Here is a 115,343-nt window from a genome sequence, read left to right as displayed (position 1 = left end):
GCGCACGGCCTGGTCGCCACCTCCATGGCGTGGGCGCCGTGGGCCGAGGCCGGCATGGCGGGCGCGCTCGACCGGACGTCGCTGAACCGGCTGGCGAAGATCGGCATGACGGCCGTGTCCGACGACGAGGGCCTGGCGCTGTTCGACGCCGCGCTGGCCGTCGAGGACGCCGTGGTGGTCCCGCTGGGTCAGCTGTCCACATCGGACTCGACGGAACCGCTGCTGCGCGGCCTGGTCCGGCGGGCGCCGGCGCCCGCCCGCCGCGCCGCGCCGGCCGTCCGGCTCACCGAGCTGACCGGTCCGCAGCGCGGGGTCGCCGCGCAGAACATCGTCCGCACGGTCGTCGCGGCGGTGCTGGAGCACGGCCCGGACGACGTGCTCGACCTCCGGCGCGGCTTCAAGGAGCTGGGCGTCGACTCGCTCATCGGCTTGGAGCTGCGCAACCGCCTCAACGCCGCGACCGGGCTGCGCCTGCCCGCGACGCTGGTCTTCGACCACCCGACGCCCGCGGCGCTCGTCGCGCTGCTCACCGCCGAGGAGGAGCAGGAGCAGTTCGAAGCGCCCGCGCCCCCGCCCCCGACGCCGACCCCGTCCGCCGACGGCATCGACGACATGGACGTCGCCGACCTGCTCCGCCTCGCCCGCGGCGAAGCCGACGCCTGAGCACCGAGCACCGAGCACCGAGCACACCACCGGAGGGAAACGCACCATGACGGACAACTCGGCCGAGGTTGTCGCGGCGCTGCGGGACACGCTCAAGGAGGTGAGCCGCCTGCGTCGGCGCAACCAGGAGCTGGTGGACGCCGAGCGGGAGCCGATCGCGATCGTCGGCATGGCCTGCCGCTACCCCGGCGGGGTGTCCTCGCCGGAGGACCTGTGGCGGCTGGTGGCGACGGGCGCCGACGCGATCAGCGAGTTCCCGACCAACCGCGGCTGGGACCTGGCCGGGCTCTACGACCCGGAGGGCGAGCGGCCGGGCACCTCCTACACGCGGCACGGCGGCTTCCTGCACGACGCGGGCGAGTTCGACGCGGAGCTGTTCGGCATCTCGCCGCGCGAGGCGCTGGCGATGGACTCCCAGCAGCGGCTGCTGCTGGAGGCGTCGTGGGAGGTGTTCGAACGGGCGGGCATCGACCCGAAGTCGTTGCGCGGCAGCCGGACCGGTGTCTACGCCGGGCTGATGTACCACGACTACGGGCCGCCGATGCACCTGCCGGTCGGCGGGGTCGACGGGCACCGGCTCACCGGCGGCCTGGGCAGCGTGCTGTCCGGTCGGGTCGCCTACAGCTTCGGCCTCGAAGGCCCGGCGGTCACCGTCGACACCGCGTGCTCGTCGTCGCTGGTGGCACTGCACCTGGCGGTTCGGGCGCTGCGGTCCGGCGAGTGCTCGCTGGCCCTGGCGGGCGGCGTCACGGTGATGTCGACGGCGGGCACGTTCGTGGAGTTCTCCCGCCAGCGCGGGCTGTCCCGCGACGGCCGCTGCCGCTCGTTCGCCGCGTCCGCCGACGGCACCGGCTGGTCCGAGGGCGTCGGCGTGCTGCTGGTCGAGCGGCTGTCCGACGCGGTGCGCAACGGGCACCGCGTGCTGGCCGTGGTGCGCGGCACGGCGGTCAACCAGGACGGCGCGTCCAACGGCCTGACCGCGCCGAACGGCCCGTCGCAGCACCGGGTCATCCAGCAGGCGCTCGCCGACGCCGGGCTGTCCCCGGCGGACGTCGACGCGGTCGAGGCGCACGGCACCGGCACCACGTTGGGCGACCCGATCGAGGCGCAGGCGCTGCTGGCCACCTACGGCCGCGGCCGGTCCGCCGACCGACCGCTGTGGCTGGGCTCGCTGAAGTCCAACATCGGGCACGCCCAGGCCGCGGCCGGCGTCGGCGGCGTGATCAAGATGGTGATGGCGATGCGCAACGGCGCGCTGCCGAAGACCCTGCACGTGGACGAGCCGTCGCCGTTCGTCGACTGGGAGTCCGGCGCGCTCGCGCTGCTGACCGAGCAGCAGCCCTGGCCCGCCGGCGACGCGCCGCGCCGGGCGGCCGTGTCGTCGTTCGGCATCAGCGGCACCAACGCCCACGTCGTGCTCGAAGAGCCCGCCGCGGTGGAACCGGAGCCCGTCGCCGGTCGGCCGCGCGCGGTGCTGCCGCTGGTGCTGTCGGGCGCGGGCGAGGCGGCCCTCGCGGCCCGCGCGGCCCAGCCGCACGACCTGGAGCGCCTCGCCGACACCGCGTACTCCCTGGCCACCACCAGGGCCGGACTGGACCACCGCGCGGTGGTTCTCGCCGAGGACGAGGCGGGTGCTCGCGACGGTCTCACCGCGCTCGCCGCGGGTCGACCCGCCTCGTCCCTCGTGCTCGGCACGCCCGCCACCGGCGCGCCGGCCGCGTTGTTCTCCGGGCAGGGCAGCCAGCGCGCGCGGATGGGCGTGGACCTGCACGCGGCGTTCCCGGTGTTCGCCGACGCGTACGACGAGGCGTTCGCCCACCTGCCGGAGCGGGTCCGCGAGGCCGTGTTCGGCGGCGAGCCGCTGGACCGCACCGAACTGGCCCAGCCCGCCCTGTTCGCCTTCGAGGTGGCCCTGTACCGGCTGCTGGAGTCGTGGGGCGTGCGGCCGGGCTTCCTGATCGGCCACTCGGTCGGCGAGATCGCCGCCGCGCACGTCGCGGGCGTGCTGTCGCTGCCGGACGCCGCCACCCTCGTCGCCGCGCGTGGTCGGCTGATGGGCGCGCTGCCGCCCGGTGGCGCGATGGTCGCCGTGGCCGCGTCCGACGACGAGGTGGCGCCGCTGCTGCGGGACGGCGTCGGCATCGCCGCGGTCAACGGCCCGCGCGCCACGGTCGTGTCCGGCGAGGAGGACGCCGTGGCGGAGGTGGTGCGGGCCTTCGCGGACCGCCGCACGGCCAAGCTGCGGGTCAGCCACGCGTTCCACTCGCCGCTGATGGACCCGATGCTGGACGAGTTCCGCGCCGTGGTGTCCGGGCTGGCGTTCGGCGTGGCGACGGTGCCCGTCGTGTCCACGCTGACCGGTCGGCTGGCGTCGGACGAGTTGGCCGATCCGGAGCACTGGGTGCGGCACGTGCGGGACGCGGTGCTGTTCCGGGACGGGGTGCGCGCGGCGGAGGCGGCGGGCGCCGAGGTGTTCCTGGAGGTCGGCCCGGACGCCGTGCTCGCGGGCATGGGCCAGGACAGCGCCACCGGCGCGGCCGCGGAGTTCGTCCCCGCCCAGCGCCGCGACCGGGCGGAGCCGGAAGCGCTGACCGCGGCCGTCGCCCGGCTGTGGACCAAGGGCGTCGAGGTGGACTGGGAGGCGTTCTTCGCGGGCTCCGGCGCCCGGCGCGTCGACCTGCCGACCTACCCGTTCCAGCACCGCCACTACTGGCTCGACCCCACGCCGCCCGGCTCGACCGACCACGCGGGGCTCGGCGTCGGACCGGCGGGCCACCCGCTGCTCGGGGCCGTGGTCTCGGTGGCCGCCGGCGGCGGCGTGCTGCTGACCGGCAGGCTCTCGGTGGCCGACCAGCCGTGGCTCGCCGACCACGCCGTGCTCGGCGCGGTGGTCGTCCCGGGCGCGGTCCTGGTGGAACTCGCCATCCGCGCGGGCGACCAGGTCGGCTGCCCGGCGTTGGCGGAGCTGACCTTCGAGTCGCCGCTGGTCCTCCCGCCGGACGGCGCGCCGCAGGTGCAGGTGGTGGTGTCCGCGCCGGACGGCGACGGGCGGCACCCGGTGTCGGTGCACTCCCGGCCGGACGACTCGGCCGAGTGGACCCGGCACGCCGACGGCCTCCTGGCGCCGGTCGAACCGCACGACGGCGTCGACCTGGCCGACTGGCCGCCGCCCGGCGCGCGGCCGGTCGACCTCGCCGGGTGGTACGACGCGCTGGCCGACCGGGGCTTCGGCTACGGACCGGCGTTCCAGGGGCTGCGCGCCGCGTGGCGCCGGGACGACGAGGTGTTCGCCGAGGTCGGCCTGCCCGCCGAGCTGCACGACGCGGCGGCGGGTTTCGGCCTCCACCCGGCTCTGCTGGACGCCGCGTTCCACGCCGTGGGCCTGGTCCCGGGCCGGACCGCGGAACCCGCCACCGGGGCGCCGGAGCTGCCCTTCGCCATCGCCGGCGTCCGGCTGCACGCGGCCGGGGCCACGTCGGCGCGGGTCCGGCTGGCGCCCTCGGCCGGCGGCGCGCTCGCCCTCGCGCTCGCCGACGTCGACGGCTCGCCCGTCGCCACCGTCGACGGCCTGACCCTGCGCCCGATCACCGCGCCGCCCACCACCCGCCCGAGCGCGCAGCACACCGTCCAGTGGACCCCGCTGCACACCGTCGCCACCACCGCGGCCGAGGTCGAGCTGCTGCGGCTCGACCCCGCCGGCGACACCACCCCCGAAGCCGTCCGCGCGGCCACCCACCACGTGCTGGACCACGTGCGGCGGTGGTTGGCGCAGGACCGCCCGGACGCCCGGCTCGTGGTCGTCACCAGCCACGCCGTCGCGGTCGGCGAGGAGGACGTGCCCGACCTGACCCACGCGGCGGTCTGGGGGCTGGTGCGCTCGGCGCAGACCGAGAACCCGGGCCGGATCGTGCTGGTCGACTCCGACGACCCCGCCTCGCCGCTGCTCCGGCTCGACACCGACGAGCCGCAGTTCGCCGTCCGGGACGGCCGGGTGCTCGTGCCGCGGCTGGCCAAGGCGACCGGCGAGCGCTCCGAGGACCACCCGCTCGGCGCCGGCGCGGTCCTGCTCACCGGCGCCACCGGCTCCCTCGGCTCGCTCCTGGCCCGGCACCTGGTGTCCGCGCACGGCGTCCGCCGGCTGGTGCTCGCCGGCCGGCGGGGTCCCGCGGCCGAGGGCGCGGCGGAGCTGACCGCCGAGCTGACCGACCTCGGCGCGGACGTGTCCGTGGTGGCCTGCGACGTGAGCGACCCGGACGCGGTGGACCGCCTGGTGGCCGGCATCGACGGGCTCACCGCCGTGGTGCACGCGGCCGGTGTGCTGGACGACGGCGTCGTGACCGCGCTGACCCCCGACCGCCTGGACACCGTGCTGCGGCCCAAGGTCGACGCCGCCTGGCACCTGCACCGCGCCACCCTGGGCCTGGACCTGTCCGCGTTCATCCTGTTCTCCTCCATCGCGGGCACGTTCGGCACGGCCGGCCAGGGCGCGTACGCGGCGGGCAACGCCTTCCTCGACGCGTTGGCGCACCACCGGCACGCGCACGGCCTGCCCGCCCGGTCGCTGGCCTGGGGCCCGTGGGCGGAGGGCATGGCCGGGGCGCTGGCCGCGGTCGACCGGCAACGCCTGGCCCGCGGCGGCATGGCGCCGCTGAGCGCGGAGCAGGGCCTGGCCCTGTTCGACGACGCGCTGACCGCCACCACCCCCGTCCTCGCTCCCGTCGCCATCGACACCACCTCGTTGGGCGACGCCGTGCCGGCCGTCCTGCGCGGCCTGGTCCGCCGCCCGGTCCGCCGCACCGCCGCAGCGGCGACCGCGGGCGAGGCGGGCGGGTTCGCCGAGCTGCCCGCCGACGAGCGCGAGGCGGCCCTGCTGGACCTGGTCCGCACGGCGGTCGCCGTGGTGCTCGGCCACGAACCGGCCGGTGTCGACGTCCACCGCGGGTTCCGCGACCTGGGCTTCGACTCGCTGACCTCGGTCGAACTGCGCAACCGGCTCACCGAGTCCACCGGTCTGCGCCTGCCCGCCACGCTGGTGTTCGACCACCCGACGCCGGTCGTCCTCGCCGCCCACCTGGCCACCGGGTTCGGCTCCGCGCCGAAACCCGCTCGCGCCAAGGCCGTGACCGCGCCGCTGGACGACGACCCGATCGTCATCATCGGCATGAGCTGCCGCTACCCCGGCGGGGTGAACTCGCCGGAGGAGCTGTGGTCGCTGGTCGCCGACGGCCGGGACGCGATCTCCGGCTTCCCCGCCGACCGCGGTTGGGACCTGGCCAACCTCTACGACCCGGACCCGGACCACCTCGGCACGTCCTACAGCCGGCAAGGCGGCTTCCTGCACCAGGCGGCCGACTTCGACGCGGAGTTCTTCGGCGTTTCGCCGCGCGAGGCGTTGGCGATGGACCCGCAGCAGCGGTTGTTGCTGGAGGCGTCGTGGGAGGTGTTGGAGCGGGCTGGTGTCGACCCCCGGTCGTTGCGGGGTTCGGACACGGGTGTGTTCGCCGGGCTGATGTACCACGACTACGCCACCAGGGCACCGGTCTCGGGCGAGCTGGAGGGCTACCTGGGCACCGGCACCGCGGGCAGTGTGGCGTCGGGTCGGGTGGCGTATTCGTTCGGGTTCGAGGGTCCTGCGGTGACGGTGGACACGGCGTGTTCGTCGTCGTTGGTGGCGTTGCACTTGGCGGTGCGTTCGTTGCGGTCGGGTGAGACGTCGTTGGCGTTGGTGGGTGGTGTGACGGTGATGTCGTCGCCGTTCACGTTCGTGGAGTTCTCGCGTCAGCGTGGGTTGTCCGCTGATGGTCGTTGTAAGGCTTTTTCGGCTGCTGCTGATGGCACGGGTTGGGCCGAGGGTGTGGGTGTGCTGTTGGTGGAGCGTCTGTCGGATGCTCGCCGCAACGGTCATCGGGTATTGGCTGTGGTGCGGGGGAGCGCGGTCAACCAGGACGGCGCTTCGAACGGCTTGACCGCGCCCAACGGGCCGTCGCAGCAACGGGTCATCAAAGCCGCCCTCGCCGACGCTCGACTGTCCACTTCGGACGTCGACGTGGTGGAGGGTCACGGCACGGGCACGCGGTTGGGTGACCCGATCGAGGCCCAGGCGGTCCTGGCAACCTACGGGCAGGACCGGGATCGTCCGCTGTGGTTGGGGTCGATCAAGTCGAACATCGGCCACACGCAGGCGGCAGCCGGTGTCGCGGGCGTGATCAAGATGGTCATGGCCATGCGGCACAACGTGTTGCCGCGCACCCTGCACGTGGACGAGCCGTCACCGCTCGTGGACTGGGACAGCGGCGCGGTGCGGCTGCTGACCGGGCCGGTCGAGTGGCAGGCGGAGCGCGGTCCGCGCCGGGCGGCCGTGTCGTCGTTCGGCATCAGCGGCACCAACGCGCACGTCGTGCTGGAGGAGCCGCCCGCCGCGCCGACCACCCTCGCCGAGCCGGACGACCGGATCACGCCGGTCCTGCTGTCCGCCCGCGTCCCGGCCGCCCTCGCCGCCTACGGCGCGTCGCTGCGCGACCGCGTCACCGGTGCGGACGTCGACCTCCCGGCGCTCGGCCGGTCGTCGGCCACGACCAGGGTGGCGTTCGACCACCGCGCGGTCGTCCTGGCCGCCGACCACGACGAGCTGCGCGCGGGCCTCGACGCGGTGGCGCACGGCCGGTCGCACCCGGCCGTCGTCACGGGCGACGCCGGTCGCGCCGGGAAGCTCGCGTTCCTGTTCACCGGCCAGGGCAGCCAGCGCGCCGGCATGGGCGCCGAGCTGCACCGGACCGACCCGCGGTTCGCCGCCGACCTCGACGCCGTGCTCGACGTGCTGGACGAACACCTCGACCGGCCGCTGCGGGAACTGGTGTTCGCCGAGCCGGGCTCCCCGGAGGCGGACCTGCTCACCCGCACCGGCTACGCGCAGCCGGCGCTGTTCGCGCTCGAAGTGGCGCTGTACCGGTACGTCGAGCGGCTGGGCGTGCGGCCGGACTACCTGACCGGCCACTCGGTCGGCGAACTCGCCGCCGCGCACGTGTCCGGTGTGCTCACCCTCGCCGACGCGGCGGCGCTGGTCGCCGCGCGCGGCCGGCTGATGCAGTCGCTGCCGCCCGGCGGCGCGATGGTCGCCGTGCAGGCGGCGGAGGCCGACGTGCTGGCGAGCCTCGTCCCGGGCGTCGACATCGCCGCCGTCAACGGGCCCACCGCCACCGTCGTCGCGGGCTCCGAGGAGGCGGTGCTGGCGCTGGCCGAGCACTGGACCGCGCGCGGCTCGAAGACCAGGCGACTGGCGGTCAGCCACGCGTTCCACTCGCACCTGGTCGAACCGGTCCTCGCCGAGTTCCGCGCCGTGGCGGAGGGCCTGACCTTCCACCCGCCGCGCATCCCGATCGTGTCCAACCTGACCGGCGAGGTGATCGGGGACGGGATCGCCACCGCCGAGCACTGGGTCCGGCACGTGCGCGAGCCGGTCCGCTTCGCCGCCGGGGTCGCCGCGCTGGCCGCCGAGGGCGTCACCACGTTCATCGAGCTCGGCCCGGACGCCGTGCTCACCGCGATGGCCGCCGAGTGCCTGGCCGACGCGCCGACGCCACCGGTGGTCGCGCCCGCGCTGCGCCGGGGCGCGTCGGAGGTCCGCTCGGTGCTCACCGCCGCGGCGACCGCGTTCGCCAACGGGGCCGCGCCGGACACCGCCGCCGTCTACGGGACGGGCCCGACCACCGACCTGCCGACCTACCCGTTCCAGCGCGAGCGGTTCTGGGTCGACGCGCCCGAGCAGCCCGCCGAGGACGACGACTTCTGGTCCGCGCTGGCGAACCGGGAGGAGTTCGCCGAGCTGATCGGCGTGCCGGACGACGACGCGCTGGACCGCGTGGTGTCCGGCCTGACCGCGTGGCGCTCGGGCCGCACGGGTCGCGGCGCGCTGGACACCACCGGCTACACCGCCACCTGGCGCCCGGTGCCGGACGGGCCCACCGCGCTCGACGGCACCTGGCTGCTCGTGGTCCCCGCCGCGCACGCGGGCACCGGTCTCGCGGACTCGTTCGCCGCCGGCCTGGCCGGGCACGGCGCGACCGTCCTGCCCGTGGTGGTCGACCTGACCTCGGTGGACCGGGATGGGCTGCGCGCCCAGCTGGACCGACCGGCGGCCGGGGTCGTCTCGCTGCTCGCCCTGGACGGGTCGCCGCACGTCGAGCACGGCCACCTCACGGCGGGTGTCGTCGGCTCACTGCTGCTCACCCAGGTCACCGACGCCCCGCTGTGGCTGCTCACCCAGGCGGCCGTGGGCGCCGATGACGGCGACCCGCTGGACAACCCCGACCAGGCGCAGGTGTGGGCGCTGGGCCGGGCCGCCGCGCTGGAGCACCCGAGCCGCCGCGGCGGGCTGGTCGACCTGCCCGCCGTCGTGGACGACCGGGCGGTGGCGCGGGTCGCGGCGGTCCTCGCCGCCGACACCGAGGACCAGGTCGCGGTGCGCGCGTCCGGCGTGCTGGCCAGGCGGCTGGTGCGGGCTCCGCGCCGGCGGTCCGGACGCGGCTGGACGCCGCGCGGCGCGGTCCTCGTCGCCGACGGCGCCGGCCCGACGGGCGCCCACGTCGCCCGCGTGCTGGCCCGCGCGGGCGCCGAGCGGCTGGTGCTGGTCGGCGAGGCGGACGCGTCCGAACTCGCCGCGTCGTTGGAGGCGGACGGCACGCCGGTGACGCTCGTCCGGGCCGACCCCGCCGACCGGGCCGTGCTGGCGGACGCCGTCGCGGGCCTGGACCTGCCGCTCACCGCGGTCGTCCACGTGGCCGAGGGGTACGCCGAGACGCCGCTGGCCGACCTCGACCCCGGGTCGTTCGCCGAAGCCGTGCGGTCCAGGGTGACCGGCGCGACGGCGCTGCACGACATCACGCGGCAGCACGAGCTGGACGCCTTCGTGCTGTTCTCGTCGGTGGCCGGGGTCTGGGGCGGGCACGGCCAGGCGGCGGACGGCGCGGCGGCGGCGCACCTCGACGCGCTGGCCGTGCACCGGCGCGGCCTCGGCCTGCCGGCGACGTCGCTGGCGTGGGGACCGTGGCGGGACGGCGACGACGCCCGCGCGGCGCGCATGTCCCGGCAGGGCATCACCCCGCTGGAACCGGACGTCGCGCTCGCCGCGATGACCGCCGCCGTCGGGCGGGACGAGCCGAACCTGGTGGTGGCGGACCTGGACTGGGCGCGCTTCGCGCCCGTGTTCACCGCCGCGCGGCCCAGCCCGCTGCTGGCCGAGCTGGTGCGGCCCGCGCCGGACGACGGCCCGCCGCCGTCGGTGGGCGAGCTGGCGGCGACGCTCGCCGGGATGTCCGAGGCGGACCAGGAGCGGCACCTGCGCGACCTGGTGGTCGCCGAGGTGGCCGCCGTGCTCGGGCACGCCGACAGCTCCAGGGTCGACCCGCGCAAAGCGTTGACCGAGCTCGGGTTCGACTCGCTGGCCGTGGTGAACCTGCGCAACCGCCTGTCCGAGGTGACCGGCCTGCGGCTGCCCACCACGCTCGCGTTCGACCACCCGACGCCCGACGCGGTCGCGGTGTTCCTGCGCGCGGTCGCCGCGCCGGACGGCCCGTCGGCGCCGCTCGACGTGGTGCTGGACGACCTCCAGCACGGGCTGCGCGCGCTGGCCGCCGACGACAGCGCCCGCGCGCGGGTCGCGACCAGGTTGCGGGCGATGCTCGCCGCCGTGGAGCCCGACGTCGCCGGCGAGCCCGCGGGCGGGTCGGTGGCCGAGCTGTTCGACGCCGGCAGCGACGACGACATCTTCGATTTCATCGACAACGAGCTCGGTCAGGTCTGAGGGGCGGCACATGTCGGACGACAAGAAGCTCAGGGAATACCTCAAGCGCGTCACGGTCGAGCTGACCGAGTCGCGCAACCGGGTGCGGGAGCTGGAGCGCGAGGCCACGGCGCCGATCGCGATCGTGGGCATGGCCTGCCGGTTCCCCGGCGGCGTCGGCTCACCCGAGGACCTGTGGGACCTCGTCGAGGCGGGCGCGGACGTCATCTCCGGGTTCCCCACCGACCGCGGCTGGGACGTGGACGGGCTCTACGACCCGCGGCCGGGCGTGCCCGGCAAGACCTACACCAGGCACGGCGGCTTCCTGCCCGACGCGGCCGACTTCGACGCCGGGTTCTTCGGGATCTCCCCGAAGGAGGCGTTGGCGATGGACCCGCAGCAGCGGCTGTTCCTGGAGGCGGCGTGGGAGGCGCTGGAACGCGCGGGCGTCGACCCGACGTCGTTGCGCGGCAGCCGGACCGGCGTCTACGCGGCCCGCGTGACCGACGATTACGCCCAGGTGCTCACCAGGGCGTCGTCGGACGTCGAGCCGTACCGGATGACCGGCATCGCGAGCAGCGTCGTGTCCGGGCGGGTCGCCTACGCGTTCGGCCTCGAAGGGCCCGCGGTCACCGTGGACACGGCGTGCTCGTCGTCGCTGACCGCGCTGCACCTGGCGAGCCAGGCGCTGCGCCGCGGCGAGTGCTCGCTCGCGCTGGTCGGCGGCGTGACCGTGATGGCCACGCCCGAGGGGTTCGTGGACTTCAGCCGGCAGGGCGGGTTCGCGGCGGACGGCCGGTGCAAGTCGTTCGCCGCCACCGCCGACGGCACCTCGTTCTCCGAGGGCGTCGGGATGCTCGTGGTGGAGCGGCTGTCCGACGCCCGGCGCCACGGCCACCGGGTGCTGGCGGTGCTGCGGGGGAGCGCGGTCAACCAGGACGGCGCGTCCAACGGGTTGACCGCGCCGAACGGCCCGTCGCAGCAGAACGTGATCCGGGACGCGCTGGCCGACGCCGGGCTGACGGCGGACGACGTGGACGTGGTCGAGGCGCACGGCACCGGCACGCGGCTGGGCGACCCGATCGAGGCGCAGGCGCTGATCGCCACCTACGGGCAGGGCCGGGCGGCCGACCACCCGCTGCTGCTCGGGTCGATCAAGTCCAACATCGGCCACACCCTGGCCGCCGCCGGCCTGGCCGGGGTGATCAAGGTGGTGATGGCGATGCGGCGCGGCGTCGTGCCGCGCACCCTGCACGTCGAGGAGCCGACACCGGAGGTGGACTGGTCGGGCGGCGGTGTCGAGCTGGTGACGGGCGCCGTGCCGTGGCCGGACCGGGACCGGCCGCGGCGGGCCGCCGTGTCGGCGTTCGGGATGAGCGGCACCAACGCGCACGTGGTGCTGGAACAGGCCGAGCCGGAACCGGCGGCGGACGGCGACCTGCCACCGGTGGCCGAGGGCGTCCCGTCCTCGGCGGTGCCGTTGCCGCTGTCCGCGCGTTCCGAGCCGGCCCTGCGCGCGCAGGCGGCCGCGATCCGCGACGCGCTGCCGTCGGCGTCGGTGCTCGACCTCGGCTTCTCCCTGGCCACCACGCGGGCCGCCCTGACGCACCGGGCCGTGGTCGTCGGGCACGGGTCCGAGCCGCCGCACGACGCCCTGGACGGCCTGGCGAACGGCCGGGTGGCCCCGAGCGGCGTCGTGACCGGGGTGGCGCGGCCGGTAGGCAAGGTCGCCCTCGTCTTCCCCGGCCAGGGCGCGCAGTGGGCGGGGATGGCGGTCGAGCTGCTGGACGCCGAACCGGTGTTCGCGCGGCGGTTGCGGGAGTGCGCGGCGGAGATCGAGCGGCACGTGGCGTGGTCCGTGGAGGACGTGGTGCGCCAAGCGCCCGGCGCCCCCGGCTACGACCAGCTGGAAGTGGTGCAGCCGGTGCTGTTCGCGGTCATGGTCGCGCTCGCGGAGCTGTGGCGGGCGCACGGCGTGGAGCCGGACGCCGTCGTCGGCCACTCGCAGGGCGAGATCGCGGCGGCCTGCGCGGCCGGCGCGCTCAGCCTGGCGGACGCGGTCCGGATCGTGGTGCTGCGCTCGCGGATGTTCACCGAGGAGCTGACCGGCAAGGGGTCGCTGGCGTCCGTCGTCGCGTCGGCGGACGACCTCGCGCCCTTCCTCGCGCCGCACGGCGACCGGATCTCCGTCGCCGGGCTGAACGGGCCCGCCCAGACCACCGTCTCGGGCGAGGAGGGCCCGGTCGCCGAGCTGGTCGCCGCCCTGGTCGAGGCCGGTTTCCGGGCGAAGGTGCTGCCCACCTCGGTCGCCTCGCACTCCGCCCAGGTCGAGCCGCTGCGCGAGCGGATGATCGACCTGCTCGGCGCCGTGCGACCGCGGGCGGGCTTGGTCCCGATGTACTCCACGGTGACCGGCGCGGTGCTCGACGGCTCCGAGCTGACCGCCGACTACTGGTACGCCAACTGCCGCCGGCCGGTCCGGCTCGAACCCGTGGTCCGGGCCATGATCGCCGACGGGTTCGACGTCTTCGTGGAGGTCAGCGCGCACCCGGTGCTGGTGCCGTCGCTGGAGGACACGGTCGCGGCCGTCGACGCCGAAGCGGTCGTCGTCGGCACGCTGCGCCGCGGCGAAGGCGGTCCGGCCCGGTTCCGGACGTCGCTGGCCGAGGCGTGGACGCGAGGGGTGCCGGTGCGCTGGCCGGAGGTGTTCGCCGGGTCGGGCGCGCGCCGGGTCGACCTGCCGACGTACCCGTTCCAACGCCGCCGGTACTGGGTGGACGAACCGATCGCGACCGCGGGCGACCAGCCGGTGGACGGCGAGTTCTGGTCGGCGGTGGAGAGCGGCGACGTGGACGGGCTGGCCCGCGCCATCGGCCTGACCGACACCGAACCCCTCCGCGCGGTGCTCCCCGCGCTGGCTGGCCGCCGCGCCCGACAGTCCACCGTGGATGGTCAGCGCTACCGCTCGCGGTGGCGCGCGCTGCGCGACCCGGCCGGGGCGAGGCTGTCCGGCACCTGGCTGGTCCTGGGCGACCACGAGCGGGTCGCCGAGGTGCTGCGCGCCGCCGGCGCGGACGTCGTCGCCACCGACGTCGCCTCGCTGGGCGGTCACGTCGACGCCGCCGGCGTCGTGGGCGTGCACCTGTCGCCCGAGGACACCGTGGCGGTGCTGGCCCGAACCCGCGCGCCGCTGTGGTCGGTGACCACGTCGGCGGTGTCCGTGGACGAGGGCGACCGCCTCGACCGGCCCGAGCTCGCCGCCGTGTGGGGCCTGGCGCAGGCCGCCGCGGTGGAGCAGCCCGACCGCTGGGCCGGTGCGATCGACCTGCCGCCGACCCTGGACGACCGGGCCGCCGCGCGGCTGGTCGCCGTGCTGGCGGGCGGCCACGGCGAGGACGAGGTGGCGATCCGCCCGGCCGGCCTCTACGGCAGGCGCCTGGTCCGCGCGATCCGCCCGGCGGCCGACTGGACGTGGGCGGACCACGGCACGGTGCTGCTCACCGGCGCGGACACGCCGTTGGGCGTCGCCACGGCCAGGGCGCTGGTCGCGGCGGGCGTCGGCCACCTGGTGCTCCTGGGCGCGGCGCCGGACCTGGCGGCCGAGCTGGGCGCGACCGCCGTGAGCGGTGACGCCACGTCCCGGGACGCGATCGGCGCGGCGCTGGCGTCGGTGCCCGCAGAGCACCCGCTGACCGCCGTGGTCCACGCCGCGGACCGGCCGGGGGAAGCGGCGCTCGACCGCCTGGCGCCGGGGCAGCTGGCCGAGGTCGCCCACACCAGGGTGACCGCCGCGCGCAACCTGCACGAGCTGACCCGGGGCCACGACCTCAAGGCGTTCGTCCTGTTCTCCTCGGCCGCCGCGAGCGTGCCGTGCTGGGTCGGCCTCGGAGCGGTCGCGGCGGCCGCCGCGCAGCTCGACGCGCTGGCCGTGCACCGCCGGGGCCTCGGGCTGCCCGCCACGTCCGTCGCGTGGGGCCCGGTGGCCGACGGCGACGCCGAGCGCGGCGCGCGGCTGGACCGGCGGGGGCTGCCGCCGATCGACCCGGCCGCCGCCCTCGTCGCGCTGGACCGGGCGCTCGCGGCCGGCGAGCCGACGTCGATCGTGCTGGACGTCCGCTGGGCCGACTACCGGCGCGCGTTCACCGGCGCCCGGCCGACGCCGCTGCTCGGCGACCTGCCCGAGGCGCGCCCCGCGGCCGACGAGGTGGAGCGCCCGGGGTCCGCGGCGGACCGGCTCGCCGCGACCCCGGCCGCCGACCGGGAGGCGCTGGTGCTCGACGTGGTCCGCGCGGAGGTCGCCGCGCTGCTCGGCTACGGCGACGCGGAGTCGGTCGACCCGCGCCGGCCGTTCCTGGAGCTGGGGATGGACTCGGTGTCCGCGGTGGGGCTGCGCAACCGGATCAACGCGGCGGTCGGCTCCCGCATCGCACCGCGCGACCTGGCCGACCACCGCACGCCGGAGGCGCTGGCCAAGCACGTGCTGTCCACGGTGGACGGCGCGCGGGAGCGGCCCGCCGACCTGATCACCGACCTGTTCGCCCGCGCCGCGGCCGAGGGGCGGGTGGCCGAGTTCGCCGACCTGATGGGCGTGGCGGCGTCGTTCCGGGAGACGTTCTCGGCGCCGTCACCGGCCGACCGGCCCGAGGTCGTGACGCTCACCAGGGGCGCCGAGTCGCCTCGGCTGGTGTGCTTCCCGACCGTGCTGGCCACCGCCGGCGCGCACCAGTACGCGCGCTTCGCCGCCCCGTTCGCCGGTGTGCGGGAGGTGGCCGCGGTGCTGCCGCCCGGCTACACCGGCGGCCAGCGGTTGCCGGCTTCCCTGGCGGCGCTGGTGGACGCCTGCGCCGAGGCCGTGCGGGCGCACGTCGGCGACGAGCCGTTCGCGCTGGTCGGCTACTCGTCCGGCGCGCCGCTGGCCGCCGCCGTGGCCGAGCGGCTGGAGGCCGACGGCCTGGCGTCGACCGGGTTGGTGCTGATCGACGCCTACGACGTCGGCGGAGGACCGCTGACCGAGGTCGCGCCCGCGCTGCTCGGCGGGATGGCCGAGCGGATGGGCGGCTTGGCGCCCGCCGACCCGGTGCGGCTGACCGCGATGGGCGGGTACCTGCGGCTGCTGGACGGCTGGCGCCCTCGCGGCCTGCGCGCGCCGGTCGCGCTGCTGCGGGCGGGCGAGCCGCCCGCCGGGTGGTCCGGCACGGGTGACTGGCGGGCCCACTGGTCGCTGCCGCACGAGGCGCTGGACGTGCCCGGCGACCACTTCAGCGTGATCGAGGAGCACGCCGCGACGGCCGCGAAGGCGGCGGCGGAGTGGCTGGCCTCGGTGGCGGACCGGGCGAATGCGTGAGGCCGGGGCGGCAGCCCGCGGCGGTGGATCGGACGAGCGCGTGACGGAGGAGCGAATGGTGGACAGGACCAGCGTCCTGATCGTCGGTGCGGGCCCGTGCGGGCTCACGGCGGCTTGCGAGTTGCTGCGCGCCGGTGTCCCGGTGCGCGTCGTGGAGGCGTCCGAGGAGCCGCACACCGGCTCCCGGGCCATCCAGCTGTGGCCGCCCGCGCTGGAGATCTTCCGGGGCCTCGGCTTCCTGGACGAGGCGTTGGAGCGCGGCGTCAAGGTGCGGACCATGGCCTACCACCTCGCCGGCCGCAAGAGGCTGGACGTGGTGCTCGGCCGCCGCAACGAGCCGTTGCTGCTGCGGCAGGAGGAGACGAGCCGGCTGCTGGAGGAGACCTTCGCCGCCCTCGGCGGCGTGGTCGAACGCGGGCTGCGGGTCGTGGACGTGGTGAACGGCGCGGACTCGGTCACCGTCAAGGTCGACAGCCCGCGCGGCGTCGAGGTGGTCGAGGCCGACTGGCTGATCGCCGCCGACGGCGTGCGCAGCACCGTCCGGGAGCGGCTGGGCGTCGACTTCCCCGGTGAGCGGGTCGGCGCCACGCTGCTGCTCGCCGAGGGGCGCGTCGACGGTCCGCTGGACGCCGGGGCGGTGCACTACTTCCTCGGCCGGACCGGCTCGCTGGTGTTCGCCCGGATGGCGGGCGGCCGGACCAGGGTGTCCGCGGCGATCCCGGCGGACGCCGAGCTGTCGCCGGAGTTCGTCCAGTCCCTGCTGGACGAGCGCGGACCCGGCGGCCTGGTGGTCCGCGACCTGGACACGCTGACCACGTTCAGCAGCTCCGAGCGGATCGCCGCGCGGCTGCGCCTCGGCCGGTGCTTCCTGGTCGGTGACGCGGCGCACACCCACTCGCCGCTGGGCGGCCAGGGCCTGAACCTGGGCCTGCAGGACGTGCACAACCTCACCTGGAAGCTGGCGGGCGTCGTCACCGGGAAGCTGGGCGAGGCCGTGCTGGACACCTACGAGCCCGAGCGCAGGCAGGCCGCCGAGCAGGTGGTGTCGACCACCAGCCGGATGATCAAGGTGTTCACCGTCGGCCCGTTCGCCGCCCGGGTCCGCAACGGCACGTGGGGCCTGCTCCAGGCGACCGGCGCGCTGCGCCGCTGGTTCGTGCCGCTCATGGCGGGCTGGCGGACGCCCTACCCGGACACGCTCGGCTGGGGTGGCGCGAAGTGGCTGCCCGCGCCGGGCACCCGCGCGCCGCACTGGGTGCCGCCGTCGGCCGACCGGGCGTTCCGGCTGGTCACGGCCGGACCGAGGGCGGGCGCGCTGGCCAAGCACGCCGCGAGCGCCGCCGCCGCCCACCCGGACCTGGCGCACCACCACGTGCACCGCCCGACCGCGGGCTTCCTGCTGGTCCGCCCGGACGGCTACGTGGCCGCGTCGGGTCGCACCGCGGCCGCCCTCCGCGCCGCCTGCGACAAGCTGGAACGCGCTTCCTGACCGGGCGGGCCCGGCCGATCACGCGGGTGATCGGCCGGGCCCGTCGGGATCACGCCAGGTCGAACCGGTCGAGCTCCATGACCTTCGTCCACGCCGCGACGAAGTCGGCGACGAACTTCTCCCGGGCGTCCTCGCTCGCGTAGACCTCGGCGAGGGCGCGCAGCTGCGAGTTGGACCCGAAGACCAGGTCGACCGAGGTGGCCGTCCACTTCAGCTCGTCGGTGGCCGCGTCCCGGATCTCGTAGACGTCCGCCTCGGACCCCGACGCCCGCCACCGAGTGCCCGGCGAGAGCAGGTTGGCGAAGAAGTCGTTGGTCAGCACGCCGGGCCGGTCGGTGAGGACACCGTGCCGGGCGCCGCCGTGGTTGACGGCGAGGGCGCGCAGACCGCCGACGAGGACGGTCATCTCCGGCGCGGTCAGGTCGAGCATGTAGGCGCGGTCGACCAGCAGCACCTCCGGCTGGAGCTGCACACCGGCCCGCACGTAGTTGCGGAACCCGTCGGCGCGCGGCTCCAGGACCCGGAACGACTCGACGTCGGTCTCCTCCTGCGTGGCGTCGGTGCGCCCCGGGCGGAACGGCACGGTGACCTCGAAGCCCGCGTCGGCCGCGGCCTGCTCGACGGCGGCCGAACCGGCCAGCACGATCAGGTCGGCCAGCGAGACCTGCGCGCCGCCGGCCTCGTTGAAGTCCCGCCGGATGCCCTCCAGGGCCTCCAGGACCTTCGCCAGCTGCTCCGGCTGGTTGACCTCCCAGCCGCGCTGCGGTTCGAGGCGGACGCGGGCGCCGTTGGCGCCACCGCGCTTGTCGGTGGACCGGAAGCTCGCGGCCGACGCCCAGGCGGTGCCGACCAGCTCGGCCGTGGTGAGGCCGGACTTCAGCACCGCCGCCTTGAGGGCGGCGATGTCGGTGTCGCCCACCAGCTCGTGGTCGACGGCGGGCACCGGGTCCTGCCACAGCTGGGCCTCGGGGACCCACGGACCCAGGAACCGGCTGACCGGGCCCATGTCGCGGTGCAGCAGCTTGTACCAGGCCTTGGCGAACGCCAGCGCGAACTCGTCCGGGTTCTCCAGGAAGCGGCGGGAGATCTTCTCGTACGCCGGGTCGACGCGCAGCGACAGGTCCGTCGTGAGCATGGTCGGCTTGTGCTTGCGGGAGGGGTCGTGCGCGTCCGGGATGATCTCCTCGGCGTCCTTGGCGACCCACTGCTTGGCGCCGCCGGGGCTCGTGGTGAGCTCCCACTCGTAGCCGAACAGGATCTCGAAGAAGCGGTTGCTCCACTGCGTCGGCACGTCGGTCCACGTCACCTCGAGCCCGCTGGTGATCGTGTCCGCGCCCTTGCCGCTGCCGTGGCTGCTCAGCCAGCCGAGGCCCTGCGCCTCGATCGGGGCGCCCTCGGGCTCCGCGCCCACGTGGCCGTCGGCGACCGCGGCGCCGTGGGTCTTGCCGAACGTGTGGCCGCCGGCGATGAGGGCGACGGTCTCCTCGTCGTTCATCGCCATCCGGCCGAAGGTCTCGCGGATGAAGTGCGCCGCGGCGGCCGGGTCCGCGTTGCCGCGGGGACCCTCCGGGTTGACGTAGATGAGGCCCATCTCGGTCGCGCCGACGTCGGACGCCATCTCGGCCTCGTTGACGTAGCGCTCGTCACCCAGCCAGGCGTCCTCGGGGCCCCAGAAGATCTCCTCCGGCTCCCAGACGTCCTCGCGGCCGAAGCCGAAGCCGAAGGTCTTGAAGCCCATGGACTCCAGGGCGACGTTGCCGGCGAGCACGAGCAGGTCGGCCCAGGAGACCTTCTGGCCGTACTTCTGCTTGACCGGCCACAGCAGCCGGCGCGCCTTGTCCAGGTTGGCGTTGTCGGGCCAGCTGTTCAGCGGCGCGAACCGCTGACCGCCGTCGCCCGCGCCACCGCGGCCGTCGTGGATCCGGTAGGTGCCGGCGGCGTGCCAGCTCATGCGGATCATCAGGCCGCCGTAGTGGCCGAAGTCGGCGGGCCACCAGTCCTGCGAGGTGGTCAGCACGTCGGAGATGTCCCGCTTCAGCGCCTCGACGTCGAGCTTGGCGAACTCCTCGGCGTAGTCGAAGCCCTCGCCGAGCGGGTTGCCCTTGGCCGAGTGGGCGTGCAGCACCGAGAGGTCGAGCTGGTTCGGCCACCAGTCCCGGTTCGTGCGGGGGCGGCCGCCGGTCTTCGGGGTCGGCGAGTCGATCGCCGGGTTCTCGCTCTCGCTGCCCTGCGCGGTCACGGAGTCGTGCGCGACTGGGCAACCGGCCGCGGCCTTCTGGTCCACGCCCTGAGCGCTGGAGGTGGGCGTTGGCCTGGGGTCGCTCATCTACGTCCTTCCGACTGGCTGATCGTTGGCGGTGTGGTCGGCCGAGCAGTCGGGGCAGGAGCCCCAAAAGACGACCTCCGCCTCGTCGACGCGGAAACCGGCGTCGTCCGAGGCGGTGAGGCAGGGGCTGTGTCCGACGACGCAGTCGACGTCGGCGATCGCGCCGCACGAGCGGCACACGACGTGGTGGTGGTTGTCACCGACCCGGGACTCGTAGCGGGCGACCGCGCCGGCGGGCTGGATGCGTCGCACCAGGCCGGTCTCGGTCAACGCCCGCAGGACGTCGTAGATCGCTTGGTGGGACACCGCGGGGTGGTCCACCCGCACCAGGGAGATCACCGTCTCGGTGTCGACGTGGGGGTGGTCGCGCAGCGCGGCGAGCACCGCCAACCGCGGGCGGGTCACGCGCAACGAGACCGCCCGCAACTGCGCCTCGAAGTCGGACATCACCCTGCGACCTTAGACGCCTAGTCTGGATCGGATCAAAATTAGTTCCGTCACACCGCCCTTGTGGACACACTGCGTGGTCGTCCGGTCACGTAGGCGGAAAGTCTTGCGCGGTCGGGCAAACGGTGGCGACCAGTCCGGTGTGGGCTCTCACCTCCGGCGGTGGATGACCCATTCCGCCACCGCCAGGTTGACGACCCAGCCGGCGGCGATCAACACCGCCCTGGTGAACTCCGTTGGCGTCACACCGGCAACGGCCCACGGCAGGTGGGTGAACACCTGGGTGCCCGCGCCGAGACCGATGGCGTAACCGCGGGTGATCCACGCGCCGTGCGAGGTTACGTCACGTCTCCGGATCGCCAGGACGCCCAGTGCGATCGACACCGCCATGGCCGTGCCGAACACCAGCCGGAACGCGGTCACCAGCGGACCGTCGCCGGGCGGTTGCGGGTAGGTCAGCGTCATCCACAGGCCGGACAGCGCCGCGAGCAGACCGGCCGGCGCCAGGACCCGGCCGGACCGGCGGTGCCAGGCGCGGCGCCGGCGCCGGAAGCCCGGCGCGAACTGGAACGCGCCCAGCAGGCAGAAGGCGGTCGCCGACACGATGTGCAGCACCACCGGCAGGGGCGCGGCGAAGAAGCGCTCGTTGGCCGGGGTGATGTCGGCGGCGCTCGCCAGCTCGGCGACCCGCGCGGTCCCCGCGATCGCCGGCACCAGGGTCAACAGGATCAGGGACGTGGGCACCAGCCAGTCGGCCCGCGCGGTCGTCTTCGTCGTCATGGCTGAATCCTGGCGACGGGGCGGCTCCCGTTCATCGGGCGCAAGACCGGAACCGGTGTCGGCCGGAAGTACCGGGGACGGGCAGTGCTTCCGGCCGGGTCACCGGCCCCGGACGCGGTCGGTCTCGTAGGCCCAGATCGCGACCTCCACCCGGTTCCGGGCGCCCAGCTTCGCCATCAGGCTCGCCACGTGCGTCTTGACCGTGCTCAGCGTGATGTGCAGCCCGTCGGCGATCTCGTTGTTCGTCCGTCCACCCGCGACCTCCAGGAGCACCTGCTCCTCCCGGTCGGTCAACGGCTCCACCGGCTGCGCGGCGGGCGACGACGGGCCGCCGCGGGCGAAGGCGGTCAGCAACCGGGCGGTCACGCTCGGCGCGATCAGCGCGTCGCCCGCCGCCGCGGCGCGCACGGCCTGGGACAGCAGCGCCGGACCGGCGTCCTTGAGCAGGAAACCGCGCGCGCCGGCGCGCAGCGCGGCGTACACGTAGTCGTCCAGGTCGAACGTCGTGATGACGACGACCGCCAACGGGTCCGCGACGGTCGGCCCGGCCAGCAGCGAGGTGGCCTCGATGCCGTCCACGCCCGGCATCCTGATGTCGAACAGGCACACGTCCGGCCGCAGCCGCCGGGCCGCCTCCACGGCCCGCCGGCCGTCGGCCGCCTCGCCGACGACCTCGATGCCGGGCTGGGCGTCCAGGATCATCGTGAGCCCGGTGCGGACGATCTCCTGGTCGTCGGCCACGACCACGCGGATGCTCACACCGACGCCCCGGCGCGCGGCAGCACGGCGGTCACGGTCCAGCCCCGGCCGGGGTTCGGACCGGCCTCGCAGGTGCCGCCCAGCAGGCTCGCGCGCTCCGCCATGCCGATCAGCCCGTAGCCCGGCGTCCCGGCCGGGGCGCCGCCGTCGCCGTCGTCGCTCACCCGCAGCCGCACCGAGGTGTCGTCGGCCGCGACGCGGACCTCGATGAGCGTCGCGTGCCGGGCGTGCCTGCGGGCGTTGGTGATCGACTCCTGGGCCAGGCGGTAGATCGCGGTCCCGACCGGCGTCGGCAGGCCGTCCACGTCACCGACGATGCCCACCTCGACGGCCGGTCCGGACCGGGGCCGGCCGGCCAGCCGCTCCAGGTCGGCGACGCGGGGGTTGGGCGCCAGCTCGGCGGGCCCGTCGCGGCGCAGCAGCCGGACCATGGCGCGCATCTCCGCCAGCGCGGTGGACGCCTCGGACTCGATCAGCCGGAGCGCGTCGACCGCCGCGCCCGGGGTGGCAGCCGCGGTCGCCAGGCCCGCCTGGGCCCGGATCGCGATGGCCGAGACGTGGTGCGCGACGGTGTCGTGCAGGTCGCGCGCCAGCCGTTCCCGCTCCACCAGCTTGACCTGGTCGACCAGCCGGGCGCGGGCCCCGGCCCGGTAGCGGGTCGCCGCGCCCAGCGAGGCGCCGCAGAACGTCACGGCGAGCCCGGCGACGCCGTCCGCCGGGCTCACGTGGCCGAGCAGCACCGCGAGCACCGCGTGGCCGACGATCACCGCCACGCCGATCACGACCTCCCGCCCCGAACCCCACCGGAACAGCGCGTAGACCACGATCAGCAGGTACGCCAGCGCGTACGACTCGGGCGGCTGCCCGCCGGTCAGCAGCGGCGCCAGGGCGGTGGTGGCGAACGCGAACGCGAACGCGGTCAGCGGCTCGGTCCGCCGCCACAGCAGCGTCGGCGTCAGCGCGATCCCGATCGCCACCGCGAGCACCCGCCACGGCATGTCCGGCCGCAGGAACCCCTCCAGCAGCGCGAGCGGCACGAGCGCGCCGACGAGCGCCCAGTCCCGCCACACCCGCCGGGGCGCGTCGGGCGGGCGGGGTTCGGCCCACAGGGAGCGCAGCGGTTCCGGCACCCGACGATGGTACGAGCGCGGTGGCCGGGCCGGATCGGCCGGAAGTACGACCCGGTCACACCGCCGAGAGGTCCGCCGCCAGCCCCGCCAGCAGGTCGCCGATGATCTGCGGCCCGTTCCGGGTCAGCACGGACTCCGCGTGGAACTGGATCGAGGCGAAGTGCGCCCCGCGCAGGGCGTGCACCTCACCGGTCTCCGGGTCCCGGCACACCTCCACCCGGCCGGCCCCGTCGACGTCCAGCACGTCGTCCCGGCTGCGCGCGGCGAACGTGTTGTAGAACCCGACCCGCTCGCGCGCGCCGAACAGCTTGATCTCCCGCTGCGCGCCCTGGTTCGGCACGTCCCGCCGCACCAGCGGCAACCCCAGCCGCGCGCTGAGCACCTGGTGGCTCAGGCACACCGCCAGGAACGGCGTCCGGTCGGCCAGCAGCCGGTCCACCGCGCCGCGCAGGTGCGAGATCTTCGGGTGCGAGCCGTCGCGCGGGTCGCCCGGACCCGGTCCCATGACCACCAGGTCGGCGCCCGCCGTGTCGTGCGGCTCGTCGAAGCGGCACACCGACACGTCCAGCCCCAGCGCCCGCAGCTGGTGGGCGAGCATCGACGTGAACGTGTCCTCCGCGTCCACGACCAGCACCCGCCTGCCCGCCAGCGACGAGAGCCGCCGGGTGCCCTCCTCGCCGAGCCAGAACCGGGCGATGGTGGCGTTGCGCTCCTCCAGCGCGGCCCGCACCCGCGGGTGCTCGGCGAACCCGGTCCGCCGCAGCGCGGCCAGCAGCCCCGCCGCCTTGGCGCGCGTCTCGGCGGCCTCCGCCTCCGGGTCCGAGTGGCGCACCAGGGTGGCGCCGACCCCGATCCGCAGCGTGCCCGACCGGTCGATGTCGGCGGTGCGGATGAGGATGGCCGAGTCCAGCGCGTCACGACCGCGCTCGTCCCGGCCGATCAGGGCGATCACCCCGCTGTAGTAGCCGCGGCCCGCCGGCTCGTGCCTGCTGATCACCTTGCAGGCGCTCTCCAGCGGGCTGCCGGTCACCGTGGGCGCGAACAGCGTCTCGTGCAGCACGTCACGCGGGTCGCGGGTGGTGCGGCCCTCGATGAAGTACTCGGTGTGCGCGACCCTGGCCATCTCCCGCAGCCGCGGCCCGACCACGCGCCCGCCGGTGTCGCAGATGCGGCCCATCATCTTCAGCTCTTCGTCCAGCACCATGTACAGCTCGTCGGACTCCTTGACGTCGGCCAGGAAGTCCATCACCCCGCTCAGCGCGGGTCCCGACGACGGGTAGCGGTAGGTGCCGCTGATCGGGTTCATCACCGCCGTGCCCGCGTCGATGGTGACGTGCCGCTCCGGGGTCGCGCCGACGAACGTGCGGTCGCCGGCGTGCGCCAGGAACGTCCAGTGCGCGCCGCTCTCGCCGCGCACCAGCCTGCGGAACAGGGTCAGCGCCGTGGCCTGCGAGTAGTCGGTGATCTCGGCGACGTACGAGCGCTTGACCACGAAGTTCGCGCCCTCACCGGCGCCGATCTCCTCGGTGACCACCCGGCGGACGGTCTCGGCGTACGCGTCGTCGTCCACGTCGAAGTGCCCGCCGACCACGTCGATCGGCACGTCCGGCAACCGCCGCAGCACGTCGTCCAGCGGCAGCACGGCCTGGTCGGTGACGCTCAGCGCGATCAGCGGCTCGCCGTCGTCCACGCACGCGTACCCGCGCTCCGCGACCTGCCGGTAGGGGACGATCGCCAGCACCTCGTGCCCGCCGCCGGGCCGCCTCGGCAGGTCCGCCAGCCGTTCGGGCGCGGACAGGTCGCCGACCAGGACGTCCACCGCGTCCGGGTCCGTCCCCGGCCGGTGCAGCAGCGCGTACGCGGGCGACCGGGACGCCAGCACGTCGTCCAGCAGGTCGTGCGGCCGGCTCATCGCGCGACCGCCTGTCGGCGGGCGGGCGAGCCGAGGTGGTCCAGCACCTGCTCGGCGGTCACGACCACGGCGCACCGGTCGGCCGCGTACTCGACGGCCAACCGGTGGTGCTCGGGCGTGAAGTCGGCCACCGCGTCGGCCACCAGGAACGCCTGGATGTCGTTGGTGAACGCCTCCACCGCCGTCATCAGCACGCCGACGTGCGCGTACACCCCGCACAGGATGAGCTGGTCGCGCCCCAGCGCCCGCATCCGGTCCAGCAGGTCGGACCGGAAGAACGCGCTGTAGCGCCACTTGGTGAGCACCCAGTCGGCCGGGTCGGGCGCGAGTTCGGCCACCACCTCGCGGTCGGCGGGGTCGGTGCGCATGCCCGGACCCCAGAAGTCCTTGAGCAGGCCGCGCTGCCGCTCGTCCATGCCGCCGGGCTGCGCCGTGTAGGCCACCGGGACGCCGAGCGCCGCGCACCGGTCGCGCAGCCGGGCGGCGGCGTCGACCAGGCGCCCGCGCAGCGGGTCGGGGAACGGCGCGAGGAAGTAGCGCTGCATGTCGTGCACCAGCAGGACCGCGCGGTCCGGGTCCGGGGTCCACCGGGCGGTGTTGGCGGGCAGGTCGCCCGCGTTCGGCAGCGGGTAGGGTGCGATCGGGGGGATGCCGGTCATGTCCTTCGTCCTCCGGGTGCGGTCACGCGCCGAGCGCGGCCCCGCCGTCGACGGTCAGGGCGTGCAGCGTGATGTGCGAAGCGGCGTCGGAGAGCAGGAACGCCACGGCGTCGGCCACGTCCTCGGGCCGGGCCAGCTTGCCCAGGGGTATGCCGACCCGGAACTCCTCGGGCCTGCCCTCGATCGTGCCGCGCGGCCCGGTCTCGTCGTGCCACATGGAGCTGAGCATCGGCGTGTCGGTCGAGCCGGGCGCCACCACGTTGCACCGCACGCCGTGCCGGGCCACTTCGAGGCCGAGGCACTTGGTGAACATGGTGGCCGCCGCCTTGGACGCCGCGTACACCGCCATGTGCGTGCGCGGTGTGGCCGCCGCGTTGGACGCGACCGTCACGACGGCGCCCCGGCGGCGCCCGGTCATCCGGCGCACCACGGCCCGGGAGACCAGGAAGACGCCGGTGGTGTTGACCGCGATGGTGGTGTGCCAGTCCTCGTCGCCCAGGTCGACCACCTCGCCGAGGCGCAGCACGCCGGCCGCGTTGACCAGCTGGTCGATCGGCCCGAGGTCGCGTTCGACGGCGGCCACCACCTCCTCCACCCGAGCGGCGTCGCTCACGTCGGCCGGGTGGGCGCGCACCGCCAGCCCGTCGGCGTTCCACCGGGCCACCTGCCCGGCGAGCGCGTCGGCGTCGCGGTCCACGGCGGCCACCGCGGCGCCGCCGGCGGCCAGGGTCCGGACCACGGCGGCGCCGATGCCGCCCGCCGCCCCGGTGACCAGGGCGACCGTCCCGTTCGTCATCGTGTCCTCCCGCTCAGTCGCGCCAGGCGTGGATGGTGGCCACCGCCTGGTCCGGGTTGAGCCTCGGGTCGCAGAAGCTGGTGTACTTCTCGCCGACGCGGTCCACTTCGGACTCACCGGGCACGCACTCGGTGACGTGGTCGGGCGTGGCCTCCAGGTGCAGGCCGCCCGCGACGCCGCCCGCCGCCTCCACGGCGACCCGGAAGGCGGCCACCTCGCGGTTGAGCGCGCTCAGGTACCGGGTCTTGAGGCCGTCGGGGGTCACGACGGTGTTGGCGTGCATGGGGTCGCACAGCCAGATCACCGGGTGGCCCGCCGCGCGCACCGCCTCCACCAGCGGCGGCAGCAGGTCGGCGACGGCGTCGGCGCCCATCCGCGCGATCAGCGTGAGCCTGCCCGGCTCGCGGTGCGGGTCCAGCCGCTCGCACAGCGCCAGGACCTCGGCCGCGGTCGTGGTCGGCCCGACCTTGCACGCCACCGGGTTGGCCACCCGGGCGAGCAGGTCGACGTGCGGCCCGTCCACCTGGCGGGTGCGCTCGCCGATCCACGGGAAGTGGGTGGACGTCAGCACCGCCTCGCCACCGCCGTCCCGGCGCACCAGCGAGGTCTCGTAGTCCAGCAGCAGCGCCTCGTGGCTCGTCCACACCACCGGGTCGATCGGGCCGCGCTGCCGGCGGCCGCCCCAGCCCAGGTGCCGCATCACGGCGCTGGCCGCGGAGTAGCCGACGAGCATCCGGCGCGGGTCCGGCCGCCGCCCCTCGGGGTCCGGCTCCGGGCTGTTCACCATGTGCCCCCGGTACGCCGGCAGCTCGACCCCGCCGACCAGCTCGGTCGGCTTGGACCGCGGCTTCGCGAACTGCCCGCCGATCCGCCCGACCCGCACCACCGGTCGACGGGTGATCATCTTCATGGTGCCCGCGAGGACGTCCAGCAACGCCGCCTTGCGGGCCACGTAGCCGGCCTCGCACTCCACCGGGTCCTCGGCGCAGTCACCGGCCTGCACCACGTGCGCGCCGCCGGTGGCCACGAGCGCCAGCGCCGCGCGCAGGTCGCGCACCTCCTCGCCGGTGACCAGGCCGGGGGAGCGGGCCAGGTCCTCGCGGACCCGGCGCACGGCCGCCGGGTCCGCCCAGTCCGGTTGCTGCAGCGCCGCGGCCCGCCGGAAGTCGAGCAAGGCGTTGTCCACAGGAGTCTCCCATCACGGTTGAGTGAGTGCGACTGTCGTTGTGCCCCAACGCTCGTGGAACGGCAGGCCATCGTTCGGCACGGGTTTCCGCCGTGTTCCCATGATGTGCCGACGGGACGGGGGAGCACCACGCGCGGTGGTGGAATCCGTCAGGTGGCGCGGGAACCGCCGGCCAGCGCGCGGTCCACCATGGACCCGGCCGCGCCGGTGTAGCGGGTCGGGTCGCACCAGTCCGCCCGATCGGCGGGGTCGACCGACCCGGCCGGCTCCGGCGCGTCGGCCAGCACGTCGGCCAGCGACCGGCCGGTCCGGTCGGCGAGCGCGGACCAGTGCGCCAGCAACCGCTTGGCCTCGGCCCGGCCGAGGTGCGGCGCGAGCAGCGCCGCGATCCGCTCGGAGACGACCTGGCCGCCGGTGAGGTCGAGGTTGCGGCGCATCCGCTCCGGCCTGACCTCCAGCCCCTCGGCGAGTTCCACCGCGGTGTGCGCCGCGCCGCCGGTCAACCGCAGGCACTCGCGCAGCGGCAGCCACTCGGCGTGCCACGCGCCCGCGGAGCGCTCGTCCTCGGCCAGCAGGCACTGGGTCACCGCGGTGGCCAGCGGTGGCACCTGGAGCGCCGCGCTGCGCAACAAGGTCGTCAGGACCGGGTTGCGCTTGTGCGGCATGGCCGACGAGCCGCCCCGGCCGGGCCGGTGGGGTTCGGCCACCTCGCCGACCTCGGTCCGGGCCAGGGACTGCACGTCCACCGCGATCTTGCCCAGCACGCCCGCGGTGAGGGCCAGCGCGGCGGCCAGGTCGGCGAGGGGCGCGCGGGCGGCGTGCCAGGGCAGCGGCGGCGCGGCCAGGCCGGTCTCGGCGGCGAACGCCTCGACCAGCCGTTCGGCGTAGGCCGCCGGGTCGTCGAGCGGTCCGGCGTGGACCAGGTAGCCGGCCAACGTGCCCGCGGCCCCGCCGAGCGACACGGGCAGGGCGTCGGCCACGGCCGCCAGGCGCCGGTCCGCGTCGAGCACCGACTGGCGCCACCCGGCCGCCTTCAGGCCGAACGTCGTCGGCACGGCGTGCAGCGCCAGCGTCCGGCCCACCATGGGGGTGTCGCGGTGCTCGCGGGCCAGGTCGGTCAGCGCGTCCGCGCAGCGGCCCAGGTCGGCCCGGATGGCGCGCAGGACGCGCCGCGCCACCAGCATCGCGCCGGTGTCGAAGACGTCCTGGCTGGTGGAGCCGCGGTGCACGTGCGGCGCCGCGTCCGCGTCCACGGCGGCGGTGAGCGCCTGGACCAGGCCGACGACCGGGTTGGCGGTCTCCCGCGAGGCCACGGCCAGGGCGCGCACGTCGAACGCCTCCACCCGGGCCGCGCGGGTGATCGCCTCGGCCGCCGACCGCGGCACGGTGCCCAACTCCGCCTGCGCCCGGGCCAGCGCGGCCTCCGCGTCCAGCATCGCCTGCACCCACGCCTCGTCGGACACCAGAGCCTCCACCGGTGTCCCCGCGCGCACGGGGGAGAGCAGGCCGGTATCCGACCCGGTCACACGATCACCCCCTCCGGCACCGGCTCCAGCCCACCGACCGGCAGCACGGTGAACGGCGCGCGCGACGCCCTCGTCAGGGACAGCACGGCCTGCGCGATCGCGTCCGAGTCGCCCAGGGTCACCGAGTCGACGCCCGGCCTGATCCCGGCCGCCGTCACCCAGTGCACCGACTCCGTCGGCACCCCGTACGCGAAGCGCCGCGGATGAGCGCGTCCCTTGGCGTCGAGCACGTGGTACGGCCGCTCGGTGACCGACAGGCCACCGGTCTCGTAGTGGGAGCCGGACGAGGTCGGGACCCGGTGCGCCCGGATCTGCTCGGTCGCCAGGAGGTGCCGCATCAGCGGGTCCTCGGTGCGCCGCAGGTCCGGTTCCGGCAGCCGCGCCTCGATCAGCACCCGCGCCCGCACCGGCGGACCGGGGACCTCGCGCGACTCGGCGACGAACGCCGGGTCCTCCCCGGTGTCCAGCCACAGCACGGCGCCGGGCCCGGTCAGCTCCAGCACACCGGCCTCGACCAGGGCGATCATCTCCTCGACGCGCCGCGCCGGCGGGCCGATGGACAGGAACGCGTTGAGCGGGGTGTACCAGCCGTCGAGGTCGTCGCGGTGGGAGCCGCCGTCCAGGCCGCAGTGGTCCACCACCAGCCGGATCTCGTTGCGCAGGTCCCGCAGCACGTCCAGGGCGGCCTTGAGCGGGCCGTCGACGTTGCCCCGCCTGGCCTCCTCGACGTCGCGCGCCAGGTGGCCGAGCAACCAGTCGCGGAAGTCGGCGCGGTCGGCGAAGCGCCGGTCCCCGTGCGGCCGGGAGATCGACTCCCAGTCCCACCGGTCGGCCCGCGCGACGCCGTGCTCGTCCAGCAGCCGCGACCGCGCCGTCGCGGTGCGCGCGGCGGCGTACCGCTCGGCCAGCCGGTCGCCGTCGGCCGGCCGCCCCCGGGACCTCAGCAGCGTGCCGTAGTAGACGCTCTCCACCTCGACGGCGATCCGCGGCCACACGTCCACCCCGAAGGACACCCGGTCGTCGGTCGCGGCACGTCGGCGCAGCTCGGCGACCACGTCGGCGGTGAACACCCTCGGCGTGTGCCTGCCGTGCGCGCCCTTCTGGTTCTCGCCGCGCGCGTGGTACGGGATGCCGCGCCGGGACGTCGCGACGAGGTGCGGTTCCCGCCCGGACGGCCGGTACACCAGCCGGTCGCCGTCCCGGGCGAACGCGCCGCCGCGACCGAGGGTCAGCAGGGCCATGTGGTCGAAGAAGTTCAACCCCAGACCGCGCAGCAGGACCGGCTCGCCCGCGGGCACGACGTCGAGGTCGACGTCCGCCGGGTTCGCCGGGGTCAGGTAGGTCAGGCCGTGGATGCGGGCCAGGCTGGCGGTGCGGGCCTCGCGCGGCGACGGGCGGGTCGGCAGGTGGCCCTGGGCGAGCACGACCGCGTCCAGGTCGTGGACGCGGGTGCCGTCCTCCAGCCGGACGCCCTGCGGTCCGCCGGACGCGCCGTGGGTGTCGGCCATCGCGACCGCCCGCGAGCGGTGCACCCGCACCGTGACGCCGGCCGGCGCGGTCGCCACCACCCGGTCGAACGCCGCCGCCAGGTAGCTGCCGTAGAAGGCGCGCGTCGGGTAGCTGTCCGGTCCGAGCGCCTTCGCCTCGGCCAGCACCTCCGGGTCTTCGTGCCGGGTGAGACCCCGCGCCCACTCGTAGAGGGTGGGACCGGGTTCGATCGGACCCTCGATGCGAGTGCTCGCGTCGGTGTGGACGGTGATCTGCGACGCGACCGTGTTCATCAGCAGCAGGCGCGACTGGGTGGTCCGCCACACCGAGCCGGGCCCCGGCGGCGCCGGGTCGACCACGTGCACGGTGACCGCCTCGTGGCGCGGTCGCGCGCGTTCGTTGGCGCACAGGCGTTCCAGCACGGACAGGCCGCGCGGTCCCATCCCGACGACGCACACCGCCAGCGACCCGTTCACCGCGCCACCGCCGTCCCGGCGCCGGCGGGCACCGCCGCCCGGTGCAGCCACGCGACCCGGTCGTGCAGCTCGGTGGGCGTCAACGCGGCGAGGGCGGCGTTGCGCGCCCGCGCCCGGGCGCCCTCCGGGTGCCACAGCACCGTGCTGCGCCGGGACACCCGCTGCACGTCGGCGGTCCGCTCCCGCCGCACGGCGTTGTACCGGCGGAACCGCTCCGGGAACGCCTCCGCGCCGCTGTCGAGCAGCCCGCCGAGCACCACGGCGTCCTCCAGCCCCTGGCAGGCGCCCTGCGCGGCGAAGTGCAGCATCGGGTGCGCGGCGTCGCCGAGCAGCACCACCCGGCCGTCGACCCACGTGTCCACCGGGTCGCGGTCGACCAGTCCCCAGGCGCGGAAGTCGTCGCCCAGCGCCAGCAGCCGCCGGGCGGTCGGCCCGAACCCGTCGAACAGCCGGCGCACGTGCGGTGTGCCCACCGGCACGCCGTTGACCGCCTCGGTCGCGCCGTCCTCGTGGATGACCGCGAGGTTCAACGTCCGGCCGCCGTTGATCGGGTAGTGCACGAAGTGCCGCCCGGGGCCCGCCCACCAGGTCACCGCGTTCCACCGCAGCTCCGGCGGCACGTCGGCCATCGGGATCAGGGCGCGGTACGCGGTGTGCCCGGACACCACCGGCTCGCCGTCGCCGACGAGCTGCCGGCGGATCGCCGAGCGGATGCCGTCCGCGCCGATCACCGCGTCGCCGGTGACCCGCTCGCCGCCCGCGAGCACGACGGTGGCCCTCGCGCCGTCCTGCTCGTAGCCGACCGCCGCGCAACCGACCCGCAGCCGCACGCCCGGCATCGAGCGGCAGGCGTCCAGCAGGGACGCGTGCAGCTCGGCGCGGTGCGCCACCACGTAGGGGTTGCCGAACCGGGCGCGGTACCCCTCGGTCAGCGGCATGCTCACCACGTGCTCGTCCGTGGTGCCGTCCATGAACCGCAACTCGTCGATGTAGACGGCGGTGGCGCGCACCGACGCGCCGACACCGAGCGCGTCGAGCGCGTGGATGCCGTTGGGCGCGATCTGGATGCCCGCGCCGATCTCGGCGAACCGGTCCGCGCGTTCGAGCACGACGACCCGGTGCCCCCGCCGTGCCACGGCGGTGGCGGCGGCCAGTCCGCCGATCCCGCCACCGACCACTACTACCTCTGCCATGGTCTGCTCCGCCCGTCGTGGTCGACCGGGGTCACCGGTCGGCGCCGTTGGCCAGGATGCGGGCCAGTTCCAACCGCTTGACCTTGGTGGTGGCGGTCTGCGGCAGGTCCGCGAGCTTCCACTGGACCGGCTCGCGCATCTCCGGCATCCCGGTGACCGCCGCGCGCCAGGCCCACTGGTCGAGTGGCTTGTCGTCCTTGGTGCACACCACCGGTTGCGCCCGGCCGTCCGGCGCCGGGACGATGATCACCTCGGTCAGGTCCGGCAACCGGTCGAACAGGGTGTCCTCGGCGGCCAGGGTGCTGCCGAAGCCGTCGATCACGTCCACCTCGCGGTCCAGCAGGTGCAGGCAGCCCCACCGGGTGCGGTAGCCGACGTCGCCCATGCGCCACCACCCGTCGGTGACCTGCCGGTCGTAGCGGCCCTGCTCGCCGAGGTAGGTGGCGATCCGGCCGTCGCTGCGGACCTCGATGAAGCCGGGGTCCTCCTTCGACGCGCGCCGCCCGTCGCGGCCGACCACTCGGACGCCGGTCATGCCGGGGAACGGCATCCCGACGCAGCGGCCGTCGGCCTTGGGCGAGCGGCGGCGGGTGAAGCCGCGCACCACCGCGGGCCCGATCTCGCTCTGGCCGTAGAGCTGCCCGAACACCGGCAGCCGGCGCTCCGACGCCCCGAGCAGCCGGTGCACGGTCCGCGGGTGGATCGCGTCGAACGTGCTGCTGAACAGCTTCACGTTCGCCAGCGGGCCGCGCGGGTCGTCGGCCAGCCCCTCCCAGTCCATCAGCGAGTTGGGGTGCGCTTCGAGGATGCCGGGGCGCACGCGGGCGAACAGGTCGGCCGTGCGCGCCGGGTCGGCGTCCGCGAGCACGACGACCGGCCACCCGCGCAGCAGCGAGATCGCCAGGGCGGTGACCAGTCGCGAGTGGACGAACGAGACGTGGATCGCGATGGTCTCCCGGCCGGGCAGCAGCGGCTTGGTGATCGCCGCCTGCGGCCGGTAGCGCGCCTGGAGCGTCCGTCCGGTGTGGACGGCCAGCTTGGGCGTCCCGGTGGTGCCCGAGGTGTGCGTGATGAGCGTCGGCCGCCCGGGCGGCAGGATCGTCGGCGCCACCCGCGGCGCGCCCGCCAGCGAGCGCAGCTCCACCGCGCCGGCGTGCGAGCCCTCGGTGAGCAGCACCTGCCGGGCCTCGTCGAAGACCGACGGCGGCAGGTCGTGGTCCAGCTTGGCCTGGTCGGTCACCAGGTGCGGGTGGCCGACGCGCCGCACCAGCTCGGCGACCGTGCCGCCGTCCAGCTGGGGCGAGAGCAGCACCGGCACGGCGCCCGCCCGCGCCGCCGCGCAGGCCAGCAGCATGATGTCGAACCCGTCGGACTTGTGCACCACCACCCGCTCGCCGGGGCGCACCCCGGCCGCGCGCAGCCGGGCGGCGTAGTCGTCCACGAGGTCGGCGACCTCGGGGATGGTGGCGCGCCTGCCCAGTTCCGGCGCGATCTGCAGGTCGTGGTCGAGGATCAGGACGTTGGTGGGGTGCCGGGCGGCGGCGCGTTCGAACAGCGTGCCCAACCGGATGCCGCGGTTCGCCCATCGTTGCAGGAACATCTGCTCACCTCGCGAAGTGGGTGGGGACGTGCGGTCGGCGTCCTCCCGGGCGGCGCCCGGTCAGCCGCGCTCGATGACGGCCTTGACGCGGGCCGCGGTGGTGGCCAGGTCGCGCTCCAGCTTCGCGCCCCAGTCGGCGTAGAAGCGCCGCACCGCGGCCTCGTCCATGTCGGCGGTGATCTGCCGGATGCCCTCGGTCGGCGCGCCCATCCGGAAGTGGTGCACGAGGACGCTCCCGCCGTCGGCGGGCAGCACGTCGAAGCCCCACACGCTGTCCTGGCGCTCACCGGCCCTGGTGCGCATGGCCCAGCGGAACGTCCGCCCGCGCTCGGCGGCGACGACCTCGGCCTCCGTGTGCCACCGGCCGCGCACGACCGGCGCCCACGCGACGACGTCCGCGGCGCGCTCGTTCTCACCCCGGAAGACGGCGCCGACGGTGCGCGGTTCGCCTGAGACCCATTGCCCGCCAACGCACTCCACGCTCCACTCGGCGCTGCGCGGCAGGTCGCTCACGACGTCGTAGACCCGCTCCGGTGGGGCGGCGACGAACTCCCGTGCCTCGGTTCGGAAGATGACGGCTCGCTCGGTTCCCGCATTGGTCATGGCGACGAGCGTGTCAGCGGTGCGGAGGTGGCGGTCAAGCGACGGGGCCGGGGGTAAGTCAGGTCAGGCGGCCGACCTGACGGAAGCGGCGGCGCGTGGTCGGCGGGCGCGAGCCGCGCGGCCACAATGGGTTCCCATGCAGGCGGCGTTCATCACCAGACTGGGCGCGCCGGAGGAGATCCGCTCCGGCGAGCTGCCCGACCCCGTCCCCGGTCCGACCGACGTGCTGGTGGAGGTCTCGGCCACCACGGTGAACCCGGTCGACACCTTCGTCCGCTCCGGGGCCTTCCGGACCCCGGTCGACTTCCCGTTCGTGATCAGCCGCGACCTGGTGGGCACGGTCGTGGCGAGCGGTCCGGGCGTCGCCGGGTTCGCCGTCGGCGACCGGGTGTGGTGCAACAGCCTGGGGCACGGCGGTCGGCAGGGCGCCGCCGCGCAGCGGGCCGTGGTGCCGGCGGACCGCCTCTACCACCTGCCGGAGGGCGTGCCCGACGCGGACGCCGTCGCGGTCGTGCACCCGGCGGTCACGGCCTACCTCGGCCTGTTCACGCACGGCCGCGCCCGCCTCGGCGACACCGTGCTGGTCGCGGGCGCCGGTGGCAACGTCGGCAGCGCGATGGTCGTGCTGGCCGCGGCCGCGGGCGCCCGGGTGATCGCCACCGCCTCGGCACGGGACGCCGAGCGCTGCCGGGAGCTGGGCGCGGCCGAGGTGTTCGACTACCGGGACCCGGCGCTCGCGGACGGGGTGCGCCGGGCGTGCCCGGACGGCGTGGACGTCCAGCTGGACTGCTCCGGCCACAACGACCTGCGCACGGCCCTGGACCTGGCGGCGCACCGGGGTCGGGTGGTGGTGCTCGCGGGCGCGCGCACCGAGCCGGTGCTGCCCGCCGGCGCCCTCTACACGGCCGACCGGTCGGTCGTCGGCTTCGTCATCTCGCACGCGACCACGGCCGAGCTGGCCGAGGCGGCGCGGGCCGTCAACGCCCTGCTCGCGCGCGGCGCGCTGCGCCCGCGTGAGGTGGAGGAGCTACCGCTGAGCGCCGCCGCCCGGACGCACGCCCGGATGGAACGCGGCGAGCTGCGCGGCCGGCGGGTGGTGCTGCGGCCGTGACCATCGTGGTGGCCGGGACGCACCGTCAAACCACTTCGGCGGGTGACGAATTGTGATGTAGATCACGTGTGCGACGCCGTTGTGGTGGCGCGTCACCACCCACCCCCGGATTGTGGTGCTCCGCCTACCTAGGCAGTGCCGCCGGCCGCGCGGGACCTTGGAGACCCAGAAGAGTCGACCGGGTTTCGGAAGGGTTGAGATGCTGTTACCGCGCAACGGCGCGCAGCGCGAGGGAACGTGGACCGGACCGCGTGAAGCACTCCTGGCGGAGCTGGGCTCCGCCCTCTTCGCGTCCTTGCCCAGGAGGGACCAGCGGGGCAAGGGCCTGGAGTACGTCCGCGGCCTGCTGACCGCCGACGGGCGCAAGTCGATCAGGAACATCGCCGCGGCGGTCGGCAGGCCCGCGGCCGAGCAGTACCTGCACCACTTCGTCAGCGATTCGACCTGGGACGTCGCCCCCGTGCGCCGGGCGCTGGCGAACTACGTCCGGCGGGTCGTGCCGCTGCGGGCGTGGGTGGTGCGGCCGACCGTCATCCCCAAGGCGGGGGTCCACTCGGTGGGTGTGGGCAGGCGGTTCCGGCTGGAGCAGGGGCAGTCCCTCAACGCGCAGCAGGCGTTCGGCGTGTGGCTGGCCTCCGACGAGGTCGCGGTGCCGGTGAACTGGCGGCTGTACCTGCCGCGCACGTGGCTGGACGACGAGCGGCGGCGGCGCCGGGCCGCGATCCCCGACGACGTGCGGCCGGAGACGTTCACCGACTGCGCCACCGAGGTCTACCTGGGCACCGGCGCCCGCAACGACTTCCCGGTGCGACCGGTCGTCTTCGACGGCCGCGACGTGGACGTGGTGGCCATGGTCCGCCGGCTGCGCGCCGCCCGGACGCCGTTCCTGGTGCGGATCTGCCCGGGGCAGCACCTGCTCGCGGCCGACGCCGGGCTGGCCGGGCACAGCCACGAGCCCAACCCGGCGGACCGGATCGCGAGCGCGGTCCGCGACCGGCGGGCCTTCGTGCCCGCGCCGCGGCCGACGGTGGCGGCGACCGCCCGCGTCGCGCTGCCACACGGCCCCCAGCCCGCGGGCCCCGGCGACCTGGCGCTGCTCGGCGTCGGCCGGGTCGACCGCGAGTGGCCGGGCCAGCTGTGGCTCACCAACCTGGTGACCGCCAAGCCCGCCGCGCTGGCCCCGCTGACCCGCCTGGTGGACGTGGTGGACCGGGACTTCACCCGGTACTCCGAGCGGGTGGGCATCCGCGACTTCGCCGGCCGCTCGTTCGCCGGGTGGAACCGGCACGCCACGCTGGCCTCCGCCGCGCACGCGGTGGCCGCGCTCACCGACCTGACCGGGCACGAGCTGCGGCACGTGTCCTGACCGGAGAGTGGAGGGACCGGAATGGACCACGGCACGGCGCAGGCGTACCTGGACCGCATCGGCGCGGTGCGGCCGGAGCGCCCCGACCTCCCGGCCCTGCGCCACCTGCAGGAGCGCCACGTCCGGGCGGTGCCGTTCGAGAACCTGGGCTACCACCTGGGCGAGGACGTCCACACCGACGAGCGGGTGCTGGACAAGATCGTGCGCCGCGGGCGCGGCGGCGGCTGCTACGAGACCAACCCGGCGTTCGCCCTGCTGCTGCGAGCGCTCGGCTTCACCGCCGACCTGGTGCCCGGCCGGGTGTACCGCGACGGGGTGCTCGGCCCGCCGCTGTGCCACCTGGCGGTGCGGGTCCGGCTGGGGGACGAGCGGTACCTGGTCGACACCGGCTTCGGCCGCAACAGCCTGCACCCCCTCGCGTTCGACGTGCGGGAGGAGCAGCAGGACCCGCACGGCGCCTACCTGCTGGTCGACGCGGGCGGCGGCGAGGTGGACGTGCTGCTCGACGGCCGGCCGCTGTACCGGGTGGACGACCGCCCGGTGACGTCCGAGGACCTGGCGCCGACCCTGTGGTGGTACCGCACCGCACCCGAGTCGCCGTTCCTCCAGGAGGTGTTCTGCGCCTTGAACACCGACACCGGTCGCGTGGTCATCAAGGGCAACCGGCTGACCGTCGTGCACGACGGCGAGAAGTCCACAGAGGACTTGACGAGCGCGGCGGAACTGCTTGCCGCGTACCGGAAGTGGTTCGGCTTCGAGCTGGACCGCGCGCCGGAACCGCCCGCACCGGGCGGCGCGGGCGTGCACCTGCCCTGACGAGCTGACAGACTCCCGCCGCCGACCTGGACCGCGCGCCGGCGACCGCCCGACGATGGTGGGGCGCCGCTGCTGTCGCGCGACCGCCCGTCCCGGAAGGAGAACCGTGGCCACCGTCGAATCCGTGCTAGACCTGCCGCACGACGTCCAGCCCGATCCCGACGAACTGGTGCGAGCCGCGATGCGGTGGCACTTCTCCCCGGAGACCGGGTCGCCGTTCTGGCTCGCCCGCGCCGGGTCGCTCGGGTTCTCCCCGGTCGACGACGTGCGCGGGGTGGACGACCTCAAGCTGTTCCCCAACGTCGCCAACGAGCTGCGCCACGTCCGGGCCGAGGACCTGGTCCCGCGCGGCTACGGCCCGCGCCCCGACGTGGTCGGCGTGTACGAGAGCGGCGGCACCACCGGCGCGCCGAAGCGGGTCGTGCTGATGCGCGACTGGCTGGACCGGCTCATCTCCTGGAGCAGCGCGCAGCTGGACGGCCACGGCGTGCCGCACGGCGTCAACTGGCTCAACGCCGTCCCGAGCGGGCCGCACATGGTCGGCCCGGTGATCGCGCACCAGACCGCGCACCGCGGCGGCGTCGCGTTCGCCATCGACCTCGACCCGCGCTGGGTGAAGCGGCTGATCTCGGCGGGCCGGGCCGAGGAGGCGGGCGCCTACGCCGAGCACATCGTGGAGCAGATCGGGTACCTGCTGGAGACCCAGGACATCGGCGTGCTGATGATCACCCCGCCGGTGCTGGACCGGGTGGCCCGGCGCGACGACCTGGTCAAGCTGGTCAACGAGAAGGTGAAGGCCATCAACTGGGTCGGCACGCAGATGGACCCGGACACGCGGCACCTGATGCGCACCGAGGTCTTCCCGGGCGTGGTGCTGTACAGCGGTTTCGGCAGCACGATGATCCTCGGCAACGCGAGCGAGCGACCCGGCCTCACCGACGACGACCCGTGCGTCTACGACCCGTTCTCGCCCTACATGACGTTCCGGGTGGTCGACCCGGACACCGGCGCGACCGTGCCCTACGGCACGCGGGGGCAGGTCGTGATGAACCACGTCAGCAAGAGCCTGCTGCTGCCGGAGAACCTCGAACGCGACACCGCGATCCGCGTCGAGCCGCTGCCCGGCCAGGTCGGCGACTCGGTGGCGGACGTGGCGCCGGTGCGCGAGTTCGACGACGAGGCCGTCATCGAGGGCGTGTACTGACCCGCCCCGACCGGGCAACCACCGGAGGTAGTCGATGACCACCGATCCCATCCAGCTGGACGCGCTGGGCCCGACCGGGCCCTACCGCGCGCGCAAGCGGCTGACCGTGAACGACCTGGCGGGCACGCCCGTGGCCGAGCTGAGCCTGGTGCCCGCGATCTACGTCAGCCGGGCGCTGGCCGCACTGCGCGCCGCCGACACGCCGCCGGTCGAGGAGCGGGTCACAGCGCTGGCCCGCGCCGGGCGGATCTTCGCCGAGGAGGTGGTCGACGGGCTGACCTTCGCCGAGTACCAGCACCTCGTCAGCCGCGTCTCGGGCGTGCCGATCTCCGTGGTCCGCTACGCCACCGAGGGCATCGTGGAGGCGGCCGGGAAGGCGGGCGACAGCGCCTACCAGGCCAGGCCCGCGGGCGCCGCCGACGACTGGCACGACCCGGCCACGCGGGGCGGCAGCGCGGTGTGGACGCGGCGCGGCGACGTCTTCGCGGTGCACGCGGCCGGCAACCACCCCGGGCCGCACGCGCTGTGGCTGGAGGCGCTGGCCCTGGGCTACCGGGTGGCGGTGCGGCCGTCCCGGCGCGAGCCGTTCACCCCGCACCGCCTGGTCACCGCGCTGCGGCTGGCCGGGTTCCGGGACGACCAGGTCGTGCTGCTGCCGACCGACCACGACGTGGCGGGCGAAGTGCTCCGGGGCGCCGACCTCGGGCTGGTGTACGGCGGCGACGACGTCGTGCGCAAGTACGCCGGCAGCCCGCACGTGCTGCCGCAGGGGCCGGGCCGGTCGAAGATCCTGGTCACCGCGGACGTGGACTGGCGCGACCACCTGGACACGATCGTCGACTCGATCAGCCACCAGGGCGGCGTCGCCTGCATCAACGCGACGGCGGTGTTCGTGGAGGGCGACCCGGCGCCGCTGGCCGAGGCCGTGGCCGAGCGCCTGGCCGCCATCCCGACGCTGCCGCCGCAGGACGAGAAGGCGGTGCTGTCGGTGCAGCCGCTGGAGACCGCCCGGACCGTCGAGCGCTACCTGCTGGCCCAGGCCAAGGGTTCCCGGGCGTGGTTGGGCGGCGACGGGATCGTGGACGAGCTGGGCGACGGCAGTGCCGCGCTGCGGCCCGCGGTGCACCAGGTGGACCGGCCGGACGCGCCGCAGACCGGCACCGAGCTGGCGTTCCCCTGCGTCTGGATCGCGCCGTGGACGCGGGAAGCGGGCGTGGCGCCGCTGCGGGGCTCGCTGGTGCTCACGGCGCTCACCCGCGACGAGGAGCTGGTGGGCCGCCTGGTGGACGAGCCGAGCATCAGCAACGTCCACCTCGGGGACCACGCCACCTACTGGACCCGCCCCGGCGTGCCGCACGACAACTACCTCGGTGAGTTCCTGATGCGCACCAAGACCGTCATCCGGGACTGACCGCCGCGTCGGCGGGCGTCATCAGCGGGCGCCCGCCGACGCACCCCCGTCCGCGCCGGGGCCGAGCAGGGACCCGCGCACGCGCAGCAGCCGCAGCGCCAGCTGGAGGTCCAGGGCGCGCTCCGGCTTCTGCCACTCCGGGCCCAGCAGCTCCTTGATCCGGTCCAACCGGCGGGTGACCGTGTTGGTGTGCACGTGCAGCCGCCCGGCGGCGTAGGTGGGGCTGCCGCCCTCCTCGAAGTACGCCTCCAGCGTGGGCACCAGGTCGGTGTAGCGCTCCTGGTCGTAGTCGAGCAGCGGTCCCACCGCGGCGTCGATGAACCCGGCCACGTCGTGGTCGTCGGACAGCAGCACGCCGACGAAGCCCAGCTCCCGGGTCGACGCCGCGCCGCCGATCGCGCCGAGGGCGGTGATGGCGTCCACGCACCGCACCGCCTCCTGGTAGCCGTCGTGCACCGCCGCCGCGCCGGACAGCGGCCCGGCCGCGCCGACCGACACCGGCGAGCCCGCGGCCTCGGTCAGCTCGGCCGACACCCGCTTGGCCGTCTCGCCCGGCGCTTCACCGGGCACCAGCAGCACCACGTGGTCGCCGCGCGAGTTCCGCAGGCCGCCTGCGCGCAGCGCGTACGCCGACGTCCAGGCGTCGACGCGGCCCGACACCCCGCCCTCGGGCCTGGCGACCAGCAGCACGTGCGACCGGTCCAGGTCGACCCCGGCCCGCCGCGCCCGCTCGTCCAGCTGCCGCGGCGCCTGGTGCCGCGCCGCCAGCATGTCCTCCAGCAGGCACTCGTGCAGCTGCGCGCGCGGACCGTTGGCCACGTCCTCGCGCAGCAGGAGGGCGACCGACCGCGCCACCGCCCGCAGTACCTGCCGGCCGCCGGCGTCCGGTCCGGAGCCCGACGGCACCAGCACCGAGCCGACGCACCGCGCGCCCGCGCGGACCGGCGCCACCCACAGGCCATCCCCGAGGGGCACGGGCTCGTCGCCGCCCGCGTCGAGCGCCGCCGCGACCGCGAGCGGGTCCGGCTCGCCGGGCAGCGAGCCCGCCGCCGCCAGCACCCGCCCGTCCACCGAGCAGACCGCCACGGCGGCCCCGAGGCAGCCGCGCGCCTCCACGACCAGGTCGTGCAGGTTCGCGCCGGCGAGCACCAGGTCGACCATCCGGTCCCGGACCTCGCCCACCTCCCGGGCCTCCGCCTCCCGCGCTCGCGAGCGGTCGAGCCGCACCTCCAGCTCCTTCGCCCGCTCCTCGGCCTCGGTGCGCAGCCTGGTGTGCTCGATGAACATCCCGGCCAGCGTGCCCAGGGACGCCAGCAGCGAGCGCTCGTCGGCTGTGAAGTGGCGGACGTGCCTGCTGGCCGCGTAGAGCACGCCGCTCGGCACCGAGCAGTGCAGCCGCGCGCCGTAGTTCAGCGGCGCGGCGACCAGGGCGTGCAGGCCCTCGGCCCGCACCAGCTCGTCGAACGCCTCGTTGTGCTCGACCCGGTCGTCGGCGAGGAAGTCGGAGGTCCAGTACGGCCCGGCGCCGGACTGGCCGAGCACGCCGAGGCCGTTGGCGGCGGGCAGCCGGGCGCCGACGCTGAAGGAGGAGGTGTGGCCGTCGGCGGCGTGCACGCGGACGTAGCCGTGCTCCTCGTCCAGCAGCGCGATGTAGGCCATGTCCATGCCGAGCAGGTGGCGGGCGCGCCGGGTGGTCACCTGGAGCAGCGTGTCCAGGTCGTAGGGGACCGCCAGCTCGCGGGCCGCGTCGACCAGGGCGTCCAGCCCGGCCTCGCGCCGCCTGCTGCCCTCCGCCTGCGCGGCGATGCGCAGGCACTGCCGGGCCGCCGCCTCCAGCCCGGCGAGCTCGTCGTCCGGGGCGCCTCCCAGCCGTGCCTGGTCGATCATTCTTTCGAACTCGCTCATCGGCGCCTTGTGCGCCAGCAGGTCGATCAAATCGCCGATGCGGACCTCGGTAACGGTCTGGTACACCAGATACCCCTTCACCACCGATAAGCGAACTCCTCTCAGCGTACCGGCCGTCCCGAACGCCCGACGCGGCCGGGGATTCGATCACCCGAACAGGGTAGGTAATTCCTGGTGAAGGCGCATTCATGGCATTCAGTTTGACATCGGTGAAAAGTGGGTAATGCGAATTGGAACCGAATTCGGGCACCTGACAGAGTAGGTGTCCGGGGCTTCGCCCACCACGCGCCGACCGCGCATCCTGGTGCAATGGAGCTGCGACGACTCGGAGCAACCGGACCCAGTGTTTCCGCATTGGGCCTCGGGCTCATGTCCATGTCGGATTTCTACGGTCCCGCCGACCGGGCCGAAGGCATCGCCACCGCGCACGCCGCGATCGAGGCGGGCGTCACGCTGCTGGACACCGGCGACTTCTACGGCAGCGGGCACAACGAACTGCTGCTGCGCGAGGTCCTGCGCGAGCACGACCGCGACCAGCTCGTGCTCAGCGTGAAGTTCGGCGTCCTGCGCGACCCGGCCGGCGGCATCCTGGGCGTGGACTGCCGCCCGGCCGCGGTGAAGAACTCGCTGGCCCAGACGCTCCAGCGGCTCGGCGTCGACCACGTCGACGTCTACCGGCCCGCGCGGCTGGACCCGGACGTGCCGATCGAGGAGACCGTCGGCGCGATCGCCGAGCTGGTGCGGGCCGGCTGGGTCCGGCACATCGGCCTGTCCGAGGTCGGGGCGCACACGCTGCGCCGCGCGGCCGCCGTGCACCCCGTGGTGGACCTGCAGATCGAGTACTCGCTGCTGTCCCGGTCGATCGAGGCCGAGATCCTGCCCGCGGCGGACGAACTCGGCGTCGGCATCACCGCCTACGGCGTGCTCGCCCGCGGCCTGCTGTCCGGCCGGTGGAACCACCGGCGGGCCGCGTCGGCCGACGACGGGCGCAGCGGGTTCCCGCGGTTCACCGGCGAGAACCTGGACCGCAACCTCGCGCTGGTCGACGCGCTGCGCCGGGTCGCCGACGAGGTCGGCGCGACCACCTCGCAGGTGGCCATCGCCTGGGTGATGTCGCGCTCGCCGGGCATCGTGCCGGTCATCGGCTCGCGGCGGCGCGACCAGCTCGCCGAGTCCCTGGGCGCCCTGGACCTGGCGCTGGACGAGGGGCAGCTCGCCGCCGTGGAGCGAGCCGTGCCGTCCGACGCGGTCGCGGGCACCCGCTTCGACGCCGCCAACATGGCGATGCTCGACAGCGAGCAGCGGTCCACGCCGGTCGCCTGAACGAGGGGAGCGAGATGCGCACCGAGGACCAGTGGGAGGCCGACCGCCTCGACGTCGACGCCTACCTCGAGCGGCTCGGCGTCGGGTGGCCGCTGCCGCCGACGGCGGAGACCCTGCGCCTGCTGCACCGCGCCCACGCGCTGGCCATCCCGTTCGAGAACCTGGACGTGGTGCTCGGCCGCGGTGTCGACCTCGACGTGGGCGTGATGCAGGCCAAGCTGCTCCGGAGCAGCCGCGGCGGCTACTGCTACGAGCACAACATGCTGTTCGCCGCCCTGCTGGAACGGCTCGGCTACCGGGTCACCCGGCTGTACGCCCGGCCGGACCTGGAGTACCGCAAGACGCTGCCGCGGACCCACCTGGCGCTGCGGGTGGAGCTGGACGACGGCACGGTCCAGCTCGCCGACGTCGGCTTCGGCGACGACGGGCCGCTGGAGCCGCTGCCGTTCGTCGACGGCGCGGTCTCCGAGCAGGGCGGCTGGGTGTACCGGCTGGCCCACGACGGCGAGCGGGAGCAGCCGTGGGGCGTGCACCTGCGGCGGGGTGACGCCTGGTTCCCGCTCTACCGGTTCACGCTGGAGGCGCACCACCACATCGACTGCGTGGTGGCCAACCACTACATCTCCACCCACCCGCGCTCGCCGTTCGTGGGCCGGGTGTTCGTGGAGCGGTTGGCCGAGGACCAGCGGCTCAACCTGGACGACCGCACCCTGACCCTGCGCCGCGCCGACGGCGCCCGCGAGGTGTCGCGGGTCGAGGACGACGGGTACGCCGACCTGCTGGCCGACCGGTTCGGCATCGAGCTGACCGAGCCGGAGCTGAAGGCGGTGCTCGCCTCGCTGCCGGACTGAGACCGACGACTCGACGACTCGACGACGGGAAGGGGCTCCCGGACGGACCGGGAGCCCCTTCTCGTCGTCGCGGGTCAGTCGATCTGCATGACGATCCGCTCCGCCGGGTCGATGCGCGGTTCGGTCGGCAGCCGGTCGAGCACGATGCCGAAGTGCTTCTCGTAGGCGTCCCGGACGGCGTCCTCGCCGACCAGGCGCTCGGTGCGCCGCCCGTCCCGGTCGGTGCGGGTCAGCTCCTCGCCGTTCAGCGTCACCCGGCCGAAGTCGGTCTGCAGCGTGGTGATCAGGTTGTGCCGGAACACCGAGTCCGGCGCGGTCCGGTACCACCAGAACGTCGGCAGGTAGTCGGTCAGCTCGGTCGGCCGGTTCTCCAGCCGGTACTGGCGGTCGCCGTTCAGGAAGGCGTCGATGTCGCCCTCCTCCGTCACCTCCACCCGGTAGTCGCCGTGCGGGTCGTGCTGCACGCCCGTCTCGCCGATCCGCAACGGGCGCCGGCTGCCCTTGCCGAAGCCGACGTCGACCAGGTACGGCTCGTCCAGGTCGACCCGCAGCGCGAGGTGGCACAGCGGCGGGCCGAACCGGCCGCCCAGGTAGACCCGGCCGGGCAGCATCGAGACGGTGAACCCCAACGCGCCCAGCAGGGTCGCGAACGCGGGGTTCAGCTCGTAGCAACCGCCGCCGCGCCGCCGGTCCACGATCTTGTCGAGGATGCGGTCCCGGTCGAGGCTGACCTCCGCGCCCTCGACGTGGTAGTCGACGTTCTCGAACGGGACGGACAGGACGTGCCGCTCCTGGAGGTGCCGGAGCGCGGCCAGGTCGGCCCGCTCCGGGCGCTGCGCGCCGATCCGCTCCAGGTAGCGGTCGACCTGTGCTGCGGCGATCATGTGCCCTCCTTCATCGGTTGCGGATCTTCCGTTCCAGGGCCAGCAGGAGGTCCCGCAGCAACGCCGCCGACACCTCGTCGGTCAGGACGCCGTCCTCGAACCGCTCGTGGCAGCGGAAGACGGCCACCTCGGGCTTGACCACGACGTCGCAGTCGGTCCACAGGAACACCTGGCGCAGGGCCAGCTGCGCCCGTGCCGTGCCCATCGCGGTCGGCGAGGCGCCCGCGATGGCGACCGGCTTGCCCTGCAGCGCCCACCGCGGCAGCGGCGTGCTGGCCCAGTCGAGCGCGTTCTTCAGCGCGGCCGGGATCGAGTAGTTGTGCTCCGGCGTGGCGATCAGCAGGCCGTCGGCCGCGGTGATCCGGTCGCGCAGGTCCGCGACGGCGGCCGGCGGCTCGTCGGTGTCGAGGTCGGCGTTGTACAGCGGCAGGTCGCCCAGCCCCTCGTACAGCTCGATCGCCATGCCGCCGGGGTTGACCTTCCGGGCCGCGTGCACCAGCGCGGTGTTGTAGGAACCGGCCCGCAGGCTGCCGGACAGGGCCAGGATCTTCAGTTCACGCACGGTGTTCACCGCTTCCTCCACCGGTCCACCCGGTCGGTGGGATGTTGTGGTTGAGCCGCAGCAGGTTCTCCGGGTCGTGCGCGTCCTTCAGCCGCACCAGCCCCTGGTAGGTCTGGTGGTCGTAGGCCGACCGCATCGCCTCCGGGGTGTTCTCCCGCGCGCTGATGAAGCTGAGGAACGGGCCGCCGATGCGCCACGGCAGCATCGCGTCGACCAGCCGCTGCTGGTGCCCGTGCACCTCGTCCGCCTCGCCGGGACCGACCGGCATCCCGGTGAACAGGGTGTACTCGGCCTCGCGGAACGGCAGCGCGTTCGGGTGCTCGGGGTGGCGGCCGAGCGCGCCGCCCAGGTGCCTCAGCTCGATGCCGGGCCGCACGCCGTCGGCCATCTCCTCGACGAACCCCAGCAGGGTGTCGAGGGCCGCGTCGTCCAGCGCGCGCAGCCGCGCCGACCGCTCGAAGTAGACGCCGGGCCGCGTCGGGTCCATGTTGATCTCGGCGACCCGCGCGTACGACATGTCGCGCACCAGGTCCAGCACCGGCGGCCGGATCTCCCGCAGCGGACGCACCAGGCGCTCGCCCTCCTCGGCGGGACCGTTGAAGGCCAGCCGCAGGTGGGCCAGGAACCGGCCGCGCATCGGCTCGGGCAGCCCCGGGTCGTCCGGGAACCGCATGAACGCCAGGCCCGACTGCATCCGGTCGGGCATCCCGCGGGTCCAGTCCCGCCAGGTCCGCAGCACGTCGCCCGCGGCCTCGCCGGGCAGCAGCAGCGCGCCGCCGTAGAGCCGGGGGACCACCACCAGCTCGATCTGGACCGACGTGACCACGCCGAAGTTGCCCTTGCCGCCGCGCAGCCCCCAGAACAGGTCCGGGTGGTGCCGCGGCGACACGTGCAGCGCCTCGCCCTTGGGCGTCACCACTTCGAGCGAGCGCACCCGGTCCGCGCCGTAGCCGTAGGACCGGCCGAGGTGGCCCAACCCGCCGCCCAGCAGGTACGAGACCACCCCGACCGACGGCGAGGCGCCGTTGAGGGGCGCCAGGCCGAACTCGGAGGCCCTGCGCACGACCTCGCCCCAGCGCGCGCCGGCTCGGACCACGGCGGTCCGCGCGACGGGGTCGATGCGCACCTGGTCCATCGCCCTCGTGCTGATCAGGACCGCGCCGTCGAACGGCAGCGCCACGCCGTGGCCGGTCGCCTGCACGCCGATCGGCAGGCCCCGGTCGGCCGCGTGCCGCACCGCCTCCAGCACGTCGTCCGGGCCCGCGGCGGCCACGAGGGCGGCCGGCCTGCCCGCCGGCACGATCAGGTTGAACCCGACCTGCTCGGCCTCGTGCTCGGGGGCGCCGGGCGGGATCAGCGACCCGCCGGACGGCAGCTTCAGCTCGTGCACCTGTTCTCCTCCTCCCATCCCGGCTCAGGCGAACCGGGCCCGGCGCGCGCCCCACAACGCCAGGAGCGTGACGAGGACCAGGACGCCGCCGAGGACCAGCACGGCGGGCAGGGCGACCCGGTCGACCACGACGCCGCCGACCAGCGCCCCCAGGGCGATGGAGAAGTTGAACACCGCCACCCACAGCGACGTGGCGGCCTCCACCGCGTCGGGCGCGGCCTTGAACATCCACGTCTGGAGGGTCACCGACACACCGCCGTAGGCCAGTCCCCACAGCAGCAGCAAGGCGATGCCGCCGACCGGGCCGCGGCCCAGGACGGGGAACAGCAGCATCACCGCCGCCAGCGACACGGTGATCACCAGGACGGTCCGCCGCACCCCGCGCGCCACGGCGGCGCCCGCGATGAAGTTGCCGATGAACCCGGCGGCGCCGAACCCGAACAGCAGCGCCCCGACCACGCCTTCGCCCAACCCCGAGATCCGCTGCAGCAACGGGCTGACGTAGGTGAACGCGGCGAGGTGGCCGGACACGATCAGGAACGTGGCGACGATGCCCGCGCGCACGCCCGGGTCGCGCAGCTGCGCCACGAGCTCGCCGACCCGGACCGGTCGGTCGGGCGGCAGCCCCGGCAGCAGCAGGAACAGCCCGACCAGCACCAGCAGCGCCAGGACGCCCAGGGCGATGAACGCCGTGCGCCAGCCCGTGGCGCTGCCGATGAGCGTGCCGAGCGGGACGCCGAACACGTTCGCCGCCGCGACCCCGCCGAAGATGACCGCCGTGGCCCGGGTCACCGCGTGCGCGGGCACCAGGCGGACGGCCAGCCCGCCCGCGATCGCCCAGAAACCGCCGATCGTGACGCCGACCAGCACCCGGGACGCGAGCAGCACGGCGAAGTTCGGCGCGACCGCGGACAGGGCGCTGGCCGCCGTCATGAGCGCCATCAGCACGACCAGCAGCACCCGCCGGTCCAGCCGGCCCACCACCACCGGCACCAACGGCGCGGAGATGGCGGCGACGACACCCGGCACGGTGACCATCACGCCCGCCGTGCCGACCGACACGTCCAGGTCGGTGGCCACGGGCGTCAGCAGCCCGATCGGCAGCTGCTCCGCCGTCACCAGCAGGAAGATGCCCAGGGACACGGTCAGGACCGCCGACCACGTCTTCAGCGGCACCCGCGCGCGATCCTCCTGAACAGGGCTGTCCGCTCTCGTCATGTCGATCCGACCTCGCTCACCGTGGTTGAACAACCGACCGCCTCCGTGCGGCCGGGCGTGTGGTCAGGCCCTGGGGATCCAGCCCGCTTCGTCCCAGAACCGCAGTTGGCGCGTCTTGGCCACGTGCCCGATCGCCGCGACCCGCTCGCCGCCCAGCACCAGCGTGGTGGGCGCGGCGGGGTCGTGCACGGGCCACTCCGGCACGGCGGCGCTGGTGGGCGCCTCGCCGCGGGCGAAGGACGCGACCAGGTCCATGAAGTTCTCCGCCACCGCGGCGGCGGTCCCGTCCACCGCGAACACCTGCGGCTCCACCGGGAGGTTCCAGCACTCGCGCAGCGCCTCCCGGTCGGCGTAGGTGCCGAACAGGTGCGGTGACGTGGCCTCGTGCGGCGTGCCGAAGTACGGCGTCAGCACCGGGTGGGCGAACTCCATGACGTACTGGGGCGTGCGCCCGTCGCGGGCGTGCCGCTCGGACAGCCGCACGATGTGGTAGCGGAACAGGGCGTCGCCCCAGATCTCGGTCCACAGCCACAGCGGGTCCGCGGGGCGGCCCTCCGCCAGCGCGGCCTCGCGGTAGGCCGAGACGCACCCCTCCACCAGGGAGTCGGGCACGTCGGCCGCGCCCTTGTCCAGCACCGCCCGGATCGCCGTGCGCAGTTCCGCGTCGGTGGTCGGCGCGGGCGTGGGCGCGGGCTGCGGCGGGTTCGGGCCGGTGTAGAACGAGCCCTCGGTGGACGTGTGCACGACCATCATCGGCAGGTCCGGGGTGGGCAGTTCGTGGTCGTGACCTAGCACCCACCGCCCGTCGACCACCGGACCCCGGAACTCCCGGCCGCTGGCCACCTCCCGCCGGCGCGGGTCGCCGGAGAAGAACTTCTCCCAGGCGTCCGCCAGCACCTCGACGGGCGCCTCGCGCAGGCCGCGCACGGTCGTCCCGAGCTGGTCGGCCAGCGCCTCGTAGGTGGCGCGCGCGTCGGCGTGGTCGAGCGAGGTGGCGGGCGACCACACGTGGCAGGCGCTGATGGGGATGATCCGCCGGATCAGCGCCCGCACCTCCGGCAGCAGGGCCAGCTGCCAGGCGCTGGAACCGCCCGCCGACGTCCCGGCCAGGGTGATGTTGTCGGGGTCGCCGCCGAACGCGGCCGCGTTGTCCCGCACCCAGCGCAGCGCCGCCGCCTGGTCCTGGAGCCCCCAGTTGGCGTGCGAGCCGGTGTCCGGGTCGGTCAGGTCCTCGTGCGCGCCGAACCCGAGCACGCCGAGCCGGTAGTTGAAGGTCACGACCACCAGGTCGCCCCGCTCGGCCAGGCGCGCGCCGGCGTAGGCGCCCAGGCTGCCCGCCCCGACCTGCCAGCCGCCGCCGTGGACGTAGACGAGCACCGGCCGGTGGCCGTCCGGGCCGGGCGACCACACGTTCGCGTACAGCGAGTCCTCGGAGCTGCCGGGGATGATCGACTGGAGCGACGCGGGCGCGAACGCGGTGGCGTCGCGCACCCCGTCCCACGGTCGCGGCGGGCGGGGCGAGGCGAACCGCAGCGCCCCGACCGGCGGCGCGGCGTAGGGCACCCCGCGCCAGACCACCACCCCACCGGTCCGCTCACCCGCGACGGCGCCCGCGGTGGTTCGGGCGACGACGCCTTCGCGCACTGGCATCACGACCTCCGGCCATGGGTACGGACAACGGCACCGCGATCGTGTTACGGGTCCCGTGCCACCGGCAAAGCCGCGTTCGACAATGTGTCAGGTAGCGCGGGACCGCCAGGTGGAGTAGTGGCCGCCGTCGGCCCGACCGCCTGGGCGCGTGGTCGGATGACCGGATCGGACCGGGGCGATCGGGCGCGGCCGGGGCGCCGTCGACCAGGGTTGACGTCGAAAGGGGGGCCTCATGATCTCGGCGCTCAACCGGCTCGTAGCCCTGGTCGAGGAGCACCTGGCCGAAGAGCTGGACGTCGGCGACCTGGCCGCGGCGCACGGCACGACCGAGTACCACCTGCGCCGGATGTTCTCGTCGCTGGCGGGGATGCCGCTGTCGGAGTACGTGCGGCGGCGGCGGATGACCGTCGCCGCCGGCGACGTGGTCCGGGGCCGGGGCGACCTGCTCGGCATCGCCGTCCGGCACGGCTACGGCTCGGCCGAGGCGTTCGGCCGGGCGTTCCGGTCCGTCCACGGAGCCGGGCCCGGTGACGTCCGCCGCGACGGAGGCCCCCTTCGCGCACAACCGCAGCTCAGGTTCCGCCTGACCGTCGAAGGGAGCACCCCCATGGACACCCGCCTCGTGGACCGGCCCGCGTTCCGCCTGGTCGGCCACGCCGCCCGCGTCCCGCTCATCCACCACGGCGTCAACCCGCACATCCAGCAGCACATCAGCGCGCTGCCGGCCGGGGAGCACGCCCGGCTCAAGGCGTTGGGCGACACGGAGCCCGCCGGCCTGCTGCAGGTCAGCGACGACGTCGACCCCGACGCCGCGGAGGGCAGCGAGCTGACCTACCTGCACGGCGTCGCCGTCACCGGCGGCGCACCGGTCCCCGACGACCTCGACGCCATCGAGGTCCCGGCCGGCCGGTGGGCGGTCTTCCGCACCTCGGGACCCCACCCGCAGGTCCTCCAGCAGACCTGGGCCGCGACCGCGACCGAGTGGTTCCCCTCCAACCCGTGGCGCCTGCGGCCGGGTCCCTCGATCGTCGCGGTCCTGGACCGCGCGGCCGACTTCAGCACCGCGACCTGCGAGCTGTGGCTCCCGGTCGAACCGTCGGCCGACGTCGTCCGCTAGGCGTGGTCCGCCACCCGGCGAGGTTCACCCTTCAGGATGAACCTCGCCGGTCAGGAACGCCGTCAGCCCGTCAGCCTCCTCGGTGACGGCGGCGTGCTCGGCGCGGGTGAAGCGGCGCAGCGGGGTGACGGTCACGGCGCCGGTAGCCGCGGTCCAGGTCGCGGCGACCCGGCCGTCGACCAGCACGACGCGCTCACCGGCGACCGACAGGCCGCGGTGGGCGTGGTCGATGATCCGCTCGCGGTCGTGGTAGCCGAGGACCGCGTTGTCGAACGCGGGCAGGAACCGCACCGGGGCCGGTGTGCCGGGGTCGGGGCGCGGCGCGTCCGGCAGGTCCAGCAGTTCCCGGCCGCGCTCGTCGCGGAAGGCGACCAGCTCCGGGCGGGTCGCGGCGACCGCGCCGGGCAGGCCGGCGAGGCCGCACCAGGCGCGCAGGTCGGCCGTGGCGGCGGGGCCGAACGCGGCCAGGTAGCGCAGCAGCAACGCCCGCCCGACCGGGTCGGAGCCGGCCGGGGCGGGCGGGTCGACCTCGCGGCCGAGCCACGAGGCCAGCGGCGCCGTGCGCGCGCCCGCCTTCCGGCGCCACAGCCCGCGCGGCGGCAGCTGCACCGTCGGGACGAGGGCGGCGATCGCCATCTCGCCCAACGCCCGCGGCCCGGCGGTCGGCCAGCGGGTGGCCAGCGCCCGGCCCAGCTCGGGCATCGTGCGCGGCTCCCCGTCGGCCAGCTCCGCCCGTGCCGCCGCCGCGAGTTCGTCGAGGTCCACCCCGTCGAACTCGCGGCGGTACACGCCGAGCACCCGTTGCCGCAGCATGGGGCCGTGCCGGGCGCGCCAGGCCAGCGCGTCGTCGGCGGTGACCAGGTGGACCGTGCGGCGCATGAGGTGGGTCCGCACCACGCGCCGCCCGGTCACCAGGTCGTCCAACGCGGCCGGGTCGAACGCGCGCAGCCGCGACCAGAGCCCGACGAACGGCTCCTGCGGCTCCTGCGCCTGCATGCCGCACAGGTGCGCCACGGCGTCGACCACCGGCAGGTCGGCGCGCTCCAGCAGCAACTGCCGGGCGAGCGTCGCCCGGTTGAGCGCACGGGTGCTCAGCAGCACGTCGCGGTCCCGATCAGGAGTGGGGGACGACGTCGACCACCCAGACGACGCCGAAGCGGTCCCGCAGCATCCCATAAGCGGGCGCCCAACCGGCCGGGCTCAGCGGGACCACGACGGTCGCGCCGTCGGACAGCGGCTCCCAGTAGCCGGTCACCTCCTCGACGGTCTCGCCGCGCAGCGAGACGAAGAACGAGTTCTCACCCCGGTCGTGGGCCATCGACGCGGGCACGTCGTAGGCCATCACGTGGAAGCCGCCCTCGGCGAGCACCTGGCCCCACATCACCTGGTCGGGCTCCCCTTGGACGTTCCCGGCGTCCTGGTACGTGACGACGGCGAGGTGGCCGCCGAACACGGATCGGTAGAACTCCAGCGCCGCGCGGGCGTCACCGCGGAAGTTCAGGTGGGTGGTGGTCGTGACGGACAAGGTCGCTCCTCAAGTCGACTGCTGTGGGACAACGGTCGCAGCAGAAGCGGACAGGGTGTGTCCTCTTCTTCGGGCAGGATGGGGGACGTGCCGAAGACCTCCGCTCGACTGCTGGCGCTGCTGTCGTTGTTGCAGGCGCGCCGGGACTGGCCGGGGACGCTGCTGGCCGACCGGCTGGAGGTAAGCCCGCGGACCGTGCGCCGCGACGTCGACCGCCTGCGCGAGCTGGGCTACCCCATCGTCACCACCAAGGGACCGGACGGTGGTTACCGGCTCGGCACGGGCGCGCAGCTGCCGCCGCTGCTGTTCGACGACGAACAGGCCATCGCCCTCGCCGTGGCGCTGCGGATCGCCACCGGCGCCGGCGTCGGCATCGAGGAGGCCGCGGCGCGCGCGTTGCACACGGTCCGCCAGGTCATGCCCGCCCGGTTGCGCCACCGCATCGACACCCTCCAGGTGACCTCGGTCGAACCGGCCGCGGCGCGGCTCGACAGCGGTGTGCTGACGGCGATCAGCGCCGCCGTGCACGCCCGCGAGGTGCTGCGCTTCGACTACCGGCCGGTGTCCCGGACCGACGCCGGCCCGCCGCGCCGGGTGGAACCGCACCACCTCGTCACCAGGGGCGGGCGCTGGTACCTCGTCGCGTGGGACCTCGACCGCGACGACTGGCGGATCTTCCGCGCCGACCGGGTCGACCCGCGCACCCCCACCGGCCCCCGGTTCGCGCCACGAGAGGTGCCCGGCGGTTCCGCGGCCGCGTTCGTGACGAGCAGGTTCCGCGGCTCCGACGGCACCGGCGACTGGCCCTGCCGCGGCGAGGTGGTCCTCGCCCTGCCCGCCGCCGAGGTGTCGCCGTTCCTGCCGGACGGCGTGGTCGAAGAACTCGGCCCGGACCGCTGCCGGCTCACCCTCGGCTCGTGGTCGTGGCCCGGACTGGCGGCCGCCGTCGGCAGGTTCGACGCCGACGTCGAGGTCGTCGGACCGGCCGAGCTCAGGGCCGCCTTCGCCCGACTGGCCCGCCGCTACGCCGAGGCGGCCCGGGAACGCTGACCGCGCTACCAGCCGGCGTCGGGCTGGACCACGTCCGGACCACCGGTGTGGTGCGTCGGCACGTGGTCGCGCGCCGGTTCCGGCAACGCCGCCACGCACGCCGCGGAGCACGCGTTGACCAGCAGCGGCAGCACGTCGGTGCCGACCCGGCCGGAGATCCACACCTGCCGCAGCTCGCGGACCGGGCCGTCGCAGACGCTGCAGGTCCGCACGGCGGTGGCGCCCCACACGCCGGGGTCGAGCGCGGCGAGGTCCGCCCGACCCGCCTCGGTCACCGGTCGCAGGGCCGGGAACGGCGGCCGGAACTTGAAGTTGCCGTAGAGGGCGCGCGTGCTCACCGTGCTGTTGGCGAGGCGCGCGCACCTGGTCAGCTCGTACGGGTACCAGTGCAGCCGGTACGAGGTGTAGGGGTCGAACACCTCGAGGCTGCTCATCGCGCCGATCTCGGGCGGGACGCGCACCAGGTTCGTGCCGTAGAGGACCAGCCGCTTCACCGCGGTCAGCTTCGCGATCGCGGCGGGCAGGGTGACGACCTGCCGCCGTTCGGCGGCGCTCATCCCGGTGAACGGCGCGAACTCCGCCCGCCCGTCCGCCGCCGCCTCGTCCACCAGCCGCAGCAGCCGGAGCCACCCCGCCGCCGTGACGTCCTGCCGGTCCCGGTGGAAGGACGTGGTCGTCGGCGGGGTCCCGGTCCGGAGGCCGAGGCAGTCGCACCGGTCCTGGCTCGGACCGTCCGAAGCGGGGCCGACCGCGTCCGCGAACCGGTTGGGCGTCGCCCGCGGGGTGCCGTCGTCAGCCATCACCGGCGCAGCGTACTTCGGCGATCACCGGGCTCGGTCGCCGTTCCCGCACCGACCCGGACGACGGGACGTGCCCGGTCCGCTCAGAACGCGTAGCGGACGCGCAGGTAGGGGGCGTGCAGGCGGATCAGGTCCAGCAGCTCGTCCAGCAGCCCGCGCTTCAGGCCCCGCCGGTAGCGGACGTTGACGCCGCCGCCCTCGCTGCGCTTCGACTCCTGGAGGTCGGGCCGCCACAGGACGTCCTCGGCCCGCGGGTGCCAGCGCAGGTTCACCTCGTGCAGCGCCTGGTTGTGGGTGAGCATGATGACCTCCGCCGCCAACTGGTCGCGGGTGGCGGGGGACGTCGCGTCGCCCAGCGCCCGCAGCAGTTCGCGCCAGTCGTCCAGCCAGCCGTCGTGCACCACGACCGGGCTGAGGTTGACGTGCACCTCGTACCCGGCGGCGCGGAAGTCGTCCAGGGCGGCGAGGCGGTCGGCGATCGGGCTGGTGCGGATGTCGAGGAGCTTCGCGGTGCGCTCGGGCATCAGCGAGAACCGCACCCGGGTGCGGCCACCCGGGTCCCAGCCCAGCAGGCCCCGGTTGACGTGCTTGGTGGCGAACGACGCCTTGGCGGTGGGCAGGCCGCGGAACAGCTCGACCAGGTCGCGCACGTTGTCGCTGATCAGGGCGTCCACCGAGGCGTCCGAGTTCTCCCCGATGTCGTACACCCACGCCGCGTCGTCCACCTGGCCCGGCTCGGTCAGCGGGCCCTGCCGGGCGACGTGCCTGGCCAGGTAGCCGGTGATCTGCTCGATGTTCGCGAACACCGTGATCGGGTTGGAGTAGCCCTTGCGCCGCGGCACGTAGCAGTACGCGCACGCCATCGCGCACCCGTTCGCCGTGGACGGCGCGATGAAGTGCGCCGAACGCCCGTTCGGCCGCGCGCTCAGCGACTTCTTCACGCCCAGCACCAGCGCCTCCTGCTTGATGCGCACCCAGCGGCGGGCGTTGGCCTCGTCACCGTGCAGCTCCGGGATGCGCCAGTGGCTGTCGACCTCGACCCGCTCGGCGTCGGGGAACCGGTCGAGCACGGCGCGCCCGCGTGGCAGGTCCGCGGCGGCGGGCTCCACGTAGATGCGGGTGGGCGAGATCAGCGGCTGGGTGGTCACACCTCCAGTGTCCGAACAGGACCGACGAAACCGCATGATGAACGGCGCCCTGTGGGCCGGCTCACCACGCATCGCCGCCGAAGCGGGCACGGAGGGTGATCACGTGACGTCCCTCGATCCGTCGGCGGACTCGCCCGATCGAACCCGGATCGACCGGTGCTGCCGGTAACGCCGTCACTGGCAGTAGGGGAGCGGTTGCGAAGCGCGTGACTGCATGGCCGGGCCGGCGGACGTGGTGGTGCTGGTCGGCGTCAGCCTGAGCGCCTTCGCGACCGATGCCGTCGAGCACGCCGACCTCGGGTGGACCAGGCCCCTGGTCACGTTCGCCTGCGCGACCTACCAGTGGCGCACCTCGCTGCGGACGGGCGTCGTCGCGGCGCTGGTGGTCGACGGCGGTCTGATCGCCGTCATCTCTGGCCGAGGGTGCGGATGGGGACCTGCTGGTCCCGCAGGCGTGGGTGCCCGAGGGGGGCTGCGGGAGTCCGTGCGCGGCCGGTTGAGCCGGGTCGGCGGCACGGCGGCGGTCACCTCCGCCGCCGGCGCGGGAACCGTGGTCCGGTTGGAGTGGAGCGACCCGTCCAGGTGCCCGCGTTCGCCGTGCTGGCCGCGGTGCTCGCCGCGTTCGCGCCGGCCACCGCGGACCTGCCCGACGGGCGCACCGCGACCAGCGTGGACTGGGCGTTCGGCGCGGCCAACCGGGTTGGCCTGGTCGTGCTGCTGAACCGTCCTCTTCGGACGGTGGTGGGGGTCCTGTCGGCGCACGGGTTGATCGCCCTGACCGGTCTGCTGCTGGCCTTCGTGCTGCACCGACTCGCCGCGACCGCGGCCACCGAGGGCGAGCGGGCACGGAGGCCGTGGCGGCCGAGTCCCACCGCCGCAGGCAGCAGCGGATCGCCGACCTGTCCGCCGGCGCGGTGCCGCTGCCGGCGGGGCTCGCCGACGGCTCGCTGAGGCCCGAGGACTCCCTGGTGCAGCGGCGGAACGCGATCGAGGCCGCCCGGATGCGGCGGCTGTGCGCGGAGACGGACGTGGTGACGAACCTGTTGCTGCACGAGCTGCGCCCCCGCTGTAGGGCGCCCACCGCGAAGCACCCCGCGCTGTAGCAGGCGGTCAAGATCATCGACGCCCGTTCACCCTCATGGCTGTCGGACGCCCTGATCGGCGCCTGCGGCCCGGACCGCCCGCGTTCCCCGGCCTCGACGTCATCTGACCGTTCCAGCAGGTCAGGTGGCACCACGCGACGCTTGAGCGCGCCCGCTCGTCATTCGGTGAGCCGGTCGCATCGGACCGACCGGATGGGTGAGTGATGTTCGTGGCCCAGGTGGGTAATACCGGGTGGATGAGCCGGGAGGACACGGTGGACGGTGAGCTGGGGTTGGGAGACGTGCTGGCGGCGGCGGAGCAGTCGCCACCGGTGGAGTCGGTCGACGTGGTGGCGCGGAACCTGGAGAAGCGGTTCGGCGCGATCAGTGTCTCCTTCCTGCTGGTCGACCTCGTCGGGGAGCAGCTGGTGCGCCTGACGTCGACCGACGGGGACGAGCACGGGCGCGTCCCGGAGCGGATACCGCTGCCGGGCAGCGCCTACGACGAGGTGCTGCGCACCCAGCAACCCCACTGCGGCGACACCGGCGCCGAGGGCACGTGGGTCGTGCTGCCGGTCACCAACCGCGGCGACTGCGTCGGCGTGCTGGAGATGACCGTGCCCGGCCTGGACGAGTCGACGCTGGCCCAGCTCGGCGAGGCCGCGCACGCGCTGGCCTACATCATCGTCACCGACCGCCGGTTCACCGACCTGTACCACTCGGGCAGGCGCACCACCGGGATGAGCCTGGCCGCCGAGATCCAGCACCAGCTGCTGCCGACGGCGTCCTGCTGCGAGGCGGCCCAGTTCACCGTCGCCGGCGGCCTGGTGCCCGCCGACGACATCGGCGGCGACACGTACGACTACGCCCTGGACCACGACGTGCTGCACCTGTCGATCACCGACGCCGCCGGGCACGACGTCGCGTCGGCCCTGACCGCGACGCTCCTGACGGCTGCGCTGCGCTGCGCCAGGCGCGCCGAGTGCGACCTGGTCGCCCAGGCGCGGCAGGCCAACGAGTCGCTGGTGGAGCACGGCCGCGGCGCGCTGGCGACCGGTCTGCTGCTGTGCGTCCACCTCGACCAGGGCCGGGCCGAGGTGGTCAACGCCGGCCACCCGCAGCCGCTGCGCCTGCGCGACGGCGTGGTCGAGCCGGTCGCGCTGGAGGTGGACCTGCTCTTCGGCGTGGACCGGGAGGCCCGGTACCGCGCGCAGACCCTGGACCTGAGACCCGGGGACCGGCTGGTGCTGCTGACCGACGGCATGGTCGAGCGCGACGCGGCGAGCGTCGACCTGCCCGCGCTGATCCTCGACACCGGGGCGCTGCACCCGAGGGAGGTCGTGCGGGCGTTGACCAGGGCGGTGCGCGCCGCCAGCCGGGGCGCCCTGCGCGACGACGCCACCGTGCTGTGCCTGGACTGGCACGGCACCCACCACACCGATCGCCGGGCGGGCACCGGCGCCGACACCGCCAGCGCCTCACCGCTGGAGTGGCACGCCCGGGAGGGCCGTTGACCGCGTCGGGTCAACGGCGGTGCACGAGCACCTGCCACTGTTCCGGCAGGGGAGGGAGGGCGATGCCCTCTTCGCGCGCGAAGTCCGGCAGCCACCGGTTCCTGCGGGCGTAGTACCGGTAGCTCAGCGCGCCGGCGGCGAGGCGGAAGGCGACCGCGACCACCGCGACCACCTGCGCGAGCGGTCCGGTCGACCACGCCTGGAACACGACCACCGCGAGCAGGGCGACCAGGGCCAGCTGGATGGCCGCCCACAGCACCAGCGCCCAGCGGGGCGTGGGGGCGTCGTGGCGGAGGGCGGCCAGCGTGTCGGCCGCGTCCGCGCCGTGCTCGCGCAGGCGTGCCGCTCCCGCGTTGCGCCTGCGCACCTCCTGGAAGCGCTCGATGACCGCGTTCGCGCCCACCATGCCCACCCCGACGCCGGTCATGGTGGTGAGCCCGGAGTCCGGCCCGAGCGCCACCGCCGCCGCCGCCGCCGAGAGGTCCAGCACCCCCGCCGCCACCGTGAGACCCAGGTCCCGCCGGAGGAGGCGCGGGGGTAAGCCCTGCCCGTCCGGAGCCGCTTCCGGCCGCTTCTCGACCACCCGGTCCACCTGATCACGAGCCCGCCGGACGTCCTCGGCCACCGCCACCCCCACTGCTCGATCCACAAGCGAACCGGTTCCCGAGGCGACCCCGGGCGAAACGCCGGCGGCAACGCGCCCCGCCGGGCGTTCACGGACCCATGGCCCTCAGCGCCCGGCGCGGTGCACGTCGGGGGCTGATCGGCGAAGATGGATCACGGAGGTGGTGTGACGTGGCGGAGAGCGTGCCCCGGCTGCGGCAGGTGGTGCTGGACAGCACCGACGTCCGGGCGCTGGCCGAGTTCTACCGGCAACTGCTGGGACTGGTCTACCGGCCGGGCGACGAGCCGGGCGAGGACGACAGCGGCGTCGACTGGCTGGTCCTGCGCGACCCCGCGGGTGGTGCGCAGGTGGCGTTCCAGCAGGTCGACGACCTGCCGGAGGCGACCTGGCCGGACGGGCCGGCGCCGCAGCAACTGCACCTGGACCTGACCGTGACGTCGGTCGAGGAGCTGGAGGCGCAGCACCGGCGCGTCCTGGAACTCGGCGGCCGGCTGCTGCGCGACCGCAGCGACGACCCCGACGAGCCGCTGTACGTGTACGCCGACCCGGCGGGCCACCCGTTCTGCGTCTTCGTCGCCTGAGCCACCCGGCCCCCGCCGGGCGTCACGCCGTGAACGGCACCGGTTCGTCCGCCTCGTGCAGGAAGCCGCCGGACTGGTGTCGCCACAGCTTCGCGTACGCGCCGTCGGCGTCGAGCAGTTCGGCGTGCGTGCCCTGCTCCACGATCCGGCCCTGGTCGAGCACGATCAGCCGGTCCATCCGCACCACGGTGCTCAGCCGGTGCGCCACGACGAGCGCGGTGCGCCCCTCCATGAGCTGCCACAGCGCCTCCTGGACCAGCACCTCGCTCTCCGAGTCCAACGCGCTGGTCGCCTCGTCCAGCAGCAGCACGGGCGCGTCGCGCAGGATGGCGCGGGCCAGCGCGACCCGCTGCCGCTGCCCGCCGGACAGCTTGATGCCGCGCTCGCCGACCATCGTGTCGAACCCGTCGGGCAGCGCGTCGGCGAACTCCGCCACGTGGGCGGCCCGCGCGGCGCGGCGGATCTCGGCCTCGGTCGCGCCCGGCCGGGCGAACGCGATGTTCTCGCGCAGCGTCCGGTGGAACATGGCCGGGTCCTGGGGCACGTACGCGATCAGGCTGCGCAGGTCGGTCTGGCGCAGCCGCGCGATGTCCTGGCCGCCGATGAGGATGCGCCCGCCGTCGACGTCCATCAGCCGCAGCAGCAACCGGGTCAGCGTGGTCTTGCCGCCGCCCGAGCGACCGACCAGCCCGATCCGGGTGCCCGCCGGGATGTCCAGGTCCAGTCCGGTGAACAGCGGCTCGCCGCCGCCGTGCGCGAACACCACGCGCTCGAACCGGACTCGGGAGTCCTTGACGCGCAGCGGTTCCGGCTCCGGCGGGTCGACCACGGTCGGCGGTTCCAGCAGCAGCTCGGTGAACTGGGCGGCCTCGGTGAGCGAGCTCTCCAACCGCCGGTAGATCTGGTTGAACTCGAACATGATCCGCGTCGCGTTGGTGAAGTACGCGAACGTCACCACGATCGCCTCCACGCCGAGCCCACCGCTGACCCCGACGGCCACGGCCAGGCCGAGCGCGTTGGTCAGCACGGACAGCGGCGCGACCACGGTGTCGATGCGCAGGTTGCCGTAGTCCCACGACCGCAGCGCCAGCACCCGGTTCTCGGCGGTCCGGACCCGGTGCTCCGCGCCCTCGCGCCGCTCGGCGGCGAACGCCCGCACCGTCTCCATGTTCGACAGCGTGTCCGCGACGTGGCCGGACACCCGCGCGTAGGAGGCTTCGCGCTCGTCGACCAGCTGCTGGCGGCGGCGGACGAGTGGCGCGACCACGAACCCGGTGACCAGGATCAGCCCGAGCAGCACCACGACCAGCAGCGGGTGGTAGGTCCACAGCACGACGCACGCGAAGCCCAGCGGGATCAGGTTGCCGCCGATCTTGAACGCCATCGTGTCCACGAACTCCTCGAACCGGCCCGAGAAGCTCAGCACCCGCTTGGTGAGCGATCCGGCGAAGTTGTCGTGGAAGAACGCCGCGTCCTTGGCCAGCAGCGCGTCCATGCCGAAGATCGACAGGTGCTCGATGCCGCGCGCGTCCGTGCGGTTCAGGCAGTGCACGCCGACGCGCCACAGCAGTTCCGCGAACAGCATCAGCCCGACGAACGCCAGCAGGTACGGCAGCACGGCGGTGAGACCGGTGTCGCCACCGCCCGCGAGCCGACCCGCCAGCGCGCCGACCGCCAGCGGCGCGAGGTAGAGCAGGCAGGTGTTGCCGAGGGCGGGCAGCACGAGCGCGCCCACCCCGAGCGACCGGTGGCGCCACAGCTCCCGGCTGTAGAGGCGTAAAGCGAGCAGCACCGCCTTCTTGCGGTTGTTCGGGGTTTCACCAGACCTTGGCGCAGCCATCCGACTCCCTTCGGGGGCACCTTGGCGCGATCGATGTTGCCGTACCGGACCGGGCGCCGGCGATCGAATAACGACCGCCCGCCGCGCTCCCGCGCCCGGCCGGTTGAGGCGGGCGCGGGCGGGTAGCCCACGTGCTCCGGGATGTCGAGGAGTCGTCGTGCGGGTGACCTTGTCGGGTCGGGCCGAGATCGGGCCGTTGCTGCGTGAGCTGCGTGGGCGTGGGCTCAACTACGACCCGGCGGAGGTCCGGGAGCCGTGGTGGACGTTCGACGTGCACCGGCACGAGCTGGGGCGGGAGGCGCCCGGACCGCCCGAGCCCGACGGCCTGTGGCAGCGGGCACGAAGGCTCGTCGCGGACTACGAGTTCACCCCGCCCGAGATCATCCGGGCCTACTACGAGGCCGGGTCCGACCTGCTCGGCCGGGACATGGTGCTCCAGGCCAGGCTGCCCGGCCTGCGGTTCCTGATGGGTGTCCGGGTCACCGACGTGCGTGACGAGGCCTCCGCCGAGCGGACGCTGTGGGGCTGGAGCTACGAGACGCTGGAAGGTCACCTGGAACGCGGTCGGGTCGACTACGAACTGGTCAAGGATCACCTGACCGGTGAGGTGGAGTTCAGCGCGCGCAGTCACTCGCAGTTGCACCCCCGCGCGCCGTGGTGGATGCGGTGGGGGTGGCGGGCGTTCGGCCGGCGCGTGCAGCTGCGCTTCTACCGGCGTGCCGGTCAACGCCTGCGGCTGCTCAGCCGCGGCCTGCGGCCACCGGTGGCGGTGGCGCCCGTCGCGGTGGAGCGCACCGGCCGGTGGAGCCTCAGCCTGCGTGACCCGATCCGGTGAGGTTGGGCGCCTCCCGGTCGGGTAGCCCGGCGGGAGATCCCAAGTGGACGGAGAACCCGCCGTGCGAGTCGTGATCACCGGGGCCTCGGGCAACGTGGGCAGCGGCGTGCTGCGCGCGCTGGCCGCCGACGGCGAAGACCACCAGGTCGTCGGCATCTGCCGGCGCGCGCCCGGCCACGTGCCGCCGTTCGACGGCGTCACCTGGCTGTCGTGCGACCTGGGGGAGGAGAGCGCGCGCGACGTGCTGGACGAGGCCATGGTCGGCGCGGACGCCGTGGTGCACCTGGCGTGGATGTTCCAGCCGATCAGGCAGGGCGAACGGCTGCACCGCACCAACCACAAGGGCACCGCGGCCGTGCTGGAGGCGGCGCGCCGGGCGAACGTGCCGCAGGTCGTGCACGGGTCGTCGATCGCGGTGTACGCCCCGGCGGGCGACCGGCCGGTGGCCGAGAGCTGGCCCGCCACCGGCATCCCGGGCTCGGTCTACGGCACGGGCAAGGCCGAGGTCGAGGCGGCGCTGAGCCGGTTCGCCGAGGAGAACCCGGACACCGCCGTCGCCTCGATCCGGCCGACGCTGGTCGCCCAGAGCGCGGCCTCGGCGAGCTTCCTGGCCCTGTTCTTCGACCCGCTGGTGCCGCAGTGGCTGATCCGCCTGCTGCGCGACGGCAAGCTCCCGCTCCTCCCGCTCCCGGCGGGCATGAAGGTGCAGCTGGTGCACGCCGACGACGTGGGCGACGCGATCGTCCGAATCCTGCGCCGCCGCGGCCGGGGCGCCTACAACCTGGCCGCCGACGTCCTCACCGCCGCCGACCTCGCCCGGGTCGTGGACGCCCGCGCGGTGCCCGTGCCCGCGACCGTGATGCGCTCGACCGTGGGCCTGCTGTGGGGACTGCGGGCGATCGGCATGTCGCCGGGCTGGTTCGACGTGGGCACCCGGTCACCGCTGGTGGACACGTCGCGAGCGCGCACCGAGCTGGACTGGTCACCGCGGTTCACCAGCACCGACTGCGCCCGCGAACAGCTCACCGGCCTGGCCGCCGGCACCCCCGGCGGCAGCCCCGCCCTGAGCCGCGACCGACTGCGCACCGACAACCGCGCCACCCGCCTCACCTGAACCCCGCCGCCGGCCAAACCCACCGGCCAGACCTGCCGCCCCACCCCCTGCCGCGCGACGTCCATCTCCCCGAGCCCACCCACCGGGCGCGGGGTTCGGCGGCCGGTCGGCGCGCTAGGCGATCCCGGCGGCGATCAGCTGCTGCCAGATCACCCCCTGGTCCACCACCTCCACCCCCAGCTTCTCGGCCTTCGTCAGCTTGCTCGCACCGACGTCGGCCCCCGTGATCAGGTAATCGGTGTTCGCCGACACCGAGGACGCGGTGGTCGCGCCCGCCTTCTCGCACAGCCGCTGGAACGTGGGCCGGGGCACCTTCTCACCTGAACGGGGGTCGTTGATCGCGCCGGTGACCACCACCGTCTTCCCGGCCAGCGGCGCGTCCGAGGCGACCACCGGCGGCAGGTCCTCCTCCCGCACGTCCAGCGACACCCCCCGCTCGCGCAGCCGTTCCAGCTCCGGCCGCAGCCGGGTCAGGTGCTCGATCAGCGAGGCGGCGACCTTCGGGCCGATGTCCTCGACGGCCACCAGGCGCTCCTCGCCGGCGTCGGCCACCTCTTCGAGCGAACCGAAGCCCGCCCGGCACAGGCGGGTGGCGGTGCCCTCCGACGCCATCGGGATCGCCAGGCCGATCAACGCCCGCCGCAGGCCCACGGCACGGCTCGCGGCGATGGAGTCGATCATCCGGGCGGCCGAGGTCTCGCCGATCCGGTCGAACTCCAGCAGCTGCTCCTTGGTCAGGGTGTAGAAGTCGGACGGGTTCTCCAGCAGCCCCGCCTCGGCGAGCCGTTCGATCCACACCGGACCGACCGCCTCGATGTCCGCCGCCGCTCGCGACGCCCAGTGGATCAACCGCCGCACGGTCTGCGCCGGACAGGCCACGTTGGTGCAGAACAGCTCCCGGCTGTTGCCCTGCTCGGTCAACCCGTGGCCGCACGACGGGCACGCGTCGGGCGGCACGATCTCCCGCTCCTCGCCCGTGCGCTTGGACTCGTCCAGCACACCGGCCACGAACGGGATCACGTCACCCGCCCGGCGGACCAGCACCGTGTCGCCGATCCTGATCCCGCGGGCCCGGATCACCTCCTGGTTGGCCAGCGTGGCCCTGGTGACCGTCGTGCCGCCCACGAACACCGGCTCCAGGTGCGCCACCGGCGCGATCTTGCCCGTCTTGCCCACGTCCCACACCACGTCGGCCAGCACCGTGGTCTTCTCCTCGGCGGCGAACTTGAACGCCAGCGCCCCGCGCGGCGAACTCGACCGCGTGCCCGCCGCGGCGAAGGCGTCCCGGTTCGCCAGCCGCAGCACCGCGCCGTCCAAGTCGTAGTCCAGGTCGTTGCGCCCGGTCTCGATCCCGCCGATCACCGCCTGCGCCGCCTCCGCGTCGTCGCAGTGCCGCATGTCCGCGACGCCGAACCCGAGCGCGCGCAACCCGTGCTCCAGGTCGGCCGCCGCCCCGCCCTCGGAGGTGTCGAGGTCGAAGGCGAAGAACCGCAGGCGCCGCTCGGCCACCACCGCCGGGTCCTTCGCGCGCAACGTGCCCGCGGCGGCGTTGCGCGGGTTGATCAGCGGCTTGTCCGGGTGCGCGGTGTTGTAGGCGGCGAACGTGGAGCGCAGCATCACCGCCTCGCCCCGCACCTCCACCCGACCCGGCGCGTTCACCCGGTCGGGCACCCCGTCGGTCAACGCCCGCACCAGGAAGGTGACGTCATCACCCGTCGTGCCGTCACCCCGCGTGATCGCGCGCGTCAACCGGCCGTCCTCGTAGACCAGGGCCAGCGACAGCCCGTCCAGCTTCGGCATGACCACCACCGGCTGGCCGGGGAAGCGGTCGAAGAACGCCACCACCTGCTCCGGCCTGGTCGCCTTCTCCAGCGACAGCATCGGCCGCGAGTGCCTGATCGGCGCGTGCAGCACGGCCGGCGCGCCCACCTGCTCCAGCGGGTTCGGGTCGGGGGTCAGCTCCGGGTTGGCCTCGACCAGGCCGCGCAGCTCGTCCTCGATGGCGTCGTACTCCGCGTCGGCCACCAGCGGCGAGCCGCGGTAGTAGGCGTCACGCAGCACGACGACCTGGTCGGCGAGTTCCTGGATGCGTTCCCGAGCGTTCACGGCTGACAAGTTACCGGCGACCACCGACAAACCGAGCGAATCTCGCTCGCGGCGCGGCTCGCCGACCCCTAGCTTTGGCGCGTGGAGCAGATCAACGAGCGACTGGTGAACTGGGCGTCCATCCTCGACCCGGGCACCCGCGAGCAGGCGGAGAAGACCTCGCGCCTGCCCTTCATCTTCCCGCACCTGGCGCTCATGCCCGACGCGCACCTCGGGAAGGGCGCCACGGTCGGCAGCGTCATCCCCACCCTGGGCGCGATCATCCCGGCCGCCGTCGGAGTGGACATCGGCTGCGGCATGATCGCCGTGCGCACCCAGTTCACCGCCGACGACTTCCGCTCGCGCCCGCTCGCCGGCCTGCGCGTGGCGATCGAGAACGCCGTGCCGCTGTCGGCCGGGAAGTACAACACCCGGCTCACCGGCACGGCGCGCGACCGGGTCGACGCGCTCGCCGCGCGGGCCGAGCAGGCCCGGTTCGAGCCGCGGGACTACGCGGCGAACTGGCAGCTGCAGCTCGGCACCCTCGGCAGCGGCAACCACTTCATCGAGGTCACGCTGGACGAGGCCGGGCAGGTGTGGCTGTTCCTGCACTCCGGGTCGCGCGGGGTGGGCAACAAGATCGCCCAGAAGCACATCCGGATCGCCCACGAGCAGTGCGAGCGCCGGTGGATCAGCCTGCCCGACCGCGACCTGGCCTACCTGGTCGAGGGCGAGGACGAGTTCTGGCGCTACATCCGCGAGATGCGCTGGGCCCAGGAGTTCGCCTGGCTGAACCGCGAGGAGATGATGGACCGGGTGGTCGACTGCGTGGCCGAGTGGACGGGCCGCGACGTGGAGCGCCGGGAGGTCGTGAACTGTCACCACAATTACACGGAGCAGGAGACGCACTTCGGGAAGCAGGTGTGGCTGTCCCGCAAGGGCGCCATCAACGCCGAGGAGGGGCGGCCCGGCCTCATCCCCGGCTCGATGGGCACGGCGTCGTACGTGGTGGTCGGGAAGGGCAACCGGGTCGCGCTGAACTCGTCGCCGCACGGCGCCGGCCGTGAGTACTCGCGCACGGCCGCGCGCAAGGCGTTCAACCGGGACGACCTGCGCCAGGCCATGGTCGGCATCGAGTACCGGGACACCGACGCGTTCATCGACGAGATCCCGGCGGCGTACAAGGACATCGACGTCGTGATGCGGGACGCGCGCGACCTGGTGGAGGTGCGCCACACGCTGCGGCAGATCGTCAACGTGAAGGGCGATTGAGCAGGTCCGCGACGCGAGTGGCGGGCAGCCCGGGTCGGTGGTCGAACGAAGGCCGCCGACCCGGGCGCGCGGGTCGCCACCACCCCTGACGGGGCGACTTCGACCCCCGGTTATGAATGGTCATGCAGCGTCGTGCATACTTCTAGTCGTGTCCAAGGTGCTCACTTACCTCCCCGCCGGCGAACACGTCGGCATCGCCTTCTCCGGTGGTCTCGATACGTCCGTGGCGGTGGCCTGGATGCGTGAGAAGGGCGCCGTGCCCTGCACGTACACCGCGGACATCGGTCAGTACGACGAGCCCGACATCGCCTCCGTGCCCGGTCGGGCCGCGGTCTACGGCGCGGAGATCGCCCGCCTGGTCGACTGCCGCGCGGCCCTTGTGGAGGAGGGCCTGGCGGCGCTGGCCTGCGGCGCGTTCCACATCCGGTCCGGCGGCCGGGCCTACTTCAACACCACGCCGCTCGGCCGCGCGGTCACGGGCACCATGCTGGTGCGCGCGATGCTGGACGACGACGTGCAGATCTGGGGCGACGGCTCCACCTACAAGGGCAACGACATCGAGCGGTTCTACCGCTACGGCCTGCTGGCCAACCCGGCCCTGCGGATCTACAAGCCGTGGTTGGACGCGGAGTTCGTCGGCGAGCTCGGCGGTCGCACCGAGATGTCGGAGTGGCTGCTCGCGCGCGACCTGCCGTACCGGTCCAGCACGGAGAAGGCGTACTCCACCGACGCCAACATCTGGGGCGCGACGCACGAGGCCAAGGCGCTCGAACACCTCGGCGCGGGCATCGAGATCGTCGAGCCGATCATGGGCGTGCGGTTCTGGGACCCGTCGGTGGAGATCTCCACCGAGGACGTCACGATCGGCTTCGACCAGGGTCGGCCGGTGACGATCAACGGCAAGGAGTTCTCCTCCGCCGTGGACCTGGTGCTGGAGGCCAACGCCATCGGCGGTCGGCACGGCATGGGCATGTCGGACCAGATCGAGAACCGGGTCATCGAGGCCAAGAGCCGCGGCATCTACGAGGCGCCGGGCATGGCGCTGCTGCACGCGGCCTACGAGCGGCTGGTCAACGCCATCCACAACGAGGACACCCTGGCGTCCTACCACAACGAGGGCCGCAAGCTGGGCCGGCTGCTGTACGAGGGCCGCTGGCTGGACCCGCAGGCGCTGATGGTGCGCGAGTCGCTGCAGCGCTGGGTGGGCATGGCGATCACCGGCGAGGTGACGCTGCGCCTGCGGCGCGGTGACGACTACTCGATCCTGGACACCACCGGGCCCGCGTTCAGCTACCACCCGGACAAGCTGTCCATGGAGCGCACCGAGGACTCGGCGTTCGGGCCGGTCGACCGCATCGGCCAGCTGACCATGCGCAACCTCGACATCGCCGACTCGCGCGCCAAGCTGGAGCAGTACGCCGGGCTCGGCATGGTCGGCAGCAGGCAGTCGACGCTGATCGGCGCCACGCCGGTGACCCCGACCAAGCTGATCGGCACGATGCCCGAGGGCGGCGCCGAGGCGATCGCGTCCCGCGGCGAGGTGCCCGACGACGAGCTGCTGGACCACGCGGCCCTGGAGGCCGGCAACGACTGACCGGTGACGCGCCCGCGCCGCTCGACGTGAGCGGCGCGGGCGCGCACTGAGCACGTCGGAAGAAGAACCGAGCCACCCCCCGGTGTGAGGATCAGGCACCTCACATCGAGCGGAAGGCTGGGTGGGTCATGAACAACTCCACGGTACTCCTGCTTTTTCCCATCACCGTGGCCATCATCATGCTCGGGCTCGGTCTCACCCTGACCCTGGAGGACTTCCGCCGGGTGGTGAAGTACCCGCGGGCGATGGTGGTCTGCCTGGTCGCGCAGATGCTGGTGCTGCCGGCGATCTGCCTGGGCCTGGTGGTCGTGTTCGGGCTGCGGCCCGAGCTGGCGATCGGCATGATGCTGCTCGCCGCCTCCCCGGGCGGCAGCACGGCCAGCCTGTACAGCCACCTGTTCAAGGGCGACCTGGCGCTCAACATCTCGCTGACCGCGGTCAACTCGGTGCTGGCGATGTTCACCCTGCCGGTGATCGTGAACCTGTCGGTCGCGGGCTTCCTCGGCGCGGACAGCTCGATCGGGCTGCAGTTCGACAAGGTCGTCCAGGTGTTCGCCATGGTGCTGATCCCGATCGCGGTCGGCATGGCGGTGCGGGCCAGGTTCAGCAACTTCGCCCAGCGCATGGAGCGCCCGGTGAAGATCCTGTCGGTCGTGGTGCTGCTCCTGATGATCACCAGCGTGATCAGCGGCCTCGGTGAAGAGGTGTTCGCGATCCTCGGCGAGGTCATCCTGGTGGTCGTGCTGTTCAACCTGTTCAGCATGTCGGTCGGCTACTTCGGGCCGCGGCTGCTGCGGGTCGGCAGGCGCGAGTCGATCGCCTCGGCGTTCGAGATCGGCCTGCACAACGCCACCCTGTCGATCGCCATCGGGATGAGCCCGACGCTGCTCAACAACACCGAGATGGCGATGCCGTCGGTGGTCTACGGGTTCGTCATGTTCATCACCGCCGCGCTGTTCGGCATGGTCATCTCCCGGCGCGTGTCGGCCGCGACCACCGACCAGGCGGTGACCCCGAACCGGGGGTGAGCCCCGGCCCGGCGGTCGTCCGGGGTCACAGGCCGTGGCGGCGGTCACCCGCCACGAGTTCGGCGACCCTGGCCTCCGACTCGGCGGAGAACGGGTCCCGGCGGGCGTCCACCGCCCGCCGGGTCTCCTCCGCGACCAGGTCGGCGTTGATCTGGGCGCCCGCGGCGGCGCCCGCCGCCGCGGAGGCCCCGACCTGGGCGGACAGGTCGGTGACGTTGCCCGCGACCCACACCCCGGGCACGTCGGTGCGGCCGGTCGGGTCGGCCGGGACGTGCTCGCCCATCCCGGACGGGTGCTCCACCGGCTTGAGCCCCAGCTCCGCCAGGAAACCGGCGCGCGCCACCATCCGCGTCGCCACCGCGACCACCTCGCGCCCGACGACCCGGCCGTCGGCCAGCCGCACGCCGACCACCCGGTCGCCGACGACCTCCAGGGCCGCGACCTCGCCGGTCACCACGTCGACGCCGCGCGCGGCCAGCTGCTCGGCCTGCTCGGCGGTCGGCGGCGCGGTGTGCGCGAAGAACGTGACGTCGGCGCTCAGCTGCCGGAACAGCAACGCCTGGTGCACCGCCATCGGACCGGTGGCCAGCACGCCGATGGCCTGGTCGCGGACCTCCCAGCCGTGGCAGTACGGGCAGTGGACCACGTCGCGGCCCCACCGCTCGCGCAGGCCGGCCACGTCCGGCAGCTCGTCGACCAGGCCGGTCGTCACCAGCAGCCGGCGGGCGCGGACCGAGCGGCCGTCGGCCAGCGCCACGGCGAACGCGTCGCCCTCGCGGGTCAACGCGTCGCCCTCGCGGGTCACCGCGTCGACCCGGCCGGTCACCACCCGGCCGCCGTAGCCGCGGACCTCGGCCCGACCGCGTTCCAGCAGCTCGGACGGCGGCACGCCGTCCCGGGCCAGCAGCCCGTGCACGCCCTCGGCCGGCGCGTTGCGCGGCGCGCCCGCGTCGACCACCAGGACCGACCGCCGTGACCGCGCCAGCATCAGCGCGCCGTTCAGCCCGGCGGCTCCGCCGCCGACCACCACCACGTCGTAGCTCTTGTCCAGCTCCAGGGTCATCAGGACCACCTCCGCGACCAACGATGCGCGTGGTCCGGACGAAGTGGCAAACCCTGTTGCCGGTTTGGCAACCTCGACCCGGCGCGGAGGCCGACCCCCGGCTCCCACCGGGCCGGCCTCCCCACCGGTGCTCAGGTCAGAACGCCACCGTCGCGCAGCCGACCCGCGGCCCCGCGGTGCCCGCCTTGCCGGGCTCGGTGGCCGTGCGCTGGGCGTGCACCACGACCGAGCCCGCCCGGCGGTCGGCGAACCGCCACGGCACGACCGCGCCGACCACGGCGCGGCCCCGGTCGTCGGTGGTGAAGTCGAGCCAGATCTCGTTCTCCGGGTTGGCGTAGGCCGGGTCGACCGACGGCTGGTCCGGGTCCACCACGTGCTGGTGGTGCGCGCCGGCGTCGGTCGGCAGCGCGCCGCACGGCAGCTGGTGCGCGTGGGCGCCGTAGGTCCGGTTGGGGACCAGGCCGTACACGGTGAGCAGGGTCTTCGTGGAGCGCCGCACCGGGGTGGCCACGACCACCACCGCCGCGCCGGGCGCGATCAGCGCCGGGTCGTAGGTGAAGGCCCGGGTGGCGGTGTCCGGGGTGGCGAAGCGGGCCACCGTCACCGCGACCCCGGTGGCCCGCGGGCTGTCGGCGGACGCGGAGGGCGTCACGGTCGTCGCGAGCAGTCCGACGACGACCAGGGGAACCAGACGTTTCACACTTCTGCCTTTCGCTGGAAAAGGCGGCGTGCCCCGAAGCTAGCACCTGCGGGCCCGCCGGGCTTTCACAGTGAAAGCCCGGTAATTCGGCGGCGGGAGGGGGTGTCGGTCGTCCACACTGGACCGCGTGCTCCTCACCCTGACCACGACCCACCGGCCGGCGACCGACCTCAGTCACCTCCTGCACAAGCACCCGGAGCGGGCGCAGTCGTTCACCACCTCCTCGGGCGTCGCGCACGTCTTCTACCCCCGTGCGGACGAGGAGGAGTGCACGGTCGCCCTCCTGCTGGAGGTCGACCCGGTCGCGCTGGTGCGCGGTCCGGGCAGCACCCTCACCCAGTACGTCAACGACCGCCCCTACGTCGCGGGCTCGCTGCTGACCGTCGCGCTCGGCTCCGTCTTCCGGACCGCCATGAACGGCCGCAGCGAGAGCCGCAAGGAGGTCGCCGACACCCCGATCCCGCTCACCGTCCACGTGCCCGTCCTGCCGCACCGCCTGGTCGAACGGCTGTTCACGCCGCTGGGCTGGACCACGACCACCACGCCCGTCCCGCTCGGCGACGGCAGCGGTGAGGACTCGCGGTACGCCGACGTCACGCTCACCGGCACCCTCAGGCTGTCCGATGCGCTGAAGCACCTCTACGTGCTGCTGCCCGTCCTCGACGGCGACAAGCACTACTGGGTGTCCGAGGACGAGGTGGACAAGCTGCTGCGCGCGGGGGAGGGGTGGCTGGGCGCGCACCCGGACCGGGAGCTGATCACCACCCGCTACCTGATGCGCCGCCGCCCGCTGGTGCAGTCCGCGCTGTCCCGGCTGGCCGACGTGGAGGAGGTCGAGCCAGAGGAGCTGGACAACGCCCTCGCCGAGCCCGAGGTCTCGCTGGCCGCGCAACGCCGGGACGCGGTCCTGGACCAGCTCCGGCAGGCCGGCGCGCGCAGCGTCCTCGACTTGGGTTGCGGCGGCGGCGCGTTGCTGCGCGCCCTGCTGGAGAACCCCGAGTTCACCCGTGTCCAGGGCGTCGACGTGTCGGTGAAGGCCCTCGCCACCGCCGAGCGCAAGCTCAAGGTGGACCGGATGTCGGACCGCCAACGGGCTCGGCTCACGCTGCGCCAGTCGTCGCTGACCTACGCCGACCCGGAGCTGAAGGGCTACGACGCCGCCGTGCTGATGGAGGTCGTGGAGCACCTGGACCCGGACCGCCTGCCCGCGCTGGAGCACTCGGTGTTCGCCGTGGCCCGGCCGCGCACGGTCCTGGTCACCACGCCGAACGTCGAGTACAACGCGCTGTTCGAGACGCTGCCAGAAGGCAGGCACCGGCACTCCGACCACCGCTTCGAGTGGACCAGGGCCGAGTTCGGGGAGTGGGCGGGCGGCGTGGCCCAGCGGCGCGGCTACACCGTGCGCCACCTGCCCATCGGACCGGTCGACGCCGAACGCGGCGCGCCGACGCAACTCGCGGTCTTCGACCTGGGGGACGACAACTGATGGAGCTCACCATCCCGGACCTGTGCCTGGTGGTGCTGGTCGGCGCTTCCGGATCGGGCAAGTCGACGTTCGCGCGCCGGCACTTCGCGCCCACCCAGGTGCTGTCCAGCGACTTCTTCCGCGGCCTGGTCGCCGACGACGAGAACGACCAGTCGGCGTCCGCCGCCGCGTTCGAGGCGCTGCACTTCGTGGCGGGCAAGCGCCTGGACGCGGGCCGCACCACTGTCATCGACGCGACGAACGTGCAGCGGGCCGACCGCGCGCACCTGGTCGAGCTGGCCCGTGCGCACAACGTGCTGCCGGTCGCGATCGTGCTGGACCCGCCCGAGGAGGTGTGCCTGGCGCGCAACGCCGCCCGGCCGGACCGCGACTTCGGCCCGCACGTGGTGCGGCGGCACCGGGCCGCGCTGCGCAAGTCGCTGAAGTTCCTCGGCAAGGAGGGCTTCAAGCGGGTGCACGTGCTGCGCTCGCAATCCGAAGCGGACGAAGCGGTGATCGTGCCGGAGCGGCTGCTCAACGACCTGCGCCACGAGACCGGGCCGTTCGACGTGATCGGCGACGTGCACGGCTGCCGCGCGGAGCTGGAGGACCTGCTCGTCGCGCTCGGCTACGCGCTGGTGCGCGACGAGGACGGCCGCCCGGTGGACGCCGTCCCGCCGACGGGGCGGCGGGCGGCGTTCGTCGGCGACCTGGTCGACCGCGGCCCGGACACCCCCGGTGTGCTGCGCCTGGTGATGGGCATGGTCGAGGCCGGGCACGCGTTCGCCGTCTGTGGCAACCACGAGCAGAAGCTGGTGCGCGCCCTGCGCGGGCGGAACGTGCAGGTCAAGCACGGTCTGGCGGAGTCGCTGGCGCAGCTCGCGGCCGAGCCGGAGGAGTTCCGCGCCCGCGTCGAGCGGTTCTGCGACGGCCTGGTCGCGCACTACGTCCTCGACGGCGGCGACCTGGTGATCGCGCACGCGGGCCTGCCGGAGAAGTTCCACGGCCGCGCGTCCGCGCGGGTGCGCAGCTTCGCGCTGTACGGCGACACCACCGGCGAGACCGACGAGTACGGCCTGCCGGTGCGCTACCCGTGGGCGGCGGAGTACCGGGGCCGGGCGACAGTGCTCTACGGGCACACGCCCACGCCCGAGGTGGAGTGGGTCAACAACACCCTGTGCCTGGACACGGGCGTGGTGTTCGGCGGCAAGCTGACCGCGCTGCGCTACCCGGAGCGCGAGGTCGTGTCGGTCGACGCGCGCGAGGTCTGGTACGAGCCGGTGCGCCCGCTGGTCGCGCCGGAGCCGGAGCGTGATCCGGACGTGCCGGCGCTGTCCGACGTCACCGGCCGCCGGTTCGTCGAGACGGCCCACCGCGGCCGGATCGGGGTGCGCCCGGAGCAGGCGGCGTCGGCGTTGGAGGTGATGAGCCGGTTCGCGGTCGACCCGCGCCGGCTGCTGTACCTGCCGCCCACGATGGCGCCGACGGCCACCTCGCGGCGGCCGGACGTGCTGGAGCACCCCGAGGACGCCTTCGCGGAGTACCGGAACGCGGGCGTGCGCGAGGTGATCTGCGAGGAGAAGCACATGGGGTCGCGCGCGGTGGTCCTGGTGCGCCGGGACGGCGGCGGTGTGGTCCACACGCGCACCGGCCGGGCGTTCTTCGACCCGCCGCTGGGCGACGAGCTGCTGGCGCGGGTGCGCGAGGAGGTGACGAGGGCCGGCCTGTGGGACGAGTTCGACACCGACTGGCTGCTGCTCGACACCGAGCTGCTGCCGTGGAACGCCAAGGCGGCCGGGCTGATCAGGGAGCAGTACGCGTCGGTCGGCGCGGCGGCCACCGGGGCCCTCGGCGCGGCGGTGGACGTGCTCGCGCGGACCGCCGCGCGCGGCATCGACATGGGCGGGTTGCCGGCGCGGACGCAGAGCAGGCTGGCCAACGCCACCGGTTACCGCGACGCCTACCTGCGGTACGTCCGGCCGACCGACGGGCTGGCCGGCGTCAGCGTCGCGCCGTTCCAGCTCCTGGCCGCGCGCGGCCGCACGTTCCACGACCGGGACCACTCGTGGCACCTCGACGTGCTCGGGCGCCTCGGCGGCGAGGTGTTCACCCGAACCAGGAACCTGGTGGTCGACACGACCGACGACGAGCAGGTCGCCGCGGGCGTCCGCTGGTGGGAGGAGCTGACCGCGGCCGGTGGCGAGGGCATGGTGGTGAAGCCGCTGGCGAACCTGGTGCGCGGTGAGCGCGGCCTGGTGCAGCCGGGCGTCAAGGTGCGCGGGCGCGAGTACCTGCGGATCATCTACGGCCCGGACTACACCGAGCCGGAGAACCTGGAGCGGCTGCGCAAGCGCGGTCTGGGCGCCAAGCGCTCGCTCGCCCTCCGCGAGTACGCGCTGGGCCTGGAGGCGTTGGAGCGGGTGGCCCGCGGCGAACCGCTGTGGCGCGTGCACGAGTGCGTGTTCGCGGTGCTGGCGCTGGAGTCGGAGCCGGTGGACCCCAGGCTCTGAGGGGACTCCCGGCTCCGAGGACCCGGCGGCTCAGGCGAGCCTGGGCTGCCGGACCCGCCGGACCCGCCGGACGACCGGGTACGCGACCACCACCAGCAGCGACATCGCCGGTACCCCCGTGCCCAGCACGAGTTGGCCGAAGGCGTAGTCGAACGCGGGCACGGCCAGGCACAGCGCGAAACCCCACGGCGGCGCCGTCCTCGGCTTGGTCGGCGCCGCCCACGGCGTCCGCTTGAACGGCTTGGCCACCGACAGCCACACCTGGCAGGCCAGCGCCGACGCCATCAGCAGCGAGCCGACCCGCATGAGCAGCGGCGAGCCGTCCGGGTGCAGGTTCGGGCTGAGCACGAAGATCCCGACGTACAGCTGGGTGAACGTGATCACGAACTTGACCAGCACCCACCAGTGCCGGAAGTAGCCCCACGCGGTCAGGCCGGACAGCATCAACCCGCTGAACGCCGACGTGGTGGCCATGAACTGCAGCACCTGCACGTCCAGCAGCAGCGCCGCGTCGAACGCCGCGCGCCGACCGGGTGCGGACAGCGCGTGGTCCACCACCACGAACAGGGCCAAGGCCATGAACATCCAGCCCGTGGACGAGACGACGTGCGCCCAGACCAGCAACTTCCGCGTCATGAAGAGCCCCCACTAGTAGCCGCACTACATATAGTACGGCTACTAGTGGGGTGCGGACCTCAGACCCGGCAGGGGCTGCCGCCGGGCTCGGTCGGCTCGATGTTGGCCTTCGCCTCACCGAGGACCACGTCGGTCAACAGGGTGTCGAGCGCGAACGCCCGCTGCACCACGCTGGTCGGCGTGGTCGTGGTGCTGTTGAGCTGCAGCGAGCCGATCACCAGCGGGATGGTCAGCGGCGCGCTGCCGACGTTCACCGCGACCCCGTTGATCCGCAGGCTCGCGATCTGCGACGAACCGGCGAACCGCGGGTTCAGGTTCGCGTCGCACGTCACCGACGCGTTGGCCTCGATGACGCCCACTTCGATCGTCACCAGCAGGCTGCTGATCCGCGTGTAGTCGACCCGGGCGTTGGACACCGAGCCGTCACCGGGCGCCGGCGGCAGGGCGAGCAGGTCGTCCGGGGTCTGGTTGGTGCTCGCGGTCAACGCGTTCGCCCGCACGGTCAGGATGCCCGCCGAGAGGTTCACGTTGGCCACGTTCTCCGCGTCGTCCACGCACGGCACGTCCGGCGGGTTGGCCTGCGCCACGACGATCCCGGCCAGGTTCAGCGCGGTCGCCTGGCAGGAGAACACGCCGGTCCGCTCCGACGTCGTGATCCGCAGGTCCGACAGCACCGGGGTGTCGCCGGACGGGCTCGCGGTCAACGTCGCCCGCACCTCGATGTACCGGCCGACCCGGGCGAACTCCACCCCGTTGGCCACCGGGGTGAACGCCTCGCCCGCCAACCCGGCCTCGGTGTCGGACGTGCGCGCCTCGACCGTGATCGAGGTGCCCGGCGGCACGGCGCCCTGCGCCTCGGTGTTCCAGGTGACGGTGCCCCAGGTCTGGCCCGCGACGCCGCCGTCCTGCACCACCGCCCACGTGCCGATCGGCGCGGTGATCTCGCCGAGCACCGAACCGGTCATGTCGCTGTAGTTGTACGGACCGGCGCCCGCGCCGAGGTCCACGGTCAGGTCGACCGCGCCGACCGGGAACCCGCCGCCGCCGATCGGACCCGCGTCCGGGTCGATCCGCTGGGCGTTGTTGGAGTTGATGTTGGCGACCCACACCTTGCCGTTCGAGTCGACCGCGACGCCCGTGGGGCCGTCGCCGCCGGGCAGGGTCACGTTGCCGACGTAGGTGCCGTCGGTGCGCAGGTGGCCGACCGTGGTGGTGCCGGCGTCGAGCGAGTGGGCGACCCACACGTTGCCCTCGGTGTCGACCGCGACGCCCTGCGAGCGCGGGTTGCCGTGCGGGAAGGCGCCCAGCACGTTGCCGTCGGCGTCGAGCTTCACCACCACGCCGCTGTTGACCGCGGTGTGCCAGATCTCGCCGGTCTGCGGGTCCATGCCGAGCCCGTAGTCGCCGTGCGAGGTGTCCAGGCACGCGCCCGTGCCGCTGTCCGGCTCGTAGCGCAGCAGGTTGCTGCCGTACCGGGCCGACCACAGCGTGCCCGCCTGGTCGACCAGGCCGCCGTACCCGCCGCAGCCGAAGCTCACCGGCGCGGTCAGCGCCGAGCCGTCGACACCGGAGATCAGCTGGTGCTGCGTGTTCGACCCGCCGGTCCACAGGTTGTTGTCCGAGTCCACGGCCACCGTGCGGGTGTTGGTGCCCGCGACCCGGCTGTAGGTGATCAGGCACTCGTCGGCCGCGGTCGCCACGCCGCCATCCGAGTCGACGCCGCCCGCGTTCGTCCACGGCCGGATGTCGCCCAACCCGCGCGAGGTGGCGAACAGGCCGTCGTTGTCGCGGTCGACGCAGGTGTTGTAGCCGAACGGCCCCTGGAGGTAGGCGCCGTCCGGGTTGGCGGTGCCGTCGGCGTCGACCCGGGTGCCGCCCCGGATCACGCCGACGCGGGTGACCGAGCCCTGACCGCCGGACGCCTCGTTGCGGTTGGACAGCCAGGTGTTGCCGAGCTTGTCCACGGTCGTGCGGGACGGGTTGCGCCCCTGGCCGTCCGGTGCGGACTGCCACTCGCCCAGGATCTCGCCGGTGTCCACGTCGATGCGGATCATCGTGCCGCGCGCGGACGCGGCGACGTTGACGTAGGGGAAGAACACCGTCTGCCGGTTGAGCTGCAGCTGGTTGTTGTTGGGCGAGTCGTGGTTGACGTCCTGGAGCACGCCCTGGTCGAAGTCGGCGTCCAGGGTGTAGAGCACGTCCTCGCCGGGTACAGGCGCGGCGGAGGCGGGTGGAGCGCCGATCAGGGGGAGCAGCAGCGCGCCCGCGGCGGCCAGGCACAGGGATCTTCTTCGGTGACGCATGGATCTGCCCTTCCGGGTGGTGGGGAGTCATTTCGGGCATTTCCGTCACGTGACAACCGGATGTCGAGGCCGTCTCGAACCGCGTTACCGACCCGAAAAATGCGAGTAGTCAAATGGGCAGAAATCGGGTCCGCGGTTCAGCCGTTTCCGAGGAAACGCCGCCCCAATGGCGCACCGAAGCGATCCGGAGGGTCACCGGCGACGCCGTCGCAGCGTCCGGACGGCCCAGTAGCTGGGCTGATACGGGTCTATTCGGACGAAGTCCGCGTTAACCGAACGGCGACCTCCGGACCACCCGGAATTCGTCCGAGCAGTCGTGCGGGTCTCAGTCAGAACACTGTCGCTTGACAACCGCGCAGCGTCCTGAATCCTCCGCTGGTCCGAACGTTCTGGTCGTCCGCGGACAAACCCCCGCCCCACCCGGGGAAGGTTCGACGTGGACCACAACCGAATCCTGCGGTCGGCAGGCGTCGGCGTCACCGCGCTGGCGCTGGTCGCGGCCCTGCGGCACACCGCCGCCCGAGGACGGCGCCGCGAGCGACACCCCCGCCGCCACCGCGAAGTCCGCCGCCGACCTCGGCGGGTTCGACGAGCTGGTCGCGCCCGCCAAGCGGCTCAAGGGCGGCGACCGCGCGCCGGACGTGTTCGACCTCGGCCTGAACGTGGCGCTGGCCAAAACCGACGTGTTCGCGCCCTACCAGGTGCGCACGTGGGCCGACATCCCTGACGAGCTGAAGGAGCCGTCCGGGCTCTACTACGGCGACTACGGCGGCTCCTGCACCGGGCGCGACCGGTTGCGAAGGGCCCGCCGCTGCGCGCGACGGGCCCTCCGGTGTTCCTCGGTCCTACGGGACTACCTGGGGAACAGGTCCCGGTAGGAGCCCTGCGTCTGGACGTTCAACTCGCCGACGCGGACGAGCTTCCCGGTCAACGTCCTCGGGTCGCGGACGTCGAGCACGTCCAAGCCCTTGGCCATGTCGGAGGAGAAGATGTAGCCGTTGTAGTAGTAGGCCGACCACGAGCCGCCGCCCTTGCCGTCCGGCAGCGGGCCGCGCTCGAACCAGCCGATCTCCTTCGGGTTGCGCGAGTCGGTGAAGTCCCAGATCGAGATGCCGCCCTGGTACCACGCCTGCACCATGATGTCCCGGCCCTGCACCGGGATCAGCGAACCGTTGTGCGCCACGCAGTTCTCGGTGTCACCCTGGGTCCGGGAGATCTTGTAGTACGAGCGGAACTCCAGCTCGCGGCCGTCACCACGACCGGTGATGTCGTAGATGCCGTCCGCGCCGCGGTTCTTGCCGATCGTCTCGTTGCACGTCGGCGCGCCGCCGCCGCCCAGCTCGTCGGTGAAGACGACCTTGGTGCCGGCATTGTTGAAGGTGGCCGAGTGCCAGAACGCGAAGTTCACGTTGTCCTGCACGCGGCTGATCTCGCGGGGCTTCTCGCGGTCGGAGATGTCCCACAGCACGCCGTCACCCATGCAGGCGCCGGCCGCGAGGTCCTTCGACGGGTACACGGTGATGTCGTGGCAACCGGAGGTGGCGCGGACGTAGCCCTGCTCGATCGTGCCCTCACGACCAGGGTTGCCGCCGTCCGGGAACAGCACGGTCTCCGAGAGCAGCGAGGCCGCGGCGGGGTTCTTCAGCGGCACCTTGACGACCGAGATCAGGTCGTGCGGCGGCTGGCAGTCCGGGAAGCCGGCGGACGGGCCGTAGGACGAGACGTACAGGTAGACGTCCCGACCCCGCTTGTCCGGCACCATCGTGTGCGTGTGGGAACCGCACTTCGTCTCGACCGCGGCGACGTACTTCGGGTTCTTCTTGTCGCTGATGTCGAAGATCTTGATGCCCTCCCACGCGGCCTTGTTGGTCGCGGAGAGCGGGGTGCTGCTGCAGGAGTTGTCGCTGCGCGACGAGTCGGTGGACAGGAACAGCAGGTTGTCCTTGACCGAGATGTCGTTCTGCGAGCCGGGGCACCAGACCTTGCTCACGACCGTCGGCTTGCGCGGGTTGCGCACGTCGTAGACGACGAAGCCGTCGTAGTTGCCGTCGAACGCGTAGCCGTTCTGGAACGCCAGGTCGGTCCACGTCGAGGACTCGGTGAACGGCTCCGGCTTCGGCAGGTTCGCCAGGTGCTTGACGTTGCGGCTGTTGCGGATCTCGTCGACGCCCGGGATGCCGGTGGCCGGCTGCTCCTGGCTCGAGAGCTGGGTCTCCGACAGCCCGGCCAGGTCGGCGTCGTCCGGCGCCGCGGTCGCCTGGGGCGCCCAGGCCAGGACCGACAGGCTCAGCGCGAACGCCCCCATGACCGCCACCGGCGTCCTGCGCCGGCGGGTCGAATCGCGTGGTTCCACTTCAGGTTCCCCTTCCAACCCAGTGCGGGGTGCGCAGTATCACCCGTTCGCAACGCTAAGGACCAGACCCATCCGTCGGGTATTTTCTTGCTTCCGGCTGCTGAGGTCGCCGGGTACGTTGGCGGCCACCGGAGGCTCTAGGGGGTAGCGGGATGCGGATCGGGTTCGTCGCGTTGTTGATCGCCGTCCTCGCGGGGTGCACGGCCCAGTCGGACGACCAGTCACCGATCATCGTGCCGCAAGGGCCCGGTGAGCAAGCGCGAACGATGTCGCCGGAGGATTTCGGCACCGATCGCTGGGTCGCGCCGAGCGAGGCCGACCTGGAGTACGTGGCCCGCATGATCGTGCACCACAGGCAGGCGCTGGACATGTCCGCGCTCGCGCCGGAGCGCGCGCAGAACGAGACCGTGCGCGGCCTGGCCTCGCGCATCTACGACACCCAGGGCCCCGAGATCGCCGCGATGGAGCAGTGGCGGCGCCAGTACGCCGAGAAGGCCCCCGCGCACGGTCACAGCGGCGAACTGCCGGACGTCGACCACGCCGCCATGCCCGGCATGGCCACCGACGAGCAGCTGGCCGCGCTGGAAGCGGCCAGCGGCGCCGACTTCGACCGGCTCTACCTCCAGCTGATGATCGCCCACCACGAGGGCGCGCTCCGGATGGCGATCGAGGTGCTGTCCTCGGGCACCGACGTCCGGGTCGAGGAGATGGCCAACGACGTCTCCGCCTCCCAGACCGACGAGATCGACCGCATGAAAGCCATCACCATCCCCTGACCCCCGCGCGAGTCGTACCTCCACGTCCCGCGTGTCCTACGTTCCCGACCACCGTGTCCTACGTTCAGGACCCCCGAGTTCAACGCTCAGGTACCTCCCTCAGGGGGTCCCGGAGCGGTCTACGGGAGAGTCAACCGATCGGTTGATGCGAGGTCTGACCTGCCGTGGGATCCCGGCGGACGTCCCCGCGACGACGCTTGTGGCATGGCAATCATCGAGGTGGTCGACCTCGTCAAGAGGTACGACCGGAAGGTCGCGGTGGACGGTGTGTCGTTCACCGTCGACGAGGGGGAGATCTTCGGCATCCTCGGCCCGAACGGGGCGGGGAAGACCACGACCGTCGAGTGCGTGGAGGGCCTGCGCGCCCCCGACGGCGGCACGATCACGGTCGACGGCCTCGACCCGCGGCGCGACCGGGCGGCGTTGCGCGCCCGACTGGGCGTGCAGTTGCAGCAGAGCGAACTGCCGGACCGCATCCGGGTCGGGGAGGCCCTGGACCTCTACGCCTCCTTCTACCGCGACCCGGCGGACTGGCGTGACCTGCTGGAACGGCTGGGCCTGGCCGACCGGGCGAAGACGGAGTACCGCAAGCTCTCCGGCGGCCAGAAGCAGCGCGTCTCCATCGCGCTGGCGCTGATCGGCAAGCCCAGGGTCGCGGTGCTGGACGAGCTCACCACCGGCCTGGACCCGCAGGCGCGCCGCGACACGTGGAGCCTGGTCGAGCAGATCCGCGACGCCGGCGTCACGGTCGTCCTGGTCACCCACTTCATGGAAGAAGCCGAACGGCTGTGCGACCGGATCGCGCTGATCGACGCGGGCAGGCTGGTCGCGGTCGACAGCCCGGCCGGGCTGGTCTCCCGCCTGGACGGCGAGCAGCGGGTCCGGTTCCGCCCGACCACGCCGCTGGACGTGCGGCTGCTGGAGGAGCTGCCCGAGGTCACGCAGGTCGAGCGGCACGGGCCGCAGCTCGTCGTCACCGGCGTCGGGAACCTGCTGCACGCCGTCACGTCGGTCCTCGCCCGCAACCACGTCGTCGCCGCCGACCTGCGCATCGAGCAGGCCGGCCTGGACGACGCCTTCATCCGCCTCACCGGCCGCGCGCTCACGGAGTAGTCAGATGCTGAAGATCGTCAACACCGAGTGGAAGCTGTTCCTGCGCGAGCCGAGCATGGTCGTGTTCGCCGTCTTCTTCCCGACCATCCTGCTGCTGGTGCTCGGCGCGATCCCCGCGTTGCGCACGCCCGACCCCAAGTTCGGCGACCTGCGGTTCATCGACGGCTACGTGTCGACTCTGGTCGTGATCGCGCTGGCGTTCCTGGGCCTGAACAAGCTGCCCGCCACCGTCGCCACCTACCGGGAGAAGGGCGTGCTGCGCCGCTTCTCCACCACCCCCGTCCACCCGGCACGCCTGCTGGTGGCGCAGGTGGTCGTCAACCTGATCGCGGGCGTGATCTCCGTCGTGCTGCTGATGGCGGTGTGCCGGCTGGTGTTCGACATCGACCTGCCGCACCACCCGTTCGGCTTCCTGGTGACGTGCCTGCTGGGCATGGTGTCGCTGTCCGCCCTGGGCCTGCTGGTCGCGGCCTGGGCCCCGACCGCGCGGTCGGCGGGCGGCTGGGCGGCCGTGGTGTTCATGCTGGTGATGTTCTTCGGCGGGGCCTACCTGCCCCGGTTCCTGCTGCCGGAGTTCCTGAACCGCGTCGGCGAGTACCTGCCGCCGGGCGTGGAGGCGCTGCAGCAGGCGTGGCTCGGAGCCGCGCCGGACCCCCTCCAGCTGGGGATTCTCGCCTTGATCGCGCTGGCGGCGGGTACCGTCGCGGCGAAGTCGTTCCGCTGGGAGTAGGGGAGCAGGCGTGACGGACGCGCTCGACGGGTGGGAGCGCCGGCTCGACGCCGCGGCCCGCGCCATCCCGTACCTGGTCCTGGTGCTGTCGACGACGATGTACCTGGTGATCGGGACGGACCCGTGGCAGACCGAGGCGGTCAACGTCGGCATCGCGGTGGCGGCCGGCCTGTGGATGCTGTGGTGGTTCACCCTGCACCCGGGCTGGCGCTCGCGGACCGGCCTGATGGCGGTGTTCTTCATCGGGGTCCTGGTCGCGTACGCCGTGCTGGGGCTGCGCGACCCGCTGTTCGGGTTCTACTCCTTCGCCGGGTACGTCTACGCGTTCGAGGTGCTGCCCGGCCGGTGGAAGTTCGCCGGCGTGGTGGCCAACGGCGTGCTGGCGGCGACGTCGCTGCACGGCGGCCTGCCGCCCGCCCGGGTCGGGCCGATCGCGATCTACCTCGGGGTCGTGCTGGTGATCGTGACGATCGCCTGCACGTTCACCATGGTCGGCCACGTCACCTCCGAGCAGTCCCGGCGGCGCAAGGAGATGGTCGCCGAGATGGCGGCGATGATGGAGGAGAACGCGGGCCTGCACGCCCAGCTGCTCGTCCAGGCGCACGAGGCGGGCGTGCTGGACGAGCGGCACCGGCTGGCGCGGGAGATCCACGACACCCTCGCCCAGGGGTTCACGGGCATCATCACCCAGCTCCAGTCGGACGAGGACCCGCCGCGGCACGTCGAAACGGCGTTGCGGCTGGCGCGGGAGAACCTGGTCGAAGCCCGCCGCTCGGTGCACGCCCTGCGCCCGCCCGCGCTGGACGGCGCGAACCTGCCGGACGCGTTGGCCGAGGTCGCGGCGGGGTGGACGGACCACACCGGGGTGGCCGCATCGATCAGCACGACGGGGACGGCGCGCGCTCTGCACCCCGAGGTCGAGGTGACGTTGCTGCGCGCCGCGCAGGAGGCGCTGTCGAACGTCGCCAAGCACGCGCGCGCTTCGCGGGTCGGGTTGACTTTGTCGTACATGGAGGACGTGGTGACGCTGGACGTGCGCGACGACGGCGCGGGCTTCGACCCGGAGCTCCGCACGGACGGGTTCGGGCTGGTCGGGATGCGTCAGCGGGTGTCCCGCCTGGCGGGTGAGCTGGTCGTGGAGTCCGAGCCGGGCGGTGGCACGGCGGTGTCGGCCTCGGTGCCCGCGATCCCGGCGGAGGTGGCCCGGTGATCCGCGTGGTGATCGTCGACGATCACCCGGTCGTGCGTGACGGGCTGCGCGGGATGCTCGCGAGCGCGGGTGACGTCGACGTGGTCGGCGAGGCGGCGGACGGCGGCGAGGCGGTGACCGTGGTGCGGGCGCTGCTGCCGGACGTCGTGCTGATGGACCTGCGGATGCCCGGCGTGGACGGCGTCACGGCCATCGAGCGGCTGCGCGGCTGCCCGGCCAAGGTGTTGGTGCTGACCACGTACGACACGGACAGTGACGTGCTACCGGCGATCAAGGCCGGTGCCACCGGGTACCTGCTGAAGGACACCCCGCGTGAGGAGCTGTTCCGGGCGGTGCGTTCGGCGGCCAGGGGAGAGGCGGTGCTGTCACCGTCCGTGGCGACCAGGCTGGTGGGGCAGGTGCGGCAACCCGCGGCGGAGCCGTTGAGCGACCGCGAGGTGGAGGTGCTGGGCCTGATCGCGCGCGGGTGCACGAACCGGGAGGCGGCGGCGAAGCTGTTCATCAGCGAGGCGACCGTGAAGACGCACTTGGTGCACGTCTACACGAAGCTCGGCGTGAAGGACCGTGCTGCCGCCGTCGCGATGGCCTACGAGCGGGGTCTGCTGGGCGCTTGACACTTGTCCACAGGTCCGCGGACGGGCTGCGTATCGCCAGTCGTGACGTGATATCGCAGGTAGTTCCACTGTGGAGGCGGCGCCTACCGTCCTGGACACAGGAGATTCCGGCACCGGTCCGGAGGACCCCGCAGGGGCAGTTGTCCACAGCCAGCGAAGAAGTTGCTGCGGCTGCCTTGACTTCCGCCGAACCTGTGTCCATGACGAACGCCCGCCAAGTCCCCAGCCCTCGGGCCCCTCTCCTCCTCCGCCACCGCTTCCCGTGCCGCCACCGCCTAGTAGTCGACCCGATCTGCCCGGGACAACCACGCGGTGAACGGGGCGTTGTCCTCGCCGGTCGAGATCCGGTCCACCGGCATGCCCCACGTCTCACGAGGCCGCCCGAACAGCTCGTGGAACTCGCGGTCGTCGAACCCGGCCGCGGCGGCGTCGTGCCGGTCGGCGGCGTAGACGACCCGGTCCACCCGCGCCCACAGCGCGGCGGACAGGCACAGCGGGCAGGGCTCGCACGACGACACCAGCACGCAACCGGCGAGCCGGAAGTCGCCGACGGCCCGGCAGGCCGCCCGGATGGCGACCACCTCGGCGTGCGCGGTGGGGTCGAGCGTCGACGTGACCTGGTTGGCGCCGGTCGCGATCACCCCGCCGTCCCGGACGATCACCGCGCCGAACGGGCCGCCGCCCGTGGCGACGTTGCGGGTGGCGAGGTCGATCGACTCGCGCAGCCAGGCGTGGTCGGGGGAGACGGACGTGGTCATGGGGTGCTCCTCAGGGCGTGCGCCCACCCGCCACGGCGGTCGTGGCGAGGGTGGCGGGCGCGGGGATCAGGTGCCGGTGATGTGCTCCGGTCGCACGGGCACGCGGGTCAGGGCCAGGCCGGTGGCGGCGCGGATGGCCGCGACGATGGCCGGGGTGGACGAGATGGTGGGCGGCTCGCCGACGCCGCGCACGCCGTAGGGGGCGTTGGGGTCGGCGAGTTCCAGCACGTCGATGCTCATCGGCGGCATGTCGAGCACGGTCGGGATGAGGTAGTCGGTGAACGACGGGTTGCGCACCTTGCCGCCCGAGGTCTGGATCTCCTCCATCACCGCGAGCCCGAGGCCCTGCGCCGACCCGCCCTGGATCTGCCCCAGCACGGCCTGCGGGTTCAGCGCCTTGCCCACGTCCTGCGCGCAGTCCAGCTCGACCACCTTCACCAGGCCCAGCTCCACGTCCACGTCCACCACGGCGCGGTGCGCGGCGAAGCCGTACTGGACGTGCGCGTTGCCCTGCCCGGTCTCCGGGTCGATCGGCTCGGTGGCCCGGTGCCGCCACTCCACCGTCTCGTCGACCACCTCGTCGCCCAGCAGGTCCGCCAGGTCCGCGGTGGACGGGTCACGCCCGCCGGCGAGCTTGACCAGCTTCTCCCGCACGGCCGCGCACGCCGCCTTGACCGCGCCGCCGGTCACGTAGGTCTGGCGGGACGCGGAGGTGGAGCCGCCGTTGCCGATGCTGGTGTCCATCGGCAGGATCGTCACCCGCTGGACGCCCAGCTCGGTGCGCACGATCTGCTGCATGATCGTCACCAGGCCCTGGCCGACCTCGGCCGCCGCGGTGTGCGCCGACGCGACCGGCTCGCCGTTGATGACCTGCAACCGCACCCGCGCGGTCGAGTAGTCGTCGTAGCCCTCGGAGAAGCAGATGTTCTTGATGCCCACGGCGTAGCCCACGCCGCGCACCACGCCTTCGCCGTGCGTGGTGTTCGAGACGCCGCCGGGCATCTCCCGCAGGTCGACCGCGGTGGACAGCGGCGGCATCGGCTTGTCCTTGACCAGCTTGAGCAGCTGGGCGACCGGCGCGGCCGAGTCGACCACCTGCCCGGTCGGCATGACCGAGCCCTCGCTCATCGCGTTGGCGATCCGCACGTCCACCGGGTCCATGCCCAGCGCTTCGGCGAGCTTGTCCATCTGCGACTCGTAGGCGAAGCCCGCCTGCACGGCGCCGAAACCGCGCATCGCGCCGCACGGCGGGTTGTTCGTGAAGACGCCCCAGCAGTCGACCGTCACGTTGGGCACGTCGTAGGGGCCGATGCCGAGCGTCGCGGCGTTCGCCACCACGGCCGACGTGCTGGAGGCGTAGGCGCCGCCGTCGAGGTGGATCCGCGCCTTGACGTACACGAGCTTGCCGGTGCGGTCCGCGCCGTGCTCGTAGTGCAGCACCGCCGGGTGCCGGTGCACGTGGCCGTAGAACGACTCCTCGCGGTTGTAGACCATCTTGGTCGGCTTGCCGGTGTGCAGCGCCAGCAGGCAGGCGTGCACCTGCATGGACAGGTCCTCGCGCCCGCCGAACGCGCCACCGACACCGGACAGCGTCAGCCGCACCCGCTCCGCGGGCAGGCCGAGGGCCGCCGCGACCTGGCCCTGGTCGACGTGCAGCCACTGGGTGGCGATGTAGAGGTCCACGCCGCCGTCCTCGGCGGGCACGGCCAGGCCGGACTCGGGTCCGAGGAACGCCTGGTCCTGCATCCCGACCTCGTACCGCCCGGTGACCACCACCTCGGCCTGCGCGTGCTGGTCGCCGCGCCGCACGGGCACGTGCCGCACCAGGTTGCCGCCGGGGTGCAGCGGCGTGTCGTCCACCGCCGTCTCCATGTCCACGACGGGGGTGAGGACTTCGTACTCGACCTTGATGCGCTTCATGGCCCGCTGCGCGGTTTCCGGGTGGTCCGCGCCGACGAGGGCGACCGGTTCGCCCTGGTAGCGCACGACGTCCTCGGCGAGCACCGGCTGGTCCTTGTGCTCCAGCCCGTACCGGTTCAGGCCCGGCACGTCCTGGTGCGTCAGCACGGCGTACACGCCCGGCACCCGCAACGCCTCGGTCAGGTCGACCGAGAGGATTCTCGCGTACGGGTGCGGGCTGCGCAGGGTCGCACCCCAGATCATGTCCTCGTGCCACAGGTCCGAGGCGTAGGCGAACTCGCCGCGCACCTTCAGGACACCGTCGGGCCGCTGCGGGCTGGCGCCGATGCCGCCGGACACGGCGGAGGTCAGCTCGGCGGGAGTGAGGCTCATCGCGTCCCCTTCAGTCGCTGGGCGGCGGCACGCAGGTCGCGCGCGAGTTCGGTCTCCGAGGCGGTGCGCAGCTCGCCGTCGTCCACCACGGTTCGGCCGCCCACCAGCAGGGACCTGAGCTTCGGCGTCGGACCGAGGACCAGGGCGGCCACCGGGTCGTCGATGCCCGCGTGGTCGAGGCCGTCGAGGCGCCAGACGGCCAGGTCGGCGAGCTTGCCGGGTTCGATCGAGCCGATCTCCCGGTCGCGGCCGAGGCAGCGCGCGCCGCCCATGGTGCCCAGCCACAGCGCCTCGCGCGCGGTCAGCGCCTTGGGCCCGCCGCGCTGCCGGGCCTGCAACAGCGCCTGGTGCAGCTCCTCCGCCATTCCGCAGGACTCGTTGGACGCCGCGCCGTCCACGCCGAGGCCGACCGGCGCGCCCGCGTCGAGCAGGTCGCGGACCGGGGCGATGCCGGTGCCCAGCCGGCCGTTCGACGTGGGGCAGTGGGCGCTGCCGGTGCCGGTCGCGCCCAGCCGCTTCACCGCGTCTGGTGACAGGTGCACGGTGTGCGCGAGCCACACGTCCTCACCGAGCCAGCCCAGGCTCTCGGCGTACTCGGTCGGCGTGCAGCCGAACTCGGCCCGGCACTGGTCCTCCTCGTCCACCGTCTCGGCGAGGTGGGTGTGCAGCCGGACGCCCTTGGCACGGGCCAGGTCCGCCGCTCCGGTCATCAGCTCCCGGCTGACCGAGAACGGCGAGCACGGCCCGACGGCCACCCTGAGCAGTGAGTCGGGGCCGGGGTCGTGGTGGTCGTTGACGGCCCGCTCGGTGGCGATGAGGGCGGCTTCGGTGTCCTCGACCAGGTTGTCCGGCGGCAGACCGCCGTGCGACCGGCCGCGGTCCATCGAGCCGCGGACGGCGTGCAGGCGGATGCCGACGCGCTTGCCGGCGTCGACCAGCGCCTGGAACTGGTCGCCGCCCTCGCGCGGGTACACGTAGTGGTGGTCGGCGGCGGTCGTGCAGCCGGTGGTCGCGAGCTTCGCCAGCCCGGCGGAGGCCGCCGCGTGCGTGATCCCGGCGTCCAGTCCGCGCCACACCGGGTACAGCGCGGTCAACCACTCGAACAGGGTGGCGTCCTGGGCGATGCCCCTGGTGGCCCACTGGTAGAGGTGGTGGTGGGTGTTGACCAGGCCGGGGGTGACCAGGCAGCCGCTGCCGTCGATCCAGGTGTGCGGGCCGGTCGGCTTGGGCGCCTGGCCGGGTCCGACGGCGGTGATCCGGCCGTCCTCGACCACGACGTGGCCGAACGCGTGCTCGGTGCCCGCGGGGTCCACCGTGGCGATCGCGACGCCGTCGAGGATGGTCGGCGTCATCGGGTCGCGCCCTCGGTGTCCGCCTTGCGGGCAGCGGCCAGGCGCACCGCGTCGAGGATCTTCTCGTAGCCGGTGCAGCGGCACAGGTTCCCGGCCAGCGCCTCGCGGATCTCCGGGTCGCTGGGCCGGGGCACCCGGCCGAGCAGGTCGTGGGCGGCGACCACGAGGCCGGGCGTGCAGAAACCGCACTGCACCGCGCCCGCTTCCACGAACGCCTCCTGCACGGGGTCGAGCCGGTCGCCCTCGGCCAACCCCTCCACCGTTCGCACCTCGCGGTCCTGCACCTGGCCCGCGGCAACCAGACAGGAGCACACCGGCGTGTCGTCCAGGTACACCGTGCACGAGCCGCACTCGCCCTGCTCGCAGGCGTTCTTCGACCCGGGCAGCCCCAGCCGCTCGCGCAGCAGGAACAGCAGGCTCTCGCCCTCCCACACGTCGTCGGCCTGCTTCGGCTCGCCGTTCACCGTCACGTTCACGCGCATGGTCAGGCCACCTTCTCGGTGTAGTCGTGCCAGGCCCAGTCGAGCGTGCGGCGGGCCAGCACGGAGAGGGCGTGCTTGCGGTACGCGGCCGAGCCGCGCACGTCGTCGATGGGGCTCGCGGCCTCCGCCACGAGCGCGCCGAACCGCCGCTTCACCGAGTCCAGCAGCGGTTTCGGCTTCTCCCACTGGCTCGTGGAGGTCAGCTCGGCGGACAGGAACTCCTCCGCCGCCGACGCGCGGCGCGGTGTCGGCGCGGCGCTGCCGACCGCCGCCGCGACCAGGTTCCGCGCCGGGTGCAGGGCGACGGCGAACGAGCACACCGCGATGACCATGGCATTGCGCGTGCCGACCTTGGCGAACTGCTGCGGCGCGCCCGTCGCGGGCACGTGGACCGCGGTGATCAGCTCGTCCGGCTCCAGGGCGTTGCGCTTCACCCCCAGGTAGAACTCGGTGGCCGGGATCAGCCGGGTGCCCCTGGTGGAAGCCGCCTCCACAGTGGCGTCCGCGACGAGCAGCACCGGGTGCGTGTCACCGGCGGGTGAGGCCGCGCCGAGGTTGCCGCCGACCGTGCCCCGGTTGCGGATCTGCGGCGAGCCGACGGTGCGGGAGGCCATCGCCAGTCCGGGCAGGCGCTCGCCGAGCTCCTCGATGATCCGGGTGTAGGAGACACCGGAGCCGATGCGCACCGTGCCGCCCCGGCCTTCGTCGCCGGCCACCTCCCAGGCGCGGAGTTCGGCGATCCGGGTGAGGTCGAGCAGGGCCGCGGGTCGGCGGTGGTCGAAGTTCAGCTCCACCATCACGTCCGTGCCGCCGGCGATGGGCACCGCGTCCGGGCGCTGCGCCTTGAGGGTCAGCGCCTCGGCGAGGGTGTCGGGACGGAGGAAATCCATCAGCTACCTCGGTGGGTGGGTGGCGGTGTGTGCGCCAGTACACAGATCCGGAAGGGGGATCGGCTAGGGCGATCACGCATGAATCCCAGACTCCTACAGCGGACGGTTTTGTGCTTTCCTACAAACACCATCGGACGACGGTGAACGCCCGAGGTGACGTGCGGGAGGCGCCGGTGTTGGTGGTTCGGAGCCTGCTCGGGATGCCGGAGCTCCGGCTCCGCCTGGTGATCGGCGCCGAAGCGCTGGACCGGCCCGTGACCAGGCTCTACGGCACCGAACTGCCCGACCCGGCCCGCTACCTGTCCGGTGGCGAGCTGGTGCTCTCCGGGCTGCTGTGGCACCGCGCGGCGGCTGATTGCGAGCAGTTCGTCGCCTCGTTGGCGGCGTCGGGGGTGGCCGCGTTGGCGGCCAGCCCGCCCGAGGTCGGTGATCTGCCGGTCGCCCTGGTCGAGGCGTGCGAGCGGCACGGGGTTCCGCTGCTGGAGGTCCCGGTCGACCTGTCGTTCGCGGTCATCACCGAACGCGTGGTGCTGGAGCTGGCGGCCGAGCGGGTGGGCGACGCGGGCGTGCTGCTCGGCAGGCACCGCCGGCTGCTGACCGTGGTCGCGGAGGGCGGTGGGCTGTCGGAGCTGGTCGCTGCGGGTGCGGCGGAGCTGGGCGCGCCGTGCTGGGTGCTGTCGTGCACGGGTCACGTGGTCGCCGGGCCGGAGCTGCCCGACGCGGCGGAGCTGGTCCGCGAGTTCCTGTCGGCCGACCGGCTGCCCAAGGCGGTGCGCGGCACGACGGTGCTGCCGGTGTCGGCGCGCGGTGGCTCCCGGCTGACCGGGTGGATCCTCGTCGTCTCGGGCGACCGGACGCAGGACGAGGTCGCCGCCGAGCTGGCCAGCCTGGTCGGCGTGGAGCGGGCGCGGGTCGTGCAGGGGAGGGAGATCGAGAACCGCGCGGCCGGGCCGCTGCTGCGGCAGGTGCTGTCCGGTGGCGACCTCGCCGCGCGGGTGGCGGCGGTCGGGTGGGACCCGGACGCGCCGTTGCGGGTGCTGGCGGCGTCGGTGTCGGACGGGCAGGCCGAGCACGCCGTCGCGCTGGTGGAGGAGGTGCTGGCGGCGGTCGTGCCGCGGTTCCTGGTGGCTGCCGTGGGCGAGGAGGTGTACGCGCTCGCGCCGTCCGGGTCGTGGGTCGAGGGCGTCCGGTCGGCGTTGCGGACGTTGGAGCCGGGGCTGCGGTCGGCCAGGGTCCTGGTCGGCGTCTCGTCGCCGGTCGGGCACGCCGGGCTGCGCGGCGCGGCGGAGGAGGCGTCGCACGCCCGGAGGCTGGGTGAGCGGCGGACCGGGCGCACGTGCGTCGTGGCGGGTGAGGAGATCGCCCTGCACCAGCTGCTGCTGGCCGGCGTGCCGGAGGAACTGCGCCGCTCGCTGCGCCGACGGCTGCTCGGCCCGGTGCTGGACTACGACGCCGAGCACGGCTCGGACCTCGTCGGCACCCTGCGCGTGTTCCTGGACTGCTCGGGCTCGTGGACCACCGCCGCCGCCCGCCTGCACGTCCACGTGAACACGCTGCGCTACCGGGTGGGGCGGGTCGAGGACCTGCTGGGCGTGGACCTGTCGAACTTCGCCGAACGGGTGGACCTGTACCTGGCGCTGCAGGCGGGCTGAGGCCGCGCCCACCGGTGACCGGGCGGACGAGTCCGCAGCCACCGGCGATTGAGCGGACGAGTCCTCGGCCCGGTAAGTCGGTCGCCCTGTCGGCGGCGCGTCGTTAGCCTCCGACGGGTGATCTACGAGGACCCGCGTGCGTACCTGCTCGGGCTTGAGGGCATCGCGTTGATGCGGGCGTTCACCGGTGAGTTCGACCGCGACTTCGTGGAGGCGCGGATCGCCGAGATCCGCAAGGTGCTCGCCGACGAGGCGTTGGCGGACGCCGCCGTGGAAGTCGACCGGATCGACGCGGTCGAGGGCTACCGGCTGTGGGCGGCGACGTACGACCAACCCAACTCGGCCTTCGACGTCGACGGGCCCGTGGTGAGGGAGATCGTCGACCCGCTGCCCGTGGGCGTTGCCCTGGACGCCGCGTGCGGGACCGGTCGGCACGCCGAGTTCCTGGTCGGGCGCGGCCACCGCGTCATCGGGGTGGACGGCTCGCCGGACATGCTCGCGCGGGCGCGCGATCGGGTGCGGCAGGCCGAGTTCCGGCCCGGCGACCTGCACCGGCTCCCGGTCGCGGACGCCGAGGTCGACCTGGTCGTGTGCGCGCTGGCGCTGACCCACGTGCCCGACCTGAAGCCGGTCATGGCGGAGTTCGCCAGGGTCCTGCGGCCGGGCGGGCACCTGGTCGTCTCCGACCTGCACCCCGAACGGGTGGCGCAGGGCTCGAACCCCACCGTCCGCGGCCCGGACGGCAGACCCGGCCGCCTGAGCGCGTACCGCCACCTGGTCGGGGACTACCTGCGTGCCGCGCTGCCGGTGGGGCTGCACGTGCGCCGCTGCGAGGAACCGCTCCTGCCGGTCGCGCGACCGGCTCAGCCGCCGGACCCGGCGAGTCCGTTCCCGGCGGTAGGCCCTGGGAGCTGTGGCCGTGGTGCCTGGCCGACCTGGTGCCCGCCGCGAAGCACGCCGCCGGCGCGGGTTCGCCCGCGATGGTGATCTGGCACTTCCAGTCGGCCGGGTCGTGACGCCGCCGTCCCCGGCTAGCGGCGGTCTTCTTCGACCACCTGGGTGGCGCCGTTCCGGCCGAACGCCGCCCACAGGTTGAACCCGATGACGCCGACGCCGACGACGAGCCACAGCCAGATGAACGGCCGGTCCAGCGGGAAGTTGACGAGCCCGAAGACCAGGATCGCCACGCCGACCACCGCTCCGAAGACCGCCATCGGCTTGGACGGGCGGATGCGCGCCATGAAAACCTCCCCAGTGATCAAGACTTCCCGGGGTTACCTCGTCGCGCCGGAAGTGAAACAAGCTGGGAACGGGCCGTCCCCGACCGGCCGCCGCGCGGGTCGGGGACGGCTCTCTTCCTCACCTCACCCGTTGCCAGAGGACAAGCGTCGGACGCCGTCCCGCGGCCGGAACTCTCCGACCGCGACTGCCAGGTCGGTGACCGTCACTCCTTGCACCGGCGGCCGGAGTTCACGCACTGCACCAGCCGGTTCATGATCTCCTCGGACATGACGTTGGCGAAGTCGTCGTGGTCGGAGAACGGGTTGTGCTCCTCCTGCGGGAACGCGTCCACCGCGTACTTCCCGGCGACCTGGACGTCGCGCGGGATGTCGTAGGTCAGGCTGATCCGCAGCTGCGGCACGGCCTTGAAGCCGCGCGGGCACCTGCCGCTCCCGTCCGGGTAGACGATGTGGTCGCGGTGGTTGGCGCTGTCGGTGTTCTGGCCGTCCCAGCAGCTGGCGAAGTCGTGGACGCGCTTGACCTTGCTGCCCTCCGGGCAGATCGGGTACTTGTCCATCAGCACCCTGTCCTCGAACCCGGTGCAGGTCCAGGAGTTGCGGGCGTTCTTCGGCCCGTTCGTGGACACCTTCGCGTCGCCGTAGAGGACGCGGAGGAACTGCGGCATCGCCTGGACCTTGCCGACCGGGCTGCCGCGGAAGGTGATGTCCACGACCTCGGGGCGCTGGATCTCGCCCTCGTTGCCGGGCAGCTCGTTCTCGTCGCTGGCGCTCTTGCCGTCACCCTTCTCCGGCGCGTCGGCCTCGGCTTCCCGTGCCGCCTCGGCGACCTTGGCGTCGTTGGCGTCGCCGTCCTTCACCGTGCACGGCGCGAGCCTCCTGAGCCAGCGCGGGCGCTGGCCGACCCGGTCGATGGCCTGGACGATGCGGTCGATCGACGCGGTCCGCTTGTCCCGCAACGGCCGCAGCACGGCGTTGTTGACGAAGTCCGGGTCGTCCACGTTCGCCGCGGCCTTCAGCTTGGCGTTGGCCTCGGCGATCTGGTCCCGCATCGCCTGGAGGTTGCGGTCGACCTCGGCCTTGGCCTGGCGCGGCACGTTGCGCAGCTTGCGCTTGACGTCCGGGCACTCGACCTCGGCGGCGGCCGGTTCGCCCGGCTCCTCGCCCTCGTCCTCCCGGTCGATCCGGATCACCGGCCAGAAGTAGGTGGACTTGTCGCCGTTCTTGCAGGTGGTGTCGGCTTCCAGCAGGCTCTCGTTGGTGGAGTCGGCGTCGGTCGACACGTTGCCCACGTAGTCGTGCAGGTGCTGGGCGCCGCTGCGGACACCCGGCTGCGCGATGAAGTTGTCCGGGTTGAAGTGGCCGTTCTCGTTGCGGCCGCAGTCCACGGTGAACGTGCCGGTGCTGGCCCCTCGCTGCGCCCTGGGGGCGTTCACGTTCTGCCGCTGCTTCGTGATGTCCACGAACAGGGCGATGTCGGCGCCGTCCGCCTGGGCGGTGCCCTGGTCGCCCGCGGTGCTGATCGCGACGGCCAGGCCGATCGTGAGCGCCAACCCGGTCACGCCTGCCGTCAGCTTCGTGCGCCGCGAGAAGCGGTGCCGCCCCTGGTTTCGCGTCATGGATGTGTCACCTCGTCGTAGGTACGCGCATGTGTGCGTTGAACCCCGACCGCCGGTGGGCGGCGGACACAGTGGCATACGTACCGCGCCCGGTCCGCGACCTGACCGTTACTGTTTCGTTATCAACGCCGTACCCCTGTCTTTCCACGCTCTTCGGGAATCCCGTGATGTCACCCTCGTGTGCGTTGTGGGACCACCTGCCATCTGCTGCTGTGGGAGGAAGGCCAGGGGAGGGGTGCGCGTTGCAGCGAGCCGGCGACAATTCCATGTCGGGCACGAGCTACGGACCGGTGGTCCAGGCGGGCAGCGTCGGGGAGGTGCACTTCCACGGCCAAGAGCGACAACAGGCGATCCCGTACCAACTGCCGCCGTCGCCGAGGCTGTTCACCAGCCGGGGGAAGGAACTCGCCGCGTTGAACGGCTGGCTCTCGGAGGACGAGGGGCATCCGCTGGTCGTCGTGGTGAGCGGCCCGGGGGGAGTGGGCAAGACCTCGCTGGCGTTGCGCTGGCTGCACGACTCCCGGACGACGTTCCGGGACGGGCAGCTGTACGTCGACCTCGCGGCCCGGACCGGTGACGAACCCACGACGCCCGACGAGGTGCTGGAGTGGTTCCTGCTGGCGTTGGGCGTGCCCGCCGTCGAGATCCCGTGGGGCCTGGCGCGAAGACAGGCGGCGTTCCGCTCGTTGACGGCCGACCGGTCGATCTCGGTGCTGCTGGACAACGCGGTCTCCGCGACCCAGGTCCGGCCGTTGCTGCCGACATCACCTCGCAGCGCCGTCGTCGTCACCAGCCGGTGGAGGCTCGGCGGTCTCGCGGTGGACGGCGCCCGGTTCGTGGAGGTCGAGTCGTTCGACGAGAACTCCTCGCTGGAGTTGCTGGAACGGGCCGTCGGCACGCGTGTCACGTCGGAACCCGACGCCGCGCGAGAACTCGCCCACCTGTGCGCCGGTCTGCCCATCGCGCTGTCCGTCGTCGGAGCCAGGTTGTCCACCCACCCCCGGCGCTCGTTGTCGAAGGAGGTCGGGTCCTTGCGGGCGGAACGCCTCGGTTCCCTGACCCTGGGGGACGGGGTGTCGGTGGAGGCGGTGTTCGACGTGTCCTACCTGGAACTGCCGCCCAGGCACGCGAGGGCCTACCGCCTGTGCGCCCTGCACCCCGGCGCGTCCTTCGGCGTCGAGGTCGCGGCCGCGGCGGTGGACGAGGCTCCGGAGGACGTCGAGCCGGTCCTGTCCGACCTGGTGGAGAAGAACCTGCTCGGCGAGGTCGGTGACGAGCGCTTCCGCTACCACGACCTGTTGCGGCTGCACGCCCGTCGGCACGCGGAGCAGGCGTCGGGGGACGGAGGTGACGCCGCCGTGCGCCGCATCGTCCTGTGGTACCTGGACCGGGCGATCGCCGCCGACCTCGCGGTGGCGCCGGACCGCCCCCGCGTCGGACCGCGCTACGAGTCCGCCGACACGGTGTTCGACCACGTCGCACCCGCCCTGGACTGGTTGGAGGCGGAACGCTCGAACCTCGTCACGGCCATCCGCGAGGCGGCCGAACGCGGGTGGCACGCACTGGCGTGGCAGGTCGCCGAGACCATGTTCACCTTCTTCCTCCACCGGCACCACTTCGCCGACTGGATCTCCGCCTTCGAAGTCGGCGCGGACGCCGCCAGGCTCGACCACCACGCCGTCGCGGAGGCCCGGCTGCGCATGCAGCTCGCGATCGGCTACCTCAACGTGGGACGGTCCGACGACGCGTCCCGCGAAGCCTCGCGCGCACTGGAGCTGGCCGAGGGCGCGGGTGATCTCGCGTCGGTCGCCACCGCGTTGCGGCAGTTGGGCCGGATCTCCCGGAACCAGGGTGATCCGGAGGACGCGCTGGAGTACTTCCGCCGCTCACTCCACGTGGAGGCCGCGGTGGGCAGGCGGCGTGGTGAAGCGCTGGCGCACCGGAGGATCGGCGAGGCGCTGACCGACCTGGGGCGGCACGAGGAAGCCCTGACCGCGTTCGCCGACGCGGCCGCGATCATGGCGGAGCTGGGCCAGGTGCTGGAACTGGCCCGCATCCGCACCGCGTGGGCCGTGCCGACCCTCGCGCTGGACCGGGTGGACGACGCGGCGCTGCTGCTGGACGCCGCGCTGCCCGTGCTGGCGGAGACGAAGTCGCCCGACTACATCGCCGACGCGTTGTTGCTGTCGGCCGACGTCGCCGCCCGCCGGGGGGACCGACAGCAGGAGCAGGACCACGTGCGGGCCGCGGCGGCGGCGTACACCCGGCTCGGGCAACCGGTGCCCGAACGCGTCCGGTCGCGCTCGTCCGGGTAGACGACCGCGTCGGCCACCGAGAGCCAGCGCTCGGTGGCCACGCCGTCCTCGGCGACCAGGAACCCCTCCCAAGGCCCTCCGACGACCCGCCAGACGCCTGCCGCCTCCGGCTGCCACTCACCCCACCACACGGGGCACCGCCACCGGCGACACGGGCACCGCTCGCGCGGGCTCGGACAGGCCCATCAGGCGGTACATCGTGCGCCGCAGGATCGCGCCGGCCCGTCCGGGGCACGAGCTGATCGCCTCCGCCACGCCGGGCACCGCGGCGGCCTCGTCGAGCGAGGGGCGTCGCGGGTCGATCACCGGCGCGAGCCGGTACACGAGGTCGGCCAGACTGCCCTCGCGCAGCACACCACCGGGCTGCGGCACGACCAGCACCCGCTTGCCCAACGCCGCCGCGTACTGCGTGCACGACCCGTGGTCCCCGACGACCACGTCCGCCGCCACCACCGCGGCACGCCACCCCTCCTCGGGCGGGATCACCAGCAGCCCTTCAGGCAGCCAGGCGCGCACCTGCCGGGCGCCGTGCACGCTCCAGACGTTCGGGTGCAGCACGGCGGCCACCGAGCACCCCGTGGCCAGTAGCTCCCGGTAGAGCCCGATGTGCGCCCCGAACGTGGAGTGCGGCGTCCAGGTCGAGCAGACGGTGACCAACCGCCGGTCCGCCGCGACACCCAGCGCCCGCCGGTAGTGCTCCCGGTACGGCGTGCTCGCGACCATCCGGTCCAGGCAGATGTCACCGGCCACCACGGCGGCCGGCTCGGCGTCGGGGCACGACTCCCGCAGCGCGTCCAGCTCGTCGCGGTGGGAGAGCGCGATCGCCGCGGCGACCACACGGCCGTCCCGGACCAGCTGCTCGCGCGCCAGGCCGTGCGACGGCACCACGCCGTGCCGTCGCGGCTTCGCCCGGGACTTCAGCGCGCCCGCGCCGTGCGGCACGACCAGCACCTCGCCGTGCAGCCGGTCGAGCCCGCGGAAGCTCGCCGCGAGCACCAGGTCGAACCGGTGCCGGATCGCCTGCTCCCACGGCACGACGTGACCGCCGAGCGCGCGCACGAACTCGGCCGTCCCGTGCACCGAGCCCTCCACCGTGAACAGGACCTGCACCCGGTGGTCGGCCTCCAGCAACGGCAACAGGTCCACCAGCCGCGTTCCCGCCACCACGTGCGGCACCACCGCCAACACCGACTTGCACCCGGTCCTGGTCACCCGGCTCATTGCGCCTAAGCCGATCGGCCCATTCGTCCACGCATCTCCAGTCACGTTGCCTCCGATCATGCCGCTCGAACAGTTGGCACGAGAATCGCCGACGACTCTGTCGGAGCACTGCGCTGAGGTCTTCCAGAATCCTCTACCCGCTGTTCAAGGCGGACTTGCGCGGGCGGTTCCGCAATATTGCGGGCTGACCTGTCCGGTACCTGTCGAACCTCTGTCAGGACTCGAATAGCGATCTCGCAACAGTAATTGCCCGTTGGCTGCGCCCTGCGCCAGACTCCGACTGGACGTCAGCGAGGGGTGGCGCTGTGACCTGCTTGTTCTCGATCTTGGGTGAGACGCGGCTGCGCATCGGTTTCCGGTTGGACAAGAGCTGGGCGACGCCGAAGGCACGAGGGATGCTCGGGGTGCTGTTGACCAGTCCAGGCAGCTGGTTCACCACTTCCGAGTTGGTTGAGTGGATGTGGGCCGAAGATGACAAGCTGCCCCGGAACCTGGCGCAGACGTTCTACAACTACTCCGGTCGGATCAGGCATGCCTTGGAATTGATGAATGCCGGCGTGGAATTGGACAATCGAAAAGGGGGCTACCGCCTGACCGCTGTTCGGACGAATGTCGACTACTTCCTGTCGACCCGGCTGCTCGACCGGTCACGGGACGTCCCGGAGCCGCGGGACGCGCTTCGGGTGATCCGTCAGGCGATGGAGTACTGGGCAGGCGACAGCCCACTCGCCGACCTCCCTGGCGAACCGGCGCGGGCGTGGCGTCGCCAGGCCCATGAGAACACCTGGCTGCCGATGCAAAACGCGTTGTGCGTGAAGCTCCTGGCGGACAACGACTTCCGAGGCGTGATCGGGCACATCGACGGCCTTCCGGTCGCCGACTCGGCCTACCTGCCGCTGGTGATGCGCAGGTTGGAAGCCATGCGCGGCCTGTACCTGCGCAGCGAGATGGACGCCTACTACTACGCCATGCGCCGTCGTCTCCAAGACGAGTTCGAAGACGCTGCCGCGGCGACGCTCAAGAAGTTCTACGAGGGCTTGGCCGAGCCGGCACGCGTGGAAACACGGGCGTCCGGCCGAAGTGCCGCCGCGCCGCGGCGGTTGCCCCACGACGTCGAGGGCTTCGTGGGACGCGACGCCCTGCTCGCCAAGATCGACGCGGTGACGGGGTGCGCCAGGGGCGAACCCCGGCCCGGTGTCGTCCTGCTGCACGGTGCGGCGGGTGTCGGCAAGACGGCACTCGCGCTGCACTGGGCACACCGGGTGGCCGACTCGTTTCCCGATGGCGCGCTGCACTGCGACCTGAAGGGGTTCGCGGCGGACAGGGCGCTGGACGCGAGCGTCGTAGTCGATCGCTTTCTCGAAGCACTGGGCATCGACGTGGACCACTTGACCACCACCGAGCGGCGGGCGCGGCTGCTGGAGTCGACCTTGCAGGACCGCCGGGCGCTCGTGGTCTTGGACAACGTGCGCGGGCTACCTCAAGTCGCCCCACTGCTCCCGTTGCTGCGCGACTGCACCGTCCTGGTCACGAGCCGCAACCGGTTGCCGGGTCTGGGCCCGCGCGCATTCCCGGTGGAACCCCTCGGCCCGTCGGAAGCGGCCCGGATGCTCGAAGCGCGGATCGGCGACCGGGCGGTGCGCGACAGATACGCGGTGGAGGACCTGGGCGTCCTGTGCGGTGGTCTGCCGCTGGCCATGGAGATCGTCGCCCACCGCATCGCGGCGAGCCCCGGCGCGGCGCTCGCTGAGTTCGTGGCGCGACTGGGGGACGAGCGCCGGCTGTTGAACCTCGGCAACCACGGCGCCGGTGGGGACATCAGCCTCAAGACGGTGTTCTCGTGGTCTTACCGCATGCTGTCGACACAGGACCGGCGGGCGTTCCGACTGCTCGGCCTGCATCCCGGACCGGACCTGAGCATCGACGCGGTGGCCGCGATCCTCGGCACGACCAAGTCGATCGCGTTGGACTGCCTCGAACTGCTGGCGTCGGCGCACCTCCTCGAACAGCCCGGTTCCCTGTACCGGTACCGCTTCCACGACCTGTTGCGCGACTACGCCGAGGAGTGCGCGCGAGCGGACGAAGCGGAGCAGGAGCGCGATCTCGCCGAACACCGACTCGTCGACTTCTTCCTGCACACCGCGAAGGCGGCGGACTCGGTGGCTTTCCCGTATCGCGGCGGCGTCGCGGTCGGTGATCCGGTAGCGGGCGTCTTGCCACTCGACTTCGACCACGACCGCGGGGCGCAGGACTGGTTCATCGAAGAGCGGGCCAACCTCTGCGCGGTCATCGACCTGGCCTCGCGTCGGGGCATGCACTCCCGCGTGTGCCGGATGGCCCACGTGCTCAGCGACATGTTCCGGAGGTGCGGCTACTACGAAGAGGCCCGAGCCGTCCTCACGCTCGCGGTCGGCTCGGCGCAACTGGAGGACGACGGCGACGCGGAGGCCGCCGCGTACAACGACCTCGGCCTGGTGTACTTCCAGCAGTCCGCGTTCCTCGAAGCGCGCAAGCACTTCCACCGCGCGCACCTGATGGCCAGGTCGATCGGCAGCGGGCACGGCATCGCGGTGTCGCTGCACCTGCTGGCACGCGTCGACGTCGCCGAAGGCAGGATCGACGACGGAGTCGTTCGCTACCAAGAGGTCTTGAGCATCGTCGGCGAAGTGGCCTATGGCGACCTGGAGGCGGGAACCCTGCACCGGTTGGGCGTGGTGGCGATGGACCGGAACAACCGCGTGGACGCCGCGAAGCTGTTCCACCGGGCGCTGGACCTGCGCGAGCGGCTTGGCAACCTGGCCGGTCAGGCGGACACCCTCGGAGAACTGGCCGAGCTCCACCGGCGGCAGGGCGAGCTGCGCACCGCTGAGGACTATGTCAACCGAGCGATCAGCCTGCACATGCGCACCAGGGACCAGGCAGTGGCAGCGCACGCCTGCGAAGTCCTGGCGACGATCCGGCGGGACGGCGGTGACCTGCTCGGCGCGACCTACGGCGCGCGCCGAGCCGTCGAGCTCTACGACCGCGTCGGGAACTCCAGGTCGAAGGCTGAAGCGCTGGTCCTGCTCGGTGAGCTGAGGTGGGCGGCGAAGGCGCGGGCGGCAGCCCTGGAGGGCTGGGCGCAGGCGTTCAAGATCTTCGCCGACGCCGGTGACCCGAGGGCCGCGGCAGTGGCGGCGAGGCTCGACCCGTTCGACGGCGAGCGCACCGTCCCCGCGTCGCGGAGTCCGCATCAGCCGTCGGGGTCGACGGACGGGCACCCTGAAATGGAGCGCGAGGCTCGGTGAAGCGGCCTAGCGCGCGAACGCGCTCGCTCGGGCATTGCCACCAAGACGGACATCCGGTTGGGTAACACCGAGTAGACCGCAATTTTAGGGTCGATGTCGCCTGGGTGTGCGCTTGAGGGATCGGGTGACGAACAATCTGCACGAGTGGGGCACATACCGCTGGTCCGATCACTTTCGGTGACCATCCGGATGGGTGTATCTTGCGACGTTAGGAGTCGTCTCGGTCGGGCTGGCTTGCCGCTGCTGACCAGCGAGGTAGCCCTCCGGCCTCGAGATCACTCGATAGTGGCTGGGTTCGTGCCCGCCTTCGATCATCTGGACTACCTGCGCGATTCCACCCCTATTGGGGAGCCTGAGCAGCGCTCTGCCAGGATTCCCGCACCTCCGGCGTTGGCCGGGGGTCAAGGATGATTAGCGGAAGGCAACGGAATCGATCGTGTTCCTTCGAGTGAAGCGGGTCTTCGTCTCCCTCACCCTTCTGGGGATGGCGGCAAACCCGATCGGGGCCCACTACTGGTCGATCAACGCCGATGAGACCGACTACTGGTCGATCAACGGCGTCGCCAGAGGTCCTGTGAACCGCGGCGCCTGACGCCGTGCCACAGTCCCGGAGTTGCTGCGGCAACTCCGGGACTGTGGGCGCGTGGTCCAAGGTCCTGTCGATCAGCTGTCGGAGCCCAGGCGCGCGCTGACCACTGCGCGACACTCGGAGACGTTTCACGAGCGAGTTCACGAGCGAAGAGGAGTGGTCATGTCTCGCACACTCGGTGCGCTGGCCGCCGTGGTGCTGGGGGTCTCCCTGGTCACCGCCGCGCCCGCCGCCGCAGCGCAAGCGCACCCGTTCCCGACCGACTTCCCCCTGCCCGACGGCTTCCTGCCGGAGGGCATCGCGATCGGCGGGGCGCCGGTCGCCTACTTCGGGTCGCGGGCGGACGGGGACCTGTTCCGGGTCGATCTCCGCACGGGGCGCGGGGAGGTGTTCAGCCAGGGGCCCGGGACGGCTTCGGTCGGGTTGAAGGTCGATCGGCGGAAGAGGTTGTTCGTCGCCGGTGGCGCCGGTGGTGACGGACGGGTGGTCGACGCGCGAAGTGGAGAAATCCTCAAGTCGTACCGGTTCGCCTCGGACTCGGACACTTTCGTCAACGACGTGGTGATCACCGACGGCGCCGCCTACTTCACCGACTCGCGCAAGGCGGTGCTCTATCGCGTCGACTTCGGTCGGCGCGGCGGTTTGTCCGAGTCGCACGTCGGGATTCCGCTGTCCGGCGACTTCGTCCTCACGCCCGGCGTGAACAACGCCAACGGCATCGCGGAGACGCCTGACGGGAAGTCCCTGTTGATCGTCCAGAGCAACACCGGCCAACTGCACCGGGTCGACCCGAGGTCCGGCCGCACGACCCTGGTCGACCTGGGCGGCGAGGTGCTGACCAGCGGAGACGGGTTGCTGGTCGAGGGTCGCACGCTCTACGTCGTGCAGAACCGGTTGAACACCGTGGCGGTGTTCTCGCTGTCCCGGGACGGGTCGAGCGGGACCCTGGTGACAAAGATCACCGATGAGCGGTTCGACGTGCCGACGACGGTCGCCGCGTTCGCCAACCGGCTCTACCTGCCGAACGCCCGGTTCACCACCCCGCCCACGCCCACGACGACGTACGACGCCGTATCGGTCCCGAAGGCGTGAAAGTCGGGGGGCCGATGCCAAGAAGTTCACATCGGCCCCCTGTTCGGGGCATCACTCGACTGGGTAACCTCATCGTCGCGTCGCGCAAGTGATCGCTGCCTCTTCGTAATAATGATCTTCGGGTGTTACCGTTCCATCGCCGATCGGGTGAAGAAGAGTCAGCGGTCCTAGTGCTGCGCCTGACCTGGCAACGGACGAGGCTGCGGAGCGCTGTGAAGCAGAAGAGCACCACGGAGACGAACTACAAGACGATTCGGTCGCGACTCACCGGCGTCGTCGTCGTCCCCAGCATCGTCCTGCTCATCATGTGGGCGCTGTTCTCGTCGTACACCCTGTTCGACGGCTTCTACCTGCGCGCCGTCGCCGTCGGCGTCAAGGACGCCTCGATCCCGGCCGTGCAGACCTTCGCCGCGCTGCAGAAGGAGCGCGAGCTGAGCATGACGGCGCTGAGCCAGCCCGACCGCGGCACCAGCGACCTGGAGGTCCAGCAGGAGGAGACGGACCGGGCGGTCGAGGAGATGCGCACGGCGTTCACCGAGCTGGCCGAGCAGGCGCCGCCGGAGATCGTCGAGAAGATCAACGCGCTGAACGTGCTGCTGGACCAGCTGCCGCAGCGCCGCGCCGCCCTCGAAGCCGACCGGGCGTCCAAGACCGAGATCTACACGTACTACAACAGCCTCCTCGACGCCGGTGACGCGCTGTTCAGCGTGCAGGCCCGCGTGGTGCCCGACCACGAGTCCGTCAAGGGCGCCATCACCGCCACCGAGTACTTCAAGGCGGCCGACTGGATGTCCCGCGCCACGTCGCTCGCGTCGAGCGCCCTGGCCGCCGGGCAGTTCTCGCCCGAGGAGCACATCGAGTTCGCCAACCTGGTCGGCGCCTACCACTCCTCGTACGACTCGATCGCCCCCTACGCCCGGCCCGAGGTGCGCGAGCACTACCAGTTCATGATCGAGGGCGACCAGTGGAAGCGGCTGGTCGAGTTCGAGGGCAGGCTGATCCAGAACGGCCCGAAGCCGTCCAACGCCGGGTCGCTGCAGGAGTGGCAGAACGTCAGCGGCCCGATCTCGGACGAGCTGACGGCGCTGGTCAGCGAGCAGGCGTCGAGCGCGGTGGGCGTCACCATGTCGCGCGGTGAGAGCAAGTTCCGCACCGTGCTGATCGGCAGCCTGGTCGCGCTGCTCGCCGTGATCATCGGCATCCTGATCGCGATCCGCACGTCGAACCGCCTGGTCAACCGCGCCCTGATCACCCGCCTCACGGCGTTGAAGAAGGACTCGCTGACCCTGGCGCACGAGCGGCTGCCCGACATCGTCGACCGGCTCCGCGAGGGCAAGCACGTCGACGTGGAGGTCGAGGTGCCGCCGCTGGACTACGGCAGCGACGAGATCGGCCAGGTGGCCGACGCGTTCAACGCCGCCCAGTACACCGCCGTCGCCGCGGCCGTGAAGGAGAGCCAGGCCCGCGAGGGCGTGAACCGGGTCTTCCTCGACATCGCGCACCGCAACCAGGGGCTGGTGCACCGCCAGCTGAAGATCCTGGACAAGCTGGAGCGCGAGGAGGAGAACCCGGAGCAGCTGGACGCGCTGTTCCAGCTCGACCACCTCGCCACCCGGGCCCGCCGCAACGCGGAGAACCTGATCATCCTCGCCGGCGAGCAGCCGGGCAGGCAGTGGCGCAAGCCCGTCCGCCTGCTCGACGTGCTGCGCGCCGCGGTCGCCGAGACCGAGCAGTACGTCCGGGTCAAGGTCAACCCGGTCCCGGACACCGCGCTGGTCGGCGCGGCCGTCGCGGACACCATCCACCTGATCGCCGAACTCGTGGACAACGCCACCGCGTTCTCCTCGCCGAGGTCCCAGGTGCAGGTGCACGCGAGCGAGGTGCCCCAGGGCATCGTGGTCGAGATCGAGGACCACGGGCTCGGCATCAACCCCGAGGACCGGGAGCAGCACAACGCGATGCTGGCCGACCCGCCGGAGTTCGACGCGATGCGCCTGCGCGGCGAGTCGCGGCTCGGCCTGTTCGTCGTCGCCCGACTGGCCGCCCGCCGCGGTGTCCACGTCGAGCTGCGCGACTCGCCCTACGGCGGCACGCTGGCGATGGTCCTCATCCCGTCCGCGATCGTCGCGGGCCCCACCACGGCCACGGAGCCCGCCGAGACCCGGCAGCTACCGCGCCGCACCTTCCACGACATCCCGGAGCAGGGCGACAACTCAGTGCGAGACGCCAGGTTTCCCGACGGTTCCCGAGACCTCGAGGGGTTCTGGGCGCAGGCCGAGGCCGCGGTCAGCTCCGATCCCCTCCCCGAGGTCGAACGACTGAGCGGCGGGCTGGACCTGTCGCAGCGCAGCGGCGAGCTGGAGCTCCCGCAGCGGAAGCGGGCCACCGCCGAGTGGCCCGCCGATGAGCCGGAGTCGGCCAACGGCGCCGCCGACCGACCCGAACTGCCACGCAGGCGCCGCCAGCAGAACCTGGCGCCCCAGTTGGTGCGCAACGATTTCCACCCTTCGCCCGAACCGCTCCCCGAGGTCGATCCCGAGAAGTCCGCGGAGAAGGTCCGCAAGGGCCTGGCGGCGTTCCAACGGGGCACGCGTGACGCCCGTCGGACACCCGCCGACGACCTCGAACCCTGATCAGCAGCAGTGGCCGGACGACTGGAAACCGGAAGGGCAACCCGATGAACGACATGACCAGCCAGCACAACGAACTGAACTGGTTGTTGGAGGACCTGGTCGGCCGGGTGGTCGGAGCGCGACACGCGGTGGTCCTCTCCGCCGACGGCCTGCTGCTGGGCCGTTCACCAGGGCTCTCGAAGGACGACTCGGACCACCTGTCCGCGATGGCGTCGGCGTTCCAGAGCCTGGCCCGCGGCACCGGCCGGCACTTCGGCGGCGGCGCGGTGCGGCAGACCATCGTCGAGATGGAGCACGCCTACCTCTTCGTCACCGCCGCGGGCCACGGCGCCTGCCTGGCGGTCCTGGGCGAAGAGGACTCCGACATGGGCATGATCGCCTATGAGATGAACATGCTGGTCAAGCGGGTCGGCACGTACCTGTCGTCGGCGCCGCGCGGCACGACCGCGGCGAGCCTGCCCGCCGCTCGAAGGTCCTCCTGATGGCGGGCCGCGAGGACTGGTGGTACGACGAGGCCGCGGGGCCGCTGGTCCGCCCGTACGCGATGGTGCGCGGCCGGACCCGCCCGTTGCGGCCGGAGCTGCACCTGGTGACGCAGGTGCGCGCGATGCCGTCCCCGTCGGACCCGGACGCGCTGTCGGTCGAGCACATGGAGATCATGGAGCTGTGCCGCCGCCCGCTGTCCGTCGCGGAGGTCGCCGCCTACCTCGACGTGCCGCTGGTCGTCGTCAAGGTGCTGTTGAGCGACCTCATCCAACGCGGTGACGTCGTGATCCGAGACCCTTCCCGAGTCCCGCAGGTGCCGGACCGGAACCTGCTACAGGCGGTGTTGGACGGTGTCCGTGGAATCTGAGCGGCCGGGTGGGGAACTCCTCGTACCCACCCCAGTCAAGATCGTCATCGCCGGTGGCTTCGGCACCGGCAAGACGACGATGGTCAACTCGGTCAGCGAGATACCGCCGCTGCACACCGAGGAGCTGCTGACCGAGGCCGGTGTCGGCGTCGACGACGTGCTCGGCCTGGAGTCCAAGGAGACGACCACGGTCGCCCTCGACTTCGGCCGCATCACCATCAACCCGGAGGTGGTGCTGTACCTGTTCGGCACCCCGGGCCAGAACCGCTTCTGGTTCATGTGGGACGAACTGGCCTTCGGCGCGATCGGCGCGGTGATCCTGGTCGACACGCGGCGGCTGGACAGCAGCTTCCCGTCGATCGACTTCTTCGAGCGGCGCGGCATCCCGTTCATCATCGCGGTGAACTGCTTCGAGGGCGCGCACAACTACGGGGTGGACGAGGTCCGGCGCGCGCTGGACGTCGACGCCGCGATCCCGCTGGTGCTGTGCGACGCGCGTGACCGCGAGTCGGCCAAGACGGTGCTGGTGAGCCTGATCCAGCACACGATGGACCGGCTCGACGCGATGGCGTAGGGCTCCCCGCCCGGGGAGCCCTCGCCGGGGGTGGGTGACCGGGTGCGGTCACCCGGCCCGCCTACACCGCCGGTTCGAGCCGGCAGTTGAAGTGCCGCAACAGCTTCGGCGCGTGCGTCAGCCGGTAGCCGGGCACCCGCTCCGGGTCCTTCGCGATCCCGGCCAGCGTCTCGCCGACGTACTCCAGGTGGCTCTGCGTGTAGACCCGCCGCGGGATGGCGAGGCGGACCAGCTCGTACGGCGCGGGCTTGAGCAGCTCGCCCCCGTCGTCCAGCTCGCCGAGGTAGAGCGACCCGAGCTCGGCGCACCGGATGCCGCCCGCCAGGTACAGCTCGGTGGCCAGGGCGAACCCCGGGAACCGGCTCGGCGGCAGGTGCGGCAGCAGCCGCCCGGCGTTGAGGTACACCGCGTGCACGCCGGTGGGCCGCACGCTGTCCACCCCCGCCGCCCGCGCCAGGTCCGCGACGTAGGCGGTGGCGTCGGCCCTGGCGCGCAGGTACTCCGGGTCGGTCACCTCCAGCAGGCCCTGGGCCAGCATCTCCAGGTCGCGGCCCGACAGGCCGCCGTAGGTCCGGAAGCCCTCGGTCGCGATCAGCAGCAGCTCGCACTTGGCGGCCAGCTCGGGGTCGCGGATCGCGAGCAGCCCTCCCATGTGGACGATGGCGTCCTTCTTCAGGCTCGCCACGCACCCGTCGGCCAGGCGGAACGCCTCCTCCGCGACCTGCCGCGGGGTGCGGTCGGCGTAACCGGGCTCCCGCTGCGTGACCAGCCAGGCGTTCTCCGCGAAGCGCGCCGCGTCGAGGAAGAACGGCACGCCGTGCCGCCGGGCGAGCTCACCCGCCGCCTTGAGGTTGGCCATCGACACCGGCTGCCCACCACCACCGTTGTTGGTGATGGTGAGCAGCACGACGGCGACGTCCTCGGGCCCGGACAGGATCGCTTCCAGCGCGTCCAGGTCGATGTCGCCCTTGAACGGCGCGTCGTCGTCCAGGTCCTCGGCCGCCCGGCACGGCAGGTCGACGGCCTTGCCGCCGAGGATTTCGACGTTCGCCCGGGTGGTGTCGAAGTGCGTGTTGCTGACGCTGACCCGACCCGGCCCGATCAACGCGGTGAACAGGATCCGCTCGGCCGCGCGCCCCTGGTGGACGGGGAAGGCGTGCGGGTAGCCGGTCAAGTCCTGGACGACGTCGCGGAACCGGTAGTAGGAGCGCGCACCCGCGTAGGTCTCGTCACCGCGCAGCCCCGCCGCCTGCTGCTCGGCGGACAGGGCGCCGGTGCCCGAGTCGCTGAGCAGGTCGATCGTCACGTCGGTGGCGGCGAGGTTGAACGGGTTGTAGCCGGCGGCGGCCAGCGCCCGCTCGCGGTGCGCGCGCGTGGTGATCGGGATGGGCTCCACGACCTTGATGCGGTACGGCTCCATCGTGGGCATGGTGACTCCTAGCCTGCCAGGCTGATCGAACGGGGTGCGGCCACGGCGTGGGCCTCGGACGACAGGTAGACGGTGACGCCGGGACGCGGCCTGCCCATGCGCAGCGAGACGTGGGCGATCAGGCCGACGCCCTCGTCCAGCGGTCGGTGGGCGACGCTGCGCAGCGCGTTGTCGAACTGCGTCGGGTCCAGGTCGTACTTGGCCATCACCGCGAGCACCCGGCGGCGGGCCTCCTCGTCGTCGGCCACGTAGTCCCGGATGGGCACGTACAGGGAATAGCCGCTGGGCGCCCGGTCGTCGCCGTCCAGGAACGTGTAGCTGGAAATCAGCGGGCGCTTGTCGAACGTCCGGTTGAGGCCGCCGGTGAGCAGGCAGAAATCGGGCACCCTGTCCACATCGACCCCGTGCGCGGCCTTCGCCGCGAGCGTGACGTCCGTTACATCCGCCGCGTGGTGGGAGATGTACACCTTCACCCGGGCCTGCTGTTGTTCGACCAGGTCGAGCGCGAAGAAGGAATACCGGTCCAGGCCGGGCCTCGTCACCGCGTGCGAGCGCAGCACCGGGAAACCGGCGGCGAAACCGGTCCGCTCCAGCGCTTGCCGCACCAACTCCTCGGAGCCGCCCTCGCCGCGCACTTCCGGGTTGAGGTACACCTTCACCGCCGGCGCCTCGTCGGCCCGGAACACCAGCGAATACCAGAAAGCGAAGTCGTGTTCCGGGTCGTCCGGCAGGAACAGGTCGCGCACCGCCTCGAAACGGCGGGTGTCCACGTCGCCGCGGCGGCTCATCCGGTCCAGCGCGGCCAGCGCCGCCGACGTGTTGGCCGCCCGGGACGGCCTGGTAGCGGTGGTTTCGACGATCGTGCGGACGACCGGGGCCTCACCCGCCGCGAACGCCGTGGAGAACTCCACCGGTGTGTGGTCGTCGGCGACGTCGGAAGGCCACAGCGGGGTGGTGGAAACCGGGCGCAGACCACCGGGGCCGAGCGCGTCCGCGAGCAGCCGCACGGAATTCGGGGTGTTTTCCGTGATGCCCACAGAATGCAGGAGGGCACTGAGCTGGCGGCCCGTAAAATCGCGTATGGATACGTTTTGAGGGTCCAAGACGGGGTTCTCCTCGTGGGGGGCGAGTCGAAAGTTACGCTAGGCGAAGCAATCTTGTCCACCAGCCGGCCGTAGCGTGACGTAGGGCACTCTAAAGCCAGTTCACAGGTCCTGTCGATCAGTGCCCACGAGGATGAGGACGGTAATCAGCGCTGCTCCGAACGGCCTATTGACTAGACCTCTGTCATTCTTTCGCACTAATGCCGGAGCGATCTTCGATGACGCATCGTGGCATTTTGTGGCAGCGCTCTCATGAGGTACGGTCGTACGCTTGCCCGCTATTGCCGCGCGGCCATTCGGGGCGGTTCTGCCAATCGCTCGCCGACGGCGCGGCGGTGGCGGGCGCGGGTGCGATGTGATAGCCGCGCGCGAACGGGGCCGCCGATCACCGGGATCGACGGCCCTGCCTGGACGTCCGGCTCAGGACGCGTAGTTGTGGAACCCGCGCCCGCTCTTCTTGCCGAGCAGCCCCGCGTCCACCATGCGCAGCAGCAGCGGCGGCGGCGAGTACAGCGGCTCCTTGAACTCCTCGTACATCGACTCGGCGATCGCCTTGGTGGTGTCCAGGCCGATCAGGTCGGTCAGGCGCAGCGGACCCATCGGGTGCGCGCAGCCGAGCACCATGCCGTTGTCGATGTCGTCGGCGCTGGCGAACCCGGACTCCAGCATCCGGATCGCGGACAGCAGGTAGGGGATCAGCAGGGCGTTGACCACGAACCCGGCCCGGTCCTGCGAGCGGATGACCTCCTTGTGCAGGACCCCGGTCACGAACGCCTCCGCCCTGGCCTTGGTCTTCTCGCCGGTCAGCAGCGACGGCACCAGCTCGACCAGCTTCAGCACCGGCACCGGGTTGAAGAAGTGCACCCCGATGACGTGCTCCGGCCTCCCGGTGGCCATGCCGAGCTTCATGATCGGGATCGAGGAGGTGTTGGACGCGAAGATCGCGTCCTGGTCCACGACGACCTTGTCCAGCGTCGCGAACACCTCGGTCTTGACCTGCTCGTTCTCCGCGACGGCTTCCACGACCAGGTTCCGGTCGGCGAAGTCGGCGAGGTCGGTGGTGAACCGCAGGCGCTCCAGTGCGGCGTCCCGGTCCTCGGCGGACAGCTTGCCGCTGCGCACACCCCGGCCGAGCGAAGAGGCGATCCGCCCCCGCGCGACCTCCGTGGCGTCCGGGCTGACCTCGGCCACCAGCACGTCCAGCCCGGCCCGCGCGCAGACCTCGGCGATGCCGGAGCCCATCAGGCCCGATCCCACCACTCCAACTCGTTGAATGTCACTCACGCCCCGATCCTGCCAGGGGCGTCGCCCGCGAGCACGTCCCGCTGTCGTTTTCCAGCGAACCGGGCGGCGCACCTCATCCCGGGCGCCGGAACCCCGCTCGGCGTGACCCACATGATCATCAACACGGCCGGTGAGGTGACCTCCACCGCCGACGACCCCAACCGATGAGGACACCGGCGCGATCTTCGCCCACGGCCTCGGTCTGCAGCGCTTCGACCTGCCGTGCGGCCGCTCGGCGCGGGGTCACGGCGGCGAGCTGATCGGCTACCTCACCTACACCACCCGGGCCGATGACGGCACGTGGGCGACGCTGTCCTACAGCCCGCGCTGCCCGGTGACGTGCCCGCCGAAGCGGTCATCCGGCTGTTCAGCTCGGTCTACTGCTGGTCCCCGCAAGTCTCGCGCGCGTCGGCGACGGCGGGTGCAAGGCTGTGGGGATGGGCATCGAGGTGGCGCTGATCCCGCTGGGCGCGTCGGTGGTCCGCAGCGCGCTGAAGCTGTGGCTGGGGGACAAGTCGATCACGGCCGCCGTCGGTGGCACCGGCGTCGACCTGCTGGAGAAGCGGCTGACCGGCGCGCTGGACCAGCGCAAGCTGCGGCGGATGGGCGAGCAGTTCACCGACGCCGTCGTCGAGCGGGTGCAGCCGATCGTGGACGCCGAGTACCGCCGATTACCGGAGCACGAACGGCTCGCGGCGATCGAGGCCGTGCGGGAGACGTTCGAGCGGGCCGCGCTGGACGACGACGACCTGTTCGCCGCCGACCTGGACGCCCGCCGCCTCGACCGGCACCTGCGAGACCGCGCGCCCGACGCCACCGACGGGCTGTCCGACGACGGCGTCCAGCTCTACGGCCTGCTGCTGCGCGAGTGCGCCGGGTACGTGATCGAGATCGCCCGCGAGCTGCCGCCGTTCGGGCCGAGCGCGTTGACCGAGATCCTGCGCCGGGAGACCGAGGTCGTCACGGGGATCAGGGACGTGCTGGCCCGGCTGCCGCAGCGGCGCAGCTCGACCGACTTCTCCTACGACTACCGCCAGCTCGTCGCCCGCACGCTCGACCAGGTCGAGATGTTCGGCGCGACGCTGTCGGAGGCCAGCCGCCGCTACCCGCTGTCGGTGGCCTACATCAGCCTGACCGCTGACGGGGCCGCCGCCGACTACTTCACGCCCGGTCAACGGGTCGAGGACCTGCTGGCCTCCGGTGACCGGATCTTCATCCGCGGCGAGGCCGGGCTGGGCAAGACGACCCTGTTGCAGTGGATCGCGGTCCGCAGCGCGCAGCGCGACTTCACCGAGCCGCTGACCCGGTGGAACGGCACGGTCCCGTTCTTCCTCCCGCTGCGCCGCTACGCCGACCGCGAGCTGCCCGCGGCGGAGCAGTTCCTGTCCGAGGTCGGCAGGCACATCGCCGACGAGATGCCGCCCGGCTGGGTGCAGCGGCAACTGCGGAACGGCCAGGGGTTGATCCTGGTCGACGGCGTGGACGAGCTGGCGCCGCACCGCCGTCAGGAGGCCCGGGAGTGGCTGAGGTCGCTGATCCTCGCGTTCCCGGCGGCGCGGGTGGTCGTGACGTCGCGGCCGAGCGCCGTCGACCCGGACTGGCTGGCGGGCGACGGGTTCGCCGTTGCGTCCCTGCAGCCCATGACGGCGAGCGACGTGCGGGAGTTCGTGGAGCGGTGGCACGACGCCATGCGGTCGCAACTGGCCGACGACCTGGCGCGGGACGAGCTGGCGGGATACCGGGCGCGGTTGCTGGAGCAGTTCGGAGGTCGGCACCACCTGCGCAAGCTCGCGGGCTACCCGCTGCTGTGCGCGCTGTTGTGCGCGTTGCACCGGGACCGGCGTGGGCACCTGCCGGACAGCCGGATGGAGCTGTACGACACCGCCTTGCAGATGCTGCTGGAACGACGTGACGCCGAACGGCGCATCGAGCCGCTGCCGGGGTTGTCCCGAACCCGCAAGATCCTCCTGCTGGGTGACCTGGCGTACTGGTTCATCCGGAACGACCTGACCGACGCGCCGGTGGCTCGCGCGATCGGGCAGATCGAGCGCCGGTTGACGTCGATGCCGGAGGTGACGGCCTCCGCCGAGGAGGTCTACCGGCACCTGCTGGAGCGCAGCGGGTTGCTGCGCGAGCCGGTCGAGGGACGGGTCGACTTCGTGCACCGGACGTTCCAGGAGTACCTGGCGGCCGGGGCCGCGATCGACGCGGACGACATCGGCACGCTCGTGGCCCACGCCCACCTCGACCAGTGGCACGAGGTCGTCGTGATGGCCACCGGGCACGCGTCCCGATCACGTCGGGACGAACTGCTCGACCGCGTCCTGGACCGCGGTGACGAGTTCGAGGCGCACCGGGTCACCCTGCACCTGCTCGCCTTGGCGTGCCTGGGGACCGCACCCGAACTGGCGCCGGGGATCCGCGATCGGATCCAGGCTCGCGTCGCCCGCTTGTTGCCCCCGCGCTCGTTGGCGGCGGCATCGGCCTTCGCCTCGGCGGGCGCGTTCGTGCTCGACCTGCTCGCCGCCTCCGACCCCCGCACCGAGATCGAAGTGGCCGCCACCGTCCGAGCCGCTGCGGCGATGGGCCTGGACGACGCGTTGCCGCTGCTGGCCGGGTACGGGCGGGACACCAGGGAGTTGGTGCAGCAGGAGTTGGTGGTCGCGTGGAGCAAGTTCGACGCGGACGCCTACGCCGCCGCCGTGCTCGCCGACCTGCCTGTCGAGGTGGTCAACCTCATCGACCCGAACCAGGCGCGCGGGTTGCGCCACCTGAAGCACGTGCGCGACATCATGTGCATCGCGCCACCCGGACCGCTGGACTTCGTCCCACCGCAGGTCGAACAGCTCGACCTGACCCTGGAGCGCGCCTCCGACCTGGACACCCTCGACACGCCCCGGTTGTTGAGCCTGACGGTCGTGGCGGGACGGGTGGACGTCTCGCCGCTGGCGCGGTTCACCGAACTGCGCCGAGTGAGCGTCCTCGGCGAGGTGACGGGTCTCCCCGGCCTGCGGCGATCCCCGAGCCTCGCGGAGCTGCACCTGTTCAGCGGGTGCGACGTGCGGGACTTCGAGGTGCTGAGTCCTGGTTGGGGGTTGCGGGCGTTGGCGGTGAGCCGCGTCCGGCGGCTCACCGACCTCCGCTCGCTGTCCTTCCTGGCCAACCCACGGGAACTGCACCTCTGGGAGTGCCAGGAGTTGTCTGACCTCTCCGCGGTCGAGGACTGGGCCGGCTCGGTGAAGCGGCTGACGCTGTCGGACTGCGGTGCGCTGGACATCGGTCCGGTGGCCGCCCTGGAACAGGTGGTCGAGCTCAACTTCGAGCGCACGGACGTCCACGACCTCCAGCCGCTGTCCGGGCTGTCGCGCTTGGTGTCGTTGACCCTCAAGCCGGTGCGGGGCGAGTGGTTCCTGGAGCCGATCGCCGACCTGCCCAACCTCAGGCAGCTCCGCTTGGTCGAGGGTGGGACGGTGGACCTGGGGGCTCTCGCGGGCCGTCGGGACTTGGAGGTGACGGTGGTCGGCGAGCTGCCCCGCGTGATCGGCGCCGACCTGCTCGGCGAGGGCAGCGTGGTCGAGGTGGTCGAGCGGTGAGCGGTCAGCCCGTGACGCCGAACTCCTGCGTCCAGTACCCCTTGTTGTGGCCGTCCGCCGAGTACGCCACGCCGAGGTCCCGCAGCTCGCAGTTGACGATGTTGGCCCGGTGGCCCTCGCTCTCCATCCACGCCCGCACGACCTCGTCGGCGGAGGTTTGGCCGGCGGCGATGTTCTCCGCCGTCACCCGCCACGGGTAACCCGCATCGGTGACGCGTTGTGCCGCTGTGCTGCCGTCCGTTCCGGTGTGGCTGAAGTTGCCGGTGCGCGCCATGTCGTCGCTGTGCCGCTTGGCGGCGGCGGCGAGTTGGGCGTTCGGAGCCAGCTCCGGGCAACCGGCCGCCGCGCGTTCCCCGTTTGTCAGAGCCAAAACCTGGTCTTCGAACGTCGGCACGGCGAGCGCCGGGGTGGCGGTGAAGACAAGTGCCGCGATGGCCGCGCCTGCGGTGAAAGCCCTGCGCTTCATGACTGTTCTCCTCCTCGTCGTCGGGCCCCTGTTGTCAAGGGGTTCCCGCTCTCGGGAGGACTTGCGTGCCACGATAGGTGGAATTGCGGTCA

85 protein-coding genes (1 of these 85 only partly in view) are annotated in these 115,343 nt (G+C 73.2%); 41 read left to right on the top strand and 44 right to left on the bottom strand.

The genetic code is table 11. From position 1 onward, the window contains the following. The 4 genes in view from AB0F89_RS30350 to AB0F89_RS30335 are tightly spaced (at most 55 nt apart) and all read left to right on the top strand, a layout consistent with a single transcriptional unit that may run on beyond the window. Positions 1–663: the final stretch of a type I polyketide synthase gene (locus tag AB0F89_RS30350; RefSeq protein WP_367129066.1), read on the top strand. It extends 7,428 nt beyond the left edge of the window; the window shows 663 of its 8,091 coding nt (coding positions 7,429–8,091); its start codon lies beyond the left edge, outside the window; its stop codon occupies positions 661–663. A 46-nt stretch (positions 664–709) separates the two neighbouring features. Next, positions 710–10,462, top strand: coding sequence for a type I polyketide synthase (locus AB0F89_RS30345; protein ID WP_367129065.1), 9,753 nt, complete (start codon positions 710–712; stop codon positions 10,460–10,462). Between the two features lie 10 nt (positions 10,463–10,472). Next, positions 10,473–15,785 carry a beta-ketoacyl synthase N-terminal-like domain-containing protein gene (locus tag AB0F89_RS30340; protein WP_367129064.1) on the top strand — a complete coding sequence of 1,771 codons (5,313 nt, stop codon included), beginning with the start codon at positions 10,473–10,475 and terminating at the stop codon, positions 15,783–15,785. 55 nt (positions 15,786–15,840) lie between these two features. Next, entirely contained in the window at positions 15,841–17,274 is a 1,434-nt protein-coding gene (locus tag AB0F89_RS30335) for an FAD-dependent monooxygenase (RefSeq protein WP_367129063.1), read from the top strand. Positions 17,275–17,323: 49 nt separating this feature from the next. Here AB0F89_RS30335 and katG read toward each other — a convergent pair whose 3' ends face one another. The 14 genes from katG to AB0F89_RS30265 all read right to left on the bottom strand — a co-directional run bounded on the left by katG (position 17,324) and on the right by AB0F89_RS30265 (position 34,155). Then, on the bottom strand, positions 17,324–19,600 hold the full coding sequence (katG, locus tag AB0F89_RS30330) for a catalase/peroxidase HPI (RefSeq protein ID WP_367129062.1): 2,277 nt from the start codon (positions 19,598–19,600) through the stop codon (positions 17,324–17,326). Further along, complete coding sequence (locus AB0F89_RS30325) at positions 19,601–20,047, bottom strand: Fur family transcriptional regulator (RefSeq protein WP_367129061.1); 447 nt, start codon at positions 20,045–20,047, stop codon at positions 19,601–19,603. 150 nt (positions 20,048–20,197) lie between these two features. Beyond that, on the bottom strand, positions 20,198–20,827 hold the full coding sequence (locus tag AB0F89_RS30320; protein ID WP_367129060.1) for a DUF2306 domain-containing protein: 630 nt from the start codon (positions 20,825–20,827) through the stop codon (positions 20,198–20,200). Positions 20,828–20,926: 99 nt separating this feature from the next. Continuing rightward, a complete protein-coding gene (locus AB0F89_RS30315) occupies positions 20,927–21,586 on the bottom strand; it encodes a response regulator (protein ID WP_367129058.1) in 660 nt (219 codons plus the stop codon). Then, a complete protein-coding gene (locus AB0F89_RS30310) occupies positions 21,583–22,716 on the bottom strand; it encodes a sensor histidine kinase (protein WP_367129057.1) in 1,134 nt (377 codons plus the stop codon). Before AB0F89_RS30310 ends, AB0F89_RS30315 begins: the two co-directional genes overlap by 4 nt. Positions 22,717–22,771: 55 nt before the next feature. Continuing rightward, the gene (locus AB0F89_RS30305; protein WP_367129056.1) at positions 22,772–24,628 is read right to left on the bottom strand and encodes an anthranilate synthase family protein; all 1,857 of its coding nucleotides are present in this window, start codon (positions 24,626–24,628) and stop codon (positions 22,772–22,774) included. Next, positions 24,625–25,287, bottom strand: coding sequence for an isochorismatase family protein (locus AB0F89_RS30300; protein WP_367129055.1), 663 nt, complete (start codon positions 25,285–25,287; stop codon positions 24,625–24,627). Before AB0F89_RS30300 ends, AB0F89_RS30305 begins: the two co-directional genes overlap by 4 nt. Before the next feature lie 22 nt (positions 25,288–25,309). Continuing rightward, positions 25,310–26,083: a 2,3-dihydro-2,3-dihydroxybenzoate dehydrogenase gene (locus tag AB0F89_RS30295; RefSeq protein ID WP_367129054.1), complete on the bottom strand. Its 774-nt coding sequence runs from the start codon at positions 26,081–26,083 to the stop codon at positions 25,310–25,312. Positions 26,084–26,096: 13 nt separating this feature from the next. Continuing rightward, positions 26,097–27,269: a 3-deoxy-7-phosphoheptulonate synthase gene (locus AB0F89_RS30290; protein WP_367129053.1), complete on the bottom strand. Its 1,173-nt coding sequence runs from the start codon at positions 27,267–27,269 to the stop codon at positions 26,097–26,099. 149 nt (positions 27,270–27,418) lie between these two features. Then, on the bottom strand, positions 27,419–28,795 hold the full coding sequence (gene pcaB, locus AB0F89_RS30285) for a 3-carboxy-cis,cis-muconate cycloisomerase (protein WP_367129052.1): 1,377 nt from the start codon (positions 28,793–28,795) through the stop codon (positions 27,419–27,421). Next, the gene (locus tag AB0F89_RS30280) at positions 28,792–30,759 is read right to left on the bottom strand and encodes an FAD/NAD(P)-binding protein (RefSeq protein WP_367129051.1); all 1,968 of its coding nucleotides are present in this window, start codon (positions 30,757–30,759) and stop codon (positions 28,792–28,794) included. The genes pcaB and AB0F89_RS30280 overlap by 4 nt, the downstream gene beginning before the upstream one ends. Beyond that, the gene (locus AB0F89_RS30275; protein ID WP_367129050.1) at positions 30,756–31,952 is read right to left on the bottom strand and encodes an FAD-dependent monooxygenase; all 1,197 of its coding nucleotides are present in this window, start codon (positions 31,950–31,952) and stop codon (positions 30,756–30,758) included. The genes AB0F89_RS30280 and AB0F89_RS30275 overlap by 4 nt, the downstream gene beginning before the upstream one ends. Positions 31,953–31,983: 31 nt before the next feature. After that, a complete protein-coding gene (locus AB0F89_RS30270; RefSeq protein WP_367129049.1) occupies positions 31,984–33,552 on the bottom strand; it encodes an AMP-binding protein in 1,569 nt (522 codons plus the stop codon). Between the two features lie 60 nt (positions 33,553–33,612). Further along, positions 33,613–34,155 carry an SRPBCC family protein gene (locus AB0F89_RS30265; protein ID WP_367129048.1) on the bottom strand — a complete coding sequence of 181 codons (543 nt, stop codon included), beginning with the start codon at positions 34,153–34,155 and terminating at the stop codon, positions 33,613–33,615. A gap of 136 nt (positions 34,156–34,291) precedes the next feature. On the opposite strand from AB0F89_RS30265, the gene AB0F89_RS30260 reads away from it, so the two are divergent. The 5 genes from AB0F89_RS30260 to AB0F89_RS30240 all read left to right on the top strand — a co-directional run bounded on the left by AB0F89_RS30260 (position 34,292) and on the right by AB0F89_RS30240 (position 40,063). Next, positions 34,292–35,266, top strand: coding sequence for an NADPH:quinone reductase (locus AB0F89_RS30260; protein WP_367129047.1), 975 nt, complete (start codon positions 34,292–34,294; stop codon positions 35,264–35,266). Between the two features lie 199 nt (positions 35,267–35,465). Further along, complete coding sequence (locus AB0F89_RS30255) at positions 35,466–36,632, top strand: IS701 family transposase (protein ID WP_367129046.1); 1,167 nt, start codon at positions 35,466–35,468, stop codon at positions 36,630–36,632. 21 nt (positions 36,633–36,653) lie between these two features. Further along, positions 36,654–37,448: an arylamine N-acetyltransferase gene (locus tag AB0F89_RS30250; protein ID WP_367129045.1), complete on the top strand. Its 795-nt coding sequence runs from the start codon at positions 36,654–36,656 to the stop codon at positions 37,446–37,448. Positions 37,449–37,554: 106 nt separating this feature from the next. Beyond that, entirely contained in the window at positions 37,555–38,652 is a 1,098-nt protein-coding gene (locus AB0F89_RS30245) for a phenazine antibiotic biosynthesis protein (RefSeq protein WP_367129044.1), read from the top strand. Positions 38,653–38,686: 34 nt separating this feature from the next. Next, a complete protein-coding gene (locus AB0F89_RS30240; RefSeq protein ID WP_367129043.1) occupies positions 38,687–40,063 on the top strand; it encodes an aldehyde dehydrogenase family protein in 1,377 nt (458 codons plus the stop codon). Positions 40,064–40,084: 21 nt separating this feature from the next. Here AB0F89_RS30240 and AB0F89_RS30235 read toward each other — a convergent pair whose 3' ends face one another. After that, a complete protein-coding gene (locus AB0F89_RS30235; RefSeq protein WP_367129042.1) occupies positions 40,085–42,034 on the bottom strand; it encodes a helix-turn-helix domain-containing protein in 1,950 nt (649 codons plus the stop codon). Between the two features lie 243 nt (positions 42,035–42,277). Here AB0F89_RS30235 and AB0F89_RS30230 point away from each other — a divergent pair, with 243 nt between their 5' ends. Both AB0F89_RS30230 and AB0F89_RS30225 read left to right on the top strand, forming a co-directional pair. Continuing rightward, positions 42,278–43,291: an aldo/keto reductase gene (locus AB0F89_RS30230; protein ID WP_367129041.1), complete on the top strand. Its 1,014-nt coding sequence runs from the start codon at positions 42,278–42,280 to the stop codon at positions 43,289–43,291. Between the two features lie 14 nt (positions 43,292–43,305). Then, positions 43,306–44,142: an arylamine N-acetyltransferase gene (locus tag AB0F89_RS30225; protein ID WP_367129040.1), complete on the top strand. Its 837-nt coding sequence runs from the start codon at positions 43,306–43,308 to the stop codon at positions 44,140–44,142. 74 nt (positions 44,143–44,216) lie between these two features. Here AB0F89_RS30225 and AB0F89_RS30220 read toward each other — a convergent pair whose 3' ends face one another. The 5 genes from AB0F89_RS30220 to AB0F89_RS30200 all read right to left on the bottom strand — a co-directional run bounded on the left by AB0F89_RS30220 (position 44,217) and on the right by AB0F89_RS30200 (position 49,846). Next, positions 44,217–45,026, bottom strand: a complete 810-nt coding sequence (locus AB0F89_RS30220) for an arylamine N-acetyltransferase (protein WP_367129039.1) — start codon at positions 45,024–45,026, stop codon at positions 44,217–44,219. A 10-nt stretch (positions 45,027–45,036) separates the two neighbouring features. Beyond that, positions 45,037–45,597 carry an NADPH-dependent FMN reductase gene (locus AB0F89_RS30215; protein WP_367129038.1) on the bottom strand — a complete coding sequence of 187 codons (561 nt, stop codon included), beginning with the start codon at positions 45,595–45,597 and terminating at the stop codon, positions 45,037–45,039. Then, entirely contained in the window at positions 45,581–46,978 is a 1,398-nt protein-coding gene (locus tag AB0F89_RS30210) for an FAD-binding oxidoreductase (RefSeq protein WP_367129037.1), read from the bottom strand. Before AB0F89_RS30210 ends, AB0F89_RS30215 begins: the two co-directional genes overlap by 17 nt. A 24-nt stretch (positions 46,979–47,002) precedes the next feature. Next, a complete protein-coding gene (locus AB0F89_RS30205; RefSeq protein WP_367129036.1) occupies positions 47,003–48,196 on the bottom strand; it encodes an MFS transporter in 1,194 nt (397 codons plus the stop codon). 63 nt (positions 48,197–48,259) lie between these two features. Continuing rightward, the gene (locus AB0F89_RS30200) at positions 48,260–49,846 is read right to left on the bottom strand and encodes a carboxylesterase/lipase family protein (protein ID WP_367129035.1); all 1,587 of its coding nucleotides are present in this window, start codon (positions 49,844–49,846) and stop codon (positions 48,260–48,262) included. Between the two features lie 232 nt (positions 49,847–50,078). Between AB0F89_RS30200 and AB0F89_RS30195 the strand changes: the two genes are divergently transcribed. Beyond that, the gene (locus tag AB0F89_RS30195; protein WP_367129034.1) at positions 50,079–50,963 is read left to right on the top strand and encodes a GyrI-like domain-containing protein; all 885 of its coding nucleotides are present in this window, start codon (positions 50,079–50,081) and stop codon (positions 50,961–50,963) included. Positions 50,964–50,987: 24 nt separating this feature from the next. On the opposite strand, the gene AB0F89_RS30190 is transcribed toward AB0F89_RS30195, so the two are convergent. Further along, positions 50,988–52,064, bottom strand: coding sequence for a winged helix DNA-binding domain-containing protein (locus AB0F89_RS30190; protein WP_367129033.1), 1,077 nt, complete (start codon positions 52,062–52,064; stop codon positions 50,988–50,990). A gap of 13 nt (positions 52,065–52,077) precedes the next feature. Beyond that, entirely contained in the window at positions 52,078–52,488 is a 411-nt protein-coding gene (locus AB0F89_RS30185; protein ID WP_367129032.1) for a VOC family protein, read from the bottom strand. Between the two features lie 87 nt (positions 52,489–52,575). On the opposite strand from AB0F89_RS30185, the gene AB0F89_RS30180 reads away from it, so the two are divergent. Further along, on the top strand, positions 52,576–53,538 hold the full coding sequence (locus tag AB0F89_RS30180) for a helix-turn-helix transcriptional regulator (RefSeq protein ID WP_367129031.1): 963 nt from the start codon (positions 52,576–52,578) through the stop codon (positions 53,536–53,538). A 5-nt stretch (positions 53,539–53,543) separates the two neighbouring features. Here the strand turns inward: AB0F89_RS30180 and AB0F89_RS30175 are convergent, their stop codons facing one another. Then, a complete protein-coding gene (locus AB0F89_RS30175; RefSeq protein ID WP_367139051.1) occupies positions 53,544–54,338 on the bottom strand; it encodes a leucine-rich repeat domain-containing protein in 795 nt (264 codons plus the stop codon). A gap of 83 nt (positions 54,339–54,421) precedes the next feature. Then, complete coding sequence (locus AB0F89_RS30170) at positions 54,422–55,486, bottom strand: spore photoproduct lyase family protein (protein WP_367129030.1); 1,065 nt, start codon at positions 55,484–55,486, stop codon at positions 54,422–54,424. A 564-nt stretch (positions 55,487–56,050) separates the two neighbouring features. Between AB0F89_RS30170 and AB0F89_RS30165 the strand changes: the two genes are divergently transcribed. The 3 genes from AB0F89_RS30165 (at position 56,051) to AB0F89_RS30155 (ending at position 58,082) form a co-directional block, all read left to right on the top strand. After that, complete coding sequence (locus tag AB0F89_RS30165) at positions 56,051–56,437, top strand: hypothetical protein (RefSeq protein WP_367129029.1); 387 nt, start codon at positions 56,051–56,053, stop codon at positions 56,435–56,437. 17 nt (positions 56,438–56,454) lie between these two features. Next, positions 56,455–56,589, top strand: coding sequence for a hypothetical protein (locus tag AB0F89_RS30160; protein WP_367129028.1), 135 nt, complete (start codon positions 56,455–56,457; stop codon positions 56,587–56,589). 236 nt (positions 56,590–56,825) lie between these two features. Next, positions 56,826–58,082: a PP2C family protein-serine/threonine phosphatase gene (locus tag AB0F89_RS30155; protein WP_367129027.1), complete on the top strand. Its 1,257-nt coding sequence runs from the start codon at positions 56,826–56,828 to the stop codon at positions 58,080–58,082. Between the two features lie 10 nt (positions 58,083–58,092). On the opposite strand, the gene AB0F89_RS30150 is transcribed toward AB0F89_RS30155, so the two are convergent. Continuing rightward, the gene (locus AB0F89_RS30150; protein WP_367129026.1) at positions 58,093–58,719 is read right to left on the bottom strand and encodes a hypothetical protein; all 627 of its coding nucleotides are present in this window, start codon (positions 58,717–58,719) and stop codon (positions 58,093–58,095) included. A gap of 158 nt (positions 58,720–58,877) precedes the next feature. On the opposite strand from AB0F89_RS30150, the gene AB0F89_RS30145 reads away from it, so the two are divergent. Then, on the top strand, positions 58,878–59,288 hold the full coding sequence (locus AB0F89_RS30145; RefSeq protein WP_367129025.1) for a VOC family protein: 411 nt from the start codon (positions 58,878–58,880) through the stop codon (positions 59,286–59,288). 22 nt (positions 59,289–59,310) lie between these two features. On the opposite strand, the gene AB0F89_RS30140 is transcribed toward AB0F89_RS30145, so the two are convergent. After that, on the bottom strand, positions 59,311–61,128 hold the full coding sequence (locus tag AB0F89_RS30140) for an ABC transporter ATP-binding protein (protein WP_367129024.1): 1,818 nt from the start codon (positions 61,126–61,128) through the stop codon (positions 59,311–59,313). Positions 61,129–61,285: 157 nt separating this feature from the next. Here AB0F89_RS30140 and AB0F89_RS30135 point away from each other — a divergent pair, with 157 nt between their 5' ends. Further along, positions 61,286–61,963, top strand: a complete 678-nt coding sequence (locus AB0F89_RS30135) for a DUF1990 family protein (protein ID WP_367129023.1) — start codon at positions 61,286–61,288, stop codon at positions 61,961–61,963. 61 nt (positions 61,964–62,024) lie between these two features. Next, complete coding sequence (locus AB0F89_RS30130) at positions 62,025–63,077, top strand: NAD-dependent epimerase/dehydratase family protein (protein WP_367129022.1); 1,053 nt, start codon at positions 62,025–62,027, stop codon at positions 63,075–63,077. A gap of 114 nt (positions 63,078–63,191) precedes the next feature. On the opposite strand, the gene ligA is transcribed toward AB0F89_RS30130, so the two are convergent. Continuing rightward, positions 63,192–65,183 (bottom strand): NAD-dependent DNA ligase LigA, encoded by a 1,992-nt coding sequence (gene ligA / locus AB0F89_RS30125; RefSeq protein ID WP_367129021.1) that lies wholly within the window; start codon positions 65,181–65,183, stop codon positions 63,192–63,194. 81 nt (positions 65,184–65,264) lie between these two features. Here ligA and AB0F89_RS30120 point away from each other — a divergent pair, with 81 nt between their 5' ends. From AB0F89_RS30120 to AB0F89_RS30110, 3 genes are all read left to right on the top strand, one after another. Beyond that, positions 65,265–66,434, top strand: a complete 1,170-nt coding sequence (locus tag AB0F89_RS30120; RefSeq protein ID WP_367129020.1) for an RtcB family protein — start codon at positions 65,265–65,267, stop codon at positions 66,432–66,434. 148 nt (positions 66,435–66,582) lie between these two features. Beyond that, positions 66,583–68,028: an argininosuccinate synthase gene (argG, locus tag AB0F89_RS30115; protein WP_367129019.1), complete on the top strand. Its 1,446-nt coding sequence runs from the start codon at positions 66,583–66,585 to the stop codon at positions 68,026–68,028. Between the two features lie 128 nt (positions 68,029–68,156). Next, a complete protein-coding gene (locus tag AB0F89_RS30110) occupies positions 68,157–69,056 on the top strand; it encodes a bile acid:sodium symporter family protein (protein WP_367129018.1) in 900 nt (299 codons plus the stop codon). Between the two features lie 25 nt (positions 69,057–69,081). On the opposite strand, the gene AB0F89_RS30105 is transcribed toward AB0F89_RS30110, so the two are convergent. Together AB0F89_RS30105 and AB0F89_RS30100 are read right to left on the bottom strand one after the other, a co-directional pair. Continuing rightward, positions 69,082–70,119, bottom strand: a complete 1,038-nt coding sequence (locus AB0F89_RS30105; RefSeq protein ID WP_367129017.1) for an NAD(P)/FAD-dependent oxidoreductase — start codon at positions 70,117–70,119, stop codon at positions 69,082–69,084. Positions 70,120–70,255: 136 nt separating this feature from the next. Next, a complete protein-coding gene (locus tag AB0F89_RS30100; RefSeq protein WP_367129016.1) occupies positions 70,256–70,819 on the bottom strand; it encodes a superoxide dismutase in 564 nt (187 codons plus the stop codon). A gap of 127 nt (positions 70,820–70,946) precedes the next feature. Here AB0F89_RS30100 and AB0F89_RS30095 point away from each other — a divergent pair, with 127 nt between their 5' ends. Continuing rightward, complete coding sequence (locus AB0F89_RS30095) at positions 70,947–72,305, top strand: 3' terminal RNA ribose 2'-O-methyltransferase Hen1 (protein ID WP_367129015.1); 1,359 nt, start codon at positions 70,947–70,949, stop codon at positions 72,303–72,305. Continuing rightward, entirely contained in the window at positions 72,305–74,794 is a 2,490-nt protein-coding gene (locus AB0F89_RS30090; protein ID WP_367129014.1) for a polynucleotide kinase-phosphatase, read from the top strand. The genes AB0F89_RS30095 and AB0F89_RS30090 overlap by 1 nt, the downstream gene beginning before the upstream one ends. A gap of 30 nt (positions 74,795–74,824) precedes the next feature. Here AB0F89_RS30090 and AB0F89_RS30085 read toward each other — a convergent pair whose 3' ends face one another. Both AB0F89_RS30085 and AB0F89_RS30080 read right to left on the bottom strand, forming a co-directional pair. Next, positions 74,825–75,430: a hypothetical protein gene (locus AB0F89_RS30085; RefSeq protein WP_367129013.1), complete on the bottom strand. Its 606-nt coding sequence runs from the start codon at positions 75,428–75,430 to the stop codon at positions 74,825–74,827. Positions 75,431–75,489: 59 nt separating this feature from the next. Further along, on the bottom strand, positions 75,490–77,733 hold the full coding sequence (locus tag AB0F89_RS30080; RefSeq protein ID WP_367129012.1) for a hypothetical protein: 2,244 nt from the start codon (positions 77,731–77,733) through the stop codon (positions 75,490–75,492). A 344-nt stretch (positions 77,734–78,077) separates the two neighbouring features. On the opposite strand from AB0F89_RS30080, the gene AB0F89_RS30075 reads away from it, so the two are divergent. Beyond that, on the top strand, positions 78,078–78,611 hold the full coding sequence (locus AB0F89_RS30075) for a hypothetical protein (protein WP_367129011.1): 534 nt from the start codon (positions 78,078–78,080) through the stop codon (positions 78,609–78,611). Here the strand turns inward: AB0F89_RS30075 and AB0F89_RS30070 are convergent. Then, positions 78,587–80,038 carry an LVIVD repeat-containing protein gene (locus AB0F89_RS30070; protein WP_367139049.1) on the bottom strand — a complete coding sequence of 484 codons (1,452 nt, stop codon included), beginning with the start codon at positions 80,036–80,038 and terminating at the stop codon, positions 78,587–78,589. The genes AB0F89_RS30075 and AB0F89_RS30070 overlap by 25 nt on opposite strands. Before the next feature lie 200 nt (positions 80,039–80,238). Here AB0F89_RS30070 and AB0F89_RS30065 point away from each other — a divergent pair, with 200 nt between their 5' ends. The 5 genes from AB0F89_RS30065 (at position 80,239) to AB0F89_RS30045 (ending at position 84,529) form a co-directional block, all read left to right on the top strand. After that, positions 80,239–80,862 carry a DUF305 domain-containing protein gene (locus AB0F89_RS30065; protein WP_367129010.1) on the top strand — a complete coding sequence of 208 codons (624 nt, stop codon included), beginning with the start codon at positions 80,239–80,241 and terminating at the stop codon, positions 80,860–80,862. Between the two features lie 204 nt (positions 80,863–81,066). Next, entirely contained in the window at positions 81,067–81,975 is a 909-nt protein-coding gene (locus AB0F89_RS30060; protein WP_367129009.1) for an ABC transporter ATP-binding protein, read from the top strand. Between the two features lie 4 nt (positions 81,976–81,979). Beyond that, on the top strand, positions 81,980–82,705 hold the full coding sequence (locus AB0F89_RS30055) for an ABC transporter permease (protein ID WP_367129008.1): 726 nt from the start codon (positions 81,980–81,982) through the stop codon (positions 82,703–82,705). A 10-nt stretch (positions 82,706–82,715) separates the two neighbouring features. Then, complete coding sequence (locus AB0F89_RS30050; protein ID WP_367129007.1) at positions 82,716–83,915, top strand: sensor histidine kinase; 1,200 nt, start codon at positions 82,716–82,718, stop codon at positions 83,913–83,915. Then, entirely contained in the window at positions 83,912–84,529 is a 618-nt protein-coding gene (locus AB0F89_RS30045) for a response regulator (RefSeq protein ID WP_367129006.1), read from the top strand. Before AB0F89_RS30050 ends, AB0F89_RS30045 begins: the two co-directional genes overlap by 4 nt. 275 nt (positions 84,530–84,804) lie before the next feature. Here AB0F89_RS30045 and AB0F89_RS30040 read toward each other — a convergent pair whose 3' ends face one another. The 5 genes from AB0F89_RS30040 to AB0F89_RS30020 all read right to left on the bottom strand — a co-directional run bounded on the left by AB0F89_RS30040 (position 84,805) and on the right by AB0F89_RS30020 (position 90,303). Continuing rightward, positions 84,805–85,287: a nucleoside deaminase gene (locus AB0F89_RS30040; RefSeq protein ID WP_367129005.1), complete on the bottom strand. Its 483-nt coding sequence runs from the start codon at positions 85,285–85,287 to the stop codon at positions 84,805–84,807. Between the two features lie 66 nt (positions 85,288–85,353). After that, entirely contained in the window at positions 85,354–87,579 is a 2,226-nt protein-coding gene (locus tag AB0F89_RS30035; protein WP_367129004.1) for a molybdopterin cofactor-binding domain-containing protein, read from the bottom strand. Then, entirely contained in the window at positions 87,576–88,931 is a 1,356-nt protein-coding gene (locus AB0F89_RS30030) for an 8-oxoguanine deaminase (RefSeq protein ID WP_367129003.1), read from the bottom strand. Before AB0F89_RS30030 ends, AB0F89_RS30035 begins: the two co-directional genes overlap by 4 nt. Further along, positions 88,928–89,413: a (2Fe-2S)-binding protein gene (locus AB0F89_RS30025; RefSeq protein ID WP_367129001.1), complete on the bottom strand. Its 486-nt coding sequence runs from the start codon at positions 89,411–89,413 to the stop codon at positions 88,928–88,930. Before AB0F89_RS30025 ends, AB0F89_RS30030 begins: the two co-directional genes overlap by 4 nt. 2 nt (positions 89,414–89,415) lie before the next feature. Beyond that, positions 89,416–90,303 carry a xanthine dehydrogenase family protein subunit M gene (locus AB0F89_RS30020; RefSeq protein ID WP_367129000.1) on the bottom strand — a complete coding sequence of 296 codons (888 nt, stop codon included), beginning with the start codon at positions 90,301–90,303 and terminating at the stop codon, positions 89,416–89,418. A 200-nt stretch (positions 90,304–90,503) separates the two neighbouring features. On the opposite strand from AB0F89_RS30020, the gene AB0F89_RS30015 reads away from it, so the two are divergent. Beyond that, positions 90,504–91,955: a PucR family transcriptional regulator gene (locus AB0F89_RS30015; RefSeq protein WP_367128998.1), complete on the top strand. Its 1,452-nt coding sequence runs from the start codon at positions 90,504–90,506 to the stop codon at positions 91,953–91,955. A 117-nt stretch (positions 91,956–92,072) separates the two neighbouring features. Continuing rightward, on the top strand, positions 92,073–92,942 hold the full coding sequence (locus tag AB0F89_RS30010) for a class I SAM-dependent methyltransferase (RefSeq protein WP_367128997.1): 870 nt from the start codon (positions 92,073–92,075) through the stop codon (positions 92,940–92,942). A 44-nt stretch (positions 92,943–92,986) separates the two neighbouring features. Here the strand turns inward: AB0F89_RS30010 and AB0F89_RS30005 are convergent, their stop codons facing one another. Together AB0F89_RS30005 and AB0F89_RS30000 are read right to left on the bottom strand one after the other, a co-directional pair. Beyond that, positions 92,987–93,196, bottom strand: coding sequence for a hypothetical protein (locus AB0F89_RS30005; RefSeq protein WP_367128996.1), 210 nt, complete (start codon positions 93,194–93,196; stop codon positions 92,987–92,989). 203 nt (positions 93,197–93,399) lie between these two features. Next, entirely contained in the window at positions 93,400–94,812 is a 1,413-nt protein-coding gene (locus AB0F89_RS30000) for a DUF1996 domain-containing protein (RefSeq protein ID WP_367128995.1), read from the bottom strand. 266 nt (positions 94,813–95,078) lie between these two features. On the opposite strand from AB0F89_RS30000, the gene AB0F89_RS29995 reads away from it, so the two are divergent. Then, positions 95,079–97,127, top strand: a complete 2,049-nt coding sequence (locus tag AB0F89_RS29995) for an NB-ARC domain-containing protein (protein WP_367128994.1) — start codon at positions 95,079–95,081, stop codon at positions 97,125–97,127. Positions 97,128–97,244: 117 nt separating this feature from the next. Here the strand turns inward: AB0F89_RS29995 and AB0F89_RS29990 are convergent, their stop codons facing one another. Continuing rightward, positions 97,245–98,348, bottom strand: a complete 1,104-nt coding sequence (locus tag AB0F89_RS29990; protein WP_367128993.1) for a hypothetical protein — start codon at positions 98,346–98,348, stop codon at positions 97,245–97,247. 305 nt (positions 98,349–98,653) lie between these two features. Here AB0F89_RS29990 and AB0F89_RS29985 point away from each other — a divergent pair, with 305 nt between their 5' ends. The 7 genes from AB0F89_RS29985 (at position 98,654) to AB0F89_RS29955 (ending at position 107,376) form a co-directional block, all read left to right on the top strand. Then, complete coding sequence (locus tag AB0F89_RS29985; RefSeq protein WP_367128992.1) at positions 98,654–101,635, top strand: tetratricopeptide repeat protein; 2,982 nt, start codon at positions 98,654–98,656, stop codon at positions 101,633–101,635. Between the two features lie 448 nt (positions 101,636–102,083). After that, complete coding sequence (locus tag AB0F89_RS29980) at positions 102,084–102,227, top strand: hypothetical protein (RefSeq protein ID WP_367128991.1); 144 nt, start codon at positions 102,084–102,086, stop codon at positions 102,225–102,227. A 159-nt stretch (positions 102,228–102,386) separates the two neighbouring features. Continuing rightward, on the top strand, positions 102,387–103,316 hold the full coding sequence (locus tag AB0F89_RS29975) for an SMP-30/gluconolactonase/LRE family protein (RefSeq protein ID WP_367128990.1): 930 nt from the start codon (positions 102,387–102,389) through the stop codon (positions 103,314–103,316). Between the two features lie 212 nt (positions 103,317–103,528). After that, complete coding sequence (locus AB0F89_RS29970) at positions 103,529–105,949, top strand: nitrate- and nitrite sensing domain-containing protein (RefSeq protein ID WP_367128989.1); 2,421 nt, start codon at positions 103,529–103,531, stop codon at positions 105,947–105,949. A 44-nt stretch (positions 105,950–105,993) separates the two neighbouring features. Next, positions 105,994–106,431, top strand: a complete 438-nt coding sequence (locus AB0F89_RS29965; protein ID WP_211363642.1) for a roadblock/LC7 domain-containing protein — start codon at positions 105,994–105,996, stop codon at positions 106,429–106,431. After that, positions 106,431–106,802 carry a DUF742 domain-containing protein gene (locus tag AB0F89_RS29960; protein WP_053718070.1) on the top strand — a complete coding sequence of 124 codons (372 nt, stop codon included), beginning with the start codon at positions 106,431–106,433 and terminating at the stop codon, positions 106,800–106,802. The genes AB0F89_RS29965 and AB0F89_RS29960 overlap by 1 nt, the downstream gene beginning before the upstream one ends. Continuing rightward, positions 106,792–107,376: an ATP/GTP-binding protein gene (locus AB0F89_RS29955; protein WP_367139048.1), complete on the top strand. Its 585-nt coding sequence runs from the start codon at positions 106,792–106,794 to the stop codon at positions 107,374–107,376. The genes AB0F89_RS29960 and AB0F89_RS29955 overlap by 11 nt, the downstream gene beginning before the upstream one ends. Before the next feature lie 61 nt (positions 107,377–107,437). Here AB0F89_RS29955 and AB0F89_RS29950 read toward each other — a convergent pair whose 3' ends face one another. The 3 genes from AB0F89_RS29950 to AB0F89_RS29940 form a co-directional block, all read right to left on the bottom strand. Then, positions 107,438–108,805: a tryptophanase gene (locus AB0F89_RS29950; RefSeq protein ID WP_367128988.1), complete on the bottom strand. Its 1,368-nt coding sequence runs from the start codon at positions 108,803–108,805 to the stop codon at positions 107,438–107,440. Positions 108,806–108,813: 8 nt separating this feature from the next. Beyond that, positions 108,814–109,842: a tryptophan dimethylallyltransferase family protein gene (locus tag AB0F89_RS29945; protein WP_367128987.1), complete on the bottom strand. Its 1,029-nt coding sequence runs from the start codon at positions 109,840–109,842 to the stop codon at positions 108,814–108,816. 486 nt (positions 109,843–110,328) lie between these two features. Continuing rightward, positions 110,329–111,192, bottom strand: a complete 864-nt coding sequence (locus tag AB0F89_RS29940; RefSeq protein WP_367128986.1) for a 3-hydroxybutyryl-CoA dehydrogenase — start codon at positions 111,190–111,192, stop codon at positions 110,329–110,331. A gap of 437 nt (positions 111,193–111,629) precedes the next feature. On the opposite strand from AB0F89_RS29940, the gene AB0F89_RS29935 reads away from it, so the two are divergent. Beyond that, positions 111,630–114,785, top strand: a complete 3,156-nt coding sequence (locus AB0F89_RS29935; RefSeq protein ID WP_367128985.1) for an NACHT domain-containing NTPase — start codon at positions 111,630–111,632, stop codon at positions 114,783–114,785. 4 nt (positions 114,786–114,789) lie between these two features. On the opposite strand, the gene AB0F89_RS29930 is transcribed toward AB0F89_RS29935, so the two are convergent. After that, positions 114,790–115,251 (bottom strand): CAP domain-containing protein, encoded by a 462-nt coding sequence (locus AB0F89_RS29930; RefSeq protein ID WP_367128984.1) that lies wholly within the window; start codon positions 115,249–115,251, stop codon positions 114,790–114,792. Positions 115,252–115,343 lie beyond the last annotated feature (92 nt).

This window comes from Saccharothrix sp. HUAS TT1 (assembly GCF_040744945.1).
Classification (GTDB): domain Bacteria; phylum Actinomycetota; class Actinomycetes; order Mycobacteriales; family Pseudonocardiaceae; genus Actinosynnema.
Note: the sequence above shows the minus strand (reverse complement) of the source record. Positions and strands in the feature narration are given on the sequence as shown.

Bases quoted from the DNA above. Each gene is read 5' to 3' on its own strand.
- AB0F89_RS30345 (WP_367129065.1), top strand. From the start codon at position 710: ATGACGGACAACTCGGCCGAGGTTGTCGCGGCGCTGCGGGACACGCTC.
- AB0F89_RS30340 (WP_367129064.1), top strand. From the start codon at position 10,473: ATGTCGGACGACAAGAAGCTCAGGGAATACCTCAAGCGCGTCACGGTC.
- AB0F89_RS30335 (WP_367129063.1), top strand. From the start codon at position 15,841: ATGGTGGACAGGACCAGCGTCCTGATCGTCGGTGCGGGCCCGTGCGGG.
- katG (WP_367129062.1), bottom strand. From the start codon at position 19,600: ATGAGCGACCCCAGGCCAACGCCCACCTCCAGCGCTCAGGGCGTGGAC.
- AB0F89_RS30325 (WP_367129061.1), bottom strand. From the start codon at position 20,047: ATGTCCGACTTCGAGGCGCAGTTGCGGGCGGTCTCGTTGCGCGTGACC.
- AB0F89_RS30320 (WP_367129060.1), bottom strand. From the start codon at position 20,827: ATGACGACGAAGACGACCGCGCGGGCCGACTGGCTGGTGCCCACGTCC.
- AB0F89_RS30305 (WP_367129056.1), bottom strand. From the start codon at position 24,628: ATGAGCCGGCCGCACGACCTGCTGGACGACGTGCTGGCGTCCCGGTCG.
- AB0F89_RS30300 (WP_367129055.1), bottom strand. From the start codon at position 25,287: ATGACCGGCATCCCCCCGATCGCACCCTACCCGCTGCCGAACGCGGGC.
- AB0F89_RS30295 (WP_367129054.1), bottom strand. From the start codon at position 26,083: ATGACGAACGGGACGGTCGCCCTGGTCACCGGGGCGGCGGGCGGCATC.
- AB0F89_RS30275 (WP_367129050.1), bottom strand. From the start codon at position 31,952: ATGGCAGAGGTAGTAGTGGTCGGTGGCGGGATCGGCGGACTGGCCGCC.
- AB0F89_RS30270 (WP_367129049.1), bottom strand. From the start codon at position 33,552: ATGTTCCTGCAACGATGGGCGAACCGCGGCATCCGGTTGGGCACGCTG.
- AB0F89_RS30265 (WP_367129048.1), bottom strand. From the start codon at position 34,155: ATGACCAATGCGGGAACCGAGCGAGCCGTCATCTTCCGAACCGAGGCA.
- AB0F89_RS30260 (WP_367129047.1), top strand. From the start codon at position 34,292: ATGCAGGCGGCGTTCATCACCAGACTGGGCGCGCCGGAGGAGATCCGC.
- AB0F89_RS30255 (WP_367129046.1), top strand. From the start codon at position 35,466: ATGCTGTTACCGCGCAACGGCGCGCAGCGCGAGGGAACGTGGACCGGA.
- AB0F89_RS30250 (WP_367129045.1), top strand. From the start codon at position 36,654: ATGGACCACGGCACGGCGCAGGCGTACCTGGACCGCATCGGCGCGGTG.
- AB0F89_RS30240 (WP_367129043.1), top strand. From the start codon at position 38,687: ATGACCACCGATCCCATCCAGCTGGACGCGCTGGGCCCGACCGGGCCC.
- AB0F89_RS30230 (WP_367129041.1), top strand. From the start codon at position 42,278: ATGGAGCTGCGACGACTCGGAGCAACCGGACCCAGTGTTTCCGCATTG.
- AB0F89_RS30225 (WP_367129040.1), top strand. From the start codon at position 43,306: ATGCGCACCGAGGACCAGTGGGAGGCCGACCGCCTCGACGTCGACGCC.
- AB0F89_RS30220 (WP_367129039.1), bottom strand. From the start codon at position 45,026: ATGATCGCCGCAGCACAGGTCGACCGCTACCTGGAGCGGATCGGCGCG.
- AB0F89_RS30205 (WP_367129036.1), bottom strand. From the start codon at position 48,196: ATGACGAGAGCGGACAGCCCTGTTCAGGAGGATCGCGCGCGGGTGCCG.
- AB0F89_RS30200 (WP_367129035.1), bottom strand. From the start codon at position 49,846: ATGCCAGTGCGCGAAGGCGTCGTCGCCCGAACCACCGCGGGCGCCGTC.
- AB0F89_RS30195 (WP_367129034.1), top strand. From the start codon at position 50,079: ATGATCTCGGCGCTCAACCGGCTCGTAGCCCTGGTCGAGGAGCACCTG.
- AB0F89_RS30175 (WP_367139051.1), bottom strand. From the start codon at position 54,338: ATGGCTGACGACGGCACCCCGCGGGCGACGCCCAACCGGTTCGCGGAC.
- AB0F89_RS30155 (WP_367129027.1), top strand. From the start codon at position 56,826: ATGAGCCGGGAGGACACGGTGGACGGTGAGCTGGGGTTGGGAGACGTG.
- AB0F89_RS30140 (WP_367129024.1), bottom strand. From the start codon at position 61,128: ATGGCTGCGCCAAGGTCTGGTGAAACCCCGAACAACCGCAAGAAGGCG.
- AB0F89_RS30110 (WP_367129018.1), top strand. From the start codon at position 68,157: ATGAACAACTCCACGGTACTCCTGCTTTTTCCCATCACCGTGGCCATC.
- AB0F89_RS30105 (WP_367129017.1), bottom strand. From the start codon at position 70,119: ATGACCCTGGAGCTGGACAAGAGCTACGACGTGGTGGTGGTCGGCGGC.
- AB0F89_RS30090 (WP_367129014.1), top strand. From the start codon at position 72,305: ATGGAGCTCACCATCCCGGACCTGTGCCTGGTGGTGCTGGTCGGCGCT.
- AB0F89_RS30085 (WP_367129013.1), bottom strand. From the start codon at position 75,430: ATGACGCGGAAGTTGCTGGTCTGGGCGCACGTCGTCTCGTCCACGGGC.
- AB0F89_RS30080 (WP_367129012.1), bottom strand. From the start codon at position 77,733: ATGCGTCACCGAAGAAGATCCCTGTGCCTGGCCGCCGCGGGCGCGCTG.
- AB0F89_RS30070 (WP_367139049.1), bottom strand. From the start codon at position 80,038: ATGGGGGCGTTCGCGCTGAGCCTGTCGGTCCTGGCCTGGGCGCCCCAG.
- AB0F89_RS30065 (WP_367129010.1), top strand. From the start codon at position 80,239: ATGCGGATCGGGTTCGTCGCGTTGTTGATCGCCGTCCTCGCGGGGTGC.
- AB0F89_RS30060 (WP_367129009.1), top strand. From the start codon at position 81,067: ATGGCAATCATCGAGGTGGTCGACCTCGTCAAGAGGTACGACCGGAAG.
- AB0F89_RS30055 (WP_367129008.1), top strand. From the start codon at position 81,980: ATGCTGAAGATCGTCAACACCGAGTGGAAGCTGTTCCTGCGCGAGCCG.
- AB0F89_RS30040 (WP_367129005.1), bottom strand. From the start codon at position 85,287: ATGACCACGTCCGTCTCCCCCGACCACGCCTGGCTGCGCGAGTCGATC.
- AB0F89_RS30035 (WP_367129004.1), bottom strand. From the start codon at position 87,579: ATGAGCCTCACTCCCGCCGAGCTGACCTCCGCCGTGTCCGGCGGCATC.
- AB0F89_RS30030 (WP_367129003.1), bottom strand. From the start codon at position 88,931: ATGACGCCGACCATCCTCGACGGCGTCGCGATCGCCACGGTGGACCCC.
- AB0F89_RS30025 (WP_367129001.1), bottom strand. From the start codon at position 89,413: ATGCGCGTGAACGTGACGGTGAACGGCGAGCCGAAGCAGGCCGACGAC.
- AB0F89_RS30020 (WP_367129000.1), bottom strand. From the start codon at position 90,303: ATGGATTTCCTCCGTCCCGACACCCTCGCCGAGGCGCTGACCCTCAAG.
- AB0F89_RS30015 (WP_367128998.1), top strand. From the start codon at position 90,504: ATGCCGGAGCTCCGGCTCCGCCTGGTGATCGGCGCCGAAGCGCTGGAC.
- AB0F89_RS30005 (WP_367128996.1), bottom strand. From the start codon at position 93,196: ATGGCGCGCATCCGCCCGTCCAAGCCGATGGCGGTCTTCGGAGCGGTG.
- AB0F89_RS30000 (WP_367128995.1), bottom strand. From the start codon at position 94,812: ATGACGCGAAACCAGGGGCGGCACCGCTTCTCGCGGCGCACGAAGCTG.
- AB0F89_RS29995 (WP_367128994.1), top strand. From the start codon at position 95,079: ATGTCGGGCACGAGCTACGGACCGGTGGTCCAGGCGGGCAGCGTCGGG.
- AB0F89_RS29990 (WP_367128993.1), bottom strand. From the start codon at position 98,348: ATGAGCCGGGTGACCAGGACCGGGTGCAAGTCGGTGTTGGCGGTGGTG.
- AB0F89_RS29975 (WP_367128990.1), top strand. From the start codon at position 102,387: ATGTCTCGCACACTCGGTGCGCTGGCCGCCGTGGTGCTGGGGGTCTCC.
- AB0F89_RS29965 (WP_211363642.1), top strand. From the start codon at position 105,994: ATGAACGACATGACCAGCCAGCACAACGAACTGAACTGGTTGTTGGAG.
- AB0F89_RS29960 (WP_053718070.1), top strand. From the start codon at position 106,431: ATGGCGGGCCGCGAGGACTGGTGGTACGACGAGGCCGCGGGGCCGCTG.
- AB0F89_RS29950 (WP_367128988.1), bottom strand. From the start codon at position 108,805: ATGCCCACGATGGAGCCGTACCGCATCAAGGTCGTGGAGCCCATCCCG.
- AB0F89_RS29935 (WP_367128985.1), top strand. From the start codon at position 111,630: ATGGGCATCGAGGTGGCGCTGATCCCGCTGGGCGCGTCGGTGGTCCGC.
- AB0F89_RS29930 (WP_367128984.1), bottom strand. From the start codon at position 115,251: ATGAAGCGCAGGGCTTTCACCGCAGGCGCGGCCATCGCGGCACTTGTC.